The sequence below is a fragment of the Bacillus sp. GW823-FHT06A11 genome (assembly GCF_058795355.1).
This window is the reverse complement of record NZ_JBXAHS010000001.1, coordinates 1,238,503-1,353,845: the sequence shown is the minus strand read 5'-3', so window position 1 is coordinate 1,353,845 and position 115,343 is coordinate 1,238,503. Positions and strand designations below refer to the sequence as shown.

Annotated in this window: 115 protein-coding genes, 2 pseudogenes and 1 other annotated feature (2 of these 118 only partly in view); of the genes and pseudogenes, 78 read left to right on the top strand and 39 right to left on the bottom strand. The window is 35.9% G+C overall.

Going from position 1 to position 115,343, the window contains the following annotated elements; all coding sequences use genetic code 11:
- From AC1Q8L_RS06795 to AC1Q8L_RS06765, 7 genes are all read left to right on the top strand, one after another.
- On the top strand, nt 1–327 hold the final stretch of the coding sequence (locus AC1Q8L_RS06795) for a SpaA isopeptide-forming pilin-related protein (protein WP_086387073.1). The gene continues 6,213 nt to the left of window position 1, outside the view; only the last 327 of its 6,540 coding nucleotides appear in the window; its start codon lies off the left edge, out of view; it ends in the stop codon at nt 325–327.
- Nucleotides 328–1,113: 786 nt separating this feature from the next.
- Nucleotides 1,114–2,082: a hypothetical protein gene (locus AC1Q8L_RS06790; RefSeq protein ID WP_000735173.1), complete on the top strand. Its 969-nt coding sequence runs from the start codon at nt 1,114–1,116 to the stop codon at nt 2,080–2,082.
- 475 nt (nt 2,083–2,557) lie between these two features.
- Nucleotides 2,558–3,295, top strand: coding sequence for a 2OG-Fe dioxygenase family protein (locus AC1Q8L_RS06785; protein WP_000144821.1), 738 nt, complete (start codon nt 2,558–2,560; stop codon nt 3,293–3,295).
- Nucleotides 3,292–4,038, top strand: coding sequence for an SDR family NAD(P)-dependent oxidoreductase (locus AC1Q8L_RS06780; RefSeq protein WP_001208939.1), 747 nt, complete (start codon nt 3,292–3,294; stop codon nt 4,036–4,038). The genes AC1Q8L_RS06785 and AC1Q8L_RS06780 overlap by 4 nt, the downstream gene beginning before the upstream one ends.
- 88 nt (nt 4,039–4,126) lie before the next feature.
- The gene (locus tag AC1Q8L_RS06775; RefSeq protein ID WP_000939632.1) at nt 4,127–5,068 is read left to right on the top strand and encodes a DMT family transporter; all 942 of its coding nucleotides are present in this window, start codon (nt 4,127–4,129) and stop codon (nt 5,066–5,068) included.
- A gap of 226 nt (nt 5,069–5,294) precedes the next feature.
- Entirely contained in the window at nt 5,295–5,771 is a 477-nt protein-coding gene (locus AC1Q8L_RS06770; RefSeq protein ID WP_001182718.1) for a PH domain-containing protein, read from the top strand.
- Complete coding sequence (locus tag AC1Q8L_RS06765) at nt 5,764–7,182, top strand: PH domain-containing protein (RefSeq protein ID WP_000278145.1); 1,419 nt, start codon at nt 5,764–5,766, stop codon at nt 7,180–7,182. Before AC1Q8L_RS06770 ends, AC1Q8L_RS06765 begins: the two co-directional genes overlap by 8 nt.
- Nucleotides 7,183–7,311: 129 nt before the next feature.
- Here AC1Q8L_RS06765 and hmoB read toward each other — a convergent pair whose 3' ends face one another.
- Nucleotides 7,312–7,809, bottom strand: a complete 498-nt coding sequence (hmoB, locus tag AC1Q8L_RS06760; protein WP_000644092.1) for a heme-degrading monooxygenase HmoB — start codon at nt 7,807–7,809, stop codon at nt 7,312–7,314.
- A gap of 127 nt (nt 7,810–7,936) precedes the next feature.
- Here hmoB and AC1Q8L_RS06755 point away from each other — a divergent pair, with 127 nt between their 5' ends.
- The 4 genes from AC1Q8L_RS06755 to hemY all read left to right on the top strand — a co-directional run bounded on the left by AC1Q8L_RS06755 (nt 7,937) and on the right by hemY (nt 13,669).
- Complete coding sequence (locus AC1Q8L_RS06755) at nt 7,937–10,054, top strand: transglycosylase domain-containing protein (protein ID WP_000756302.1); 2,118 nt, start codon at nt 7,937–7,939, stop codon at nt 10,052–10,054.
- A 177-nt stretch (nt 10,055–10,231) separates the two neighbouring features.
- Complete coding sequence (gene hemE / locus AC1Q8L_RS06750; protein WP_000252604.1) at nt 10,232–11,278, top strand: uroporphyrinogen decarboxylase; 1,047 nt, start codon at nt 10,232–10,234, stop codon at nt 11,276–11,278.
- A 14-nt stretch (nt 11,279–11,292) separates the two neighbouring features.
- On the top strand, nt 11,293–12,228 hold the full coding sequence (hemH, locus tag AC1Q8L_RS06745) for a ferrochelatase (protein ID WP_000726775.1): 936 nt from the start codon (nt 11,293–11,295) through the stop codon (nt 12,226–12,228).
- Nucleotides 12,229–12,247: 19 nt separating this feature from the next.
- On the top strand, nt 12,248–13,669 hold the full coding sequence (gene hemY, locus AC1Q8L_RS06740) for a protoporphyrinogen oxidase (RefSeq protein WP_001228115.1): 1,422 nt from the start codon (nt 12,248–12,250) through the stop codon (nt 13,667–13,669).
- Between the two features lie 56 nt (nt 13,670–13,725).
- Here hemY and AC1Q8L_RS06735 read toward each other — a convergent pair whose 3' ends face one another.
- A complete protein-coding gene (locus AC1Q8L_RS06735) occupies nt 13,726–15,078 on the bottom strand; it encodes a DUF4026 domain-containing protein (protein ID WP_000453695.1) in 1,353 nt (450 codons plus the stop codon).
- A 241-nt stretch (nt 15,079–15,319) separates the two neighbouring features.
- Here AC1Q8L_RS06735 and AC1Q8L_RS06730 point away from each other — a divergent pair, with 241 nt between their 5' ends.
- Nucleotides 15,320–17,686, top strand: coding sequence for a DUF6359 domain-containing protein (locus AC1Q8L_RS06730; protein ID WP_000279285.1), 2,367 nt, complete (start codon nt 15,320–15,322; stop codon nt 17,684–17,686).
- A 132-nt stretch (nt 17,687–17,818) separates the two neighbouring features.
- Nucleotides 17,819–18,118, top strand: coding sequence for a hypothetical protein (locus AC1Q8L_RS06725; RefSeq protein WP_001176842.1), 300 nt, complete (start codon nt 17,819–17,821; stop codon nt 18,116–18,118).
- Nucleotides 18,119–18,203: 85 nt separating this feature from the next.
- On the opposite strand, the gene AC1Q8L_RS06720 is transcribed toward AC1Q8L_RS06725, so the two are convergent.
- Nucleotides 18,204–19,058 carry a hypothetical protein gene (locus AC1Q8L_RS06720; RefSeq protein WP_000984164.1) on the bottom strand — a complete coding sequence of 285 codons (855 nt, stop codon included), beginning with the start codon at nt 19,056–19,058 and terminating at the stop codon, nt 18,204–18,206.
- Between the two features lie 229 nt (nt 19,059–19,287).
- Between AC1Q8L_RS06720 and AC1Q8L_RS06715 the strand changes: the two genes are divergently transcribed.
- The 4 genes from AC1Q8L_RS06715 to AC1Q8L_RS06700 all read left to right on the top strand — a co-directional run bounded on the left by AC1Q8L_RS06715 (nt 19,288) and on the right by AC1Q8L_RS06700 (nt 25,871).
- On the top strand, nt 19,288–19,689 hold the full coding sequence (locus tag AC1Q8L_RS06715; RefSeq protein ID WP_000184509.1) for a BlaI/MecI/CopY family transcriptional regulator: 402 nt from the start codon (nt 19,288–19,290) through the stop codon (nt 19,687–19,689).
- Nucleotides 19,690–19,691: 2 nt separating this feature from the next.
- Entirely contained in the window at nt 19,692–21,641 is a 1,950-nt protein-coding gene (locus AC1Q8L_RS06710; RefSeq protein WP_000611128.1) for a M56 family metallopeptidase, read from the top strand.
- 271 nt (nt 21,642–21,912) lie between these two features.
- Nucleotides 21,913–22,485 carry a TetR/AcrR family transcriptional regulator gene (locus AC1Q8L_RS06705; protein ID WP_000963381.1) on the top strand — a complete coding sequence of 191 codons (573 nt, stop codon included), beginning with the start codon at nt 21,913–21,915 and terminating at the stop codon, nt 22,483–22,485.
- Nucleotides 22,486–22,703: 218 nt separating this feature from the next.
- The gene (locus AC1Q8L_RS06700; protein ID WP_016513157.1) at nt 22,704–25,871 is read left to right on the top strand and encodes a YhgE/Pip domain-containing protein; all 3,168 of its coding nucleotides are present in this window, start codon (nt 22,704–22,706) and stop codon (nt 25,869–25,871) included.
- Between the two features lie 188 nt (nt 25,872–26,059).
- Here AC1Q8L_RS06700 and AC1Q8L_RS06695 read toward each other — a convergent pair whose 3' ends face one another.
- Nucleotides 26,060–26,812 carry a hypothetical protein gene (locus AC1Q8L_RS06695; protein WP_033667384.1) on the bottom strand — a complete coding sequence of 251 codons (753 nt, stop codon included), beginning with the start codon at nt 26,810–26,812 and terminating at the stop codon, nt 26,060–26,062.
- A gap of 51 nt (nt 26,813–26,863) precedes the next feature.
- On the opposite strand from AC1Q8L_RS06695, the gene AC1Q8L_RS06690 reads away from it, so the two are divergent.
- The 3 genes from AC1Q8L_RS06690 to AC1Q8L_RS06680 all read left to right on the top strand — a co-directional run bounded on the left by AC1Q8L_RS06690 (nt 26,864) and on the right by AC1Q8L_RS06680 (nt 27,754).
- Nucleotides 26,864–27,058, top strand: a complete 195-nt coding sequence (locus AC1Q8L_RS06690; RefSeq protein WP_000254585.1) for a hypothetical protein — start codon at nt 26,864–26,866, stop codon at nt 27,056–27,058.
- 138 nt (nt 27,059–27,196) lie between these two features.
- Complete coding sequence (locus tag AC1Q8L_RS06685) at nt 27,197–27,409, top strand: hypothetical protein (protein ID WP_002093902.1); 213 nt, start codon at nt 27,197–27,199, stop codon at nt 27,407–27,409.
- A gap of 39 nt (nt 27,410–27,448) precedes the next feature.
- Nucleotides 27,449–27,754, top strand: a complete 306-nt coding sequence (locus tag AC1Q8L_RS06680) for a DUF2087 domain-containing protein (protein ID WP_000140298.1) — start codon at nt 27,449–27,451, stop codon at nt 27,752–27,754.
- A gap of 26 nt (nt 27,755–27,780) precedes the next feature.
- Here the strand turns inward: AC1Q8L_RS06680 and AC1Q8L_RS06675 are convergent, their stop codons facing one another.
- Complete coding sequence (locus AC1Q8L_RS06675; protein WP_001068222.1) at nt 27,781–28,134, bottom strand: PH domain-containing protein; 354 nt, start codon at nt 28,132–28,134, stop codon at nt 27,781–27,783.
- 133 nt (nt 28,135–28,267) lie between these two features.
- Here AC1Q8L_RS06675 and AC1Q8L_RS06670 point away from each other — a divergent pair, with 133 nt between their 5' ends.
- Together AC1Q8L_RS06670 and AC1Q8L_RS06665 are read left to right on the top strand one after the other, a co-directional pair.
- Nucleotides 28,268–28,777 (top strand): GNAT family N-acetyltransferase, encoded by a 510-nt coding sequence (locus AC1Q8L_RS06670; protein ID WP_098311747.1) that lies wholly within the window; start codon nt 28,268–28,270, stop codon nt 28,775–28,777.
- Nucleotides 28,778–28,971: 194 nt separating this feature from the next.
- Complete coding sequence (locus AC1Q8L_RS06665; RefSeq protein ID WP_000103711.1) at nt 28,972–29,985, top strand: LacI family DNA-binding transcriptional regulator; 1,014 nt, start codon at nt 28,972–28,974, stop codon at nt 29,983–29,985.
- Between the two features lie 39 nt (nt 29,986–30,024).
- Here AC1Q8L_RS06665 and yhfH read toward each other — a convergent pair whose 3' ends face one another.
- Nucleotides 30,025–30,153, bottom strand: coding sequence for a protein YhfH (gene yhfH / locus AC1Q8L_RS06660; protein WP_000567010.1), 129 nt, complete (start codon nt 30,151–30,153; stop codon nt 30,025–30,027).
- A gap of 203 nt (nt 30,154–30,356) precedes the next feature.
- On the opposite strand from yhfH, the gene AC1Q8L_RS06655 reads away from it, so the two are divergent.
- From AC1Q8L_RS06655 to AC1Q8L_RS06615, 9 genes are all read left to right on the top strand, one after another.
- Nucleotides 30,357–31,091 (top strand): MBL fold metallo-hydrolase, encoded by a 735-nt coding sequence (locus tag AC1Q8L_RS06655; protein ID WP_000784690.1) that lies wholly within the window; start codon nt 30,357–30,359, stop codon nt 31,089–31,091.
- Nucleotides 31,092–31,100: 9 nt separating this feature from the next.
- Nucleotides 31,101–32,090, top strand: coding sequence for a lipoate--protein ligase (gene lplA, locus AC1Q8L_RS06650; protein WP_000897273.1), 990 nt, complete (start codon nt 31,101–31,103; stop codon nt 32,088–32,090).
- A 139-nt stretch (nt 32,091–32,229) separates the two neighbouring features.
- Nucleotides 32,230–32,658, top strand: a complete 429-nt coding sequence (locus tag AC1Q8L_RS06645) for a hypothetical protein (protein ID WP_000832165.1) — start codon at nt 32,230–32,232, stop codon at nt 32,656–32,658.
- A 161-nt stretch (nt 32,659–32,819) separates the two neighbouring features.
- Entirely contained in the window at nt 32,820–34,352 is a 1,533-nt protein-coding gene (locus AC1Q8L_RS06640) for a fatty acid--CoA ligase family protein (protein WP_001055171.1), read from the top strand.
- Nucleotides 34,353–34,519: 167 nt separating this feature from the next.
- Nucleotides 34,520–34,696: a hypothetical protein gene (locus AC1Q8L_RS06635; protein WP_001986183.1), complete on the top strand. Its 177-nt coding sequence runs from the start codon at nt 34,520–34,522 to the stop codon at nt 34,694–34,696.
- 174 nt (nt 34,697–34,870) lie between these two features.
- Nucleotides 34,871–35,926, top strand: a complete 1,056-nt coding sequence (locus AC1Q8L_RS06630; protein WP_000758699.1) for a sulfate ABC transporter substrate-binding protein — start codon at nt 34,871–34,873, stop codon at nt 35,924–35,926.
- Nucleotides 35,927–35,958: 32 nt separating this feature from the next.
- Nucleotides 35,959–36,786, top strand: a complete 828-nt coding sequence (gene cysT, locus AC1Q8L_RS06625; protein ID WP_001227879.1) for a sulfate ABC transporter permease subunit CysT — start codon at nt 35,959–35,961, stop codon at nt 36,784–36,786.
- 11 nt (nt 36,787–36,797) lie between these two features.
- Nucleotides 36,798–37,655, top strand: a complete 858-nt coding sequence (gene cysW, locus AC1Q8L_RS06620) for a sulfate ABC transporter permease subunit CysW (RefSeq protein ID WP_000433830.1) — start codon at nt 36,798–36,800, stop codon at nt 37,653–37,655.
- 13 nt (nt 37,656–37,668) lie between these two features.
- Nucleotides 37,669–38,742 (top strand): sulfate/molybdate ABC transporter ATP-binding protein, encoded by a 1,074-nt coding sequence (locus AC1Q8L_RS06615; RefSeq protein ID WP_000027097.1) that lies wholly within the window; start codon nt 37,669–37,671, stop codon nt 38,740–38,742.
- 45 nt (nt 38,743–38,787) lie between these two features.
- On the opposite strand, the gene cytK2 is transcribed toward AC1Q8L_RS06615, so the two are convergent.
- Entirely contained in the window at nt 38,788–39,798 is a 1,011-nt protein-coding gene (gene cytK2 / locus AC1Q8L_RS06610) for a beta-channel forming cytolysin CytK2 (RefSeq protein ID WP_000830624.1), read from the bottom strand.
- Between the two features lie 80 nt (nt 39,799–39,878).
- Nucleotides 39,879–40,055 (bottom strand): TetR family transcriptional regulator, encoded by a 177-nt coding sequence (locus tag AC1Q8L_RS06605; RefSeq protein ID WP_071714124.1) that lies wholly within the window; start codon nt 40,053–40,055, stop codon nt 39,879–39,881.
- A 34-nt stretch (nt 40,056–40,089) separates the two neighbouring features.
- Here AC1Q8L_RS06605 and AC1Q8L_RS06600 point away from each other — a divergent pair, with 34 nt between their 5' ends.
- Nucleotides 40,090–41,196: a metallophosphoesterase gene (locus AC1Q8L_RS06600; protein WP_000793741.1), complete on the top strand. Its 1,107-nt coding sequence runs from the start codon at nt 40,090–40,092 to the stop codon at nt 41,194–41,196.
- 72 nt (nt 41,197–41,268) lie between these two features.
- On the opposite strand, the gene AC1Q8L_RS06595 is transcribed toward AC1Q8L_RS06600, so the two are convergent.
- On the bottom strand, nt 41,269–42,159 hold the full coding sequence (locus AC1Q8L_RS06595; RefSeq protein ID WP_000378922.1) for a CPBP family intramembrane glutamic endopeptidase: 891 nt from the start codon (nt 42,157–42,159) through the stop codon (nt 41,269–41,271).
- A gap of 276 nt (nt 42,160–42,435) precedes the next feature.
- Here AC1Q8L_RS06595 and AC1Q8L_RS06590 point away from each other — a divergent pair, with 276 nt between their 5' ends.
- Nucleotides 42,436–43,413 carry an HD domain-containing protein gene (locus tag AC1Q8L_RS06590; protein ID WP_000587038.1) on the top strand — a complete coding sequence of 326 codons (978 nt, stop codon included), beginning with the start codon at nt 42,436–42,438 and terminating at the stop codon, nt 43,411–43,413.
- A gap of 43 nt (nt 43,414–43,456) precedes the next feature.
- Here the strand turns inward: AC1Q8L_RS06590 and AC1Q8L_RS06585 are convergent, their stop codons facing one another.
- On the bottom strand, nt 43,457–44,581 hold the full coding sequence (locus AC1Q8L_RS06585; protein WP_000501938.1) for an anti-sigma factor: 1,125 nt from the start codon (nt 44,579–44,581) through the stop codon (nt 43,457–43,459).
- A gap of 5 nt (nt 44,582–44,586) precedes the next feature.
- Nucleotides 44,587–45,072 carry an RNA polymerase sigma factor gene (locus tag AC1Q8L_RS06580; RefSeq protein ID WP_000824004.1) on the bottom strand — a complete coding sequence of 162 codons (486 nt, stop codon included), beginning with the start codon at nt 45,070–45,072 and terminating at the stop codon, nt 44,587–44,589.
- Nucleotides 45,073–45,209: 137 nt separating this feature from the next.
- Between AC1Q8L_RS06580 and AC1Q8L_RS06575 the strand changes: the two genes are divergently transcribed.
- From AC1Q8L_RS06575 to AC1Q8L_RS06565, 3 genes are all read left to right on the top strand, one after another.
- Complete coding sequence (locus AC1Q8L_RS06575) at nt 45,210–46,112, top strand: AraC family transcriptional regulator (RefSeq protein WP_000446842.1); 903 nt, start codon at nt 45,210–45,212, stop codon at nt 46,110–46,112.
- Between the two features lie 60 nt (nt 46,113–46,172).
- On the top strand, nt 46,173–46,538 hold the full coding sequence (locus AC1Q8L_RS06570; protein ID WP_000473644.1) for a VOC family protein: 366 nt from the start codon (nt 46,173–46,175) through the stop codon (nt 46,536–46,538).
- A gap of 269 nt (nt 46,539–46,807) precedes the next feature.
- The gene (locus AC1Q8L_RS06565; RefSeq protein ID WP_000394943.1) at nt 46,808–46,960 is read left to right on the top strand and encodes a hypothetical protein; all 153 of its coding nucleotides are present in this window, start codon (nt 46,808–46,810) and stop codon (nt 46,958–46,960) included.
- 242 nt (nt 46,961–47,202) lie between these two features.
- Here AC1Q8L_RS06565 and AC1Q8L_RS06560 read toward each other — a convergent pair whose 3' ends face one another.
- Nucleotides 47,203–48,945 (bottom strand): sensor histidine kinase, encoded by a 1,743-nt coding sequence (locus tag AC1Q8L_RS06560; RefSeq protein ID WP_001010445.1) that lies wholly within the window; start codon nt 48,943–48,945, stop codon nt 47,203–47,205.
- Between the two features lie 9 nt (nt 48,946–48,954).
- Nucleotides 48,955–49,659 carry a response regulator transcription factor gene (locus tag AC1Q8L_RS06555; RefSeq protein ID WP_000285439.1) on the bottom strand — a complete coding sequence of 235 codons (705 nt, stop codon included), beginning with the start codon at nt 49,657–49,659 and terminating at the stop codon, nt 48,955–48,957.
- Between the two features lie 140 nt (nt 49,660–49,799).
- Between AC1Q8L_RS06555 and AC1Q8L_RS06550 the strand changes: the two genes are divergently transcribed.
- From AC1Q8L_RS06550 to aceA, 11 genes and pseudogenes are all read left to right on the top strand, one after another.
- Entirely contained in the window at nt 49,800–50,648 is an 849-nt protein-coding gene (locus AC1Q8L_RS06550) for a CPBP family intramembrane glutamic endopeptidase (protein ID WP_001067979.1), read from the top strand.
- Nucleotide 50,649: 1 nt separating this feature from the next.
- Nucleotides 50,650–51,006, top strand: coding sequence for a hypothetical protein (locus AC1Q8L_RS06545; RefSeq protein WP_000754329.1), 357 nt, complete (start codon nt 50,650–50,652; stop codon nt 51,004–51,006).
- A gap of 31 nt (nt 51,007–51,037) precedes the next feature.
- A complete protein-coding gene (locus AC1Q8L_RS06540; protein WP_001006050.1) occupies nt 51,038–51,337 on the top strand; it encodes a DUF2101 family protein in 300 nt (99 codons plus the stop codon).
- A 228-nt stretch (nt 51,338–51,565) separates the two neighbouring features.
- Complete coding sequence (locus AC1Q8L_RS06535) at nt 51,566–52,834, top strand: M48 family metallopeptidase (protein WP_001233313.1); 1,269 nt, start codon at nt 51,566–51,568, stop codon at nt 52,832–52,834.
- 136 nt (nt 52,835–52,970) lie between these two features.
- A pseudogene (locus AC1Q8L_RS06530) lies at nt 52,971–53,750 on the top strand (MCP four helix bundle domain-containing protein); the annotation flags it as partial.
- The gene (locus tag AC1Q8L_RS06525; protein ID WP_411326792.1) at nt 53,745–54,698 is read left to right on the top strand and encodes a methyl-accepting chemotaxis protein; all 954 of its coding nucleotides are present in this window, start codon (nt 53,745–53,747) and stop codon (nt 54,696–54,698) included. The pseudogene AC1Q8L_RS06530 and the gene AC1Q8L_RS06525, both read left to right, overlap by 6 nt.
- A 62-nt stretch (nt 54,699–54,760) precedes the next feature.
- Nucleotides 54,761–55,033, top strand: a pseudogene (locus AC1Q8L_RS06520) (EamA family transporter); the annotation flags it as partial.
- Nucleotides 55,034–55,313: 280 nt separating this feature from the next.
- Nucleotides 55,314–55,970, top strand: a complete 657-nt coding sequence (locus tag AC1Q8L_RS06515; protein WP_000727100.1) for an S-layer homology domain-containing protein — start codon at nt 55,314–55,316, stop codon at nt 55,968–55,970.
- Between the two features lie 202 nt (nt 55,971–56,172).
- Complete coding sequence (locus AC1Q8L_RS06510; RefSeq protein WP_002093903.1) at nt 56,173–56,829, top strand: S-layer homology domain-containing protein; 657 nt, start codon at nt 56,173–56,175, stop codon at nt 56,827–56,829.
- 221 nt (nt 56,830–57,050) lie between these two features.
- On the top strand, nt 57,051–58,640 hold the full coding sequence (gene aceB / locus AC1Q8L_RS06505; protein ID WP_000107345.1) for a malate synthase A: 1,590 nt from the start codon (nt 57,051–57,053) through the stop codon (nt 58,638–58,640).
- Between the two features lie 23 nt (nt 58,641–58,663).
- The gene (aceA, locus tag AC1Q8L_RS06500; RefSeq protein WP_000787346.1) at nt 58,664–59,941 is read left to right on the top strand and encodes an isocitrate lyase; all 1,278 of its coding nucleotides are present in this window, start codon (nt 58,664–58,666) and stop codon (nt 59,939–59,941) included.
- A gap of 109 nt (nt 59,942–60,050) precedes the next feature.
- Here the strand turns inward: aceA and AC1Q8L_RS06495 are convergent, their stop codons facing one another.
- Nucleotides 60,051–60,842, bottom strand: a complete 792-nt coding sequence (locus AC1Q8L_RS06495; RefSeq protein ID WP_000073785.1) for a phosphotransferase — start codon at nt 60,840–60,842, stop codon at nt 60,051–60,053.
- 19 nt (nt 60,843–60,861) lie between these two features.
- Complete coding sequence (locus AC1Q8L_RS06490; RefSeq protein ID WP_000182394.1) at nt 60,862–61,356, bottom strand: DUF6584 family protein; 495 nt, start codon at nt 61,354–61,356, stop codon at nt 60,862–60,864.
- A 284-nt stretch (nt 61,357–61,640) separates the two neighbouring features.
- Here AC1Q8L_RS06490 and cspA point away from each other — a divergent pair, with 284 nt between their 5' ends.
- Nucleotides 61,641–61,844 carry an RNA chaperone/antiterminator CspA gene (gene cspA / locus AC1Q8L_RS06485; protein ID WP_000301522.1) on the top strand — a complete coding sequence of 68 codons (204 nt, stop codon included), beginning with the start codon at nt 61,641–61,643 and terminating at the stop codon, nt 61,842–61,844.
- 197 nt (nt 61,845–62,041) lie between these two features.
- Here cspA and AC1Q8L_RS06480 read toward each other — a convergent pair whose 3' ends face one another.
- Both AC1Q8L_RS06480 and AC1Q8L_RS06475 read right to left on the bottom strand, forming a co-directional pair.
- The gene (locus AC1Q8L_RS06480) at nt 62,042–62,245 is read right to left on the bottom strand and encodes a hypothetical protein (protein WP_098311746.1); all 204 of its coding nucleotides are present in this window, start codon (nt 62,243–62,245) and stop codon (nt 62,042–62,044) included.
- Nucleotides 62,246–62,550: 305 nt separating this feature from the next.
- A complete protein-coding gene (locus AC1Q8L_RS06475; RefSeq protein ID WP_000391377.1) occupies nt 62,551–62,736 on the bottom strand; it encodes a hypothetical protein in 186 nt (61 codons plus the stop codon).
- Between the two features lie 282 nt (nt 62,737–63,018).
- Between AC1Q8L_RS06475 and AC1Q8L_RS06470 the strand changes: the two genes are divergently transcribed.
- From AC1Q8L_RS06470 to AC1Q8L_RS06445, 6 genes are all read left to right on the top strand, one after another.
- Nucleotides 63,019–63,600, top strand: coding sequence for a competence protein ComK (locus tag AC1Q8L_RS06470; protein ID WP_000444448.1), 582 nt, complete (start codon nt 63,019–63,021; stop codon nt 63,598–63,600).
- Nucleotides 63,601–63,973: 373 nt separating this feature from the next.
- Nucleotides 63,974–64,567: a TVP38/TMEM64 family protein gene (locus tag AC1Q8L_RS06465; protein ID WP_000347517.1), complete on the top strand. Its 594-nt coding sequence runs from the start codon at nt 63,974–63,976 to the stop codon at nt 64,565–64,567.
- A gap of 56 nt (nt 64,568–64,623) precedes the next feature.
- Entirely contained in the window at nt 64,624–65,187 is a 564-nt protein-coding gene (gene lepB, locus AC1Q8L_RS06460) for a signal peptidase I (RefSeq protein ID WP_000751897.1), read from the top strand.
- Nucleotides 65,188–65,303: 116 nt separating this feature from the next.
- Entirely contained in the window at nt 65,304–68,819 is a 3,516-nt protein-coding gene (addB, locus tag AC1Q8L_RS06455; RefSeq protein WP_000058586.1) for a helicase-exonuclease AddAB subunit AddB, read from the top strand.
- Nucleotides 68,816–72,541 carry a helicase-exonuclease AddAB subunit AddA gene (addA, locus tag AC1Q8L_RS06450; RefSeq protein WP_492339414.1) on the top strand — a complete coding sequence of 1,242 codons (3,726 nt, stop codon included), beginning with the start codon at nt 68,816–68,818 and terminating at the stop codon, nt 72,539–72,541. The genes addB and addA overlap by 4 nt, the downstream gene beginning before the upstream one ends.
- A gap of 12 nt (nt 72,542–72,553) precedes the next feature.
- Nucleotides 72,554–72,841 carry an RNA polymerase alpha subunit C-terminal domain-containing protein gene (locus tag AC1Q8L_RS06445; RefSeq protein ID WP_016513143.1) on the top strand — a complete coding sequence of 96 codons (288 nt, stop codon included), beginning with the start codon at nt 72,554–72,556 and terminating at the stop codon, nt 72,839–72,841.
- Between the two features lie 136 nt (nt 72,842–72,977).
- Here the strand turns inward: AC1Q8L_RS06445 and gerPF are convergent, their stop codons facing one another.
- The 7 genes from gerPF to AC1Q8L_RS06410 form a co-directional block, all read right to left on the bottom strand.
- Nucleotides 72,978–73,193, bottom strand: coding sequence for a spore germination protein GerPF (gene gerPF, locus AC1Q8L_RS06440; protein ID WP_001141566.1), 216 nt, complete (start codon nt 73,191–73,193; stop codon nt 72,978–72,980).
- Nucleotides 73,194–73,235: 42 nt separating this feature from the next.
- Entirely contained in the window at nt 73,236–73,622 is a 387-nt protein-coding gene (locus AC1Q8L_RS06435; protein ID WP_000902328.1) for a spore germination protein GerPE, read from the bottom strand.
- A gap of 15 nt (nt 73,623–73,637) precedes the next feature.
- On the bottom strand, nt 73,638–73,832 hold the full coding sequence (gene gerPD, locus AC1Q8L_RS06430; protein WP_001052807.1) for a spore germination protein GerPD: 195 nt from the start codon (nt 73,830–73,832) through the stop codon (nt 73,638–73,640).
- Nucleotides 73,833–73,838: 6 nt separating this feature from the next.
- Nucleotides 73,839–74,453, bottom strand: a complete 615-nt coding sequence (gene gerPC / locus AC1Q8L_RS06425; RefSeq protein WP_001070763.1) for a spore germination protein GerPC — start codon at nt 74,451–74,453, stop codon at nt 73,839–73,841.
- Nucleotides 74,454–74,520: 67 nt separating this feature from the next.
- A complete protein-coding gene (gene gerPB, locus AC1Q8L_RS06420) occupies nt 74,521–74,727 on the bottom strand; it encodes a spore germination protein GerPB (protein WP_001012508.1) in 207 nt (68 codons plus the stop codon).
- Between the two features lie 14 nt (nt 74,728–74,741).
- A complete protein-coding gene (gene gerPA, locus AC1Q8L_RS06415) occupies nt 74,742–74,963 on the bottom strand; it encodes a spore germination protein GerPA (RefSeq protein WP_001111187.1) in 222 nt (73 codons plus the stop codon).
- A 96-nt stretch (nt 74,964–75,059) separates the two neighbouring features.
- Entirely contained in the window at nt 75,060–75,239 is a 180-nt protein-coding gene (locus AC1Q8L_RS06410) for an aspartyl-phosphate phosphatase Spo0E family protein (RefSeq protein WP_000462857.1), read from the bottom strand.
- Nucleotides 75,240–75,485: 246 nt separating this feature from the next.
- On the opposite strand from AC1Q8L_RS06410, the gene AC1Q8L_RS06405 reads away from it, so the two are divergent.
- Nucleotides 75,486–76,385 carry a fumarylacetoacetate hydrolase family protein gene (locus AC1Q8L_RS06405; RefSeq protein ID WP_001213069.1) on the top strand — a complete coding sequence of 300 codons (900 nt, stop codon included), beginning with the start codon at nt 75,486–75,488 and terminating at the stop codon, nt 76,383–76,385.
- Nucleotides 76,386–76,419: 34 nt separating this feature from the next.
- Here the strand turns inward: AC1Q8L_RS06405 and AC1Q8L_RS06400 are convergent, their stop codons facing one another.
- Entirely contained in the window at nt 76,420–76,701 is a 282-nt protein-coding gene (locus AC1Q8L_RS06400) for a hypothetical protein (RefSeq protein WP_000926859.1), read from the bottom strand.
- Between the two features lie 110 nt (nt 76,702–76,811).
- Nucleotides 76,812–78,002, bottom strand: coding sequence for an ornithine aminotransferase (rocD, locus tag AC1Q8L_RS06395; protein ID WP_000616660.1), 1,191 nt, complete (start codon nt 78,000–78,002; stop codon nt 76,812–76,814).
- Between the two features lie 150 nt (nt 78,003–78,152).
- On the opposite strand from rocD, the gene AC1Q8L_RS06390 reads away from it, so the two are divergent.
- The gene (locus AC1Q8L_RS06390) at nt 78,153–78,518 is read left to right on the top strand and encodes a YisL family protein (protein WP_000233490.1); all 366 of its coding nucleotides are present in this window, start codon (nt 78,153–78,155) and stop codon (nt 78,516–78,518) included.
- Between the two features lie 61 nt (nt 78,519–78,579).
- Here the strand turns inward: AC1Q8L_RS06390 and AC1Q8L_RS06385 are convergent, their stop codons facing one another.
- Nucleotides 78,580–79,134 carry a DUF2777 domain-containing protein gene (locus tag AC1Q8L_RS06385; RefSeq protein WP_000616068.1) on the bottom strand — a complete coding sequence of 185 codons (555 nt, stop codon included), beginning with the start codon at nt 79,132–79,134 and terminating at the stop codon, nt 78,580–78,582.
- 239 nt (nt 79,135–79,373) lie between these two features.
- Here AC1Q8L_RS06385 and asnB point away from each other — a divergent pair, with 239 nt between their 5' ends.
- The 3 genes from asnB to katB all read left to right on the top strand — a co-directional run bounded on the left by asnB (nt 79,374) and on the right by katB (nt 83,893).
- Complete coding sequence (gene asnB, locus AC1Q8L_RS06380; RefSeq protein WP_000333991.1) at nt 79,374–81,221, top strand: asparagine synthase (glutamine-hydrolyzing); 1,848 nt, start codon at nt 79,374–79,376, stop codon at nt 81,219–81,221.
- Nucleotides 81,222–81,407: 186 nt separating this feature from the next.
- Nucleotides 81,408–82,367: a ferrochelatase gene (gene hemH, locus AC1Q8L_RS06375; protein WP_000162621.1), complete on the top strand. Its 960-nt coding sequence runs from the start codon at nt 81,408–81,410 to the stop codon at nt 82,365–82,367.
- Nucleotides 82,368–82,426: 59 nt separating this feature from the next.
- Complete coding sequence (gene katB, locus AC1Q8L_RS06370) at nt 82,427–83,893, top strand: catalase KatB (RefSeq protein ID WP_098311744.1); 1,467 nt, start codon at nt 82,427–82,429, stop codon at nt 83,891–83,893.
- 264 nt (nt 83,894–84,157) lie between these two features.
- On the opposite strand, the gene AC1Q8L_RS06365 is transcribed toward katB, so the two are convergent.
- Nucleotides 84,158–85,390 (bottom strand): ammonium transporter, encoded by a 1,233-nt coding sequence (locus tag AC1Q8L_RS06365; protein ID WP_098311743.1) that lies wholly within the window; start codon nt 85,388–85,390, stop codon nt 84,158–84,160.
- A gap of 213 nt (nt 85,391–85,603) precedes the next feature.
- Here AC1Q8L_RS06365 and AC1Q8L_RS06360 point away from each other — a divergent pair, with 213 nt between their 5' ends.
- A complete protein-coding gene (locus tag AC1Q8L_RS06360) occupies nt 85,604–86,905 on the top strand; it encodes an alpha-amylase family glycosyl hydrolase (protein WP_098311742.1) in 1,302 nt (433 codons plus the stop codon).
- Nucleotides 86,906–87,210: 305 nt separating this feature from the next.
- Nucleotides 87,211–88,107, top strand: a complete 897-nt coding sequence (locus AC1Q8L_RS06355; RefSeq protein WP_000397889.1) for a helix-turn-helix domain-containing protein — start codon at nt 87,211–87,213, stop codon at nt 88,105–88,107.
- 758 nt (nt 88,108–88,865) lie between these two features.
- Here AC1Q8L_RS06355 and AC1Q8L_RS06350 read toward each other — a convergent pair.
- Nucleotides 88,866–89,357 carry a YajQ family cyclic di-GMP-binding protein gene (locus tag AC1Q8L_RS06350; RefSeq protein ID WP_001040149.1) on the bottom strand — a complete coding sequence of 164 codons (492 nt, stop codon included), beginning with the start codon at nt 89,355–89,357 and terminating at the stop codon, nt 88,866–88,868.
- 238 nt (nt 89,358–89,595) lie between these two features.
- Between AC1Q8L_RS06350 and AC1Q8L_RS06345 the strand changes: the two genes are divergently transcribed.
- Nucleotides 89,596–90,450, top strand: coding sequence for a CvfB family protein (locus AC1Q8L_RS06345; RefSeq protein ID WP_000281268.1), 855 nt, complete (start codon nt 89,596–89,598; stop codon nt 90,448–90,450).
- Nucleotides 90,451–90,503: 53 nt separating this feature from the next.
- Here AC1Q8L_RS06345 and prsA read toward each other — a convergent pair whose 3' ends face one another.
- Nucleotides 90,504–91,361, bottom strand: coding sequence for a peptidylprolyl isomerase PrsA (prsA, locus tag AC1Q8L_RS06340; protein ID WP_001214222.1), 858 nt, complete (start codon nt 91,359–91,361; stop codon nt 90,504–90,506).
- Between the two features lie 129 nt (nt 91,362–91,490).
- Nucleotides 91,491–91,622, bottom strand: a complete 132-nt coding sequence (locus AC1Q8L_RS06335) for a DUF3941 domain-containing protein (protein ID WP_001120851.1) — start codon at nt 91,620–91,622, stop codon at nt 91,491–91,493.
- A 100-nt stretch (nt 91,623–91,722) separates the two neighbouring features.
- Here AC1Q8L_RS06335 and AC1Q8L_RS06330 point away from each other — a divergent pair, with 100 nt between their 5' ends.
- A complete protein-coding gene (locus AC1Q8L_RS06330; protein WP_023521419.1) occupies nt 91,723–92,580 on the top strand; it encodes a YitT family protein in 858 nt (285 codons plus the stop codon).
- Between the two features lie 25 nt (nt 92,581–92,605).
- Here AC1Q8L_RS06330 and AC1Q8L_RS06325 read toward each other — a convergent pair whose 3' ends face one another.
- The 3 genes from AC1Q8L_RS06325 to AC1Q8L_RS06315 form a co-directional block, all read right to left on the bottom strand.
- The gene (locus AC1Q8L_RS06325) at nt 92,606–92,803 is read right to left on the bottom strand and encodes a DUF3813 domain-containing protein (RefSeq protein ID WP_000527406.1); all 198 of its coding nucleotides are present in this window, start codon (nt 92,801–92,803) and stop codon (nt 92,606–92,608) included.
- Nucleotides 92,804–92,944 carry a hypothetical protein gene (locus AC1Q8L_RS06320; protein WP_000516816.1) on the bottom strand — a complete coding sequence of 47 codons (141 nt, stop codon included), beginning with the start codon at nt 92,942–92,944 and terminating at the stop codon, nt 92,804–92,806.
- Nucleotides 92,945–93,049: 105 nt separating this feature from the next.
- Nucleotides 93,050–93,859, bottom strand: coding sequence for a Cof-type HAD-IIB family hydrolase (locus tag AC1Q8L_RS06315; protein ID WP_001041231.1), 810 nt, complete (start codon nt 93,857–93,859; stop codon nt 93,050–93,052).
- Between the two features lie 491 nt (nt 93,860–94,350).
- On the opposite strand from AC1Q8L_RS06315, the gene AC1Q8L_RS06310 reads away from it, so the two are divergent.
- Complete coding sequence (locus tag AC1Q8L_RS06310) at nt 94,351–94,530, top strand: YjzC family protein (protein ID WP_000531422.1); 180 nt, start codon at nt 94,351–94,353, stop codon at nt 94,528–94,530.
- A gap of 210 nt (nt 94,531–94,740) precedes the next feature.
- The gene (gene clpB, locus AC1Q8L_RS06305) at nt 94,741–97,341 is read left to right on the top strand and encodes an ATP-dependent chaperone ClpB (protein WP_000365410.1); all 2,601 of its coding nucleotides are present in this window, start codon (nt 94,741–94,743) and stop codon (nt 97,339–97,341) included.
- Between the two features lie 38 nt (nt 97,342–97,379).
- Here the strand turns inward: clpB and AC1Q8L_RS06300 are convergent, their stop codons facing one another.
- The gene (locus AC1Q8L_RS06300; protein WP_001211116.1) at nt 97,380–97,562 is read right to left on the bottom strand and encodes a YjzD family protein; all 183 of its coding nucleotides are present in this window, start codon (nt 97,560–97,562) and stop codon (nt 97,380–97,382) included.
- Between the two features lie 156 nt (nt 97,563–97,718).
- Here AC1Q8L_RS06300 and AC1Q8L_RS06295 point away from each other — a divergent pair, with 156 nt between their 5' ends.
- The 7 genes from AC1Q8L_RS06295 to AC1Q8L_RS06265 all read left to right on the top strand — a co-directional run bounded on the left by AC1Q8L_RS06295 (nt 97,719) and on the right by AC1Q8L_RS06265 (nt 103,806).
- Nucleotides 97,719–98,453, top strand: coding sequence for a lipase family protein (locus AC1Q8L_RS06295; RefSeq protein ID WP_000028690.1), 735 nt, complete (start codon nt 97,719–97,721; stop codon nt 98,451–98,453).
- Nucleotides 98,454–98,482: 29 nt separating this feature from the next.
- The gene (locus tag AC1Q8L_RS06290) at nt 98,483–99,355 is read left to right on the top strand and encodes an NAD-dependent epimerase/dehydratase family protein (RefSeq protein ID WP_000487723.1); all 873 of its coding nucleotides are present in this window, start codon (nt 98,483–98,485) and stop codon (nt 99,353–99,355) included.
- Nucleotides 99,356–99,409: 54 nt separating this feature from the next.
- Complete coding sequence (locus AC1Q8L_RS06285) at nt 99,410–99,586, top strand: ComZ family protein (RefSeq protein WP_001986215.1); 177 nt, start codon at nt 99,410–99,412, stop codon at nt 99,584–99,586.
- Between the two features lie 231 nt (nt 99,587–99,817).
- Entirely contained in the window at nt 99,818–100,750 is a 933-nt protein-coding gene (fabH, locus tag AC1Q8L_RS06280) for a beta-ketoacyl-ACP synthase III (RefSeq protein WP_001100533.1), read from the top strand.
- 31 nt (nt 100,751–100,781) lie between these two features.
- A complete protein-coding gene (gene fabF, locus AC1Q8L_RS06275; RefSeq protein WP_000412656.1) occupies nt 100,782–102,020 on the top strand; it encodes a beta-ketoacyl-ACP synthase II in 1,239 nt (412 codons plus the stop codon).
- 106 nt (nt 102,021–102,126) lie between these two features.
- Complete coding sequence (locus tag AC1Q8L_RS06270; RefSeq protein WP_000513280.1) at nt 102,127–102,915, top strand: DUF2268 domain-containing putative Zn-dependent protease; 789 nt, start codon at nt 102,127–102,129, stop codon at nt 102,913–102,915.
- Between the two features lie 144 nt (nt 102,916–103,059).
- Nucleotides 103,060–103,806, top strand: coding sequence for a YjbA family protein (locus tag AC1Q8L_RS06265; RefSeq protein WP_000966129.1), 747 nt, complete (start codon nt 103,060–103,062; stop codon nt 103,804–103,806).
- A gap of 108 nt (nt 103,807–103,914) precedes the next feature.
- Here the strand turns inward: AC1Q8L_RS06265 and trpS are convergent, their stop codons facing one another.
- Together trpS and AC1Q8L_RS06255 are read right to left on the bottom strand one after the other, a co-directional pair.
- A complete protein-coding gene (trpS, locus tag AC1Q8L_RS06260) occupies nt 103,915–104,904 on the bottom strand; it encodes a tryptophan--tRNA ligase (RefSeq protein ID WP_000110989.1) in 990 nt (329 codons plus the stop codon).
- Between the two features lie 75 nt (nt 104,905–104,979).
- Nucleotides 104,980–105,196 (bottom strand) — a binding site (T-box leader).
- 105 nt (nt 105,197–105,301) lie between these two features.
- Entirely contained in the window at nt 105,302–105,682 is a 381-nt protein-coding gene (locus AC1Q8L_RS06255; protein ID WP_001044985.1) for a DUF3899 domain-containing protein, read from the bottom strand.
- Nucleotides 105,683–106,001: 319 nt separating this feature from the next.
- Between AC1Q8L_RS06255 and AC1Q8L_RS06250 the strand changes: the two genes are divergently transcribed.
- The 5 genes from AC1Q8L_RS06250 (at nt 106,002) to AC1Q8L_RS06230 (ending at nt 111,717) form a co-directional block, all read left to right on the top strand.
- On the top strand, nt 106,002–107,657 hold the full coding sequence (locus tag AC1Q8L_RS06250) for a peptide ABC transporter substrate-binding protein (RefSeq protein WP_000727214.1): 1,656 nt from the start codon (nt 106,002–106,004) through the stop codon (nt 107,655–107,657).
- A gap of 127 nt (nt 107,658–107,784) precedes the next feature.
- Nucleotides 107,785–108,714 (top strand): oligopeptide ABC transporter permease, encoded by a 930-nt coding sequence (gene opp3b / locus AC1Q8L_RS06245; protein ID WP_000534166.1) that lies wholly within the window; start codon nt 107,785–107,787, stop codon nt 108,712–108,714.
- The gene (gene opp3C, locus AC1Q8L_RS06240) at nt 108,711–109,727 is read left to right on the top strand and encodes an oligopeptide ABC transporter permease (RefSeq protein ID WP_000974103.1); all 1,017 of its coding nucleotides are present in this window, start codon (nt 108,711–108,713) and stop codon (nt 109,725–109,727) included. Before opp3b ends, opp3C begins: the two co-directional genes overlap by 4 nt.
- Nucleotides 109,728–109,745: 18 nt before the next feature.
- Complete coding sequence (locus AC1Q8L_RS06235; RefSeq protein WP_000854346.1) at nt 109,746–110,789, top strand: ABC transporter ATP-binding protein; 1,044 nt, start codon at nt 109,746–109,748, stop codon at nt 110,787–110,789.
- On the top strand, nt 110,782–111,717 hold the full coding sequence (locus AC1Q8L_RS06230) for an ABC transporter ATP-binding protein (protein WP_016082471.1): 936 nt from the start codon (nt 110,782–110,784) through the stop codon (nt 111,715–111,717). The genes AC1Q8L_RS06235 and AC1Q8L_RS06230 overlap by 8 nt, the downstream gene beginning before the upstream one ends.
- Nucleotides 111,718–111,835: 118 nt before the next feature.
- On the opposite strand, the gene AC1Q8L_RS06225 is transcribed toward AC1Q8L_RS06230, so the two are convergent.
- Nucleotides 111,836–113,281 carry an MATE family efflux transporter gene (locus tag AC1Q8L_RS06225; RefSeq protein ID WP_002153302.1) on the bottom strand — a complete coding sequence of 482 codons (1,446 nt, stop codon included), beginning with the start codon at nt 113,279–113,281 and terminating at the stop codon, nt 111,836–111,838.
- A 351-nt stretch (nt 113,282–113,632) separates the two neighbouring features.
- Here AC1Q8L_RS06225 and AC1Q8L_RS06220 point away from each other — a divergent pair, with 351 nt between their 5' ends.
- A complete protein-coding gene (locus AC1Q8L_RS06220) occupies nt 113,633–115,279 on the top strand; it encodes a peptide ABC transporter substrate-binding protein (RefSeq protein ID WP_098311741.1) in 1,647 nt (548 codons plus the stop codon).
- Between the two features lie 27 nt (nt 115,280–115,306).
- Here the strand turns inward: AC1Q8L_RS06220 and AC1Q8L_RS06215 are convergent, their stop codons facing one another.
- Nucleotides 115,307–115,343: the 3' end of a hypothetical protein gene (locus AC1Q8L_RS06215; RefSeq protein ID WP_000559974.1), read on the bottom strand. The gene runs 167 nt beyond the window's last position; only the last 37 of its 204 coding nucleotides appear in the window; its start codon lies off the right edge, out of view — the gene reads right to left on this strand; the stop codon is at nt 115,307–115,309.

Sequence of the window (115,343 nt, the reverse complement as noted above, 5' to 3'; positions counted from 1 at the left end):
ACACCAGATCCAGAAAAGCCTGGAACACCGAATCCAGAAAAGCCTGGAACACCAGATCCAGAAAAGCCTGGAACACCAAATCCAGAAAAGCCTGGAACACCAAATCCAGAAAAGCCTGGAACACCAGATCCAGAAAAGCCTGGAACACCAAATCCAGAAAAACCTGGGACACCAGATCCAGAAAAACCTGGAATACCGAATCCAGAAAATCCTGAAAAAGAATTACCGAAGACAGGGCAGAAAATGCCTGTGGAACCATATATGGGAGTACTTCTTGTAATGATGAGTTTTGGGTTACTCGTATTAGGTAGAAAACAGCGGAGATAATAAAGGTGAAAAGGTATCCTCAAAGTATTTGAGGATACCTTTTTTATTTGACATAAAAAAGGTATTTAGCAAAAGAACTCGATACAAATAAAAACAAAAAGGAATACAAAGTTTGCCCTATTTTCTTAATGTGGCTATATCAAAAAAATTAGCTATATATATTTAATGTGAAAGTAAAAGATTAAAGGCCTTCTTAATGTTTGGATGAAAAAAGAGTTATCTTTGTAATTAATTTGAGTACTTTAGGAAAGAAGTCTATTTCCTAAAGTACTCAAAGGATAATAGTCCAATAGCAGGTGGGAGATGAAAAGCGTTTTAGCACTGTAGTAGCACCTTAAAATGTAGATAGGGGAAAATAATGTAAAAAAAACTATTGTATATTTAAAAACATCATGTTACATTTGTGTTACAGAAAAGTTACAAACTGTAACTTACATTACGGTTTGTTTTCTTTTGTTTTTCGGTATGTTACGAAATGAGATTCGTAGCAAAACAACCGAGAATATGTAAAGTTAAAAAAATAGCAACCTAAAAATAGTTTTTCTATGTGTATAAGAGTGTGTGTAGTAAAGGGCCTGGTGAGAGCTTTACGCACATTATTAAAATTCCTTTCTGTCTTTAAAAGAAGAAAACCAACTACCAACTATTTAGGAGTTTTAAGTAATGATAGTAAATGAAATGTACTTCCTTTCCCACACACAGTACATCTTTACTTTCAGTCTAATTACTACACAGACTTTTATACATATGCTGTTATTGTTTTAGGGATATATAGGAGGAGAAAAAATGAAAAAGTTATTAATGGTAATTGGACTTACATTTTTAATGTTAGCTGGATGTAGTAATGGGAATTTTGACAAAGCAATGGATGAAGGAAAGACCGCGTTAACGAATAAAGAATATAAAAATGCCTTATCATCATTTGAAAAAGCGTTAGATGAGAAAAAAGACGATTCAGATGCAAAAGTTCTAGTAGAACAAACGAAAGCAATGATTGAAGCTGTAAAGTTAAAAGAAGAAACAAAGATAGAAGAATCAATCAAGTCATTTGAAAAAGTAGAGAACATGAAGAATGGAAATACTACGCTTATAAAACAAGCAAAGGAAGAACGAACAGCATTACTAGCCATCTTAGAACAAAAAAAGAAGTATAGCGAGCAACTGACGAAAAGTGAAGAGTTAATAAGTAAGAAAAATTATGCAGAAGCAAAAGAGATATTAAATAAGCTAGTTGCAGAAACAAAAGATAACAAGAAACTTGAAGAATATAATAAAAAAGCGGTAGGATTAGTTACTAAAATTAATGAAGAAGAAAAAAATGCAAAAAGTGAAGCACCAGCGAAGGCACAAAAAACCACTGCAGTAACGACTCAAAAGGTAGCAACAGAAAAGAATCAAAAAGCAGAGACAGAAAAAAATCAAAAGGTAGCGACTGAAAAGAATCAAAAAGCAGAGACAGAAAAAAATCAAAAGGTAGCGACTGAAAAGAACCAAAAAACTGAGACAGAAAAGAATCAGAAGGTAGAGGCAGAAAAAAATCAAAATGCATTTACTTTTGAGAAAGCTAAAGAATATATTAAAAATGAATATAAAGAAGACTATGATTACACGCTAGAGAATACGCAAGTAGAGAATGGAAAGAAATATTATCAAATTAGAGTGCGTACGACATATAAAATAGAAGGCGCAGCTGGACCAGGATTTACTGGAGTATTCAAAGTATTCGAAGATGGTACAATTATTGAACTGCACTAAATTGATGGAAAAGGTATCCTCAAAGTATTTGAGGATACCTTTTTTAGCATAAAAAAAGCATCTAGCAAAAGTACTAGATGCAAATAAAAACACAAGGGAAGACAAAATTCTTCCCTTTTCCCGTATGTAATTATATCAAAAATTTTATAAAAAACTAGCTATATTTAAAATATAATTTTTAAAAAAGTTATATACATAAAATTGTAATACTCGCAGTTTTATCTTTCTGAAAAATCCATTTCTTTAATTTTGAATATTAAGACTAATGTTGATAAATCTTCAGATAATTAGAAAAAATATCCAAAAGGATATATAATATTGCTTAAGAGATAGTGTTAATGGATTACATATATTTCATTTGGTGTATTAATTGAATATCATAATTTTTAATTTTATTAAGCAAGAATCTCGGTTACTTATTGCATTTCTAACATAGGGTGAGATAGAAAAATACAATAGTGTGGAGGTTTTTATAATGACGTTTGTTCTTAGTAAAATGAGTGGATTTAGCATAGAAGAAAAGGTACATGAATTTGAATCTAAAGGATTCCTTGAAATCTCAAATGAAATCTTTTTACAAGAGGAAGAGAATCATCGTTTATTAACACAAGCACAGTTAGATTATTATAATTTGGAAGATGATGCGTACGGTGAATGCCGTGCTAGATCTTATTCAAGGTATATAAAGTATGTTGATTCACCAGATTATATTTTAGATAATAGTAATGATTACTTCCAATCTAAAGAATATAACTATGATGATGGCGGGAAAGTTAGACAGTTCACTAGCATAAATGATAGCTTTTTATGTAATCCTTTAATTCAAAATATCGTGCGTTTCGATACTGAATTTGCATTTAAAACAGATATAATAGATACAAGTAAAGACTTAATTATAGGTTTACATCAAGTAAGATATAAAGCTACTAAAGAAAGACCATCTTTTAGTTCACCTATTTGGTTACATAAAGATGATGAACCAGTAGTGTTTTTACACCTTATGAATTTAAGTAATACAGCTATTGGTGGAGATAATTTAATAGCTAATTCTCCTCGGGAAATTAATCAGTTTATAAGTTTGAAGGAGCCGTTAGAAACTTTAGTATTTGGACAAAAGGTCTTCCATGCCGTAACGCCACTTGGAACAGAATGTAGTACGGAGGCTTTTCGTGATATTTTATTAGTAACATTTTCTTATAAGGAGACAAAATGAGAGAGAATAAAATAATTATGATTTCTGGAGCCAATAGCGGTATAGGTCATGCTTGTATAAAATACTTTTTAGAAAAATCATTTCATGTAATAGCGCTTGATATTAATAATAATAACTTAATAGATTATATGAAAACAGATATGCCTTTGAAAGTAGTGCAAATTGATTTAAGTAATAGCGAAGCGATTCATAATCTTTTTACTCAATTAGATTTAGAAAAGCTTTCTCCTGATATATTAATAAATGCAGCTGGTATTCGAGAGATAACACCTGTTTTACATTTATCCGATGATATGTTTAAAAAAGTAATTGATGTAAATTTAGTAGCCCCATTTATCCTTTCTAGGGAAGTAGCTAAGCGATGGTGTGAATCGAAAATAAAAGGTTGTATTGTGAATATAGCATCGGTTTCTGGATTAATGGCTGAACCAGAGCGAGCTGCTTATGTGGCATCAAAGCATGCCTTAATCGGATTGACTAAACAGATGGCTATGGAATTTGGGAAGCAAAATATAAGAGTAAATAGTATTTCTCCCGGTGTTATTAGAACTGAACTTACAGAAGAATACTTTAGTAATAAAGCCTTGATGTCTATGATAAAAAGTAATCAATCTTTAGATACTTGGGGGTTGCCGCAGGATATTGTTTCATGTATTGATTACTTGATTTCTGATCAGGCCCGCTTTATTACTGGTTCTAATTTTGTAATTGATGGTGGTTGGACTGCAGGGAAAAATTTGTAATTGAGTGTTTTTGAGGAAAAGAACCTGTCCTTTTTTAGGCTGGTGTTTTTCTCACTATAAACCGAGTTTTTATTGGAGGGGAATTAATTTGCTTCAAAAAAGTTTTAAGCAAGAGAAAACGGTACCGGCCTTAAAGATGATAGCATCAATGGTTATCTTTGGATCAGTTGGATTTTTTTCTGTTCAAACAAACTTACCTTCGTTTGAATTAGTGTTTGTAAGGTGTATTTTTGCGACAATATTTTTAAGTGTATGCTGGCTGCTTACAGGGCAATATAAACAAGATAAATGGGAACGAAAAGAAGTTATTCAAGTTTTAATATGTGGCTTTTTCTTAGTATTTAATTGGGTTTTCTTATTTAAAGCCTTTGAAAATATGTCAGTTACAATTGCTATCTCAGTTTATCATCTTGCACCAGTAATTGTACTGTTAATTGGAAGTATCGTCTTTAAAGAAAAATTAACATTAATATCTATCATTTCAATAGTTGTGTGTTTTGTGGGAGCTTTATTAATTGCTGGTATCGATGGAAGCTTCTCTTTCGGTTCATTAATGTCTTCAGGTATGATATGGGGATTTCTTGCAGCTCTCTTTTATGCATTTACAACTTTATTTGGTAAAGGGATTAACAAAATGAGTGCGTATGCAATGACATTTTTACAAACATTCTTGGGGATATTTCTTTTAATACCATTTATAGATTTAGATGCTTTTAGTGGCCTCACTCAAAGTAATTGGACATATATTATAGCTACTGGTTTTATTCACACAGGGATAGTGTATTATCTGTTTTTTGATAGTTTACGCCATTTATCTACAAAAACAATCTCAATATTAGTTTTTTTAGATCCGGCAGTGGCAATATTATTAGATACTGTACTTACTGGATTCCGTCCAACTTTAATGCAAATAACAGGAATTCTTTTTATTTTTATTGGCATGACTTTAACATTAAAAAAATCTAAAGATAAAAAACTGAGCCAAAAAGAAAAGCGAATTGAAAGCGATGCTAGTATATCTCAACAATAATGAAATATATTGTGTATAAAACGATAAACCTTGCATGAATCATGCAGGGTTTATTTGGTTCAATATAATTCATATTTATAATATGTAATTTTAAAAACTGAGGTATGTTTTTTAACATGCTTTTGATTCAACTATTTTTATTTGACTATAAATTTACAAAATTGTATATAAAACCTTATTTTTTGATAATATATAAGTAATAAATTCCTAGAATTGGAGTGATGAGATGCAGCCGTTAGAAAGGGAGATTCATTCTAATATGCTGAAAGTGTGGAGGATTCACGCTTTAATTGGGGCGGCAGTTATACTAACAGTCGTAATTGCGTATTTCTTTTTTATGATTAACTTTAACTGGTGGGGCTGGTTGTTTGGACTATTAGTAACAGGAGCTATTATATTTATTCCACTTGATTATTTTGTGTTTCCAAATTTACGTCAGCGCTATTATAGTTACAGATTAAATGAAGAAGAGATTGAGATTCAAAAGGGAATGTTCGTTGTAAAACGCGTACTTATTCCGATGATCCGTGTGCAGCACGTAACGATTGAGCAAGGGCCGATTATGAGAAAGTATAATTTAGCAGAATTACACATTTCAACAGCCGCAACTTCTCATAGTATCCCAGGTTTAATGAAAGAAGAAGCAGAACAGCTGAAAAGACAAATTGGAGAACTTGCGAAAGTGAGTGATGAGGATGTATAAGAGGCAACATCCGATCACGATATTGTTAGGTATTAGGGTTGCGAGTTTGTTGCCTTTTATTTTGCTTGTTCTATTTCGCTCAGATGGTGAAGTGGAACCTTGGTATTTATTTCATCTTGTTCTCTTGGCCTTATTATTTATTATGGCTATTTTCTCAGCTATAAAATGGTATTTCAAGGTGTATTGGGTTGAAAATAATATTTTACATATAAAGCATGGTGTGTTTGTTAAGAAAGAAAGCTACTTAAATAAAGAACGTGTGCAAAATGTTAGTACATCTTCTAACATCATTTATCAAATACTTGGACTTACAAAATTAAATATAGAAGTTGCAGGCGGCGGTAGTGAGCCAGAAGTGATGTTAGCTGGTATTAAAGAAGATGAAGCGAAGGGACTAATTGCTTTATTACATAAAGAAAGAAGCGTTGTGGCTGAAGAGGTGCCTGCGGGAGAAGGTAGTAAGACAGTTTATCAGTTAACAGCGAAAGAAATTTTATTCGCATCTATTACATCTGGTAGATTTGGATTAGTGTTTTCTATGTTAGTAATCCTTTACACAGAGTTTAATCAATTTCTACCAGAATGGCTCATCAATAAAGTGGAAGCGTATGTGATGGATAACGGTGTATATGAATTAATCGTTATGGCCGCAATTTTAATGGCAATTTCTTGGATTATTTCAACAGCGGGCTATGCGTTAAAATATGCAAACTTTAAAATTGAGCGAAACGGAAATGAAATTCGAATCGTACAAGGGTTATTTGATAAGAAAGAGTTTGTGTTAAAATTACACCGCATTCAAGCAATTACTGTGAAAGAAGGAATACTTCGCCAGCCTATCGGGTATTGTTCTGTCGAAGTAGAAGTCATTCAAAGTATAGAATCCGCTGGGAATGAAGTGATGCTACATCCTTTTATGAAGAAAAAAAATGTGCAGCAGTTACTCGCATATTTACAGTTGCCGTATGAAATGGAGGAGGAAATCGTTCATTTACCGAAAGCGGCATTGCGCCGTTACATCATCATGGGCTGGATTACAAGTGCTGTGCTCGCTGTGCCAATTGCCGGTGCAAGTATATATTTTAAACAGTATATTGCATTGTTCACTCTTATCCCGCTATGTATCGCATTTACAATACTCGCATACGCTCGTTATACTAGCGGTGGTTATATGATGAAAGAAAACCAATTAACAATGGTATACAGAGGTCTTGCGAAATATACAGGAATCATGCGTAGAAGACATGTTCAAGGAGTGGGGTACAATCAATCGTATTTTCAAAAGAAAGACGAGTTATGTACAGCTGTCGTATCGGTAGCGGGGCATCGTTATAAAGTGAAGCACATGCGAAAAGAGGACACACTTCGTATATATAATTGGTACAAAGAAAAAGGAAACACCGGTGTGTAATGGTGTTTCCTTTTTGTTATTAAATGTATATCTTTAGTCGAATCGTTGATATATTTCAAGATGTGATAGATATATTCGAAAAATCGTTAATATAATTTCACGTACTGCTAGTGTTGTATTACTTTTTAATTAAACTAACACATCAAAAGTAGTCACAAAAGAAGGACGAGAGAAAATACTCTTTTGCTGTTCCGCATGTGGATGCGCTGGAGCTTGTCCTTCTGCTTGCGTGGGACGTTTTTTATGAGCATTTTCGAATGAACGTGATTCTGTCCAGTCTTTAAAGTTTTGCTCTGTTTCCCACATCGTTAAGATGACATATGTATCGTTACTTAATGGGCGTAGAACACGGATCGCTTGGAATCCTGGTTCGTTTTCAATAAGGCCTGCGCGGTTTTTAAAGCGGTTTTCAAATACTGGGCGACCTTCGTCTGTGACAGAAATGTTGTTACAAACGATATAGCCAGATTTTCCTTTAAATTCACCGACAGCATCTAGTACGTCATACTGAAGTGAGCCTTCTACAGATTCTTCTGTATTTTCTTTATAAAACATATTTTTCTCATCATTTTTTGCAGTGAAATGTGATTGTTCTAGAGGTGTTTCGTATGAAATAATAGCCTTCATTTTAATGCCCCCTTAATAGTTTGTTTCTATTATATCAACTCTCTTAAAAAACTTCGAAGATTATATACATAAAGATACTTCTTTTTCAAATAATAAATGTACCATCATTTGGAAAGAAGGACGATGTATGAAGAAAGTAAAGTGGACTTTATTAGGCGGCGTCGCAACGTTTGTAGTAGCAATTGTACTCTATAAACTTATCGTGTTAGCTGGTGGCTATATGATGGATGAAAAGCAACTCGTTTTCCACTCTTCATCACGTATTGTTGACCAGAAAGGAAAAGAAATTACGAAATTATACGTAGAAAATAGGGAACTCGTACCAGTCGAGCAAATTCCGAAGTATGTGCAGCAAGCGTTTGTTGCGGTGGAAGATTCCCGTTTTTATGAGCATCAAGGAATTGATTATCCGTCTATATTCCGGGCTCTTTATAAAGATACGTTAGCTGGAGAAAAGGTAGAGGGCGGTAGTACCATTACGCAGCAACTCGCTAAAAATGTCTTTTTAACTCGTGAAAAAACATTTACGCGCAAATTGAAGGAAGTCGCAATTTCTCTTCAATTAGAGCAAAAATATACGAAGCAACAAATTCTTGAAATGTATATGAATCATATTTATTTTGGTCATGGGGCTTACGGTATTCAAGCGGCAGCAAAGTTGTATTTTAATAAAAATGTTGAGGATTTAACGGTAGAGGAAGGGGCAATGCTTGCAGGCCTTCCGAAGTCACCAAACGGATATTCACCGTACTACTCTGCAGAGAAGAGTAAGGAACGCCGCGATCTCGTGTTGTCACTTATGCATAAACAAGGCTATTTGACTGCCGAAGAAAGCGTTCGCTATCAAGGAAAGACAATTGCTCTTTATAAAAACTTAGATGAGAATGAACTCGCATATATGCCGTATATTGATATGGTCATAGATGAAGCCGCTCGTTTATACGGGTTGTCTCATCAAGAAGTACTTCGCGGAGGATATACGTTTGTCGTACCAATGGATGAAAAAATTCAAAAGGTAGCGTATAACCAGTTTCAAGATGCAAGGAATTTTCCTGGGAAAGAAGAAGGGGCGCAAGGTGCATTTTTATTAATGGATAATCGTACGGGAGGGATTAAAGCGGCGATTGGGGGAAGAAAGTACGTCCCGAGAGGATTTAATCGTGTTTTTGCCAAAAGGCAGCCTGGATCTGTTTTAAAACCACTTATCGTTTATGCACCAGCACTAGAAACGAAAAAGTATAATCCGTATTCTTTATTAACAAATGAAAGAAATTCTTTTGAAGGGTATGAACCTCGAAATTATAATCATGAGTATTCAAAAGAAATGACGATGTATGATGCGATTTTAGAGTCGGCAAACGTACCGGCAGTTTCTCTATTAAATGAGTTAGGGGTAGAAGAAGGAAAGCAATATTTAGAAAAAGGAAATGTCCATATTGCAGATGCTGGTTTAAGTACAGCGCTTGGGGGATTAAAAAATGGCGTTTCAACATTTGATCTTGTAAAAATGTATCGTTCATTTTTAGCAAATGGAAATATTATTGAGCCGCACGTTATTGATAAAGTATTAAATAGACACGGTGCAATCATTGGGGAATCGCCAAAAGTAGAGACGAAAATCTTCTCGAAGCAGACAGCATGGTATATGACGAAAATGTTAGAAGGAGTTGTGAAGGAAGGAACAGCGAGAGTTGGTGTATATAACGGTGCGTTAGCTGGGAAAACAGGTACAACTTCATTGCCAAATGACGATAAGGGAGCAAGAGATATGTGGTTCGTCGGCTATACACCGAACTTAGTAGGCGCTGTTTGGATTGGTTATGACCGTACGGATAAGGAGCATCAGTTGCAAGGAGAAAGTGCATCTGCGACAAAATTATTTAAGAAAATTTTAACGAAGGCTAATGTAGAGCATAAAGAGAAGTTTATGAAACCTGAAGGTGTGGAAACAATCGGTGCTCCGATTCGGCTACGAAGAATTGAAGATGTAAAAATGAAACTATCATTTAGTCCTTTCGGTTTATTTAAAACAAAATTAAGCTGGACGCCACTTCCAGATAACAGAATTATGTACCGAATCTATAGAGTGGAGAACGGAATTCATACGCATGTTAGCACTGTAAACGGTGCTGGAGAATATGAGGAAAAGTTCGTTAACATATTTTCAAAACCGAGCTTTTACGTTGTACCATATAATACACAAACGAATCGCGAAGGAGAAAAGTCGAAAGTAGCTAAACCATAGTTTTTCTCTGTGTTATAATAAGAATGTTGTGAAAATAGTAAGCGTTTTTAAGAGTGTTTGTGTCAATTTAATGAACAACGTACATAATATTATGCATTTTGTTTTTACAAGCTGTATAGTAAAAAAAGATAAATATCGAACGTATTCGAAGCATTGGTAAGGAAGGGAGCAAGGGTCTTGGTAAGAACTATAAATGAGACATTTTTAAAAGCATGTAGGGGGGAACGTACCGATTATGTACCAGCATGGTATATGCGTCAAGCAGGTCGTTCACAGCCGGAATATAGAAAGATTAAAGAAAAGTATTCTTTATTTGAAATTACACACAATCCAGAGTTATGTGCTTACGTTACAAAATTGCCGGTTGATCAATATAACGTAGACGCAGCAATTCTTTATAAAGATATTATGTCACCACTACCTGCAATTGGTGTGGATGTAGAAATTAAATCAGGTATTGGCCCAGTTATTGATAATCCAATCCGTTCTTTACAAGACGTAGAAAAACTAGGGGAAATCAATCCAGAAGATGACGTACCGTACATACTAGATACAATTCGTTTATTAACGACAGAAATGTTAGACGTACCGTTAATCGGTTTTTCAGGAGCTCCATTTACATTAGCGAGCTATATGATTGAAGGCGGTCCATCTCGTAACTACCATAATACGAAAGCGTTCATGTATGCAGAGCCAAAAGCTTGGTTCGCTTTAATGGATAAACTAGCAGATATGGTTATTACATATTTAAAGGCGCAAATTAATGCAGGAGCAAAAGCAGTTCAAATTTTCGATTCTTGGGTTGGAACAGTAAATGTAGCAGATTATCGCGTATTTATTAAACCAGCAATGGAGCGTATTTTTGCAGAAGTTCGTAAGATGGGTGTACCGATGATTATGCACGGCGTAGGAGCTGCACACTTAGTGAATGAGTGGCACGACTTACCGCTTGATGTAGTCGGCTTAGACTGGCGCTTACCGATTGAAGAAGCACGTGCACGTGGCGTTCATAAGGCGGTACAAGGTAATATGGACCCTTCATTCTTACTTGCGCCATGGTCTGTTATTGAAGAACATGTAAAAGGTATTTTAGATCAAGGGATGGAACAGCCGGGTTATATCTTTAACTTAGGTCACGGTGTATTCCCAGAAGTAAATCCAGATACATTAAAACGTTTAACTACATTTATTCATGAATACTCTAAAGGGCAGTTAGCGAAGTAAAGGAGAATTGCTGTATGAAAAAGAAAATTGGTTTGCTTGTAATGGCATACGGAACGCCATATAAAGAAGAAGATATTGAACGTTACTATACACATATTCGTAGAGGAAGAAAGCCAAGTCCTGAAATGCTGGAAGATTTAACAGAGCGTTACCGTGCAATTGGTGGTATTTCTCCTTTAGCTACTATTACATTAGAGCAAGCTAAGAAGTTAGAGAAGCGTTTAAATGAAGTACAAGATGAAGTAGAGTACCATATGTATCTTGGCTTAAAACATATTGAACCGTTTATTGAAGATGCGGTGAAAGATATGCATAACGACGGAATACAAGATGCAATCGCACTTGTTCTTGCACCTCACTATTCTACTTTTAGCGTGAAATCATACGTTGGACGAGCACAAGAAGAAGCTGAGAAACTTGGAAACTTAACAATTCACGGTATTGATAGCTGGTATAAAGAGCCGAAATTCATCCAGTACTGGGTCGATGCAGTGAAAGGTATATATAACGGCATGTCAGACGCAGAGCGTGAAAAAGCAGTACTAATCGTATCTGCACACAGCCTACCAGAGAAAATTATTGCAATGGGCGATCCATATCCAGATCAATTAAATGAAACAGCTGATTACATCGCGCGTGGCGCTGAAGTAGCAAACTATGCGGTAGGCTGGCAAAGTGCAGGAAACACACCAGATCCTTGGATTGGTCCAGATGTACAAGATTTAACGAGAGAACTAAATGAAAAGCACGGTTATACTTCATTCGTATATGCACCAGTTGGATTTGTTGCGGAACATTTAGAAGTTTTATATGACAACGACTTTGAGTGTAAAGTTGTAACGGATGAAATTGGCGCGAAATATTATCGTCCAGAAATGCCAAATGCATCGGACGCATTTATTGATTGCTTAACAGATGTTGTATTAAAGAAAAAAGAATCTGTACTGTAAGAAGAAAGGGGGAGCCTGCTTGAGGAAAAAAGTTGTGATCGTCGGCGGAGGCATCACTGGATTAACAACAATGTATAATTTACAAAAAAATATTCATGAAAAAAACTTGCCGATTGATACATTACTTATAGAAGCATCGGGTAAACTTGGCGGAAAAATTCAAACCGTTCGAAAAGATGGATTTACAATTGAACGCGGACCGGATTCTTTCTTAGCACGAAAAGAAAGTGCAGCTAGATTAGTGAAAGAATTAGGTCTTGGCGATGAACTTGTAAATAATCAAGCCGGTCAATCATTTATCCTCGTAAACAATCGGTTACATAAAATGCCGAGCGGATCAATGATGGGAATTCCAACGCAAATTACGCCGTTTCTATTTTCCGGGCTGTTCTCCCCAATTGGTAAATTAAGAGCTGGTTTTGATCTATTAATGCCGAGGTCAAAGCCAGTATCTGACCAATCACTCGGACAATTTTTCAGACATCGCCTCGGAAACGAAGTGGTTGAAAACTTAATAGAACCGTTACTATCAGGTATTTATGCAGGGGATATTGATGAAATGAGCTTAATGTCAACATTCCCGCAAATGTATCAAATTGAGCAGAAACATCGCAGTATTTCACTCGGTATGCGTACGCTCGCTCCGAAAGAAGAGAAAGCTGAACCGAAAAAAGGAATCTTCCAAACAGTGAAAACAGGTTTAGAATCTATCGTAAAATCTCTCGAAGCAAAGATGCATGAAGGTACGATAATAAAGGGAACTCGCATTGAAAAAGTTGCAAAACAGGGTGATGGTTATACGATTACTCTTAGTAACGGAAAAGAAATAGAAGCGGACGCCATCGTAGTGGCAACTTCGCATAAAGTATTGCCGTCCATGTTTGCTCAGTACAAGCAGTTTCGTTTCTTCCGTAATATTCCATCCACATCCGTTGCGAATGTCGCACTTGCTTTCCAAAAGTCCGCAATCCAGCGCGATATTAATGGTACAGGATTTGTCGTATCACGAAATAGCGATTACACCATTACAGCATGTACGTGGACGCATAAAAAATGGCCACATACAACGCCAGAAGGAAAAACACTCCTTCGCTGTTACGTTGGACGTGCTGGTGATGAAGCGGTTGTAGAACAAACTGAAGAAGAACTCGTTCAGCTCGTACTAGAAGATTTACGAAAGACGATGGATATTACAGAGGATCCAGAGTTTACAATCGTAAGTCGCTGGAAAGAAGCGATGCCTCAATATACAGTAGGTCATAACGAGCGAATGAAAAAGCTCACAACATTTATGGAGAAAGAGTTACCTGGTATATATTTGGCAGGTAGCTCCTATGCTGGTGCTGGACTTCCAGATTGTATTAATCAAGGTGAGGAAGCTGCAAAGCGTGTATTATCTCATTTGGAGAAAGTAATAGATGCTGAATTAATCGCACAATAAACTATAAGAAACGCCTTCAATCATATTGAAGGCGTTTCGTTTATTATATAAAATATTTATTCGCCAATAAACATATATAAGTTATTTGGCTTTATAACGGCATCTCCTGCATAAATAATCCACTCTGTTAAGTTATCAAAATCTAAATGATAACTATTTCCTTCACTCATATCTTTTATAAAATATGGTTCATTAATGAGTATTCCTTGAATGAAATCTTCCGTAATGTTTTGCATTTCAAACCACATATGTTCACTTTTTCCTTCTTCGTAGGAGACACCAAACTTAGCAAGGAAACGAAAATCTTCATTTGATTGTTCAATATGAAAAATGTTGCTGAAATACCCGAAAGTATTTTTCGCATTGTAAGCCATACGAGCCGTTTCACTATTTGTTTTATAGAACATGAGCCCTGTAGCTTCCTCGTGTTCTTTGAAAAAACTTTCAATATATTCTTCTGAAGTATTAAATTTGAATAAGAGAACGGATGGAGATTGATGGTATTCATCTCGGGCATCCATTCCGCCTAAGAATGTATTTTGTGCATCTATTGGTTGTAGTTTCACTTCTTCATCCTCGATTGAAGATAATTGGTCCATACTCGTTTTATGCCCTATATAAGATAATCCTTTTTCCCACGGAACAGCGACTGTATGTATAGAACCTTGCTGACTATGCGCGATAACGATAGGCTCATTCATAGGGACTTGTCCATTCTCAACGGCATTATTAGCAAATGTTTGAAAGAGATCGCCAATGCCGTAGTAGGAAGAAATGCGATTTGGAATAATTAACTCTATTTCAGTTACGCCTGCTCTTAAAAGACCATGTGTATGAAACCAATATTGCGTAGGCTCATCATCTTTATCGTCTTCATAAACAGAATGAATAACGTACAAGTCAGGAATGTCAGGTAATAATTCATTTTCAACGTGATATTCAATATAGCTTCTAGATATCACTTTCATTGCTGCACTTGAATCTATTACAAATAACAAATCTGGGGCGAGATTCCATAAAAACTGTAACTGCTGGAAAAAGCAGTCCAGTACATCGCCTACAAATAGCGTACGAGTGAAAATTTCAGTGCCGAAAGCCACATCTTCAAAATTACGATCTACAATTGTAGAATCTTGTCTATTATACATTTTATATTCTTCTGGGTCGTTCGCCTCATCAATATGCAGTTCATACGGTATGACTGTTTCACCCATATGTAATTCAACAATAAGGCTTGTCTCATCACTATAAACAATTTTTAACTCATCAACTTTAGTAGCGATAATTTCTAGTCGGTGTTTTAACTGCTCAATTGTAATTCTAGTTGGTATAACAGCAATCATATCTGAAAAATGACGTTCTAATGTTCCATTCATAGCTGCGCGGTATGTTTCTGTTTGCACTTCCATCCAATCACTCCTATTCAAATGAATCCATTTTACATGCCAATCAAATATCGATATTTTCTGTTTTCTCTCTCTAACATTATAGAGTGCATTTGTAGAAGGTGTAAAATTATTATTTTGTATTATAGTTTGAAAGCTTGTAAATTAAATAAATCTTTTGTAAAATTTGTCGAAAAATAGTTCTATATAACGAATCATTTGTTATGATAGAAATGCTGAGAAAATATGAAATAGGGAGAGGAAAATGGCTGTGAAGAAATTGTTAAGCGTCTTTTTATCATTCTTGCTATTGCTTTCATTTACTGGAACTTTAGCGCAAGCAGAAGAAACTGCTTCTATGTCAGTAGAAAAAGCAATTCAAGTATTTAAGCAGCAAGGGAAAACGAAGGGGATTGTGGAAGGATATATTGTTGGATATACGCAAAGTTCTTCTAAATATACGAAGGATCCAGCTAAGTTTGATGATACAAACGTAGCAATTGCAGATTCGCCAAACGAAACGAATCCAGACAAAATCATGCCCGTTCAGTTGCCAAAAGGTGATGTGAGAACGGCAGTGAATGTAAAAGATCACCCTGAAAATATCGGGAAGAAAGTTAGTTTGACTGGGACTCTTGAATTATATTTTAGTAACCCAGGTCTAAAATCAGTAACAGCTTATAAGTTTCAAGGTGAAGGACAAAATCGTGTTAGCGATGTAGTAGCTTCGCCGAACGGCGGAGAAGTTGCTAAAGGAACAGCGGTAACATTAACGACGAATACAGAAGGCGCAACAATCTACTATACGTTAGATGGCTCTAATCCTACTAATAAAAGCGTTCGTTATAATGGACAAATTATAGTGAATGAAAATAGTGTAGTGAAAGCAATCGCAGAAAAAGAAGGACTTACTTCTTCAGCAATTTCGACATTTTCATTTATTATCGTAAATAATGAACAGGTTCGTATTCATGACATTCAAGGAAAATCACATATGTCTCCTTACAACGGGAAGAAAGTAAACAATGTGGAAGGCGTTGTCACAGCGCTTGATAAAAACGGCTTTTATATAGAAGATAATCAGCCAGATAATGATCCAGCTACTTCAGAAGGTATGTACGTATATAAAAAAGATGCGAATGTAGCAGTAGGAGATCTTATTCAAGTTGATGGAGTAGTAGAAGAATATGTAGGAGCAGGATATGCAGAGCGATTTGAAACAGACTTAACGACGACAGAAATTAAGGCGAGTCGCGTTGCTGTAATCGCAAAAGATCAATCTTTGCCGGCACCGATTGTACTTGGAGAAAACGGTGTGAAAATCCCGGACCAGATTATTGATAATGATGCATTTGGTTTATTTGATCCAAATGAAGATGCAATCGACTTCTATGAAAGTATAGAAGGTATGCGTGTTACGATGCCAACACCAAAAATTATTACACCTCAGAAAAACGGGAATTTATATGTAACAGTAAAAAATGGTGGAGATAAAATAGTAACACAATATGGGACACCTCTATTAGATGAAAATCAATTAAACCCAGAGCGTCTTTCTGTAAAAGTACCTCGCGATTATGTAGCAAAAGTAGGAGATACTTTCACTGGAGATATAACAGGGGTAGTAGGATATGATTACGGTTCTTTCCGTATTTCGCCAATAACAGAACTGCCAGCTGTAGTGGATGGTGGATTTAAGCAAGTAGGCGCAAATATTCAGCCACGTCTTGATAAGTTAACGGTTGCTACATATAACATTGAAAACTTCTCAGCGAATAAAAAAGAAACAACAGATGAAAAGGTAAAAGCGTTAGCGTATTCTATTAAATACAACTTAAAAATGCCAGATATTATCGGTGTAGAGGAAATGCAAGATAATAACGGATCAATTAATGACGGTACAACAGATGCGTCATTAAGCGCAAAACGTATCATTGATGCAGTTCTAGAAATTCGTGGACCGAAGTATGAGTATGTAGAAATCGCTCCAAACAATAATCAAGACGGAGGAGCACCAGGAGCGAATATTCGCGTCGGCTTCTTCTATAATCCATCACGCGTGAAATTAGCGACGGTACCAAAGTTACTTGATAAAAATGTTGTTCGTATTGGAGACGAAAATCTATTGTTTGAAAGTACACGTAAACCGCTAGCGGCAGAATTTACGTTCCAAGGACAAAACATTGTTGTCGTTGCAAATCACTTAAACTCAAAACTAGGAGATGCAACGCCATTTGGAAAAGTGCAGCCGCTCGTATTAAAGAGTGAAGACAAACGAATTCAGTTAGCACAAGAAGTAAATCATTTCGTGCAAGGAATCCAGAAAAAGAATACGAATGCACCAGTTGTTGTGTTAGGTGATATGAACGATTTCGAATTCTCTAAACCACTAAAAACACTAGAGGGAACAATCTTAAAAGATATGTTAAACACAGTGCCGAAAGAGAACCGCTACACGTACATTCATGAAGGAAATGCACAAGTGTTAGATCATATTTTAGTAACAAACAATATCGCACCACACACAATTGTAGACCCAGTACACTTAAACTCAAACATTATGAAAGAACACGGACGTGTAAGTGACCACGACCCAGTACTTGCTCAAATTGATTTGAAGAAGGCTTCTTAAAGTGGGGAACGCTTAGGTGACTAAGCGTTCTTTTTTTGCATCGTTATAGAATAGTATAAAGAGATTATTCCTTTTTTTGTAATCTAATGATAAAATTGATTGAATATTTAGTTTTTAATAAGGGGGACAACAATGCAGTTACAAATAAATGGAAAGGTAATGAATCAGTTTGCAATTTTTTTTAGTACGATCATCATGCTTCAGTTTGTAGCTGATATAACAGGACTTACAAGCAATCTAGATATTACGTATAACTTAATACATACAGCAGCTTCTTATATAACATTTAGTTTGGCGGTTATTTTCACTTTAATAGGTGCAAGAAGAGAATTAAGTAAATATGCAATTATTTTATTATGTTCAGTGGTAGGTATTAAAGCAATTTATTTTGCGGTGTTCGTTATCTTATGGGGATTGGCAGGTACACCGTAAAGGGGAGGATGATTATATGTAATGATAATAAGAGCGTAATTCTCTATGTTAACTTAGGGAATTACGCTCTTATTCGTTCAATGATTTAGTCTGAAATTACTTGAAACGCCTTTCTACACCGCTCTCTTTTTTGCAACCTTCTTCTATATTTTTTTCTATCACGTTTTACTCCTTGTATATACATGATTAAGCTAACGAGGAGGAAGAAAGTGCATTGCATCGTTAAAATATACGGAGACATGCCATGCAACGGTTGTTTTGGGTCATATAAATGAAAAGGCGCTCCGCCTATTGTAGGGAATATCGTATTTAGCAGGACGTATGGAATGGAGGCAACTGCAAATGGGAAAAGAATCGCCATATAGTCCTTTTGTGACCACGCAGATGCTGCAAGTCCTAAAAGGGCCATTAAACCTGCAAATAAAAAATTAATTCCGATATATACAGCAATGTAAGTGAGGGGAGATTCGTAATATAAGTTTGCAAACATCCCATTATCATTTATAATGCCTGAACCAGCAGTCGGTTCTCCGTCTGGAATGGTTAATTTGCAAAATAATAACGATAAGATGAATGGAAATGTATAAAGAAATCCGCCACAAAAGAATGTAACGATATATTTCGTTACTGAATAAGGGAACAAAGAAATCCCTTTACTTACAAACGGTTTAAAACCATCTGATTTATCCGAATTGTAACTTGTACTAAAGGGGAAACTAGCAATAACGGGCATTAATAATAAATAAACATCCATTTCATTGTCGCGAAATCCAATCCATTTAACAGCTGTTGTTACAAAGGCATCCGTTCCATCCCCAATGTAACGAATTACATAATAATAATGGTAAATAAAAATAAGAGCTAGTCCACTAAACATAATAATTAAAGAAACACGATTACAAAAAGCTTGCTTTATATTTAAACGAAGCGCACGCATCATGACTGAAAAAGCCTCCACTATTTTGATAAACTTGTCTATTTTCTATATTACTATTAATTGTAAAGATTTTCTTGTTTTTTTATTTGATTATTTGAAAAAGAGGAATTTTGTTGTTGTGAAGTAAGGTTTAGCTGAAAGGGATTTTTCTAAAATATGGTTGACAATTAAGTATTACATTTGTAATCTTAATTATAGATTACAAATGTAATACTTAGGAGTGAAACATACGATGACAAATCAATTACCTAAAATATCTGAAGCGGAATTAGAAATTATGAAAGTACTTTGGTCGAGTTCTCCGCAAACAGCGAATGAAATTATAGAAGAACTGGAAGATGCAATGGACTGGAAACCGAAAACAATCCGCACATTAATTAATCGATTAGTACAAAAAGAAGCCGTTTCTTATCATCAAGATAAAGGGCGAATGTATGCTTATTATCCGTTAGTATCACAAGATAATTATTTGCAAGTGGAAACGAAATCTTTACTAAAGCGTTTTTGCGGTGCAGCGTTTAAACCGTTACTTGTTAATTTTTTAAAAGAGGAAAAATTGTCTTCAGAAGATATTAATGAACTGAAACGCATTTTAGATGAGAAGACAGAGGAGAATAAGAGGAAGGATCGATAAAAATGATAAACACGCTTATAAATGTATACCTTCCTCATTTTTTTGATTGGCTTATAGAAACGTCACTTATGGCCAGCATATTAGTTGGATTTATTTTATGTATAAAAGTTCTATTTAGAAATAAATTACCCCCCCGATGGCAATATATGCTGTGGATTGTATTAATGATTAGACTCCTTTTACCATGGTCGCCAGATAGCTCGTATAGCATTTATTCATTACTTTCTTATAGTTCTAGCGTATCAGAAGTTATTCCAAAAAATATGCCGTCTACTGAGAGTAGAGTGAACATAGAAAGCGATCGTACAGTGGAATTGGAATCAAATCCTAAAATGGTGACAAAAACTAGCGAACCGGAAGTAGAAGTCAGTTCGGAAAAACAGACTACATTTTCTTTATACAAACTTGCTTTATATGTGTGGCTAGCTGGGGTAATTGTATTAGCAGCCATCACGTTTATTACAAATAGACGTTTATATTCTTACATAAAGAAACAACCGGATATTATGGATGAACAGGTCGTTACAGTGTTTAATCGCTGTAAGCAGTCTATGAAAATGAAGAAGGCAGTTTCATTACGTCTAGCAGGAAAGATTGCGAGTCCAACTGTGTTTAGTTTCTTCCGCCCAAAAGTATTGCTATCAAAAAAACATTTGAAAGTATTAGATGAGCAACAATTACAATATGTTTTTTATCATGAGTTAGCTCATATTAAAAGAAATGATGTAGCTGTAAATTGGATTATGTATAGCTTAATCCTATTAAATTGGTTCAATCCAATTCTTTGGTACGCCTATTTTTGTATGCGAGAAGATCAAGAATTGGCATGTGATGCATATGCGCTTACTTTCATAGATAAAGAGGAGCAAATTGCATACGGACATACAATTATTACCCTTCTAGAACACTATTCCTATCAAGTACCAAGCCTAGCAAATTTAAGTAGAAATAAACGAACACTAAAAAGGAGAATCGTTATGATTAAAAAATTCCAAAAGAAATCGTATCGTCTTTCTTTACTCGGAGTGATTGCTATAGCAGCTATAGCGGGCGGATTTTTATTAAATGCAAGGATAACTGAGGGAGATGAAAGACAGAAAGAAAAAGTTGTAGAAAAAAAGCAATCTAAAGCGGCATTTGAAAAAGCGATAGAAACAGTATTAGGTACACCGGAGAATGCAAGTAGAGAATGGGGGATGTCAATAACGTCATATAAAAAGAATACAGATTTTTTGTATTTGGCAGAAAAGAATTTTACAAAAGAAGAATTTGAGCAGTATGTTCGATTATTTAAGGAAGCGCAAGAAATTCATAAAAAAGCAATGGTTAAGAAAAATGTGCCTGAGAATTATGATGGAGATACAAAGGAATATAAACCTGAACGCTTGAAGAAAGCTGATCAAGAAAGACTAGCTACTATTGAGAAGACATTAAAACCGCTTGGAGATAAGCTGGAGAAGTCTTTAACATATACTATAGAAGAAGCGAAAGAACATGTACCGTATCAAATTAAGCAGCCGACTTATATACCTGAAGGTTATGAATTAAAGAGAGAATGGGCTGACTCATATTTTGGAAGAGATGTAGAATTAGTTATTAAATCAGAATATACAAAAGGAAAATATGGTTTTACAATTTACCAGTCAAGGATGTATATGGATGGTAATGTTAATGGTGGTAAGGATCCGCTACACTATATGATGCCTGGAGTAGAGAATCTAGAAAGTTATAGTTTAGATGGGAAAGGAATGGTATATAATAAATCTTCTCATGGAGAGGGGAAGTTAAGAGGCCTTAAAATGTTTGTACCAGCACAAGGTAAGAATAGTGAGTATCAAATTGTCATAGTGAATGATATTTTTACAAGAGATACAAAGATATACGAAGAGATAATCGATGATGAGCTAACTAAGAAAGAAATGGAGAAAATATTACTTTCTATGTCAAAATAAAAGGCAGTGTTCTTAAACTTTTAGTTTTAAGAACACTGTCTATTTTATTAAATTTCTAGTGGGATCTAGCCAGCAATTATTATGAATATATTCTAGCTTTCCATACAAGTATACTTTTTGATACACTATGGACAGTATGATATAACTTGACTGAAATCTTTTATACTGGAAATAATAAAAAGAGAACTTGTATAGAATGTAAGCGTGTGGTAATATCAAAGATGTACTGATTGACTATATTATCCAATTGGTCATTTTTGGAGGTGACAATGTGGCGATAGATCGAAAACGTTCTATTATTGAAGCTGCAACAAAGTCTTTTTCAGCGTTCGGTTATAAAGCAACAACGATGGATCAAGTAGCGAAGTTAGCGAATGTAGGAAAAGGAACGATTTATACTTTTTTCAAAAATAAAGAAGAGCTATTTGGTGAAATTATTTCTAATTTAATTACAGAAATGAAGCAAGTTGCAGAAAGTGCAATTCGTTCAGATGTTTCATTTTTTGAAAATGTACATAGAGCATTATATAGCATCTTGGAATTTAGAAAAGAACATCAGCTCATGATTAAATTAATTCAAGAAGAGCGCGATATGGGAACGAAAGAAGTACAAGAAGTGATGCAACAAGTTGATGTGGAAATCGTTTCTGTTATTCAATCGTATTTAAAAATTGCGATTGAAAAAGGTGAAATTAGCAAATGTGATCCAGAAATTACAGCATTTATTATGCTTCGTCTATATGTATCGCTTATTTTTGATTGGGAAAAAAATCACGAACCGCTAGAAAAAGAAAAAATTGCAGAGTTATTTGAACTTTATTTACTAAAAGGATTGTCAAACTAAGATAATCCTTTTAATTTTATAAAAAAAATGACCAAATGAACAATGCGGTCATATATTTAAGTTAAGGGGGGATATAGAAAAATTATAATCATAATAAGAAAAAGTTGCATAGTAATAAATTCAGGGATAAGGCATATGTATGAACAAGTATAGCCTTTTTGTTTGGGTAAAAATGACTATATGAACATTTTGGTCATTTTATAAAAGGGGGAGAAATTATGAAAGGGAATCAGTTACTTCGGAAAGAGTTCACGGAAATTATAAAAAGTAAAAAAATATTAATTCCAATTATTGCGGTCTTATTCGTACCAATTTTATATGCAGGGATGTTTTTGTGGGCTTTTTGGGATCCGTATAAACAGTTAGATGACTTACCAGTTGCAGTAGTCAATTTAGATAAAGGCGCAGTATTTGATGGGAAACCAATTGAGGTCGGAAAAGGGCTCGTTGATAATTTAAAAGATAATAAAAGTTTTAAATGGGAGTTCGTAAGTGAAAAAGAAGCGAAGAAAGGAATGGAAGGTAGAAAGTATTACATGTTAGTGCGCATTCCAGATGACTTCTCAAGTAACGCTACAACGTTACTAAAAGACGATCCGAAGCCATTAAACTTAGAATATATTCCAAACGAAAGTTTGAACTTCTTATCTTCACAAATTGGCGGAACAGCCATTGAAAAAATTAAAGGTGAAGTAGCAAGCACGTTAACGAAAACATATGCAGAGAAAATGTTTGATTCCATTCAAGACGTCTCAAAAGGATTAGCAGATGGGGCGGAAGGAGCAAATAAACTACACGACGGATCAAGTGAGCTGCATGATGGTTCAAGTAAAGTGACGGATGGCCTTCATACACTGCAAGGGAAATCTGGGGAGATGAAGGATGGCGTTGGGAAACTATTTGATGGATCTGGGAAAGTGACAGCAGGTTTAAATACGTTAAATAGTAAAACAGGTGAGATGCAAATAGGTATCGGAAAATTAGTAGATGGATCAGGAAAAGTAACAGATGGTTTACATGTATTAAATAGCAATGCAGGTATCGGAAAATTAGTAGATGGATCAGGAAAAGTAACAGATGGTTTACATGCACTAAATAGCAATACAGGTATCGGGAAATTAGTAGATGGATCAGGAAAAGTAACAGATGGTTTACATGCACTAAATGGCAATGCGGGTATCGGGAAATTAGTAGACGGCTCAGGAAAAGTAACGAACGGTTTAAATACGTTAAATAGTAAAACAAGTGAGATGCAAACAGGTATCGGAAAATTAGTAGATGGGTCAGGAAAAGTAACAGACGGTTTAAATACGTTAAATAACAAAACGGGTGAAATGCAAAAAGGTATTGGCGAATTGCGTAATGGATCTGAGAAAGTGACCGGTGGTTTGAACAAATTAGTAAGTAAATCCGGTGAATTAAAAACAGGAACAACTGATTTATCAAATGGTATGGAACAACTGGTTGGGGGACAAAACCAATTAGAGGTAGCTTCTCAAAAAATTGAAAAGGGTTTGCAAGATTTAAATAGTAAAGTGAAAAATTCTGCTGCAGGTTTAGAGGAAATACAGTCGAAAGGCCCTTCTATATTGAATACAGTAAATGAGAAAATAGATGGAGCTGGGGCGAATGTAAATCAGTTAAATGAACTTACGCAATCAACAGCAGGAGATGCAAAAAATGCAGCGCAAGATGTAGCGAATTTACAAAAGCAAATCGAGAGTTTACCGAAAGAATATCAAGAGCAGTTACAACCATTTATAACAAGTGCTGCAAAAAGTACAGCTACAGTTCAACAAAAATCTACCGGAGTAGCAGGTGGAACAAATAAATTAAATGAAGAAGTAAAACAATTAAAAGGCGAAATAAATCAAAAAACAAGTGATGCACAAAACAAACTACCGAATACAGCGAAATTGGACTCTTTAACAGAGGGTATTGAGAAATTAGCCAGTGCACAAAAAGGATTTGTTGAAAATTTCCAAGGGTTTGGTAAGAATTTAAATGTAGCAAAAGAAGGCGCAAATAAATTTAAAAATGAATCCGGTCAATTAATTGATGCGATAAATCAATTAGCAGATGGCTCTGGTCAAGTAACAGGTGGTTTAGGTGCATTATCTGTAGGAGCAAATCAAATGGCAGGTGGTGTACATCAATTAGCAGATGGCTCAAGTCAAGTAACAGACGGTTTAGGAACATTGTCTGCAGGAGCAAACCAAATGGCAGGTGGAGTAAATCAATTAGCAGATGGCTCAAGCCAAGTAACAGGCGGTTTAGGAACATTATCTGTAGGAGTAACGAAATTAGCGGATGGCTCAAGCCAAGTAACAGGCGGTTTAGGAACATTATCTGTAGGGGTGTCCAAATTAGCAGATGGCTCCGGTCAAGTAACAGGCGGTTTAGGAACATTATCAGCAGGGGTATCCAAATTAGCAGATGGTTCAAGCCAAGTAACAGGTGGTTTAGGAACATTATCTGTAGGAGCAAATCAAATGGCAGGTGGAGTAAATCAATTAGCAGACGGCTCCGGTCAAGTAACAACAGGCTTAGGTACATTATCAACTGGCTCAACCCAGCTAATCGACGGTGTAAATAAACTAGCAGACGGATCAGGAAAAGTAACGGATGGTCTCGTAAAAGTAAACGATGGTTCAGGTGAACTTGCTGAGAAACTTGGCGAAGGAGCAGAAAAAACTGGTGAAGTAAAAGGGACGGATAAAACGTATGATATGTTTGCAAGTCCTGTAAAAGTGAAGACGGAAAAAATAGCGGAAGTTCCAAACTATGGAACTGGATTTACACCATATTTTTTATCACTTGGTTTATTCGTTGGGGCATTACTACTATCTATCGTATACCCATTACGCGATACAGTCGGTGTTCCAAAATCAGGGTTTAGCTGGTTTATTAGTAAGTTCGGTGTTTTACTATCCGTCGGTATTATTCAAGCGATAGTAGCAGATGTTATATTACTGTTCGGATTAGGTGTAGAAGTACAAAGTATTCCGTACTTCATACTCTTTAGCATCGTTACAAGTTTAGCGTTTATTGCATTAATTCAATGTTTAGTAACAGCATTCGGTGATGCGGGCCGTTTTATCGCCATCATCACATTAATTATGCAGCTTACAACAAGTGCTGGAACATTCCCGTTAGAGTTGATTCCGAAGTTTTTACAACCATTCAATGCTTGGTTACCGATGACATACTCTGTATCAGGATTGAAAGCAGTCGTATCAAGTGGAGACTTTGACTTCATGTGGCAAAACATAGGGATGCTCATGATCTTTATCGTTGTATTATCACTTGGAACAATCGCTTCCTTAACTTTGATGCACAAACGACAATTTAAAAATGTTGCTGAAAACCAATCGGTTGAAGCGTAGATAAAAGCACCTTTTTGGTGCTTTTTTTATTAGTTTTGTTTTATCCCGCTTTAATGATGGGCAGTAAGACCCCACCTCAAAATTCAGCGAAAGCAAAGAAGTTAGGTGGGGATCAACTGCCCATTAAAGCCCCATTGGTGAGGGCTAATAATCAGTGGGGGATGAAGAAACCCCCACTGATTAAAGTTTCACTTCATTGGTTGAGAAAGTTCATTTGTTTTTCTGTTTTTACGGAACAAGTATATAACGATACTTATAAGAATAATTGTAGCTACAATCCAAATAAATGGACCATATTTTTCAGCAAAAGTATATAGTTTCATATTACTAGCAATTTCCTCTTTTGTTTTTCCTATTAGAATTTCAGAACCACTATACCCTTCAAGGGTATCCCCCTTTTTTATGCCAAAAATAAGAGTGTCTGATTTGTTTTCTATTCCCGTATATCGGTATCCTTTACTTTTAATTGTTAATTGAGTATCATTCTTTTTTAGTGAGTAATCTTCGATGGAAATATCTTTTCCTGACAGTGTAATTGGTTCCATCGAAAAACGAATTTCTTTTAATGCAGGAAGAACCTCATTATTTAGTAAGAGCTGCTTTGCAATATGTTGCTCTGTATCAATGTTTATCCAATTTGCTTTTCGTCGTTTATACGTATTAATTTCAAGGAGTGCGAATTCTTTATTTTGAAGTTTTTCCTCTGTAATAGGTTGCGCAGTAGTTAATGCTCCTTTTAATAAAATCACACCGTCTTTTGCAGATTGAAATGAAGAGACTTCTTTCGTTTCTTTTAATGTATTGATAGCACTTCTATAATCTTCTTTTCCTAAAAGAACAGCTCCTGTATGTACGGTTAAAATAAGATATAGAATGCTTAATACTATAATAGCTTTTTTCACTATGTACCCTCCAAAGTATGTATAAGTTAATTGTAACATAATTTACCATTTTTAATTTGTTAATTTGAATAATGGGTTGCAAATGTAAAAGTGGTAAGTCAGTTTGAAGAAAGTGTGGGTGAGAGGAGTAAAAATGAAAAGGAATTCCATAATAGGAAACCAGAAGATACAAAGAAAATAGATAGTAGAATATATACGTCTGTCGTAGTAGCTTCATTATCGAATAAGGGAGGAAGCAGTGTTGAAGCACCTATGGTGAAAAATAGCAAAAAAGATAATGGATAAGAAAAATTTATCAATTTTAGAGTGAAATATCATTTATAATCATCCTTCTCCTTAATTTCACCATATCGCATGTGCAGTTTAAACGAAAGAAAAGGATTTACAACAATTTACAGAGAAAACTAGAATAGAGGAGTTGATATGATGAAAGGAAATCTTACTTATTATTTTATCTTAAATCCGCTAATCATCTTTCTTGTTTACGCCCTTTCACCTATCTTGTTTCATAAAGAAAAATATATAAATATGAAAGATGCACTAGGAATACTTTTAGTTTACTATGTGCTAATTAGCGGGTATTACTTTATGGATGTTATAAGTAAAAGAATGAAGAAGAATAGTGAGGACAAATAATAAAGTTTTATGGCGTGAAAATCGATGGAGGACAACAAAATGACTGAAAGTGAAATGAAATTCCGCGATACGACCATTCGTAACTTTTTCGATAAAGAGGATCGTTTAAAATCGATTCCAGGTCAAAAGAAGAAAAAACTAGTATTGTTAGAGCATTTAGTTAGCAAGTTAAATGCTGAAAATCAATATACAGAAAAAGAAATTAATACATTCATAAAACAATATCATGATGATTTTTGTACAATTAGACGTGAATTTATTGTACATAGGTTTATGGATAGAGAGGATAATATGTACCGTATAAACGGGAGAGAAGTTTGGACGAAGTGGGAGGAGTTAAAATAATGAATCAGCGAGGGGATCCCCGCTGATTATAAGCCTGTGCTAGTCTTGCTGTTTCTTTGTAGTAAGTCTATGAACGCTTCAACATTCGAACTTGTAATGTATCCAAGTGTTATATATTCATCTTCATAGTAAAATATTATTTTTTTGTCAAAGATTCTTCTCTTCGTTTCTACGGATAATATTTTTTCATAATCAAATTCGGCAATGAATGTGTTTTTATATTGGCTAAAAAAGAGAAGTCTTCTATTAGTAGCAAGTAACATGCCACGATATGGGACTTTATGCGTAATCATATAGCCAGTAAGTGAACATTTTAAAGTAGATAAAATCTTTTCTTCTTTATGTAATAGTTGTTTTGCAGCTGTTAATATTGGATTCATTGCATACATTCCTTTTATTTTGATATATGAATATTGTATCAAGAGTAAAAAGATTCTCAATATGTAATATTGCATATTGGGCGTTTTATAGTTTTAATATTATTCTTAAAAAGAAAAAGTACGAGGTGATTCAATGATACGGTTAGTAAAAGAGACTGATGCAGAAACAATTATGAATATTAGAAAAGAAATTATATTATCGGAAACTACTACAAAATTTTTCATAGTATCCCCAAAGAAGTTACCGAATGATAGTAATGCAGAAAGAGAAAAGATACGGAAAAGTAATGAGAAAGGTAATCTTTATATCGTGTATGAAGTAGATAGGAAGGTAGTTGGATTTTTAAATTTCAACCGATATGAACTAGAACGGTTACAACACGCAGGCACAATGGGAATGGGGATTAAAGAGGCGTATTGTAATCAAGGCATCGGCACGAAATTAATTGAATTTCTTATTAGTTGGGCGAAAGGGCAGAAAGGTTTAGAGAAAATTTGCTTAGGTGTAGTTTCTGTTAATGATCGGGCAATTAAAGTGTACAAACGTATGGGTTTTGTAGAAGAAGGGAGACAACGAAAGCAAATAAAGTATGAAGATGGATCATATGGAGATGACGTATTGATGGGGTTTTATATTGAATAAAGGATATATGGTATTAAGAAAAGGAATGTACATAACGTAAATTTCTAAAAGTAGTATATTGCCCCTGCATTAACAGACTTTTTCCTATGTATAATATTAATATAGTAAAATCATAACAACCGATATTGCAGTTTCCAATAATATACTATATAATCAATTTAAGAAAACGTTTTCATGCAAAGGGGGAGAATTTCGTGTCGACTATAGAGGACGTGGCGAAATTAGCGGGGTTATCAAGGACAACGGTTTCTAGGGTGATTAATAATCATCCATATGTTTCAGATGAGAAGAAAAAAAGGGTTCAATTAGCAATGAAGCATTTAGGCTTCGTTCCTAATTCTGCGGCGAGAAGGCTTCGTAAACAAAAAACGGAAACAATTGCGGTGCTAGTTCCAAGGATTACAAATCCTTTCTTCAGTAGATTTATTGAAGCAATCGAGATTGCTGCTTCTGAACATAAATATAAACTGATTATTTGTCAAACAAGATATTTACCGGAAAAAGAGATGGAGTATTTACAATTATTATCTACGAAACAAGTAGATGGGATTATTCTATGTTCACTAGAAAATCCGTGGGAAGATGTAGAGCCATACTTACAGCACGGTCCAATCGTGTTGTGTAATGAATATATTGAGGAAGCAAATATTCCAACAGTGAAGTTTGATCATGCGCAAGGAGCATACATAGCTGCGAAGCATGTGTTAGATCAAGGATATCGTAATCTTATTTTTTGCCGTGGTAACGAAACCAAATTAGTTAGCCAGCAGCGAAAAATGGGCTTTTTACGTGCAATAACTGAGAAGAGCCGCCAAGTAGAAGCGATTGACTTTCTTGAAAACGCTTTCTCTTGGGAAGATGGAAAACGAATATTCCATGAAGTATTAAAGGACAAAAAAAATCCTACCGCGATTTTGGCAGGAGGCGATGAGGTAGCAGCTGGAATTATCTCAGAGGCGAAGCACCATAACTGGAGCATTCCAGAGGATCTCGCTGTTATCGGTTTTGATAATCAAATATTATCGCAGATTACAGAACCAGGTATTACGACAATTGAACAGCCAATTGATGAAATGGCCCGAAAAGTTGTCGATCTGATGATGGATAAAATCCATACGAAAAATTATCGAAAAAAAGAATTGTATGAGTTTGAACTGGAGCTCTTGGTGAAAGGTTCAACGATGAAGGATAAGATGTTATTAGCCTAGTAGACTATGTCTGCTAGGTTTTTTTATGTTCACAAACTACTATTCTTCGTGAACGCAGTCATCACATTTGTTATGGTATGCTTCGTGTTGCTCATCAATTTCTTTCCCACAGTGTGCGCAAGTTTTCGTCGGTAAATTTCTGAAAAACTCCATTGGTTGATCGATCATGTCAATCCCTCCATTTCCATTTCTTACTATCATTGTATTAGTACAAAAAATAAAAGTCAACAACTGTTTTATAACAAAATTGAAAATTAATGAAAAAGTTTAGGAAATGGATTATAGTTAACAATGTAGGATGTAAGTAAAAAACTTTCTCAAGTACGGAGAAAAACTGCATTCCTACTCGGTTTTAGAAAGGATGGATACATATGAAAATGACTGTTGTCGGCTTTTGGGGCGGCTTTCCAGAAGCGGGAGAAGCAACGTCGGGGTATTTGTTTGAACACGATGGTTTTCGTTTACTTGTAGACTGTGGTAGTGGTGTACTAGCACAGCTTCAAAAATATATAACACCATCTCATATAGATGCAGTTGTACTGTCACACTATCATCACGATCATGTTGCGGACATTGGGGTATTGCAATATGCGAGATTAATTACGAGTGCGACAACAAGGCAACTACCGGAATTACCAATATACGGTCATACGTTTGACGAAAATGGATTCCATTCTTTAACACATGAACCACATACGAAAGGAATCGCGTACAATCCAGAAGAAACACTTCAAGTTGGACCGTTCTCGATTTCGTTCTTAAAAACTGTTCATCCTGTTACATGCTTTGCGATGCGTATTACAGCTGGAGATGATGCTGTAGTATACAGCGCTGATTCAAGTTATATTCCTGAATTCATTCCATTCACAAAAGATGCTGATCTTTTCATTTGTGAGTGTAATATGTATGCACATCAAGAGGCTGCAAAAGCAGGGCATATGAATAGTACAGAAGTAGCAAGTATTGCAAAAGATGCGAATGTAAAAGAACTTTTATTAACGCACTTACCGCATACAGGCAACCCATCTGATTTAGTAACAGAAGCAAAACAAATTTTCAGTGGCCATATTACGCTAGCGCATAGTGGCTACGTATGGAACTCATGAGGTGATACGATGTTATTTATTGATAATAAAGGAATTACAGATCCTAGAATAAACTTAGCGATCGAAGAATATTGTGTGAAGAATTTAGATATTAACGAAACATATTTACTGTTCTACATTAATGAGCCTTCGATTATCATTGGTAAAAATCAAAACACAGTAGAAGAAATTAATGCAGATTACGTAAAAGAAAAAGGTATTCATGTCGTTCGTCGTCTATCAGGCGGAGGCGCAGTATATCATGATTTAGGAAACTTAAACTTCAGTTTTATTACGAAAGATGATGGAGACAGTTTCAGCAACTTCAAAAAATTCACAGAGCCTGTAACGAAAGCGCTTAGTAAATTAGGTGTAAAGGCAGAACTAAGTGGTCGTAACGACATTTTAGCTGAAGGTAGAAAAATTTCAGGTAACGCGCAGTTCTCAACGAAAGGTCGTATGTTCAGCCACGGTACGTTACTATTTGACTCTGAAATCGATCACGTCGTATCAGCGTTAAAAGTAAAAATGGATAAGATTCAATCAAAAGGTATTAAATCAATCCGTAGCCGCGTCGCGAACATTACAGAGTTCCTAAACGAAGAAATGACGACAGAAGAGTTTAGACAACTTCTTCTAGAAACAATTTTCGAAGGAGAAACAGAAATCCCAACGTACGAATTAACAGAAAATGATTGGAAAGAGATCCATAAACTTTCTGAAGAACGTTACCAAAATTGGGATTGGAACTATGGAAAATCACCGAAGTTCAACTTACAACATTCACACCGCTTCCCAGTTGGACAAGTTGATGTTCGTCTTGAAGTGAAAAAAGGAACAGTAACAGAATGTAAAATTTACGGCGACTTCTTCGGTTCACTAGATGTTCATGATATTGAAGAGCGTCTAACAGGCGTTCAGTTCGATAAAGATGCATTCACTGCAGCTTTAGAAGGCGTAGATATCGCACGCTACTTCGGTAACATTACAACAGAAGATTTCTTACATTTATTCTTCTAAAGATGAGGGAGGCTGCCATAAAGGCAGCCTCTTTCTTTTTGTAGTTTTGTCGATATAATTCCATTTACCACAAAATGTATACTTACAGGACATCTGCCTCTTATAAAGGAATATATATATGAAAAGGAGGCGGATCGATATGAAAAGGGTCATACACATTGTAATATTGCTCGGATTCGTCATTGGGATTGCAGCGTGTAACAGTGAAACTTCCTCAAGTCGTACCCTTTTATCTATCGGAAAGCCAGCGCGGGATAATGTTATATATTTTACGCATACAGATAACAAACGAAAGATACAGGATATACAGGACAGGTTTCAAAATAAGGAATGGAAAAGAAATGAAACATTCAGCACTGTTAATAAAACGCCAGATGTCGTCTTATCAATAGATGAAAACAATAAAGGGTTACCGACGTTATATGTTACCGTGTATTTTCATGAAAATGGAGCGGACGTTTTGAATTTGTATGGAGAGTATACGAACTTAAATAAAGAGGAACTTGAAAAGCTTAAAGAAAAGATGAGTGCATATTATCCTAAAATGATTTTTGGTCTAGTGTTATAAATTACTTGCAAATAAAATCCCCTTATTTTTCCAAAGTAAACTAAGAGAAGGTAATCTGTCTATATGCAGTTAATAGAATATCACTTGCTACTTTAATTTTCTTTTAATATAATTAATTTAGAATTTTTAAATATTCTAAATTTTATAAAGGTGGGGTTTTTGTGAATCTCGTTCAATCTTTGGCTGAAACGGCAAAAAAGAAGGGGGATAAACCGGCTTATATATTTATGGATCAGTCGGTCTCATATGACCAATTAAACAAAATGGTCACAAGGTTTTCTAGCAATTTAGCAGAAATGGGCATTGGAAAAGGGGACAATGTCGCATTAGTTGTTGGGAACTCACCACATTTTTTGGTCGGTTTATACGGAACAATGAAAGCTGGAGCAACTGTTATTCCAGTTAATCCAATTTATACAGCAGACGAAATGCATTACATTTTACAAAATGGAGATGTAAAAACAATCATCGTACTCGACGTCCTTCTACCTGTTATACAATCTCTTACAACAAGACTTCCTTCATTAGAAAACATCATCATATGCGAAACCTCATCAGATTTTAACCATACAGAAACCGAAAAAATGAAAACGTTTACTAGTTTTGTGGGGGCTGGAGACTTACAATACGAAGGCCCTGAACTAGATGAAGAAGATGTAGCGGTTATCCTATACACTTCAGGTACAACTGGAAAACCAAAAGGCGCTATGTTAACACATAAAAATTTATATAGTAATGCGAATGATGTTGCGTCTTATTTACAATTTACTGCTGACGATCGCGTCGTTGCGGCACTGCCAATGTTCCATGTGTTCTGTTTAACAGTTGCGGTAAATGCACCGATTGTGAACGGGGCAACAATTTTAATGTTACCGAAATTTAGTCCGAAAGAAGTATTCCGTATTTGTCGCACGTACGAACCAACGATTTTTGCTGGCGTACCGACGATGTACAATTATTTATATTTATTTGAAGAAGCAAGCGCAGAAGATGTGAAGACGCTTCGTCTTTGTATTTCCGGTGGTGCATCGATGCCTGTTGCTCTTCTGCAAAACTTTGAAAAACGTTTTAACGTTATTGTTTCAGAAGGATACGGTTTATCAGAGGCATCACCAGTTACTTGTTTCAACCCGCTAGATCGTCCACGTAAACCAGGATCAATTGGTACAAATATTTGGCATGTAGAAAATAAAATTGTGAATGAACTAGGGGAAGAAGTACCTGTCGGCGCAGTCGGTGAATTAATTGTTCGCGGACCTAACGTTATGAAAGGGTACTATAATGCACCAGAAGATACAGCTGCGACGTTGAAAAATGGCTGGCTATATACAGGTGACTTAGCAAAAATGGATGAAGAAGGTTACTTCTATATCGTTGATCGTAAAAAAGATATCGTCTTAGTTGGCGGTTATAACGTATATCCTCGTGAAGTAGAAGAAGTATTATATACGCACGAATCTGTAGCGGAAGTTGTCGTAATCGGTGTTCCTGACGAAAACTTAGGAGAAGCCGTACGAGCTTACGTCGTTTTGAAGAAAATGAACGTAACAGAAGAAGAACTAATGCATTACTGCACGTTACATTTAGCGAAATATAAAGTGCCGAAAAGCATTGAGTTTTTAATAGAATTACCGAAGAATACGACTGGTAAGTTGTTAAGAAGAGCATTGAGAGAGAAAGCGATGCAAGTGTAAAAATGAGGCAACCATCTTTGAAGGTGGTTGCCTCATTTTTTTGTGCATTGATTAAGCTGTGGTGTCATATATTTAAAGCTTCATATGACCAACAAGGAGGAGATATACATAGAACAGAAGGGATTAACGCTTACGGCGAGTGCAATATCTTATTTGTGAAATTATGGATGAACTCTGAAAATGATAAGAACGGTAATTTTAATCAAAATGGAGTAATGAACCGTGAATCAATGGCTACGGTGTTAGTAAATGCATATAAATTAGAATGGAATGAAAATAGTAAGTTACCAAAAGAATTTGCTGATTTGAAAAATCATTGGGCTCGAAGTATGCCAATATTTTAGTTTAGTAAGAAAATTCAAATTCCAAGTTGACACATATGAATTACAGAATTAAAATGAAAAGAAATCGAATACAATACATTAGAAGCTAATCAGATAAACTGAAGGCGCACAATGTTCACATTTGTGAATATATTGTGTGCCTTTTTCTATTGTATAAACTAAGGGGGCTTAACGATGAAAAAGTGGGGTAAGACAGCGTTTATGAAAAGTACAGGTGTTTTATTATCAGCAGTTGTACTTTTATCAGGGTGTGGTTCTGCAACATCCACTAGTAATTCTGAAGGAAGTGGAGATAAAAAAACAGTTGAGCTTTTAAATGTTTCTTATGATCCAACTAGGGAGTTATATCAAGATTTTAATAAAGATTTTGCGAAGTATTGGAAAGAGAAGCATGGGCAAACAGTAAATGTAAAACAATCACATGGGGGATCTGGAAGTCAAGCACGCTCTGTTATTGATGGCTTAGAAGCAGACGTTGTTACACTAGCACTTGCTTATGATATTGATGCCATTAGCAAGAAAAAACAACTAGCAGAAGATTGGCAGAAGCGACTTGCGAATAATTCTACTCCATACACGTCAACAATTGTATTTCTTGTTCGAAAAGGAAACCCGAAAGGAATTAAAGACTGGGATGACTTAACGAAAAAAGGTGTGTCTGTCATTACACCAAACCCAAAAACATCAGGCGGAGCACGTTGGAACTATTTAGCGGCGTGGGGATACGCATTGAAAAAATATAATAATAGTGAAGATAAGGCGAAAGAGTTTGTTGGCCAAATTTATAAAAACGTAGAAGTATTAGATTCAGGAGCGCGCGGAGCAACGACAACATTTGTTGAAAAAGGAATTGGTGACGTATTAATCGCATGGGAAAATGAAGCGTTATTATCTCAAAAAGAGCTTGGAAAAGATAAATTTGAAATTGTAACCCCTTCTATTAGTGTACTTGCAGAACCACCAGTAGCGGTTGTAGATAAAGTCGTTGATAAAAAAGGAACGAAAAAAGTAGCAGAAGGGTATCTTGAATATTTGTACTCAGAAAAAGGACAGGAAATTGCGGCGAAAAACTTTTATCGTCCGCGCAATGAAAAAGTAGCAGAAAAATACGCATCCCAATTTCCGAAAGTTCAATTATTTACAGTAGATGAACTATTTGGTGGCTGGAAAAAAGCACAAGAAAAACACTTTAATGACGGCGGCGTATTCGATAAAATTTATCAAAAATAATGCACTGCTAAAGGGGGATGAGGTGAAAGAGGATGAGGAAGAAGCGTGTTTTACCAGGGTTTGGATTATCGCTTGGATTTACAATGTTGTACATGAGTTTATTCGTACTTATACCACTTTCTATCGTATTTATTCAAACTTCACAGTTAGGTTGGAAGAAGTTCGCTGGGGTTATAACGAACGAGCGTGTGTTGCATTCCTATCAAGTTAGTTTTACAACTTCATTTGCAGCTGCTATTGTAAATGCCATTTTCGGTTTATTAATAGCTTGGGTGCTCGTACGCTACAAATTTCCAGGGAAACGACTATTAGACGGACTCATTGATTTACCGTTTGCACTTCCGACAGCTGTAGCTGGTATTACACTTACAACGCTTTATGCGGAAAATGGATGGATTGGAAAAATATTTAGTCTGTTTCACATAAAAGTAGCTTTTACACCACTCGGAATTATCGTTGCGCTTACTTTTATCGGTTTACCATTTGTCGTTCGAATGGTGCAACCAGTGCTGCAAAATATTGATAAAGAAGTAGAAGAGGCAGCTTCGAGTTTAGGTGCATCCCGCTTGCAAATATTTGTGAAAATCATTTTACCAGAGATCTTTCCCGCTCTTCTTGCAGGTTTTTCACTCGCATTTGCAAGAGCATTAGGAGAATACGGATCTGTCGTTTTCATCGCAGGTAATATGCCGATGAAAACAGAAATTGCACCACTGATGATTATGACGAAACTAGAACAATATGATTATGCGGGGGCAACAGCTGTAGCGACCGTGATGCTTATTATTTCTCTCCTTTTCCTTCTTCTTATTAATATGATTCAAAGCTGGAGTAGAAGGCATGAACTAAAAAGTGAATAGGAGGAGAGAAAATGGAACCAACATTATTAGAAAAGAAAATAGTAAAAAGCGTATCAGCTAAAAAAGAATCTAAGCTCGTACCAGGCGTATTAATTACGATTACAGTTTTATTTTTATCTCTCTTTCTATTACTGCCACTCATAACTATTTTTCTAAAAGCCTTTGAAAGAGGGATGGATGTATACATTGCCGCTATTACAGATCAAGAAGCATTTTCAGCAATTAGATTAACGCTTCTCGTTGCGTTAATCGTTGTGCCGCTTAATACGATATTTGGGATAGCGGCCGCATGGCTTATTACAAAGTTTCAGTTTAAAGGAAAACAAGTATTACTCTCTCTTATTGAACTGCCGTTTGCTGTGTCACCAGTTATCGCAGGATTAGTATTCGTTTTACTTTTCACACCGAGGGGTGCTCTTGGCGAATGGTTACTTGAACATGGAGTGAAACTCATTTTCTCTGTACCAGGCATTATTATCGCAACAATCTTTGTAACCTTCCCGTTCGTTGCACGTGAATTAATTCCCATTATGCAGGCGCAAGGGAAAAGTGAAGAAGAGGCAGCTTTATCACTTGGCGCAAGTGGCTGGAAAATGTTTTGGCGCGTTACGCTTCCAAATATAAAATGGGGGCTTTTATACGGCATGATTCTATGTAATGCCCGTGCTATCGGTGAGTTCGGAGCCGTTTCTGTCGTATCAGGTCACGTGCGCGGTATTACAAATACGATGCCGCTCCATATTGAAATTTTGTACAATGAATATCAATTTTCAGCAGCATTTGCAGTAGCGACGTTAATGTCATTAATTGCAGTGTTTACACTCGTTATAAAAAACTGGATTGAATGGCGAATGGAAAAACGCCAATAAGAGGGGGATTACGGTGAGTATTCAAATTCAAGGTGTATCAAAGCAATATGGTACATTTCAAGCACTAACAGACATTCATTTGGATATTCCAAAAGGCGAACTTGTTGCCTTATTAGGCCCGTCAGGTTCTGGGAAAACGACGTTATTACGCATTATTGCAGGATTAGAAGAAGCGGATGGAGGCTCTATTTCATTTGATGGAGAAGATTTAACAGACATTCACGTGAAAAACAGGCAAGTCGGTTTCGTCTTTCAGCACTATGCGCTCTTTAAGCATATGAATGTATTTGAGAATGTCGCTTTCGGTTTAAAAGTAAGAAAGAAAAGCTTAAGACCGTCAGCAGAAGCGATAGAAGAAAAGGTAACAGAATTATTAAAGCTCGTAAAAATGGATGGCTTTGCTAAACGTTATCCAGCGCAATTATCTGGTGGACAACGTCAACGTATTGCACTAGCCCGGGCACTTGCAGTCGAACCGAATATTTTATTACTTGATGAACCGTTCGGTGCACTCGATGCAAAGGTGAGAAAAGAATTACGAAGATGGCTCCGAAAATTACATGACGAATTTCAAATTACGAGCGTATTCGTAACGCATGATCAAGAAGAAGCGTTAGACGTTGCAGACCGCATCGTTGTAATGAATGAAGGCTGCATTGAACAAATGGGAACACCGGAAGAAGTATATGAAAACCCAGCAAGTCCGTTTGTATATGACTTTTTAGGAAATGTAAATTTATTTCACGGCCGCGTTCATAAAGGAAAGCTAAATGTAGGATCGGTCGAACTAGAAGCACCAGAGCATAAGCACGTTTCCAACGTAGACGGAATAGCCTACGTAAGACCGCATGACTTATCAATCTCTCGTACGAAACAAAGCGTAGATGCAATCCCGGCAAAAGTATCTTATTCTCACGCAGTCGGACCTGTCGTATATGTAGAATTAAAACGAGACGAAACAGATGAATATTTAGAAGCAGAAATTACGAAAGAACAGTTCAAACAGCTGAACATTCAAGCGGGTGATTTCGTATACGTACAGCCGAAAGAAGTGAAAGTGTTTATTCCGGAGGATTTTGTAATTTAAATAAAAACCGAACCACCATCTAAATGGCGGTTCGGTTTTCTTTATCTATTTTTTCTCTACTAATTTCTTATTCTTCCAATCTAATGTAAACGATTTATTAAATGTTTTTTGATCAACATCTTTTACGTTGTTTCCAACCCAGTTTGCAGTTCCGAATGTGTAGCCTGGACGAAGTTGGTAGTCGTCGGCGTGCTTTGTATAAGCGACTTGTAGGTTAGATTGGTCTGTATTTTTTTCAGAGATAACAACAGCGATCATACCAGGAGAGAAACCGCTATTTGTTAATGCTGGAAGTTGATCCATCGGTATTAAATTACCTTTTGCATCAGATTCATATAAGTATGTGCGAGAGTACATGAACAGTTGGTTTCCGTATAAAGAATGGTAGGAATCACGTGTGTAAATACCCCAGTTTTGATTGTTATATCCGTTAAAGAATACATTCCATTTTACGTTTTTATTTGTTTGGTCAATTAAGTTTGTTTTATAACTTGTTTGTTTATAGCTTACAGAGTCAGACCAAGTTACTTGGCCAGTTGCACCCGCTTCAGCGCTAGGTCCATTTGGCGTTGCAGAAGCTTTAACAGAACCGCCAAGTTGATAAGATACACTAGAGGTTACAGTCGTTTCTTCTACAGCATTTGTAGGTGCTACGTTAAAGAAACGGGCGCTGTTATCTTGAAGATTAAAGGCAATATCATATTGTGAAGGGTAGCGTAATGTTGCACTAGCGCCAGGGATTGGGTAGTTATCAATAGGTGCATCACTTATAGTAGGATTTGCTTTTAGAAAACTACCAGTTGTATTAATAACGGCAATCTGTTTATCAGCGCTTGGGTCATCGATAAAAGTTACCTTTAAAGACATTGTCATATTATCAGCTTGATCATTATTAAATGTATTATAGCTCGTATGTGTTTTTGCATTTTGCCCGATATCTGTTACAACTTGTGACGTCGTTTGAGCGTAAGCAGCAGGTGTTGAAAGAGTTACAGCGCTACTAGCAAAAACAGCGGATAATGCTAAACATTTTAAATATGTTTTAGAACGTTTCATACAATCACTTCCTTTTATTTTTGTCGATATATGTCGTATTACATTTATATCGTAACATGAAAATAAAACGGAATAGATGGTTATGCATAATTGCATAGATGAGTTTTGAAGGATAAAGATAATAGAATTTTATCCAACACGTAAGACTCAAAAATGTCCATTACAGCCGTTCTTAAAAATTTTAAGACAATATGTTTATCAATGTTCTTATTCTGAAGATTGAAGCGCTTAATATTTACGTTATAAGTGCATAACAAGTTATAATAAAAGAAATCAATAAGGAGGCTGGCTGTGAAGAATCTTCGTTATCTCAATATATTTACCATATTAATTATATACACACTACTTATGTTTTATATCGGCTGGAACGGATGGGTTTGGCTTCATGCGGTATTTGGCTGGGAATCTTGGGGATATTATGCTTTCATAGTCGCATTTATTTCATATGCGTACATTCTCGTGCAAGTGTTTAAGTCTCTGCCATTTCTGCGAACGATAGGTTCGATTTGGTTTGCGGTTATACAATATGCGCTTATGTTGTTGCCATTAGCTGATATTATGGTCTTTCTTTTACAGTTTTCAGTAGAGAAAGAAGCGGCAATTATTTGGATAGGGACGGCTGTGATAGCTGCATTTATCTTTATCTTTGCGTATGGAGTATTTAATGCGTATAGTCCAGTAGTAAGAAAATACGAAGTGCACATACCGAAAAAGGTAGAGGGGCGTAAAAGTTTACGTATTGCGATGGCTTCTGATATGCATTTCGGTAAACTGTCTGGCGTTTCGCATTTGAAAAGACTTGTTCGTCATGTAAATGAAATGGAACCTGATATTATTTTACTGCCAGGTGATATTATCGATGATCATCCAGGGGTATTCATTCAAAAAAACATGGGTCATATTATGAAACAAATGAAAGCTCCATTAGGCGTATATGGTGTTTTAGGAAACCATGAATACTACGGCAGAGCGGTTCCAGAGTTTTTACAAGAGATGGATAAGATTGATATTCGTATTCTTTTAGATGAAGTGCTTACAATTGAAGATGACTTTTATCTCGTTGGAAGAAGAGATAAAACAGAGCGAGATCGCCAAAGCTTTGAAAAACTTATGAGTACAGTGGATAAATCCATGCCAGTTATCGCAATGGATCATCAGCCATTTGAGTTGAAACAGGCAGCGGATGCTGGTGTAGACTTATTATTATCCGGTCATACGCACCGCGGACAAATGGCGCCCAATCATATTGTAACGAGAAGAATGTACGAGCTAGACTGGGGATACGCACAAAAAGGCGCGTTCCACGCAATTGTTTCTTCTGGATTTGGATTTTGGGGACCACCGCTTAGACTTGGTAGTAGGTCGGAGATTGTGCAGGTAGAAGTTACGTTTGAATAAGGTTAAATAAAAGGGATTATACATATTAATCATGTATAATCCCTTTTATTTTTTATTTCTCAATCGCGCTCTTTACTTAAATATAATCTCAATTAGTTGTTGTGGATGTGCATTAATTAATCCATGAACAATAATAATTACCCATACCTTACGATAACGCGCCCACAAATATCCAAGGAATAGACCTACGATACCAAGGTTCACAATGACCGTAGCTGTATCAATATCCCAATGACCAGAGCCATGTAATGCGATATGCCAGCTTGCCCATAACAATGATGTAAGAAGAATAGCCGGCCAAGTACCTAGTAATAATTCCAAACGTGTTTGCAACCAAACTCTATAAAAAATCTCTTCAAGTACACTATTTATAAGAAACCCTACAAGTAAAATGGAGATTAAAATCGTGGGTTCCATTTTCATTGAAACAAATGGTGTAGAGAATATAGAAAAGAAGTTGAAGTAACCCCAGATTATAATGACAATAAGTGGTGTAAACCGATACCATCTATTATCCCCTGTTAATTTTACTGACTTTGGTCGTTCTTTTTCGGGGTTATTTTTATAAAAAAAAAGCAGCATTAATGGAGTGAATAATAATAAAATAATTTTAAATATCATAAACCACAATTGTAATGCCATTCCTTCAAAGTTCGTGGTGAGAAGACAAATCGTGAAGAGGGAGCCACTTAAGAAGAAGATAGCAGTTTGAATTATGATGCGCCTTGGTTCAAATTGTTGAAGGGGATTATAGTTTTTATGATGAAATGGTAGGAAACGGACAAGGAGTATACCGACAATAACAGGGAGCCACTTGTACCAAAAGGGCATCGTGCCCTTATGATCTCCACTGTAACGAATGTTCGTTTCTCCAATCCATATAAGCCAAAAAGATGAAAGCAAAATAATAAGCATAATGATACCGCCAATTAACTTCCCCGCTTTTGGAAAATAACTGTCCATAGTTATCCGACCTTTCATATTATAATTGTAAGTCAGTTTCTAATTGACTTCATTCGCTGCTTTTTTCTTTAGTAAATATGTATTTATAAATCTATTAAAACAAAAAAAGAGGAGTCGTGGAAATATTTTCTTTTTTTTGATTAAATTTGATAAGAACAAGAGGACCTGTTTTTTATAAAAACAGAACGTTTATATTCAAATTACAGAATAGTATATTTACGCTTCTTCAAAAAAGAGATAATATAAAAAGACTTTGCTTGAAAAGGGGGATTGTAAGTGATCATATCAGATGTACTATACGGAGAATTTGAAGTGGATGCAGTGCTAGAAGAATTAATTTTAAGTAAGCCTATGCAAAGACTAAAGGGAATTCATCAAGCAGGCGCAAGTTACTTAATGAACGAGAAATGGAATGTAACTCGTTTTGAGCATTCAGTGGGTGTTATGTTATTGGTGAAAAAACTAGGTGGTTCAGTAGAAGAACAGATTGCTGGTTTACTACATGACGTATCACATACTGCTTTTTCCCACGTGATTGATTACGTTTTTGATAATGAAGATGAAAGTTATCATGAAGAGATATTTAGTTCTGTTGTGAAAAACTCAGAAATTCCAGCGATCCTTGTGAGGCATGGTTATAACTATGAAGATATTTTATTAGATGATTCGAAGTGGACGTTACTGGAAAGGTCAGCGCCCGAATTATGCGCAGATCGAGTGGATTATACGTTACGAGATATGTATACATATGGGTATATTTCTTTAGAAGAAGTTCATAGTTTTTTAGAGGATGTCATCGAAGTAGAGGGGAAAATGGTTCTTCAAAATATTGAAATAGCGGAATGGTTTACAGAAACGTATTACAAAGAAGTAATCGATTTCTTTATGGAACCAATGAATATTTACGGAAATGATATGTTAGCGAAAACGTTAAAGGTAGCTCTTCATAAAAGAATTATTCATGCAGATGATTTTCTTCTTGAAGATGAGGAGCTTATTTCGAAATTGCAGCAATGTAATGACCCCGAAGTAGAAGCTTTATTAAGCAAAATTCATCCAAATATAAAAGGAAAAGAAGATAGAAACGATTATGATTTACATCAGAAAAATAAAATGCGTCTTATTGATCCGCCGTTACTTCGTGAAGGGAAAATTGTTCAGTCATCTGTTGTATCAGAAAAAATAAGACAGATGAGTGATATCGCTTATGAAAAAGCGGTGAGAGGGATGTATGTGAAAGTGATTTCGAATTAAAAAAGAAGTAGCGCATCGTTTTTAGAGCGCTACTTCTTTTTTATTAATTATCAAACCAATTCCAAATCTCAATATCTCCAAGAGTCGCATAACGTACGTGCGGGGAGTTTTGTAATTTTAATAACTCTTTCGACGGGCCAGTAATAACAATTCCGTATACTTTTACACCGTTATCCTTTACATATTGATAACGTTTATCTAAGTTTAATTCTTTCTCAGAAAGCGCTGCTATTTTGCTTACCGTTTTTTTATGGATAGAAAGGACGCGCATCATTTCGGTTACTTTGTCTTCTTGCGTTTTCTGCCCGTCAGTTTCATTATCGAGGAATCTTACATGTTCTGGAAACCCTATAGCTTCTCCGCCATGTAGGATATAGTCATCTACATTTTTTCTTTCTTGTCCTGTATCTAAAGCGTACCATAAAGGAGTTGGAGGGAGTTCTTGTGCCTCGAATATGCTATATAAAAGCGGTTCTAATTCTTTTAAAGTGTAAGATTTATCAAAAGAAATTGCTACTTCTGCAACGGTTCCATCATGTACTTTTGCAAGTGTATCCCATACTTTTTTTGATGAATCCTTTAAATAATCACCCTGCTCTGTTTTTGGATGAACAAAGAAGAGTTTTGGTTGATAGAACGGATTCATCCAAGTTCGCTTCGTAACATCTACAGATGATAAGAAGCTTTTTGTTTCTATTGTACCGAGGGGCATTTCTTTTTTACCGACGGTTCGTACTAAATCAAATTGGCTATTCGTACGGAAAAAAGCTTCTACACTTGTTCCGCCCCCCATAACACGGCTATTTGGGATCGTTGCTTCAAGTGCAAGCGAAGGAACCTCTCTAATTTCTTCTAGCCTTTTATCATTATTAGCTTGAAAATAAAAGGCTGATAATACCCCGCCGATTATATAGATAACGATGCAAATTGATAATATAAAACCAAATGTTTGTAAACGATGTTTCCACTTAATCCTCCAAAAAGGAACTTTAAGATCTTTTGGAGGTAACTTTTTCTTAATTGGTTCTGTTTTTGTTAACAGCTCATCTAAGTAAGCTTCACACTCTTCACATGACTCAATATGACTTTCTAACAGTTCTTGTTCATCATGCGTGAGCGTTCCATTTTCATACTTCTTCCATAGTTTTTTAAATTCTGTACACCCCATCCGTATCACTCCTTTATGCTTTTCATTTCTTTTCGTCCCCTGTGTAATTCAATTTTCACTTTCGCTAATGAGAGACCAGTCATTTCTGCTATTTCCTTATAGGAGAATCCATAGTAATCTCGTAGTAGCAGGGCATTTCGTCTTTCGAGCGGAAGAGACGATAAACTGTCTAACCAACTAGCAATCTCATGTTTTACGAAATATGCATGTTCTGTACTTGGCACGTTTGGTAAATGGAATTCTGCAACTTCTGTTGTTTTATATTTCTTTTCTTTACGATACCAATCGATAAAGGCATTGTAGGCAATTGTAAATAACCACGGCCTAATTTCTTCTCCTTTATAATAGTCAATATGGACGAGCATTCGGTAAAATGTTTCTTGCATGAGATCTTCCGCATAGTGGGAATCTCCGGTTAGGGAGAGAAGATAGCGAAATAAATCTTGCATATGCTCTGAGTAAATTTCTTCTAATGATTGTTTGCGTTTCACTACATTTCCCTCCCTTCATATATAACAACGAAATACATATAAAAAAGTTACAATTTTTTATGGAATTATAGTAAAAAACGTCAAGAATTGGATTGCGTTCTCTTTTATCATAATACATATAAGGCGGGTGAACAGAGATGGAAAGCTATGAAACACAAATTCAAAGGTCAATTGATTATATTGAGGAAGATGTAATGGAAAAACAGACGCTGCGTAATTTAGCACGTATTGCAGGTTTTTCTGAGTCGCATTTTCATCGTGTATTTCAGGCATTAGTAGGTGATACAGTAATGGAGTATGTTCGAAAGCGGAGGTTAGCCCGGGCAGCTTATCAACTTTCTCATACGGATGAAAAAGTTATTGATATCGCGTTTGAACATGGCTTTCAATCTCACGAAACGTTCACGAGAGCCTTTAAAAAATTATTTCAAATGACACCGAGTGAATATCGAAAACAAGAAATCGAAACACCGATGTATTACAGAGTGAATGTAAAGCAAAGAAAATTAAATCCGTATTTAGGGGGCATACAAATGGAATATCGTATTGTAAATAAACCAGAATTTTTAGTGGCGGGTTATGAATTGAAGACGACAAGTAAAGAAGGGAAAAACCATCAAGACATTCCAGTATTTTGGCAAGAATATTTACAAAAAGATCTTGGAACGACGATTCCGAATCGTAAAGATACGAGTCAATGGGTAGAGCTTGGATTATGTACTGATTTTAATTTAGAAACAGGAGACTTCACTTACATTATCGGAATGGAAGTTACAGACTTTGAAAATGTACCAAATGAAATTGCGAAGCGTACTTTCCCGGCAGCAACATATGCAGTATTTACAACGCCGAAAGTTCCTCATGAAGAAATGGTATCGTCTATTCACCAAACTTGGAATGCAGTATTCTCAGAATGGTTCCCGCATTCAGGATATGAACATTGCGGTGTTACGGAGTTTGAACTGTACGATGAGCGTTGCCACGAAGATAAGAGTGAGTTTGCACAAGTAGAGCTTTGGATACCGGTGAAGAAAAAATAATAGGGTAAGAGCGAATCGTTGGGAGATGGTTCGCTTTTTCATAAAGGGGGAAATGGGAAAATGTTCAAAAAACTAGAATGTGTATCTATACATACGAAAGATATAGAAAGATCAGTTTCTTTCTATAAAGAAATGGGAATGAAGCAAAACTGGATGATAGAAAGAGAACTAGAAGAAGGGGTTATTTGGACGTTAATAGGATTGAAGTTTCCAGATGAGAAAAGTTCAGAGTTAGTAATAAGCAATCATCCGGATATTAATTTTACGGAAGTCGAAGTATTAGTAGAAGATGTACAACAAACGTATGAAAGTTTAAAAGATAATAAAGATGTAAAATGGATTCGCGAACCATTTCCAACAGAATCAGGACATGTTGCAGTAATGGAAGCACCTGATGAGAATGTGTTTGTGTTAGTAGGGAAATAGCTGAAATATGGAGTGACCTTTCATAGTGAGTTATGAAGGGTTATTTTTATCCCGCTATTTGCCGGGCAGCGCGATTGGTGAGGGCTAATAATCAGTGGGGGATGAACAAAACTTCCACTGATTAAAGTTTCACTTTATAAGTGGATTGTTAAATTTGTATTGTTTTATCTGTAATACATATGAAAATGGTAAAATAAAATAGCAATTAAATATTGCGGGTGGAAGGTTATGCCCTTTCTTCATTTTGTGAAGAAAGGAGGTGTAATCGTATGGAATTTCTTTTGCAAATTTTGTTGGAAATTACAAAAACTATAGCTAGAGAAGGTATAGTTTTTGGATTTAAGAAATTAACGGCAAAAAAGCGCAAAAAGAAGACCACCCGTCTGCCTGCGAAGCGTGGGAAGTCTTCTAAGCGCAAATAAGCTTTAGTTGCAACCTTCCACCTTGCGGTAATTAGTTGCAGTGACGGGGTGTTGGAAGCACCTCGTCTACTTCATTTTATGCAAAACTTAGTTAGTTTATACTTCTATTTATAGTATAACAGTTTAGAAATGTATTTGTTAATAGTTTTATTTTTACTTTGTCTCGAAAAAACGATTCACATAATTTCAATTACCGCAAAATTCTCCCAGAAAAGAAAAAAAGACGCCACATAGCGTCTTTCCTACGAACGAAACGGAAATACAAGAATAATCGTCGTTCCTTTTCCGAGTGCACTATCAACGGAAATTGTCCCGTTATGAGCATGAACGAGCTGTTTTGTAATGGCTAGGCCAAGTCCAGTTCCGATGTTGCTTTCTTCTGTGTTTGTTCCGCGGTAATATCGTTCAAATAGAAGTTCTTTCGTTTTTTCATCCATTCCTTTTCCGTCATCTGAAATGGAGAGTGTAAAGGAATTAGCGTTTTGTGATAATTTTACGATGACAGTAGTTGTTTCGTTATTATGTTTTACAGCATTTACTAGTAAGTTTTCGATAATACGCTGGAACCATTTTTCTTCAATGAAATATTGAATTTTATTTGAGCTCGGTACGAATTCAATATTTTGATTTTGAAGTGTTGGATTGTTAATAAATTGCAATAACACTTTTTGAACGAATTGATTGATTTCAACGTTTACGTGTTGGGCAGGAAGGCTGTTATTTTTTAATTGATACGTTAAGCTTAAATCATCAATTAATGTCGTCATATATTGAGATTTCTCTTTCATAACACTACCAAATTGTTGAATATCACGATCAGTCCAGTTATATTGATTCGATTCGAGTAATAATGCGTAGCCATATATAGAGCTAAGTGGTGTTTTTAAGTCGTGTGTTAGACCGGTAATCCATTCTTCTCGTGTTTGCTGAAGTACTTGCCTCATCGCATCATTTTTTTTGAGTGTAATAGAAAGGTGTTCTAGTGAACTTGTTACATCTCTAAACAAACGGAATGACCATTTTTCTTTACCAGATCTCCGGAACCTGACAGGTTTTCCTTTTTTACTAATAGGTTCTTCATACTTTCCGCCAGCGATATTTTTAAGCCAGCGCATCGCATGTAATAACGGTTTCCCGAATTTATTACCGTACCAAATAGAAAGAATGACTAAATAAACAAATACGATAAGAAGGATTAATCCGCATCCGATGAGAAACTTCTTAGTAAATACATCTTCAATTTCGTCATCTGGATAGTAGTGATCATTTTTCGCAGTCACAACGAGAAGGTTGCCACTATTTGCATCGTAAAAGCTAGACGTGTTTTCTTTATGATTCCACGGTTCTTTTTCATTAAGGGCGATTTGTATTGCTGAAAATGTTTTTTTCTTTCCAGCTGGATAGGCAAAAACCTCTTCGCCATTTTGATTAAATATTTGAAGTGCTGCTTTTTCTTTAGACAGTAACTGTTTTTCTTGATCTGTTAATGTAAACGAATCCATCGTTAAAGAGGAGTGATCCTTTTGAATTGCTGTCAGTAACGCATTGCTTTTTAACATACCACCATAAATAACAAGTACTTTCTTTTCTTCTAATTCAATTTCCCAATATGTAAATTTATAATTACTTTCGATATGATGTTGTATATATGCGACTAAAGATGTCTTCGTATAAGCATTCGGAACATCATTTGGTGTATTAAAGTGGTAGAGGATTTTTCCGTTTTCATCTACAACTTGGAGCCAATCATTTTTCTCCTTTATTAAATCTTGCACTTCAGATTGTAACGAAATATGCCCATCTTCTGAAGAGATGTATCTTGAAATTGTAAAACTATCAGAATCTGGAATATTAGGTTCGTATAAAGTACTAGTAAGAAGAAAAATTAAATAAGTAAAAGCAGCAACTACAGCGATAAGTAATGTAACTAAAACAAAAACGTGTTGCATGATAAATTGAATAATAAGTCGTTTATTAAAATTCATATCGTCACCCTACTTTGTAACGAACTTATAACCAAGCCCGCGAACGGTTTTTATATATTCTGGTTTACTTGGATCGTGTTCAATTTTTTCACGTAGTTTTCGAATGTGGACCATAACAGTGTTGTCATCGCCATTATAGGCAGGTGCTCCCCAAACTTTTTCGTATATTTCCTCTTTCGAAAATACGTAGTTTGGATTCTCGCAAAAGAAGAGTAGTAGTTGAAAGAGTTGAGCGGAACATTCGACAATGTGACCATCCACTGTCAGTTCTGCAGAGTGCTGATCAATTTCAAATCTGCCAAATGAAATCGAGTGTGATTTTTGTTCGTGTGGTACGGTTTGTTTCATATGTCTCCGAAGCTGTGCTTTCATACGTGCTACTACTTCTAATGGATTAAAGGGCTTCGTAATATAATCATCCGCACCGTATGAAAATCCGGATATTTTATCTAAATCAGATGCTTTTGCTGATAGGAAGAAAATTGGACAATCTGTTTGTTGGCGAATGATTGGACAAATATCAAAACCGGATTGTCCAGGAAGCATTACATCTAAAATAATTAAATCGTAATTGTTTTGCTTAGTTAGAGATAAAGCTATTTCAGCTGATGTTGCAGTTGTAATATGAGAAAAACCTTCTTTTTCAAGAATGGTAGTTAGTAATTGTAAAATTGCTGTTTCATCATCAACAAGTAAAATATTTGCTCGGTACATAAAAATCCCTCCTAATTTTCTCGAATATCATATCATCATTTTGTAACTTATGGAATTTTTAAGGAAATTTTAAGGTTTTCTTTCGCAAAAAATTAAGAATCAAATGATATGATAAAAGTAACATAGGGGAGGAGATGAGTGTGAATCCGTTTCAAGTGATGCGAGCTAGATATTTTTTAATTGTATTTGCACTATTAATTTTAATAGCGAGAAGTAGTGGCGATTTGCTAACAAGTATATTTCATATACAAAATTCTTCTTTTATAAATATCCTTATATTCTATATCCTTCCGATCATATGGATTTTTTATGAGTATAGAAAGCATCGCATTTCATTTTCATTGTTTGTTAATAAAAATGAAACATTTAACTTGGTGCAAGTTTTATACATTACGGTTATGTTGTGCATGTTTAGTTACGGGTATCTTATTTTGTATATGTATAGTTTTGCATGGATTACACCGGACTTTATTATGAATGCATTGCATGAACCGATTATAGATAGTACTGGGGGATATGTATATCAAGTCATTAGGGTCGTATTCATCGCACCAATTATCGGGGAGTTTGTTTTTCGCGGATTTTTACTTCAACGTTTTGCAACAAAATGGGGAACGAGCATAGCGACCATCGTTGTAGCAATATTGTTTGCGTTGTTACATGTTGATTTCCTCGGTGCAGCCATATTCAGCATCGTATTATCAATCGTATATATTCGTACGAAAAGTTTACTCATGCCAATTGCAATACATATGTTAAACAATGCATTTGTAATGGGTGCGTCTTTTTTAATAAGTAGAGAAAAAATTATGAGTTTTGCCGATTTCTCAAATTACACGACATTCTTTCCTGGACTTATTATTTTTATAACAGGATTAAACTTAGTACTTATCTTTTTATTTGTTAATCGTAAATATTGGAGTAAAGAAGTGCCAGTTATATATGCAGAGCAGGAAAAGAGCTTTTCAGATGTAGTGGGGAGTAAATGAGATGAAGAAGACGGTTGAAAAAATATTAAAAGATATTATAGATGCTACGTCTATTACAGATATGTGTGATAAAAGCGTTTGTCATTGGCTTCAACCTGTAGTAGATACGATTGTGTTTCCAGAGTATTACTTATTTTCTAGTACTCATTTAAAAGAAAATATTATTTCTCTTCTTATTGTGTTCGGGGTTTTACTAATATTTGGTCTAATTGTAGAAGAAATGATGAAGTGCATCTTCAGAAAGAATGAAGAGAAGTATATGTGGATTCATAAAGTATTCGAGAAAGTAATGGTGGCTTTCCTTTTGTTTTATGGTATAAAAACAATCATTTACTTTATAGCTTTGAAACATCATTAATTCGAAATTTGAAAGGGATGTATAAAATTATATGAATGAAACGATATCATCAAATAAGTTTTTTTATTTGATTTTACTTAGTCTAGTGTTAATAACGACAGTGAATGTTATTTTGCGCTGGGAGGAAGCTTATTTTTTCATGTATTTAGCGCTCCATTTGTTGGGGATTTTATGTATAAGTGGTGGAGTGGTTACTGAAAAAAAGAATGAAGAAAGCGTTAACTATATGTGTGTGATCGGTCTTGTTTTACTTTTAGCTGTACAAGGTATTATGAAATATAGTTCTTTCTCTTTACAAGATTTTAGTTTATTAATAGATGTACTTCCTTAAAGAGGCTTTTTATTTTATCTAAAAAGCAAGTAGGGTACGTGTTGGTTTGTAAGTGTACGGATTGTGAACCGAAGAAAGTGTTTAAAGATAGGTAAAACTCTTCTTATGTAGAAGAGTTTTTTTATGTAAATAAAAAGATCCAGAGCAATTCACATAATAAGCTTGTTCTAATTTAGCGTGTACGAACTTACAATAATAATAGACAGGCAGCATAGAGGAGGGAATAGCGTGAGGAAGGTTATTGGTTGGTCGCTTTTTTTGTACGTTGGATTTGCGTTACTTATATATTGGTATTTATTTGGATGGAATCATGAACTTATTCCGGACATGTATAAGGGAACGAGTGCAGATCCAGAAACGTTTATGAGTGCTAGAGAGCTTACGCTAAGCCAAGATTATTCGCGCGTGAAAAATTTACTATACTTTTTAGCGACGCCTCTTGAATGGATTATTTTATTATTTGTACTTGTGCTAGGTATTTCAAGAAAGTTTGAGAAATGGTCGAAGGAAACGACTAAAATAAGTGTTTTGCAAGTTGCGATTTATTTCTTTTATTTATCATTATTGACAACAGTGCTTGCCTTACCGATGCAATGGATTGGCCGGAAAGTGTCCGTTGATTACGGCATTTCAACACAAAGTACACAAAGCTGGATAAAAGATCATGTTATCGGTTTTTGGGAAAGTTATGCGACTATGTTAATCGTAGTTACCGTTCTATTATGGCTTATCCGTAAATTTCCGAAGAGATGGTGGCTCGCAGGATGGGCGCTCTCTATTCCATTTACAATCTTTTTAACATTCATACAGCCTGTCGTTATTGATCCACTGTATAACGACTTCTCGACGCTGAAAAATAAAGAATTAGAAACGAAAATTTTAGCGATAGCAGACAAAGCGGACATTCCTGCTAAACACGTATATGAAGTAAATATGTCAGAAAAAACGAATGCATTAAATGCTTACGTAACAGGAATTGGCCCTAACGCCCGTATTGTAATGTGGGATACAACACTTAAGCAGTTAAAAGATAAAGAGATTTTATTTATAATGGCCCATGAAATGGGGCATTATGTTATGAAACATATATTTTTTGGCGTTGCAAGTTATGTATTGCTATCGTTTATAGGTATGTTTTTAATTAGTCGTATTATAAATATGTGTATTCGCAAATGGGGAGATACATTGCAAATTTCAAAAGTGGCATGTTTCTCCATTTTACCTTTATTTTTCTTAATTTCTTCTATACTCTCTTTTGCAGCACAACCAGCAACAAACTACGTTTCACGTATAGAAGAAAGAGCCGCAGATCAATATGCTTTAAATATGACGAAGGACGGGAAATCTGGTGTGAAAACTTTTCAATATTTATCAAAAACAAGTTTAAGCCAAGTGAATCCGCCTGCGTTAGTGAAATTTTTCTTATACACGCACCCACCAATTTTTGAAAGAATTCATACGTTTGAACAATATGAGAAACAAAGCAAAAAGGAGTAGCATGATAGCTACTTCTTTTTTTATAGAGATATAAGTTTCATATTGGGAATATTTATCATTGCTTTTTATTGTGATTTTGTAAATAATAAGCTATAAAATTCTAAAAATCTATATATAAAGGAATAAAGGTGGAAAAATGTATTTTTTACAAAATTTAAAAGTGAAATATAAATTATTAGCGCTTATTTCATTAGCAGTTTTAGGTATGGTAATTATAAGCAGTGTAGCAATTAGTTCTATTAATAAGATTAAGCATGATACAGAGGTTGTAGTAGATGATTATCAATATTCTGCAATTTTATTAGAAGGAATGCTTCGCACACAAAATTCACTAGAATATAATTTATTAGAATTAATTACGGTATCACAAAATGAAGTGGCAAATAAAGAGGGAATAATTGATAATATTGAAAAGGATCTTAAAAAATATGATTCTTTATTAAAAGAATATGATGATGGTTTTAATTTAAGTAAGCAAGAGGATGAACTGTTTCAGAAGATGAAGAAATCTTTGCCAAGTTATAAAGATACATATAAAAAATTATTTGAAAAGGCAAAGGCAACAAACGAGCCACAAATGGTAAATGAATTTCAGAAGGAATTAAAACCGAAGGGAATAGAGTTAGCTGGTTATGCAGTGGATCTAGAATCGTATGTTTCAAATTTAGCTGACCAAGTATTTAAAGATTCTCAAAAAATGATTGATCGTTCCGTTATTACCTTTATCATTCTTGTAGTAGTTACTACAATCGTTATATGTATAGTAAGTTATATTATTAGCAAGCTCATAGTTGCTCCTTTACAAACGGTTAGTCGTATGATGGAAAGAGCGAAAGAAGGAGATTTAACCGTACATGGTGATTATACTGCTAAGGATGAATTAGGTGTATTAGTAAGTAATTTTAACGAGATGATTGCAGGGCTAAGAACAAATATGGAAGAAGTAGAGAATAATATTCAGCTTTTATTCCAACATGCAGACGGAGTAGTATCTGCATCAGAAGTATCTAGTAGTGCAGCGAAGAAAATCACTATGGATATTGAAGAAGTTGCAAATGGTGCAGAGAGTCAAATGCAAGCAATGGAACAAACTGCGGGTGCGATGGAAGAGTTGACGCAAGGAATGCAGAGTATAGTCAATACATCATCCTCTGTAAATGAATTATCTGCTCAATCAGCATTAGATGCAGAGAGTGGTAACAAATTAATGAAACAAATGATTCAACAGATGGATACAATCCAAAATTCGGTACATAGCGGTGTGAAACAAGTAGAGACTATGAAAGAACAATCAGAAGAAATTGTTAAAATCATTGATGTTATGCAAGGTATTACCTCCCAGATTAACTTATTAGCATTAAACGCCGCAATTGAGGCTGCACGTGCTGGTGAAAGTGGTAGAGGATTTGCAATTGTGGCAGATGAAGTGCGGAAATTAGCAGAACAATCTAGTGATTCTGCAAAACAAATTGAGAATCTTATTACTCAAGTTATGGGAACAACGAACCATACGGTACATATGATGGGGAAAGTAGATAATGAGGTACAGGCAGGTACACAAGTAGTAATGCATACAGAAAAAGTATTTGGAACAATTACAGAAAAAGTACAACAAGTATCTGAGCAAATTCAAACGGTATCTATGTCTACAGATGAAATTGCAGCGAGTAGTGAGGAAATCTCGGCTTCTGCAGAAGACATGGCTCAAATTTCCCAAAGATCATCTGACCGAACTGATAGGGTAAAAGAGTCTATTCAACAGCAAGAAAAATCTGTTCAAGAGATTTCGGTTTCAATTGAACATATGCATAACGCGGCAGGAAAATTAAAACAAATAGTTGCCCAATTTACTCTTCAAAAGTAGTAGCATATTTGAGTGTTAATAAATATAAAAAAAAGCATCCTCTTTTAATAAAAAAGGATGCTTTTTTATTATTACTATTCGTAGATTTCGGGCATTTTCAAGGCGATGATCACAGTATACATACTAGATTTATATATTACTTGTTTTTTGACAGTTTAAGAGGTTTATCGACGAGAATTATTTCTGTATTAGTGTCTGCTGTTGTCAAACTATTAGACCGGATTTAGATGCAAGTAATAGGGATTATCCTTATATTTGTAGGGATGGCACTAACTTTTCGCAAGGGAAGAGAAGGCGAGTTATCATTGAAGGGGAATGCTACCTCTGAAATATAAATCATGAATATAGTAATCGCCATTAGGTATCTCCTTTTCGCGCCAATAAAGGGAAGTTGTAAAGTGAAAAGGAGTTTATAAAGAGATTGTAGAATGTTTTAGTACATAACACCTTAGAGGTGACAACTTCCTTTTTGAAAAAGAAAGAAGGAGGCATAAAGCAGAAAGGTAGTGGAAATATTTCTTCTAGAAGATTTGCATTTTATCTTACATTCACCAAAAAGAGTAATCCTGAAACAATGAAATTCATTTTATTTGAATGAAATAGGGAGAGAGGATAATGAAGAAAAAAATATTGGGTGTAATGATGATTGCGACAATGGCAGGAGGTATATTTGCAGGGACGAATGTGACGCCTGTAAAAGCGGAAGAGTATCCACAAATGATTGTGTTTGAAGATGTTCCATACGGATTTTGGGCATATGATGCTATTATGGATTTAGCATATCATAAAATTATATTAGGGTATGGAAACGGGAAGTATGGTGTTGGTGATCTTATAACACGTGAACAAGTAGCTGGGACTATTTACAGAACACTTGAGATAAAAGAAGAAGGATTAGTAGCGAATCCATATAAAGATGTTTCTGATAGTACAACAATTTTTAAAAAGGAAATTTTGGCGTTAACAAAACGTGGTGTTTTTACAGGGGATGGGCAAGGGAAATTTAGACCAAAAGCACCAGTATCTAGAGCGGAAATGGCTGTCATTTTAAAACGAGCATTTACTTTTGAAACGAAACAAAAACATACATTTAAAGATATTCCAAAAGGCCACTGGGCAGAAGATGCAATTAGTGCGCTACAATCTAATAATGTTGTAAGAGGAACTGGGAATGGCATGTATGAATTAAATCGCCCTGTACCTAGAGAACAATATGCTCAGTTTATTAATAATGCGATTATTAATTATCATTTGAAAGAGGATTGGAAATAGAGTGAAATATGAAAGTACAAATAGAAATATTTGTGCTTTTTTGTTTGTTTAAAAAAGAATAATTATTCGTTTTTTTGTATGTTTAATGTTATACATAAGCTTTATAATCAACCCCATAAAAAAGACATGATGTGTAATATGATTCACAAAAGCGTCACGAAATGTGTCGGAAAAAATATATACATATTGGGGAGGAAATGTAATGAGCAAAAAATTATTAAAAACAGCTACAGCATTAACAATTATGGGTGGGATGTTATTCTCAGCAGAGAGTAACAATGTAAAAGCGGAAAGTGCACCGTTGCAAAAAACAAATACAATTGTATTTAAAGATGTACCAAAAGGACATTGGGCATATGAGGCGATTCATAATTTAGCGGAACAAGAAATTATTTTGGGATATGGCGATGGGATATTCGGTTTTGGGGATAATGTAACACGTGAGCAAGTTGCAGCTTTAGTTTACCGTGTATTTGATATGGAAGAACAATATGAAAATCCATATGGAGATATTGATGAAAATTCAACAAGCTTTATCGAGGAGATATTGGCTTTAACGGAAATCGGAATTTTCCAGGGAGACGAGAATGGAAACTTTAGACCGAAGGCGACGTTAACGCGTGCGGAAATGGCACAAGTTCTTACGAATGCTTTTGACTTACAGGCAAAGGGATCTCATAACTTTAATGATGTTTCAGCAAATTCATGGGCAACGAATGCAATTAGTGCAGTACAAACAAATGGTATTACAATGGGAATCGGAGAAGGTAAATTCGGTCCGTCTATGAAGGTAACGAGAGAACAATACGCACAGTTTTTACATAGAGCAATATTGCATGATATGGAACAAGGGCAGTAATAAAGTTTAACTAGTCAAAGTGAAATTTAAAAATAATACAAAAAGGTCGTTGTTGTATAACAGCGGCCTTTTTTTGTATGAAATAAAGCGCGAAAGAATGGCGTTTTGAAAAAAAAATGAAGTGAATTTTCAAAAAAAACTTCCTTTTCTGAAGATTTGTTATATAATATAAAACATAAAATCAAATCTGTTATAAAACAGTTTAAGAAGGGGATGCTAATATGTCGACGCAAACTTCACGGGTTACACTCGTTGGAGAAATGTTACCAGCGTACAACGAAATATTGACACCTGAGGTGCTTAGTTTTTTGAAGGAACTACATGAGAATTTTAATGAGCGCCGCATAGAACTTTTACAAAAACGTGTAGAAAAACAAAAGAGAATTGATGCAGGGGAGTTTCCGAAGTTTCTAGAAGAAACAAAACACATACGTGAAGCGGATTGGACAATTGCCAAGCTGCCAAAAGACTTAGAGGATCGCCGTGTAGAGATTACTGGACCGGTAGATAGAAAGATGGTCATTAACGCTTTAAATTCAGGAGCGCATCTTTTTATGGCGGATTTTGAAGATTCGAATTCACCAACTTGGGAAAATGCAGTGGAAGGCCAAATCAATTTACGAGATGCAGTAAAGGGAACGATTTCACATGAAAATGATAAAGGGAAAGAATATAGATTAAATGAGAAAACAGCTGTACTCATTGTACGTCCAAGAGGATGGCATTTAGAGGAAAAGCATATGCAAGTTGATGGGAAAAATATGTCGGGTAGCTTAGTAGACTTCGGCTTGTACTTTTTCCATAATGCGAAAGCTCTTTTAGCAAAAGGGAGCGGCCCATACTTTTACTTACCGAAAATGGAAAGTTATTTAGAAGCGAGATTATGGAATGATGTATTCGTATTTGCTCAAAAATATATCGGCATTCCAAATGGAACGATTAAAGCAACTGTGTTACTGGAAACGATTCACGCTTCGTTTGAAATGGATGAAATTTTGTATGAGCTAAAAGATCATTCTGCTGGCTTAAACTGCGGAAGATGGGATTATATTTTTAGCTTTTTAAAGAGTTTCCGTAATCATAATAAATTCTTACTACCAGATAGAGCACAAGTCACGATGACGGCACCATTTATGCGTTCCTATTCTTTGAAAGTAATTCAAACATGTCACCGCCGTAATGCACCAGCAATTGGAGGAATGGCGGCACAAATTCCGATTAAAAATAATCCAGAAGCAAATGAAGCAGCTTTTGAAAAAGTGCGTGCTGATAAGGAGCGCGAAGCTTTAGACGGTCATGACGGGACTTGGGTTGCCCACCCTGGACTTGTACCGGTTGCAATGGAAGTATTTAATCACATTATGAAAACACCGAATCAAATTTTTAGAAAACGTGAAGAAATATGTGTAACAGAAAACGATTTACTAGAGGTACCGGTGGGAACGATTACAGAAGAGGGCCTTCGCATGAATATTAGTGTAGGTATTCAATATATTGCATCTTGGTTAAGCGGACGGGGAGCAGCACCCATTTATAACTTAATGGAAGATGCGGCAACTGCTGAAATTTCAAGAGCACAAGTATGGCAATGGATTCGTCATGAAGGTGGAAAACTAAATGATGGTCGTAATATTACGCTTGAATTAATGGAAGAGCTAAAAGAAGAAGAATTAGCAAAAATAGAAAGAGAGATTGGTAAGGAAGCCTTTAAGAAAGGGAGATTCCAAGAGGCGACAACTTTGTTTACAAATCTCGTTCGAAATGATGAATTCGTACCATTTTTAACATTACCGGGTTATGAAATTTTATAAAAAATGAAAAGGGGATGGAACAAATGAAAAACGAAAGAATCGAGAAGTTACAAGAAAGCTGGGAATTAGATGAGCGTTGGAAAGGGATCACACGTCCATATTCGGCAGAAGATGTAATTCGCCTGCGCGGGTCAATTGATATTGAACATACGTTAGCGCGTCGCGGTGCTGAGAAGCTTTGGACATCGCTTCATACAGAAGACTATATTAACGCACTTGGCGCATTAACAGGAAACCAAGCGATGCAACAAGTAAAAGCTGGGTTAAAAGCGATTTACTTAAGTGGTTGGCAAGTAGCAGCGGATGCAAACCTGTCTGGACATATGTATCCAGACCAAAGTTTATATCCAGCGAACAGCGTACCTGCTGTAGTAAAACGAATTAATCAAACGCTTCAACGTGCGGATCAAATTCAGCATATGGAAGGAAGCGATGATACAGACTATTTCGTACCGATTGTAGCAGATGCAGAAGCTGGATTTGGTGGGCAATTAAATGTATTCGAACTGATGAAAGGTATGATTGAAGCAGGTGCATCAGGTGTGCATTTTGAAGATCAATTATCTTCAGAGAAAAAATGTGGCCATTTAGGCGGAAAAGTACTACTACCAACGCAAACAGCAGTACGCAATTTAATTTCTGCACGCCTTGCAGCAGATGTAATGGGAGTGCCGACAATTATCGTTGCAAGAACAGATGCGGATGCAGCTGATTTAATTACGAGCGATATCGATCCTGTTGATAAAGCATTTATTACAGGAGAAAGAACACCAGAAGGATTTTACCGTACAAATGCAGGTCTTGATCAGGCAATTGCGCGCGGTTTAGCGTATGCACCGTATGCAGACCTCGTTTGGTGTGAAACGTCGGAACCAAATTTAGAAGATGCAAAACGATTTGCGGACGCAATTCATAAGGAGCATCCAGGAAAGCTACTTGCATATAACTGTTCACCTTCATTCAACTGGAAACAAAAACTAGATGAAAAAACAATTGCAAGCTTCCAAAAGGAAATCGCGTCTTACGGTTATAAGTTCCAATTCGTAACACTTGCTGGATTCCATTCATTAAATTACGGTATGTTTGAACTAGCACGTGGCTATAAAGAGCGCGGCATGGCAGCATACTCTGAACTACAACAAGCAGAATTCGCAGCTGAAAAACATGGCTACTCTGCAACACGTCATCAACGCGAAGTAGGAACAGGTTACTTTGATGAAGTTGCACAAGTGATTACAGGCGGAACTTCATCAACGACAGCGTTAAAAGGATCTACGGAAGAAGCACAGTTTACGAAATAAAAGGAAGGGGCACCTTTTTGAAGGGTGCCCCTTGTTATTTTCTAAACGATTCGAAAAGAGAGATTGAGTTGTCGGAAAAAAACGATACTTCCTTTTCTTTATTACTAAATCAACTCCACTCAGCCCTATGATCACGAATAAACTTCATATCTTTCTCATAATGCTCTAGATGTCCTTCATCAATCATTCTTTGGAAATTCAAGTCGCCTTCTTGCGCTTTTCGTTTCATATATGTACATAATCCTTCTAATCGAAGCAACACCATTCCTAAGTAATCTTCATCCATATTTTTATCATAGGACTGAACGAACAAATTCATTCTCTCTTTAATGCGATCTGCATGTTGCGATGAGTCATAATGAACGGCTTCACCGGATTCTGTATAATACACTCTACTTAAAGGCACACAAGTATAGAGTGTATAAGCGATATCCCATAGTCTTGGACCAGGAGCAGCAACATCGAAATCAATAATCCCTACTGGCTTCTCATTATTAAAAATAATGTTATATATGGCAAAATCATTGTGACATAAAACCTCAATGTTATTTGGAGTGTGATCCATCGGTTTCCAATCATTTAATAATGGAAAATCACTTACAGCATCATGGTAAAGGCGAAGCATCTTTGCGATTTCTTTTAATACATCATTAGATCGCATATATTCTTTTAAAGGATAATTGCCAGCTTCTCCTTCAATAAAGGATAAAATCTCTCTATCTTTTTCATCTACACCTAAAAACTTTGGAGCATAATGAAATCCTTTGTTTTCTAAATGTTGCAATAGCTTATGAATCTTTTCACTGCCCGGCTTTAACTCTCGCCGAACAGTATTTTCAGAACGATATACGTTTGAGACGTTTCCCCCTGTTAGCCTTTCTTCTTTAGCGTAGTTTGACATGTGAAAATTCCCCCTGTGATTAAAAAATCCAATTCCAAATAGTAAATAGACCAATAATGGCAGAAAAGAGAAGGCAAGCAAGGAATGCTAGACAGCCAAAAGGAACTAGCTTATCTTGCCATGTTTCTTTATACTCATAAATTAACTCCTCTGCTACTTTCTTCTGTACTGAAGATAAAGGTTGATCTTTATGCAAACCTTTTATATGGTTAGAATCGCCTTTAAACTTTAAAGCACGTGCAATATGATGAGGACTATTTCCCCTTGATTTTTCAAATAATAAACATGATTCATGCATAATATCTGTTTTATGCTCCTCTAGATACCAGTAACGTCCAGCCATTTCTGGATATTGTAATTTATAATAAATATCTCCGAGTTGTTTTCGAAGATGTAATTCATTTGGGTATGTAAAGATGAGGCCGTGCAATCTGTCTCTTGCTTTTCCAAGATTATTATTTTCAATATCCTCTTCGATTCTTTTTAATGTTTTTCTAGGAATTTTATTGGTCATAAATTCCTCCTTATTTAGAATAGAGATAATTATATTTTATAAGAAATACTAAAAATTAGAAATTCCATTTTCAAAAAAGATTGTACATTTCATTTTAAGTATGCTATGATGATGTCAGTTGAATAGTTAAATTAAGCAATCCATATGTTATCAAGTGCTGGAAACGAACGAGAAAAAGTATGTGAGAACTAGTTTATGTTTCGTATTTGATAATGTGTGGATTCTTTTTTTAGACAGGAAGACTAAAAAAATTAAAATTTGTATTTTCTTAGGAGGAAATAATCATGGCAGTAACAGGACAAGTAAAATGGTTTAACAACGAAAAAGGCTTCGGTTTCATCGAAGTTCCAGGCGAAAACGACGTATTCGTACATTTCTCTGCAATCGAAACTGAAGGTTTCAAATCTCTAGAAGAAGGCCAAAAAGTTAGCTTCGAAATCGAAGAAGGTAACCGTGGACCTCAAGCTAAAAACGTAATCAAACTATAATTTTATAGTTGATGATGGAAAAAAGGATGGCTAATGCCATCCTTTTTTTGTTGTGGAGAAAGTTTTTTTAGAGCCTGTTTTTATATCTAAATCTCTTTTTCTATGTTACAACGGGTAAAAAATTATCTGGAATGCGTATTAGTTTCTGTAGAAGAATTATTTCAGCAAGAGCAGTTACTGCGTATGATAGTAAATAACTATAAATTTGTATTCTTCATTGAAATAGGGGAATCTTTTCCAGATAGACCTTGAGTAACATCTTTTTTGTTAGCATTGTTGTTGGAATTTTGTACGTTTTGAGATGATGTTTCTAACAGTTGTTCTTGTTCCTTACTAGGGGTATTCAGAGCATCTGAGGGGATGCTATTAACCTGCTGGCTTAATAGGCTTTCTTTATCCATAGTATACAGCTCCTTTTTGGAATTCGATAAAAAGCAATGTAATTATAAAATGACCACTTATATATATTGTGTTTTTGAATGAAATTATATACAAAACTTATATTATAAAGTTAACTAATTAACGAATTGTTAGTGATGGATAAAGATGTACAAATACTATTTCTCATGTTTTATATAAGGATCATATACAAATCAAAAAAAGATGTAGAGAATCTTGGAAGAAAATATAGTTGTTTTTTAGGGTGAAGAAGAATAAATAAAATGATACTACAAATGTAAAAAGGCATTCCATAAAGGAAGGCCTTTTATTGTTCTTGCTCTAATTTTTTCTTCTCACGTTTTTTACATTCTGGACATTTTGATTTACGAAATGGTTTGGAAAAGAATAGAAGAATGAAAAATAAACCGAATATAATACTAGCTGAGTTTTTCACGATAATGACGCTGCTATTTTTCATTTGAATCGATGGTTGGATTTCTTTTTCTTCCATAGTGGCCCTCCATATATTGGATTTATATTTTAATTATAGCAAAGTTAGTTGTTGTAATGATGTGAAATGAGGAAGTGATTTCAAATATTTATAGTAGTATAAATGTTTTTTGTGTACATTATTATCTTTTTATTATTATATAGTTAATTTTAAATTTAAAGAATGGTTGATAAATAATAAATCTATGTAAAATAGTGGAATATGCAATCCGTTTTCTTTTCATAGGTGCTAAAATTATATATGCAGCTGCTAATATAAATGGAAAAAAGGAGATAATAGAGCATGGAAAGTAAAGTGGAACGCTATGTCGAAAATTATGTTGTAACGAAAAATACGATGGCCTTACTTCCTGTTATTCTAAGTGAAAAGAAAATTGTTACTCGAGTCGTTGAAATGAATGATTCTTTTTTCGTATTTCAAAAACCTCTAGATATTATAGAAAGAAGTTGCCGCAAGCATGGCTCGAGTTTCTTAGGCAGAAAAGAAGGAACGAAAGAGTTAACTCATATTACACATAAAGCACCAATTGCGATTAGTCCTACAGATCAACTTTATTTTTTCCCTACCTATTCTTACTCTAGAAAAGAGTGCGCTTGGTTGTCTCATTTTTATATTGAAAGTAATAAAGAATTAAAAGATGGAAATCTTATTATTAGATTTATAAATGGCTTTGCTGTGAAATTAGAAATATCAAAAACTAGTTTTGAAAATCAACAAAATCGTACAGCGAAATTACGTACTGAATATGAAGATCGTAGGAAAAAACAAGGGAGCCCTTGTTTTAAAGAGATTGATAAAAAAGAGGAATCAACATTAAGACCCGCTTATGAGAGTGTGTATTTTGTGAAGGAAGGCGAAGTGTGAAAGAATGGGGGGAATCCCCATTCTTTTTTGTTTATCCCGCTATTTGTGGGCAGTAAGACCCCCACCTCAAAATTCAGCGAAAGCAAAAAAGTTAGGTGGGGGTCGGGCTGTATAGATAAAGCGATATATTTAGAAAATCACCATTGTAATTTCATTTACCGATAAAAAATCGGAAAACCATCTAAATAACAAAACGAACGACATGTCCTGTCGAATATTGATAGATTATCATAGCTAAATAATGAAGGAATTCTTATGAAAGATATGGAAACTTTAATAAATACATCTCCATATGTCGTATCTACCATTTCCTCTTTCATATAAGCGATGATACAGTAGGGATAGTATTTAGAGTAAAGGGGTAAAGTGTAGAATGGATTTTCAGACAATCAAAGAGTATTTTTCACCAGAAAATATGGATCATATTGTTGAGAGTTATAAAGCGTTCGGACCACTTCTTGGTATTGGTTTACCGATGATAGAGGCGTTGATTCCAGCATTACCGCTTATCGTATTTGTACTGGCGAATGCTGTTGCATTTGGCTTTTGGCTCGGTTTTCTTTATTCATGGCTTGGATCAGTAATGGGTGCATTACTTGTCTTTTTCATCATCCGCCATTTTGGTCGCAGTCGTTTCTTTTCGTTTGTAAATAAGCATGAGAGAGTACGAAAAGCAATGGGGTGGATTGAAAGGAAAGGATTCGCACCGATTTTTGTTATATTTTGTTTTCCGTTTACACCGTCAGCGCTCATAAATGTTGTCGCTGGTTTATCCCGAATTAGTGTAAAACAGTTTGGTCTAGCGTTAGCATTCGGAAAACTTGTGATGATTTTTATTTTAACGTATATCGGTCATGATTTAATGTCATTTATTCATAACCCGGTGAAATCAGTCATTGTAGCGATTGGTATTTTTATTTTATGGTATGTCGGTAAGAAAATCGAAGTAAAGTTAGAACTACATTAAGAATAGTCTTCTTTGTAAAGGAAAGCTTCAGTATTAAAGGATAAGGGGAGAAGCAGATGAAGAAAACTTTGAAAAAAGAAGGCATAGAGTGGATACGAACAATTTTAATTGGTGTATTATTAGCTGTATTTTTTCGAACGTTTTTCTTTTCAACGTATGTTGTAGAGGGGAAGTCAATGATGCCGACATTGCAAGATGGCAATATGCTCGTTGTAAATAAGGTGAGTTATCAAGTTGGGGACTTGAACAGATTTGATGTTGTGGTGTTTCATGCGAATAAAAAAGAGGACTATGTAAAGCGAATTATCGGTTTACCTGGAGATCATATTGAATATAAGCATGATAAGTTATATATAAATGGACAATTTATTGATGAGCCGTATTTAGAGAAGTATAAGAAAGAGATAAATGGAAGGCAACTAACAGGCGACTTTACATTAGAAGAGTTAACGAAAGAAAAGCTGGTGCCACCCGGGTTTATTTTTGTAGTAGGTGATAACCGGCTCGGGAGCTGGGATAGTAGACACTTTGGCTTTGTAAAAGCTGATACAGTCGTCGGTAAAGTTGATTTGCGATATTGGCCAATTCAAGAGGTACAAACGAATTTTTCAAAAGGTTGATATAATGAAGTAGAAGTATAGAAAAGACAAACAACTCAGTTTGTCTTTTTTCGTGTACTATAATACAATTATAGTAGCAAACTAACGTTCGTTATGTAAGTGAAAGGTGGGGTTACATGTCACTTCGATTTGTGATTGGTAGAGCGGGAAGTGGAAAAAGTACACTTTGTTTACGTGAAGTGCAAGAAGAGTTAAAACAGCGCCCGAGAGGGAAAACAATATTATATCTTGTGCCAGAACAGATGACATTCCAGACGCAGCAGGCGTTAATTGGAAGTGAGGATGTAAGAGGTTCTATTCGGGCACAAGTTTTTAGTTTTTCACGATTAGCGTGGAAGGTACTGCAAGAAGTTGGCGGAGCAAGTCGTCTTCATATCGATGAAGCTGGTGTACATATGTTACTCCGTAAAATTGTAGAGTCTCGTAAAGATGGGTTATCGGTGTTCCAAAAAGCAGCGGAGCAAAACGGTTTCTTTGAACATCTTGGCAGTATGATCGCGGAGTTTAAACGTTACAATGTAACGCCATCTAACGTATATGAAATGTGGCAACAATTAGATGCGCATAGTAGCAGTGCCGAACAAAAGTTACTAGCGAATAAAGTGTATGATTTACAGTTACTATACGATGATTTTGAACGTGCTTTAATTGGAAAATACTTAGATTCAGAAGACTACCTGCAATTGCTAGTGGAAAAGCTTCCGCAGTCTGAATATGTAAATGGTGCGGAAATTTATATAGATGGATTTCATTCATTCTCCCCGCAAGAGTTAGAGATTGTAAGACAGCTTATGATTTGCGGAGCGAAAGTTACGATCACGTTAACGATAGATGAAAAAACGTTAGCACAGCCAGTAAATGAACTCGATTTATTTTATGAAACGACGTTAACGTATGAAAAAATAAAACAAGTAGCGCGTGAAGAGAAAATAGAAATTGAAAAAACAATTCCACTTATGGAACAGCCGCGTTTTCATTCTCCAGCATTAGCGCATTTAGAAGCTCATTATGAAGCGCGTCCGAATGAAAAATTTAACGGTGAAGCGAGTGTAACGATTAGTACAGCTGCGAATTTACGAGCGGAGGTAGAAGGTGTTGCTCGTGAAATTCGTAAACTTGTTGCGGATGAAAAATATCGTTACCGAGATATTGCTGTGCTTCTGCGTAACGGGGAAAGTTATTACGATGTGATGCGGACTTTATTTACAGATTATAATATCCCGCACTTCATCGATGAAAAACGCCCGATGTCACATCATCCATTAGTAGAATGTATTCGTTCTGCTTTAGAGATTATTAGCGGGAATTGGCGTTACGATGCGGTGTTCCGCTGCGTGAAAACAGAGCTTTTATATCCATTAGACGTAAGAAAAGAAACGATGCGCGAAGAAATGGATGAGTTTGAAAACTACTGTTTAGCGTACGGTGTACAAGGAAAGAGATGGACTTCAGAGGATCCGTGGATGTATCGCCGTTATCGTTCTCTTGACGATACGAACGGGATGATTACAGACAGTGAACGTGAAATGGAAGAGAAAATAAATAGGCTACGCGACGTTGTAAGAACGCCTGTTATTCGCATGCAAAAAAGGTTGAAACGTGCGGGAACAGTTATGCAAATGTGTGAAGCAGTTTATTTATTTTTAGAAGAACTGGATGTTCCGAAGAAACTAGAAGAATTGCGTATACGTGCAGAAGAAAGTGGAGATTTCTTATTTGCGACAGATCATGAACAAGTATGGGAAGAAGTAATGAGCCTTCTTGATACATTTGTAGAGATGCTTGGGGAAGAGAAAATGTCTCTTTCTATGTTTACTGACGTTATGTCGACAGGTCTTGAGGCACTTCAATTTGCTAACATTCCGCCGTCATTAGACCAAGTGTTAATTGCTAATATTGATCACTCCAGGTTATCTGATGTGAGAGCAACGTTTATTATAGGTGTAAATGAGGGTGTCATTCCAGCAGCACCTATGGATGAAGGTATGCTTTCTGATGAGGAAAGAGAAGTTCTTGGTGCAGCAGGGATTGAATTAGCGCCAACGACGAGACAAACTTTGTTAGAAGAACAGTTCGTTATGTATCAAATGGTAACGAGAGCATCTGAGAAGTTATACATTTCATGCCCGCTTGCAGATGAAGAAGGAAAGACGTTACTTGCGTCTAGCTTTATTAAGAAAATAAAAAGAATGTTCCCTAATGTGAAAGATTCGTTTATTACGAATGATGTAAACGACTTATCACGCTCAGAACAAATTTCATATGTAGCAACGCCAGAAGTGACGTTATCTTACGTTATGCAGCAACTACAAACGTGGAAACGATACGGATTTGAAGGGAATTTAGATTTTTGGTGGGATGTATATAATTTCTACGTAACGTCAGATGAATGGAAACAAAAAAGTAGTCGCGTGCTATCAAGTTTATTTTACCGAAATCGTGCGCAGAAACTAAGTACAGCAGTAAGTAGAGATTTATACGGAGATACAATTAAAGGAAGCGTCTCTCGTATGGAACTATTTAATCGTTGTGCATACGCTCATTTCGCGCAGCATGGTTTGTCGCTTAGAGAGCGTGATATTTTCAAACTTGATGCGCCAGATATCGGCGAATTATTCCATGCGGCATTAAAGAAAATTGCGGACAAGTTATTGCGTGAAAACCGCACTTGGGCGGATTTATCAATAAAAGAATGTGAACATCTTTCTGTTTTAGTAATAGAAGAAATTGCACCGTTATTACAACGACAAATTTTATTAAGTTCAAATCGTCATTTCTATTTAAAACAAAAACTACAACAAATTATTTTCCGCACGTCAATCATTCTTCGTGAACATGCGAAGTCGAGCGGATTCGTACCAGTTGATTTAGAGGTGCCGTTCGGTATGGGTGGTACAGGGTCACTTCCGCCAATGGAATTCTCATTACCAAATGGTGTAAAGATGGAAGTAGTCGGTCGTATTGACCGTGTTGATAAGGCAGAAGATGAAAACGGGACGTTCTTACGTATTATTGATTATAAATCAAGTTCAAAAGCGTTAGATTTAACGGAAGTGTATTACGGATTAGCACTTCAAATGTTAACGTATTTAGATGTTGTTACTTCGAATGCACAGACGTGGATGAAAAAAGGCCACGCAGCATCACCAGCTGGTGTATTGTATTTCCATATTCATAACCCAATCGTTGAGATGAAAGGTGACGCATCTGAAGCTGAAATTGAAAAAGAAATTTTAAAGAAATTTAAAATGAAAGGACTCGTATTAGGAGATGCTGACGTTGTTCGTTTAATGGATAACAAACTTTCAACAGGAAGCTCAGATATTATTTCTGCTGGCCTGAAAAAAGACGGTAGCTTTAGTGCGCGTTCAAGTATTGCAAGTGAGCAAGAGTTTAACGTACTGCAAAAATATGTACACCATACGTTTGAAAATATTGGAAAAGATATTACGGAAGGTGTTATCGATATTGCTCCTTATAAAATGGGAAATAAAGCAGCATGTACGTTCTGTAACTTCAAATCTGTTTGTCAATTTGATGAGTCACTTGAAGATAATCAGTTCCGATCGTTAAAAGATATGAAAGATAGCGAAGCGATGGAGAAAATAAGAGAGGAGGTTGGCGGAGAATGATAGAAAATTGGCCTAAAAAACCAGAAGGTAGTCAATGGACAGATGACCAGTGGAAAGCTGTTGTAGCGAACGGACGTGATATTTTAGTTGCGGCTGCAGCTGGATCAGGTAAAACAGCAGTATTAGTTGAACGTATTATTAAAAAGATTATTAATGAAGAGAACCCAGTCGATGTCGACCGCCTGCTCGTTGTAACATTTACGAATGCAGCAGCGCAAGAGATGAAAAACCGAATCGGGGAAGCGTTAGAAAAGGTATTAATTGATGAACCAGGCTCTCAACACGTAAGAAAGCAGCTGAGCCTATTAAATAAAGCTTCCATTTCAACAATTCACTCATTCTGTTTACAAGTAATTAGAGGATATTACTACATGCTTGATGTTGATCCTCGTTTCCGTATTGCGAATCAAACAGAAAATGAATTGTTAAAAGAAGAAGTGCTAGATGACATATTAGAAGAAGAGTATGGCATCGAAGATAATACGATATTCTTTGAACTCGTTGATCGTTATACGAGTGACCGTAGTGATGATGACTTACAACGTATGATTTTAGCGCTTCATACAGAATCAAGAGCGCATCCAAATCCGGAAAAGTGGCTTGATAAATTAGTAGAAGCATATGACGTAGAAGGAAAGACAATTGAGGATTTAGTATATGCTTCTTATTTATTAGAAGATGTGAAATTCCAGCTTGAAACAGCGGAACAGCATATTCGTAAGGCAACTGAACTCGCAATGCTTCCTGACGGTCCAGCGCCTCGCATTGAAACCCTGCAAGCAGATGTAGCTTTACTTGGAACGCTATCATCAGCTGCTCGTGAGTCGTGGACAAGTTTGTATGAAGCGATGCAAAACGTATCGTGGCAAACGTTAAAGCGTATTAAGAAAAGTGATTACAATGAAGATGTTGTAAAACAAGTAGACTCTCTTCGTAATAAAGCGAAAGATGAAGTGAAGAAATTACAGGAAGAGTTATTTAGCCGCAAACCTGAAAGTTTCTTACGAGATTTTCAAGATATGCACCCAGTATTAGAAAAGCTTGTTCAACTTGTAAAAGTATTTACAGAGCGTTTCCAAGCGATGAAGCGAGATAAAGGAATGGTCGATTTCACAGATTTAGAGCATTTTTGTTTACAAATTTTAAGTGAACAAAGTGAAAATGGTGAAATGAATCCGTCAGCAGTGGCGCTCCAATATCGTAATAAATTTGCTGAAGTATTAGTCGATGAATATCAAGACACGAACTTTGTACAGGAATCCATTATTAAATTCGTAACGAAAGATTCTGAGAGTGAAGGAAACTTGTTCATGGTTGGTGACGTAAAGCAGTCGATTTATCGTTTCCGACTAGCCGAGCCAGGACTATTCCTAGGAAAATATAAACGCTTCACACAAGAAGGATTGGGCGGCGGAATGAAGATTGACTTAGCGAAAAACTTCCGTAGTCGTCATGAAGTACTAGCAGGTACGAACTTTATCTTTAAACAAATTATGGGCGAAGAAGTTGGGGAAATTGACTACGATGCTGACGCTGAACTAAAGCTAGGTGCTACCTATCCAGAAGGTGAAGATGTAGCAGCAGAATTACTATGTATTCAGCAAACGGAAGAAGAAGTAATGGATGGAGAAGAAGGTGCAGAAGTCGAAAAAGCACAGCTAGAAGCTCGTCTTATGGCGCAGCGTATTAAAGCGATGGTTGATTCAGGTTATGAAGTGTATGATCGTAAAACGGATAGTATGCGCCCTGTACAATACCGTGATTTCGTTATTTTACTCCGCTCGATGCCGTGGGCGCCGCAAATTATGGAAGAGTTAAAATTGCAAGGAATTCCAGTATATGCTGACCTTGCGACTGGTTATTTTGAAGCGACAGAAGTAAATATTATGATGAACGTATTCCGCGTTATTGATAATCCGATGCAAGATATTCCGCTTGCAGCTGTACTTCGTTCACCGATTGTGGGACTAAATGATGAAGACCTTGCGACGCTTCGTGCTCATGGGAAGAAAGGGTCATTTTATGAAGTAATGAGCTCGTTCTTACAAGGAGCACCGCTTGAAGAAGAGCAAGAACTTCATGATAAATTAGAGTGGTTTTATAATTTACTGCAAGGATGGCGTGAATTTGCCCGTCAACAATCCCTTTCTGATTTAATTTGGAAAGTGTACGGTGAGACAGGTTATTACGACTTCGTTGGCGGTTTACCAGCTGGAAAGCAAAGGCAGGCAAACTTGCGCGTGCTATATGACCGTGCAAGACAATATGAAGCAACATCATTTAGAGGGTTATTCCGCTTCTTGCGTTTTATTGAACGTATTTTAGAACGCGGTGATGATATGGGTACGGCGAGAGCCCTCGGTGAACAAGAAGACGTTGTTCGCATTATGACGATTCATAAAAGTAAAGGGCTAGAGTTCCCGGTCGTATTTGTAGCTGGACTCGGTCGTCGTTTTAATACACAAGACTTAATGAAGCGTTTCTTACTGCATAAAGATTTCGGTTTCGGTTCACAATTTATCGATCCGCGTAAACGAATTAAATATACGACATTATCACAGCTTGCGATTAAGCGTAAAATGAAAATGGAATTAATTGCAGAAGAAATGCGCGTATTATACGTAGCGTTAACGCGTGCGAAAGAGAAGCTAATTTTAATCGGAACAGTTAAGGATGCAACTAAGGAAATGGAAAAATGGCTTGATGCGAGGGAACATAGTGAATGGTTATTACCAGATCACATACGTGCTGGGGCGTCTTGTTATTTAGACTGGATTGCACCTTCATTATATAGACACCGTGATAGTGAAATGCTTCTTGAATTAGGACAAGGAAGCATTCCGGATGAAATTTACGGGTATGACACTAGCTGGAAAGTAGAAGTTGTGGACGGTAACACGCTTCTTGCACCAGAGCCAGTTCAAGAAGAGAAACAAGAATTGTTAGAAGCGCTTCGTGAGAAAAAGGCTGTTCCCCTGCAAAGTGAACGGAAAGAAGAAGTGTACGACAGATTAATGTGGAAGTACGGATATGAGGATGCGACATCTCATCGTGCGAAGCAATCTGTTACAGAAATAAAGAGAAATTATCAATCTGAAGAAGGTAGCGATAACGCCTTTATTAAAAAACTACGTGCACCAATTAAAACACGTCCGCGCTTTATGGAGAAAAAAGGGTTAACGTACGCAGAGCGTGGAACAGCAGTCCATGCCGTTATGCAGCATGTAGATTTGAAGAAACCGATTACGGCCGAAACGCTACAAGAACAAATCGCAGGAATGGTAAATAAGGAATTATTAACATTCGAGCAGGCGGAAGAAATAGCAATTGAAAAAGTAATTTCATTCTTTGACAGTGACTTAGGTAAAAGGGTATTAGCGGCGAAAAGTGTTGAGCGTGAAGTACCATTTACGATGATGCTTGCAGCAGAAGAAGCATATCAAGATTGGCAAGGGGAGAGTGAAGAAACGATTCTTGTCCAAGGGGTTATCGACTGCATGATTGAAGAGGAAGATGGCATTACGTTAATCGACTTCAAAACAGATACGATTGAAGGGAAATTCCCAGGTGGATTCGAACAAGCAAAACCAATTTTAGAAGATCGATATAAAGTGCAACTTTCGTTATATGCAAAAGCACTCGAGAAAAGCTTACAACATCCTGTGAAAGAGAAATGTTTATATTTCTTTGATGGGAATCACGTTGTAAATATTGAAGAATAGAGGGGCTTGAAAATGGTAAAGGAAAAAACGTTAAGAACTTGTGAACAGGGACACGAGTATTATAAAAGTAGCGATTGTCCAACTTGCCCAACCTGTGAGAAAGAGAGAAAACCAAAAGAAGGTTTTCTCTCTCTTCTTTCAGCACCAGCAAGAAGAGCATTAGAGCACCACGGAATTCAAACTGTAGAAGAACTCTCAAAATATAGTGAAAAAGAAATTTTAAAACTGCATGGTATGGGACCTGCGTCTTTGCCGAAGCTTAGACAAGCTTTGGAGGAGAGCGGATTATCATTTAAATAAAATGAAATAGTGCCTCTTCACTCCTTACTTGTTTATACCACTATTTGTGAACAGTAAAGCTCTTGCTGATTAAAATTTCATTTTAATAATTTGAATTAGATAAAAGAAAAAAGTAGGAGAATATCTCCTACTTTTTTTACGCTGTTCCAATCTGATCTTGATCCGCCACATCAGAATCAAACGTATTTGTTGCACTAACACCGTTAAAAGTATTCACGACAAATCCAACATTAGAAGCTCCGGATCCATTATAAGCTTTCGTATTTTCTTTCGGAGATACGTTATAAAAATCCCCTAAATTAAAAGAACCATTACTGTTTTGAACGACGAGATTTCCTACAACCGAAGGCATACCATCCACCTACTTTACTAAGCTTTTTAATTACTATATGAATTATTGTGCGGAAGGTTCATCTGTAATATATTGGCGGATTTGCATAATACGAGAGTTATTAAAAACATAATCAACATTTCCAATTTGAAAGCAACCAGAATTTAAAAGTGTCCGTAATTCAACGTTATTAACTTCAATAAATGGGCATTCATTTACAATATTTAAATTTACATCTTTCGTTCGTTTTGGAATTGTAATGTGTTCATCTGTAAAGATTTCAAAAGCATCAAAACGACCTTCTCCCTTTATATAACAAGGAATTTCACGGTGGACGGCAAGAGCTCTACTTTTTAATTCCATTTGGTTTGCATCTCCAACTTGCAATACGGCAGTAATCCCTAAAGAAATAATAGAAACATTTTGGACAATGGACACATGATGCAACATAATTTCTCAGTCTCCTTAACCTGGAGTAGGAGGGACATCTGTTACTAATGGTACAAATGGACCCTCTGTAACTGTTTCAAATGGTGTATCGAGAATAGAAGATAGAATGAGGAGATTTGCATCTCCAATTAAAAAGAGTGCGGACGACGATACACCGTTCATTTTAATCTGTCCGACTTTTAACTCACGGTTTACAACGTTAAGGTTCATACATACTTACTCCTTTCGGAAATTTCCCGGTATGTGCTGAATAAAGGAGAGAAAGGCTTTGTCAATATCTTGTTTCATTGCCTGAATAATGATATCTCGTAAATAATCTGGATCTGTTGAAATACCTTCATATGATTGCGCTTGTGATAAATAATAAGGGAGTCGATGCTCCATCTGTTTTTTTATGTCATCTACCATCATTTGTCGATACATTTCATCAAGCGGTGTTCTCTCTTCTTGTTCAAAATGGAGAATACGATTATATGCTTCTTCATCTAAGTATCGATGCATTTCTTGGAGGATACCTTGATAAAAGTCTGGGTTTGTTTCGGTTTCAGGGTTTACCTTCAATGTTTCTGTATCCACTTGAAAATCTTCAATTTGTTGTCCTTTTGCTGAAAATGGGTTTAAACCAATATTTAAAGTACCATTTAAATTTTCGACTTTTAATTGATCGAATTTGTATTCCACTTTTCCTACAGAAGAGGAGGGGCGATTTTTTAATTCGTTAAGCTCTTCTTGGAGTTGGCGCACTTGTTCTTCTAAATTTAGGATGGCTGCTTGTTGTGTTTGAAGAGCTTGTTGAAGTTGGTGTAAGTAAGTATATATATCTTGATTCATTTGTGAAACCTCCTTTTCAATAGGGAGGGTAAAAATATTCCTGCTATATATTTATGACAAGGATGTCTTAAGAAGAACTAGTTGATGGTTTGATAGAAATAATTTGTCCTTTTGCCTGTAATGGGCGAAGCGGCTCCGTAAATCCGCCCGTATTTGAAAATTTAGATAGGGCTTTAATACTTCCGGCAGTACCAATTTGGAACACAGAAGAGGTTGTAATACTATCAATTTTAATACTGTTGATGATGATACTTTGGTTTACATAAAAATTCAATGCAATTGCCTCCTTTAAGTTGAGCCAATTATCGCTTGATCGATTACATCTGAATCGTTGACAGTCGTTGCACTTTGATAATTGTAGACAGAAACATTATCTCCAACGTTGAAAGAACCGGCCCCGGCGAAAGCACGTGAGTAACTAATAGGCCTAATCGCAAATACATCTCCAATATGAAAAATACCACTTGATCCAATATTGACGATACGAATATGTCCGACCATAGCTGGCATACAAAACACCCTTCGTTTTTAAAATTTTCTTTTCTACTATTGTATGGGCGTTTCCAATAAAATGTGTGTTTTTTTGAAATAAAAGAAACACACGCGTTATTGCGTGTGTGTGTTGAACGTTTGAGTAGGGTGTAAATCCGTATGTACATGACAAATTACATTTAAGAGCCTGTCCAGTTCTTGGCTACAATCCACTGTTCTTTGAGAAGTCATTCCATAGCGTTCAGCAAAATAGATCATTTTTTCACGTTTTTTTTCAATAGCTTGCTCAAACATTGAAATCGGCTCCATCTCTAAATGAAATTTTTAGTATATATGTAGTACATATTATACAAAAACTCCATAAAAAAGAAATACCTTCGCTAAAAAAAGTAAAATTTCTACATTTTATGCTAAATAATGAATAAGTAACGAATAAGTGCGAGAAGAATATTGTAAAAATTAGCGTGCATGAGAAGGTTTTTTTCTTGCGGATGCGAATACAATTAAAAGGTATGAGTTTTAGGATGGAGAGTGGAAATATTGCGTTTTGTAACGGCGAAGAAAGAAGAAAAGGTATTTGTAGGTATTGTGGATGAAGAAGAAGAAAAGGTATTACACTTAAGAGAAGCGCAAAGACAAAAAGGGGAAAAGGTTACAATCCCTATTACAATGTTAGAGTGTATTGAAAGAGGGACTGAATGCTTTGAGAAAGTATGTGAAATTGTAAATTGGGCAAAAGAGAACGGGGAAGCGGCGTATTATCCGTTAACAGAGGTGAAAATATTAGCGCCGATTCCAAGGCCAAGAAAGAATATTTTGTGCGTTGGAAAAAACTATCGTGAGCATGCGGTAGAAATGGGCGGAGTAGAGTCTATTCCAGAAAATATAATGATCTTTACGAAAGCACCAACAACAGTTATTGGCATAAATGAGCAAATTAATGGTCACCCTCACGCAACGGACGAACTAGATTACGAAGGAGAACTAGCTATCATTATTGGTAAGCGAGGGAAGCAAATTAAAGAAGAAAAAGCGCTTGAGCATGTTTTTGGTTATACGATTATAAATGATGTAACAGCTCGAGATATTCAAAGAAAACATAAACAGTTTTTCCTTGGGAAAAGCTTCGATACATTTTGTCCGATGGGACCGTATTTAATTCATAAATCGGTGGTTGAAACGCCGAATGCATTACACATTGAAACGGTAGTAAATGGAGAAGTAAGGCAAACTTCCAACACAAATAAAATGATTTTTTCAATAGAAGAAATTATTTCAACGATAAGCAAAGGAATGACTTTAGAACCAGGCGATATTATCGCAACAGGAACGCCGGCTGGTGTCGGAAAAGGTTTTACACCACCGAAGTTTTTACATGCTGGTGATGAAGTGGTCATTACAGTGGAAAGAATTGGTACTTTGCGAAATGTAGTGAAATGAGAAAAGAGCTATCTTGTATAAAGATAGCTCTTTTCTATGGTCTCGGATTATAGAGATAATCGATAACGGCAAAAGTGTAAAGACCAATTAATGCAAGTGTACAAATGCCAAATAATATAACCGCAAGTGCGCTTTTTTCTCGTCCAAATCCAATAATAGTAAGAATAACAGCAGTCCAAAATGATGCTTTCAGTAGTGTGAGTGTAGTAGGAGTTGAGTAATGAAGCCATGTTGTGGAAAGTAGGAAACTAAAGAATGTAACTAAAATAAACGCTGTAGCTAAATAGTTAATATGTTTACCATATCTTAGTAGCATATCGCACCTCCTTTATGAATTTAAAATACAGAAAATTTCAATTTTATCTTGATATAATTGAATGTAAAAAGAAAGAGGTTGTCCCAACATGTTGGACAACCTCTCTATTATTACGATAATACAGCTTTAATTTTTTGGAATGCCCACTCTAAATCTTCTTCAGAGATTACTAGAGGTGGTGCGATACGAATTACGTTTTCGTGTGTTTCTTTACATAGTAGACCAGCTGCTTTTAGTTGTTCACAGTAAGGACGAGCTGGCTCGTTTAATTCGATACCGATGAATAAACCTTTACCGCGAACTTCAGTGATCATTGGGTTATCAATTTCTTTTAATTGCCCAACTAATTTTTCTCCTAATTGAAGAGAACGCTCTGTTAATTTTTCTTCTTCTAAAACTTCAAGAGCTGCGATAGAAACAGCACATGCAAGTGGGTTACCGCCGAATGTAGAACCATGAGAACCTGGCTCAAAAACACCTAAAATATCGCGGTTTGCTGCAACACAAGAGATCGGGAATACACCGCCACCAAGGGCTTTACCAAGTATGTACATGTCAGGAGTTACATCGTCCCAGTCACAAGCGAATACTTTACCAGTACGGCCTAAGCCTGTTTGGATTTCATCTGCTACGAATAAAACGTTTTCTTTTTTACATACTTCAAGAGCTTCTTTTAAGTAACCAGCTGGTGGGATGTTAATTCCTGCTTCACCTTGAATTGGCTCTAAAATGAATGCTGCTGTGTTTGGTGTAATTGCGGCTTTTAATGCTTCTAAATCACCGTAAGGAATTACAACGATGCCAGGAAGCATTGGACCAAATCCACGCTTGTACTCTTCATTTGAAGACATAGAAACAGAACCCATTGTACGTCCGTGGAAGTTATCTTCACAAACGATGATTTCAGCACGGTTTGCTTCTACTTTCTTCACATCATAAGCCCAGCGACGAACTGTTTTAATTGCAGTTTCAACAGCTTCAGCACCTGTATTCATTGGAAGTACCATTTCTTTATTAGTTAGTTTCGCAACTTTTTCGTACCAAGGACCTAATTGATCGCTATGGAAAGCACGAGAAGTTAACGTAACACGATTAGCTTGGTCAATTAAAGCGTTAATAATTTTCGGGTGACGATGACCTTGGTTTACTGCAGAATATGCACTTAATAAGTCCATATAGCGGTTTCCTTCAGGATCTTCTACCCAAACACCTTCTGCTTTAGAAATAACGATTGGAAGTGGGTGATAGTTATTTGCTCCATATGTGTCTGTAAGTTCGATAATATCCTTAGTTTGAATCATGATTGTTCCCCCTTTTGTTATTACAAGAAGTTTGTAAATACTCTAAATATTATAGCATTTAAATGTAAAAAAGCGAAACATTTCCTGAAAATAAATGAACATGTTATCATATAGAGTGAAAAAGTGTGAAAAGAGGAGGTAAGGGATACGATGGTACATATGCATATTACAGCATGGGCGTTAGGTTTAATTTTATTCTTCGTTGCGTATTCACTTTATTCAGCAGGAAGAAAAGGTAAAGGTGTACATATGGGGCTTCGTCTTATGTACATTATCATTATTGTGACAGGTTTCATGTTGTACATGGGGATTATGAAGACTGCAACAAGTAACATGCACATGTGGTATGGTTTAAAAATGATAGCTGGTATTTTAGTTATCGGTGGAATGGAAATGGTTCTTGTGAAAATGAGCAAGAACAAAGCAACAGGGGCAGTTTGGGGGCTATTTATTGTTGCATTAGTAGCAGTATTTTACCTTGGACTGAAATTACCGATTGGTTGGCAAGTATTCTAATAAAGAAAATAAAACCACCTTATAATCTCAAAGACTTGGGAGCTAAGGTGGTTTTTACTTTTTATGTCGCATCGATATGTAACTCTTCTCCATTTACTTTCGTAAAACGGAACATGTTTTTATTGGATGTAGTGTGACGGACGAAATGATGCTGTAGTGTACAGATCATCTCTTCGTTATCAAACAAAAGAATATTTACTCCTTCGCGTGACTCCTCTTTCGGTAAGAAAGATAAATAATTATGACAATACATGCAATCATATAAAGAGTAGTGAAGTGATTGCAATGATTCGGTTAATAATGTGAACACAGAGTCAGGTAATTCCTCGAGCCATTCATTATAGCTAAGAAGTAATTTTTTTCGAATACGTATCATTTCCCCGTTTTGCAGGTGGTGCTGTTCGTTGGCGATTTGTAATATATCTTGTTCATAGAAACGAGCTGGTAGCCAGCTGTTGTTATATAAAATCTCAAAACCATCTTCGGCAATATCTTCTAATAAAAATGCTTCATCATTTTCATCATCAAAGAATACCCATTCATTGTTTATATATTCTACATTACCGACTGTATGAGCGCGGGGCTGGTTATATAAAATATGGTTACGTTGTATCATACATGATTTCTCCTTTATAAAAAGTAGTTATTCCTGTTATAGACAGTTCGTGCATTCTTTATAACTAGACACATCTAGACATAGGTGGGCATACAATAAAACACGTTTTACTGAGTGAGAATGCTATTCCATATGTGGATAGTAGGTTATCGTCAAGTTTTCCATTTTTTTGATCCGCACCCTTAGGGTGGGGATTACTGCACGTTCAAGAAAAGAAATAAGATGGAAGGATGATTTATATGTGCGGGATTACAGGATGGGTGGATTATAAACGCTCATTAGAAGGAGAAAGAGATGTCGTTACGAAGATGGCTGAGACGTTAGCGAAACGTGGTCCGGATGATAATAAAGTTTGGATTAAAGGCAATGTCGCATTTGGGCATAAACGTTTAATCGTTGTGGACCCTGAGGGCGGGAAACAACCGATGACTTGTTTAAAAGATGAAACGAATTACGCCATTTGCTATAACGGTGAACTTTATAACACAGAAGACATTCGAAAGGAATTATTAAGAAGAGGGTATACGTTTAAAGGTCATTCTGATACAGAAGTATTATTAGCTTCTTATATTGAATGGAAAGAAGAATGTGTCGATCATTTAAACGGTATATATGCGTTTGCTGTATGGGATGAACAGAAAGAACAAGTATTTATTGCGCGAGATCGACTAGGTGTAAAACCGCTATTTTATAAATATGATAGTGGGCGATTACTATTTGGTTCAGAGTTAAAAGCGATACTGGCTCATCCAGATGTGAAGGCGGAAGTAACGTTAGAAGGGTTATCCGAAATATTCGGCCTCGGACCGTCAAGAACGCCTGGCCATGGTATTTATGCTGGTATAAAAGAATTACGTCCAGGTCATGCGATGACATTTTCAAAGAACGGTTTATGTATATGGAGATATTGGAATGTAGAAAGTAAAAAACATGAAGACTCTTTTGAAGAAACAGTAGAGAAAACGCGCTTTTTATTACAAGATGCCATTACAAGACAGCTTGTTTCTGATGTACCACTATGTACTTTTTTATCAGGTGGTGTAGATTCGAGCGCTATTACAGCTATCGCAGCGAAAGAATACGAGAGATCAGGAAAAGGGCAATTACACACGTATTCTATTGATTACGAAGATAATGACAAATACTTTAAAGCGAATGCGTTCCAGCCAAATTCAGATGCTCCGTTTATTAATTTAATGACTGAGACATTTCAAACAACCCATCATCGCTGCGTCATTTCGAATGAAAAATTAGCAGAGTATTTAACTGAAGCAGTACTCGTTCGTGATTTGCCTGGTATGGCAGATATCGATTCGTCATTATTATGGTTTTGTCGTGAAATTAAACAAGATTTTGTCGTCGGTTTATCTGGGGAATGTGCAGATGAAATATTTGGTGGATATCCGTGGTTTTATAGAGAAGATGATTTACAATCGAGTGCCTTTCCGTGGATGCGCTCTACAGAAGCACGTGAACAACTGCTAAAGAAAGAATGGAGAAATAAATTAAATTTACAACAATATGTGCAAAGGCGCTATGAAGAGTCGATTCAAGAAGTTCCTATTTTAGAGGGAGAAAGTCCGCTAGAAGCAAAAAGACGCCAATTATTTTATTTAAATATGGTATGGTTTATGACAACATTATTAGACAGAAAAGACCGCATGAGTATGGGGGCAAGTTTAGAAGTACGTGTTCCATTTGCAGATCATCGCCTTGTCGAATATGCGTGGAATATTCCTTGGGAAATGAAAATGTATAAAAACCGCGAAAAAGGTCTATTACGTAAAGCGTTAGAAGATGTACTTCCACATGACATCTTATATAGAAAGAAGAGTCCTTATCCGAAAACGCACAATCCACACTATACAAAAGCAGTAACAGTATGGCTTCAAAATCTATTAACGGATAAAGGTTCAATTTTACACGAATTGTTTGATAAAGAGCAGTTGAACGGATTAATTCAGTCTGGTGGCAGTGCATTTCAAACACCATGGTTTGGTCAATTGATGACTGGGCCACAGCTTTTAGCTCATTTAGCACAAATTCACGTTTGGTTTAAAGAATATGGGGTAAATATTAAGGAATAAGGGAAAAGCGGCTTACAATTATGTAAGTCGCTTTTTATTAAAGAAATTTTCATATAAAATTCAAAATCACCTTATAAATAATACTTAATTAGAATTATTATTTTGACGTACTTATTATTGCTTGTTATAATTGGAAACAAACGTTCTGAAAAGGATTCTCATTTATAAAATTGAGGTGTTATATAGATGACAAAGAAAAAAATAGGTTTACTCGTAATGGCGTATGGAACACCAGAATCATTAGACGATGTAGAGGCATATTATACACATATCCGTCACGGGCGTAAGCCGTCAGAAGAAGCGCTTGAAGATTTAATTGAGCGCTATAAAGCGATTGGTGGAATTTCGCCGCTTGCAAAAATTACGAAAGAGCAGGCGCATAAATTAACAGATTCAATGAATAACATATTTACAGAGTATGAATTTACTTGTTACTTAGGTTTAAAACATACTGCGCCATTTATAGAAGATGCTGTAGAGGAAATGAAGCGAGATGGAATTGAGCAGGCGATTAGTATCGTATTAGCACCGCACTATTCTACATTTAGCATTAAAGCGTATAATGATCGTGCTATTCGTCTTTCAAAAGAAATCGGTGGTCCTGTTATTGAACCAATTGAACAATGGTATGATGAACCGAAATTTATTTCGTATTGGGCAGACAAAATAAAAGAAACGTTTACAGAAATTGATGATAAAGAGAAAGCAGTCGTAATTTTCTCAGCGCATAGTTTGCCAGAAAAGATTATTACAGCAGGAGACCCATATGTAGAACAACTAAAGTATACGGCAGATTTAATTGCAGAAGCTGCAAATATTCAAAACTATACAATCGGTTGGCAAAGTGCTGGGAATACTCCTGATCCATGGATTGGTCCAGATGTGCAAGATTTAACGAAAGATTTATATGCAGAGCATGGGTACGAATCTTTCGTATATTGCCCAGTTGGTTTTGTAGCGGAGCATTTAGAAGTTTTATATGACAACGATTATGAATGTAAAGTTGTAACTGATGAATTAAATGCCAAATATTTTAGACCAAGTATGCCGAATGCACAATCTGCATTTATCGACTGTTTGGCTGAAATTGTTTCAAAAAAAGTGAAGGAAATAGTTGACAAAGGTTTAGTTTTGAATAATAATTAGTTTATAATAATTTTAAATAAATAATAATTACTATGAAAGAAAGAGGAGGATCCCCCTAGATGAATCCAAATAATCGCTTAACAACAAACCAAGGTGCTCCAGTTGGAGATAACCAAAATTCTCGTACAGCTGGTCGTCGTGGACCAGTATTATTAGAAGACTATCATTTAGTAGAAAAACTTGCGCACTTTGATCGTGAACGTATTCCGGAGCGTGTTGTGCATGCACGTGGTGCAGGTGCTCACGGTGTATTCGTAACGAAAAATAGTATGAAGCAATATACGAAAGCAGCATTTTTACAAAATGAAGGAACTGAAACGCCTGTATTTGTTCGTTTTTCAACGGTTATTCATGGTCAAGGTTCTCCTGAAACAGCACGTGACCCACGTGGGTTCGCTGTTAAATTTTATACAGAAGAAGGAAACTACGATATCGTAGGTAATCATTTACCGGTTTTCTTCATTCGTGATGCAATTAAATTCCCTGATATGGTACATTCTTTAAAACCAGCACCTGATACGAATATTCAAACGCCAGATCGTTACTGGGATTTCATGACGTTAACTCCAGAATCTACACACATGATGACATGGGTATTTTCTGATTACGGTACACCAGCAAGTTATCGTGAAATGGAAGGTTTCGGCGTCCATTCATTTAAATGGATTAATGAAGAAGGTAAAATTGTTTATATTAAATACCACTGGAAACCACAGCAAGGTGTACGTAACTTAAATGCGAAAGAAGTGCAAGAAGTACAAGGGAAAGACTTCAATCATGCAACTCGTGACTTGTTCGACGCAATCGAAAAAGGAAATCACCCGAAATGGGATTTACACGTACAAGTTATGCAATTAGATGAAATGGACTCTTTAGACTTTGATCCATTAGATCCAACGAAAGTATGGCCAGAAGATCGCTTCCCATTAATGGAAGTAGGGACGATGACGTTAAATCGTAATCCGAAAAATTTCTTTGCAGAAGTAGAACAAGTAGCGTTCTCTCCAAGTGCAACTGTAAATGGTGTTGAGCCATCGGAAGATAAATTATTACAAGGTCGTTTATTCTCTTACCCAGATACACAGCGTTATCGTCTTGGTGCAAATTACTTACAAATTCCTGTAAACTGCCCATACGCAGCTGTTCATAATCAACAACGTGATGGTGCGATGCAAGTAAATCAAAACCCATCTACAATCAACTACGAACCGAGCCGTCATGCAGAGAATCCGGTTGAAGACAAAGCTTACCGCGATTCAACTATGAAAGTAGAAGGCTATGTATCTCGTGAAAAAATCGAGAAACCAAATGACTTCAAACAAGCAGGTGAGCGTTACCGTTCATTCTCTAAAGAAGAGCAAGATAACTTAATTGCAAACTTAACAAATGATCTAAAAGACGTAAATGAACGCACAAAATTATTAGCTGTTTGTAACTTCTTCCGTGCAGATCAAGAATACGGTATGCGTTTAGCGCAGGCATTAAATGTTGATATTACGCAATATGTAGGAAATGCTCCGAAATAAATAGGAAAAGACGACCGGGTTTCGGTCGTCTTTTTTCTATAACGTTATGTGGGGTATTTTGCTTGTAAATTATGTCGGAATTTGTTTGTAAATCGATATGTTGTGTCGAACCGTTGATATATTGAAAGAAACAATCGATATATTTGAAAAATCGTTGATATATCCAAAAAACCGATGATATATTTACATTTATACTAGGTGGGGTATGTTGCCTAGTACGCAAAAAAGAGATGCAATCTACTATCAATAGATTGCGTCTCTTTTTTAGTTTGCTCGCTCTGCATGTTCATAAGCCTTCTCGCCGTGCATTGAAATATCAAGACCCATGTGTTCTTCATGTTCATCGACGCGAACAGGGAGGAAGAAGTTAATCGCTTTAATAATGGCATACGTCATGATGATCGTGAATGCATATGTTGCGCCAATCGCTATAAGTTGTTTAAACAGTAAAGCGGCGTTTCCGTAAAACAATCCGTTCGCACCATTCCCGTTTACGGTAGTAGTTGCAAATAGTCCTGTTGCAATACCGCCCCAAGTTCCTCCGATACCGTGGCATCCAAAGGCATCAAGTGTATCGTCATACCCGAATTTTGTTTTTAAGAAGAAAACGGCGCCAAAGCATAATATACCACCAATTGCTCCGATAAGAAGAGCGGAGAAAGGTGTAACGAACCCGCAAGCTGGTGTAATAGCGACTAGACCAGAAACAACTCCGCAAGCAGCTCCCATCGCAGTCGGTTTTGATTGGAAGAACCATTCAGAAAGCATCCAAGTTAGAGCGGAGGCAGCAGCGGCTATATTTGTATTAATAAATGCAGTTAAAGCTACGTCGTTTAAGGATAATGCGCTGCCGACGTTAAAACCGAACCAGCCAAACCATAATAAGCCTGCGCCTAACATTGTAAATGGCAAATGGTGAGGAGAAGAACCATTTATGTTTTTTCGTTTTCCAAGGAAAATAGCTAATACAAGACCAGCAACTCCGGAAGTGATGTGAACGACGTTTCCGCCAGCGAAGTCTAGTGCACCAAGTTCCCTTAGCCACCCGCCGACGCCCCATACCCAATGAGCGACAGGATTGTAAACGATCGTTGTCCATAGAAGGATAAAAATAAGAAAGGCAGAAAATCGCATTCTTTCAGCGAATGCACCTGAAATTAAAGCTGGAGTTAAAATGGCGAACATGAGTTGAAACATCATGAATAAATTGTGAGGAATAGTAGATGAGTAGTCTGGATTTGGTGCGTAGGTAACTCCGTTTAGACCGAACCAATCAAGTGTACCGATAAGCCCGTGCCAATCTGGTCCGAATGATAAAGAATAGCCGATAACAATCCATTGAATCGAAACGATAGCCATTGCGCTATAACTATGCATCGTTGTGCTGAGTACATTTTTGCTGCGAACCATACCTCCATAAAAAAGTGCCAATCCTGGTGTCATCAACATGACCATTACTGTCGTCACAAACATAAAAACTGTATCTCCCATATCCATGATCTCTCCTCCTGTAATGTTAGAAAAAATAACATCTATTTGTTATGTTTCATATCATATTCGAAATCAAACTAAAAATCAACTAAAAATTCAGAAAATTATATGCATGATGTCATAAAAGCTAACATGAATTATTTTGTGAGGATTAAAATCGACATATACGTTTCATTCGGATAATTGGTATAATATTCTTACAATTAAAAAGCTTGGGGGATGCGTGTGGGAAAAATACGGACTAGGAAACTATTCATTTGTTTTTGCTTAGCTGTTGTTTTGTTTGTACCAATACATACTTTTGCAGACGAAAAAAGAGAGTGGCGAGATGAAGTTATATACTCCATTATGATTGATCGCTTCAATAATGGAGAACCGAAAAATGACAAACAGTTAGAAGTTGGTAAATTAGAAGGGTATCAAGGAGGGGATATAAGAGGAATTATAAAAAGGGTGGATTACATAAAAGAAATGGGTTTTACTACCGTTATGCTTTCGCCACTTTTTGAAAGTGGAAAGTACGATGGATTAGACGTGCGAAATTTTAAAAAGGTAAATGAACATTTCGGGACAGACAATGATGTGAAAGAACTTGTAAAAGAAGTTCATGCAAAAGGAATGAAAGTTGTATTTCAATTTCCGCTTGGAGAAAACGAACAACAGGTAATTGACGCAATGAAATGGTGGATAAAAGAAGTTGATTTAGACGGAAGTTATGTTATACATAGTGAAAAAAAGCCGCGTTCCTTTTGGGATAACGCGCAAAAAGATATGCAAGTGATAAAGAAAGATTTTCGTATTATGACAAAGGAGGATAGCGAATACAACGAAAAAATAGTAGAATCGTTTTCTAAAGCAGATGTATCGGTGAAATCGTTATACGATGTGAGTAAAAAAGAAGGAGAATTTGTTACGTTCTTAGATAATCAAGAAACAAAAAGATATGCGCGTATTGCAAAAGAAAATATGTATTATCCGCCATCACGTTTAAAACTGGCGCTTACTTATTTGTTAACATCACCTGGAATTCCGAATTTTTATTACGGAACTGAAATTGCATTAGATGGAGGAAGTGTACCCGATAATAGACGATTAATGGATTTTAAGTCAGACGAAAAATTTATGCAGCACATAACAAAACTAGGTGAACTTAGACAGGTGAGACCGTCTTTACGACGCGGTACGTTTGAGCTACTGTATGATAAGAGCGGTATGAGCATACTAAAACGAAAATATAAAAATGAAGTAACTTTAGTAGCAATTAATAATACGAAAGAAACACAAAAAGTCTCCTTACCTGCAAGTACGATTGGTGAAAAACAAGAGTTAAGAGGATTGTTGCAGGATGAAATTATAAGAGAGGAAAACGGGAAATTTTATCTCGTTTTAAAGCGTGAAGAATCAAACGTGTATAAAGTTAACGGAGAAACAGGTGTGAATTGGTTATTTATCTCCTTAATCGTTGGGGTGAATGTATTATTTATTGCGTTTTTAATTGCAGTTAAAAGGAAGCGTAGATAAGATGAGAAGTTGCTGGCTCTATGTTCATGTCTTCTTATTGTATATGTAAGTTTGTTCGGTGGCGCGATAGTGTTTATTCTGTTGATATGAAATTTCTTAAGAGAAACGATGTGAGAATGAAAACGTCCCTAGTGAGAGGAGGGCCAGGTTAGGAAGAGGATTTTCTTCCTAACCTGTTTTTTGTGTTAGCACCGATAGGGAAGAATCTTTGAAAAATCAATAATTGCAACTATATTAATTTTACATTACATTAAAAGTTAGAGAATACTCTTATACTAATACAGTGCTAAATAGTAGGTGGGAAAATGGAGTTTTACGATTTGGGTATTACCATTAAAGAGCTTAGAATTAAAAAAAATATATCACAATCCGAATTATGTCATGGAATATGTTCGCAAAGTCAAATTAGCAAAATAGAAAAAGGTGTGATTTATCCATCTAGTATATTGTTATATCAATTATCAGAAAGACTTGGTATTGACCCAAATAATATATTTGCATTAACTCAAAACAAAAAACTAAAATATGTAGAAAATGTAAAATGCGTAATAAAAGATTGCTTAAAGCAAAAACAATACAAAGAACTTTATGAAATAGTGAAAAAAGAGAAAAACGAAAATAACTTCCAATCAACAGAAGATAAACAATTTTTAATATGGCATGAAGCGATTGCTATATTTATGGTGGATAAATCAATAAAAACTGCTTTAGATTTTTTAAATAATGCATTAAAATTAACTGTAACTAATTCAGATTTTTTATCAGAAAGAGAAATAGATATTATGCAGACAATTGCTATATTCCATGGGGAAAATAAAGAATATGAAAAAAGTATTAATATATTAAGAAGGTGTTTAACTAATTTTAATAAGTTAGATTTTCCTAGAGATAAAGAAATTAAATTGAAAATTATTTTTAATTTAGCAAAAATTTTAGGTCATGCAAATCAACATGAAGAGGCAGTAAAATACAATGATATGGGTATCAAACTAGCTATTAATCTAAATACTTTATATTTACTAGGTGAATTATACTATGGAAAAGCTTGGAATTTATTGAAACTTAAACAACCTAATGAAGAAGATGTTGCAAATAACATGAAAAAAGCATTATTTATATTTGAACTAACAGAAAAAGAAAATCTGATAAAAATGGTTAAAGAAAAATATTTTGAAAACCAAACTGAAAAAAGTCACTCATAATTCATTTGGAAATCACTTGAAATATAATAAAACCTACAGGGAAAATCCCTGTAGGTTCTAAACTTATAAACTTTCTTCTAAAATATTAGTGTTTAATATAAATTTTTGAATAAGAGTTTACTTAGTGTACTTTTTATTTTGAAGTCTGCATCTTTATTAACGATGTATGTTTCTTTTTAAATCCATCCGAATATTATTGGTTCAAGTCGGAGGAAGGTACTTTGAAGTGTCTTTTTTTTATGACCTTTATCATTAACTATTTAATGTTTTTTTAAATGATTACATGACATAGTTTTTTTGTACCAAGCTTTGTTGATACAGTTAGACTTATCCGTTAGTGAATTCGCATTATTAGAACATCCTACAGTATTTAGGGAGAATGTGGCCAATAAAAACCATAGTATTAATTTCTTCATAATAACCACTTCTAACTCTTTTTTAATTAACATTTTTTAAGTTCCTTATTAATTTTACATTACATTAAAGGTTGGGAAATATTCTTATACTCATAAATTGTTACGTTTTGGCGTGGAGAGGAATTATGAGTTACAGCGATTTTTAAGATGACTTTGGTCTAGGATGTAGTTACTAAGAAAAGTAATTCAAATCGAAGGGAAAACGTCTTAAGGTGTCTTTTCCTTATTTTCAATTTACTTAGCGATTTTTACCACACATACCCTTTTTCTATAGTTTGTTCTCGTAATATTGTCTCTACAAGACAAAAAAGAAAACTCCTCTAATTAAGAGGAGTTTTCTTTTTAGCGGTAGTTAATGAACTGTACGTCGATTGGTAAATCAGCGCTACGAACAGCTGCGATTACTGCTTGTAAGTCATCACGGCTTTTTGCTGTAACACGTACTTGATCATCTTGTACTTGTGTTTTTACTTTTAATTTCATTTCTTTAATGATATTGTTAATTTTTTTCGCGTTATCTTTATCGATACCTTGTTGAAGTGTTGCGCGTTGGCGAACAGTGTTGCCAGTTGCAGCTTCAACTTTTCCGTAATCTAAGTTCTTAATTGGAACGTTACGTTTTACAAGTTTAGAGATAAGAACGTCTTTTACTTGCTCTAATTTAAACTCGTCATCAGAAGTTAAAACAAGTACTTCTTTTTCTAATTTAATATCACTTTTACTTCCTTTAAAGTCATATCGGTTTTGGATTTCTTTTAATGCGATATTAATTGCGTTTGTTACTTCAGGTAATTCTACTTTCGAAACGATGTCAAAAGAACTATCTTTTGCCATAGTTAGCACCTCCAAATAAATTTTTAATCTTTTTATGTACTGTACATACTAAAGTATAGCTGAAAACGAGCTTAGACTTAAGTGTTTTCATACTTATAATCATGTAACCTCATTTTATTATAGTGAATTTTGGGCAGTTGGACAAATAAAGGAAAAATCGTGTTATAATTAACTTTTGTTTGGAATGATAAAAAGATAAAAAAGTTAATTTTATATATATAGAAGGGAATTAAAAAATATGTATTTACAAATAGGATCGATTGAACAGGTAACTGTTTTACGCGAAACGGAAATCGGATATATGGTTGGAAATGAAGAAGAAGAAATTTTTCTACATAAAAATGAAGTAGCTGGAGAAATTGAAGAAGGCGATACGATTGATGTATTCTTATACCTTGATCACCAAAATCGTATTTCGGCAACAATGAAGGAGCCAATTATTACAACTTATGATTGGAACTGGGTAAAGGTTGTAGAAGTTATTCCTAGTTTAGGTGTGTTTGTTGATATTGGTGTATCAAAAGATATACTAATTCCGGCTGATGAATTCCCAATTTATATGCCAGTATGGCCAGAAGTTGGAGACGAATTATATTGTACGTTAAAATTAACGAATCGTGATCGTTTAATTGCTCTCCCAGCAAGAGATAGTGATATGCAAGAAATCGTTGTAGAGGCGACGCCATCTATGCGTAATAAAAATGTAAATGGGCGTGTGTATCGTTCACTTCAAGTTGGTTCATTCGTATTAACAGATGAGCATTTCCGTGCATTTTTACATCATACAGAAAGAAAAGAACAAGTTCGCATCGGTCAGCGCGTAACAGGACGTATTATTGATGTAAAAGATGACGGCACAATTAACATTTCCCTTCTTCCTCGTAAAGAAGAAGGAATGGAAGATGATGCTGCAGTAATTTATGCATATATGGAAGAACGAGGCGGAGCAATGCCGTTTTGGGATAAGAGCCATCCAGAAGATATTAAAGAACGCTTTAACATGAGTAAAGCTGCATTTAAGCGCGCACTTGGTAAGTTGATGAAAGAAGAAAAGGTTTACCAAGAAGAAGGTTGGACTTACTTTAAGAAATAAGATAGAAGATTAAAAAGCACACCCTTATCTAAAAAGATAAGGGTGTGCTTTTTTTAATTTCCTTGCGGAGAAACAAGAGTAAATGTATCTTTCAAATCACTATCATTTATTTTAATATTTGCCTTTTTTAATTCCTCTTGTAACAATTTTTTGCTGAATACAGGATCAGCAGTACGTTCTTCCTCTAAGTTTTTGCGAATAGAGTTTTTTACTTCATCGTAAGGTTTTAAATCTTTTTTATCAGTTAATTTAATAACGTGATAACCGTTTGATGATTTTACGGGATTGCTAATTTGTCCAACATTTAGTTTGTAGGCAGCCGTTTCGAATTCAGGAGCCATTGTACCTGAATTGAAGTATCCAAGGTCTCCGCCTTTATCTTTTGATAGTAGATCTTGTGATTCTTGTTTTGCTAATTCTTCAAATGAAGCACCAGCATCTAGTTTACTCTTTATTTCTTTCGCTTCATTTTCGTCACTTACTAAAATGTGACTCGCTTTAATTTCTGGCTTATAGTGGTCTTTTACGTCTTTCTCTGTAATGCTTTTCTTAATCGCTTCATTCATAGCAAGTTTGAACTTAATTTGATTTTTAAAATCCTCTTCATCTTTTAAACCATTATTTTCTAATACTTTTTTGAATTGATCTCCATATTGTTTTTTTACTTTTTCTACTTCTTTATTTACCTCTTCATCAGGTACTTTATATTTTTTTGTGATGACGTCTTGTGCCATCATTTCGTATAGCATGTCTTTTCCGTAACGATCTTTCAATTGTTTTTCGAAGTCGTCCTTCGTAACAGTCGAGTCTGTTGCTGTGGCGACTGTAGCTGATCCGTTTTTTTGTCCGCAAGCAGATAGCATCAATATACTTATTAGTGCAGTAATAATGAAAATATGTTTCCCTCTCATGCCAACACCTCATCCGAATATGTTATCGCTATTGTAGAATATAGAAGTGAACATGAAGTGAATTTTTAATGTTTTTTTCCTTTAAAATGTAAAAAAGTACATCAACATAATTGTTGATGTACGATGGAATCAAAGGTGATCGGTCTTTTTAGAGTATGCACGTTTACCTTGCTGAATATTTTTTTGCTCTTGCTCATTTTTTTGTGTGCGTTTTGCATTATTATCGCGTGCTTTTTTGTCGTTATCACTCGTATGTGGCATATGTATCAACTCCATTTCTAAACGTTGTACGTTTATCATTTCCTTTTTCGTAAAGACTATGTATAGCGGTGCATTTATGAAGGGTAAAGGTGGATTCGAAATGGATTTGAAGTTGAATTATACTGAACTTATAAAGAAGTTAATCGTTGTAATCATCGCAGGTTTATTAAACGCGATTGGGATGAATTTATTTTTAACGCCAGCGAAAGTGTATGCGAGCGGCTTTGCTGGATTGTCTCAATTATTATCACAAATATTAGGTGATTTTTTATCGATTCACATATCTACGGGAGTATTGTTTAGCTTATTTAATATTCCTGTCGTTATTTTAGCGTGGAAAAAGGTTGGAAAGGCCTTCACCTTTTTTAGTTTTCTTTGTGTTATATTTATGACTTTGTTTCTAGAAATCATCCCTGTTAGAGCGGTTTCGAATGATATCATATTAAATACGATTTTTGGCGGGATTATTTCGGCAATTGGAGTAGGGATTGCTTTAAAGTGGGGTGCTTCTACAGGTGGATTAGATATTATCGCCATGATTTTATCAAAAATAAAAGATAAGCCTGTCGGTACATACTTTTTCTTTTTTAATGCAATTATCATTATCGCTGCTGGCTATGTATATGGATGGGAAAAAGCGTTATATACGTTAGTGACTTTATATGTATCAACGAGAATTATTGATGCAATTCATACTCGTCATGTAAAGATTACAGCATTAATTGTTACGAAGAATGGGGCGGACGTAAGAAAGGCGATTCACTCGCGATTAGTAAGAGGAATTACAACGATACCAGCAACAGGTGCTTATACGAATGAAAATAAAGAAATGTTAATGATGGTTATTACCCGTTACGAGTTATACGAATTGGAGAGGATTATTAAACAAGTGGACCCAGGTGCATTTACAAATATACTGCAAACAGTTGGGGTGTTCGGATTGTTTCGGAAAGATTAAAGAGGACCGAAGTTGGTCCTCTTTTTTAATGTATATTCGTAATGTTTTGCAATTGCTCTTGCATTTCACGGAGCTGAACTTTTTCAGCAGTTGAAGAGTTTGCGTAAGCGGATTGCAAAGCATTTTTTGCTCTATATACGAGATCTTGTTGCTCAGTACCGCTTGAACAAGATACGGCATTTTCAACAGCATCTCTAGCTTGTTGGAATAGTAAGTTCCCCATTTAAACCCCTCCAAAAGAAGAGTTACTTCTTGCCTTTTCTGCCTCAGCTAATGTACCTCTGTACGGGAATCTTGCATCATGCTTCATAACAGCATCGGCTCCTTGTTGGATAAAACGCTTTGATTTGTTCTTTTTACCCATTCGAAAAACCCCCTTTATTTAGCTGAAAACAATCGACGCGATGTCTCTTGCGTCTACTTATAGTATGGACATTTGGCAGGAAACTATAAGTAGGGAATTTTTAGATTACAACCCAAGAACCTCTTCTAAATATAAAGCAATACCATCTTCTTCGTTCGTTAACGTCGTATGGTTTGCGAGTGATTTTAATTCAGGGATGGCATTCCCCATTGCGATGCCGTGACCAGCAAATTCAATCATTTCAAAATCATTATCTTCGTCACCGAAAGCGATAATTCGCTCTTGTGGAATGTTGTAATGACTAGAAATTTTTTGTAATCCAACCGCTTTATTTAATCCGCTTTTCACAATCTCAATAATCGGCCAAGGTGCGCCCCATTTTCTATGATCGATTACTTCCGCGTGCATATCCGTTAAATGTTGACGAATTGCAGTGGAATGCTCGTCATGTGCATCAATTAATAAGCAAGTTGGATGATCGTTTAAAATATTTAATAAGTCTCCCGTAAAAATCTTAGGAGAGCCGAATTCGAAAATATGTTTTTTATCTTCATCAATTTCACGAACATACACATCGTCCATTACTTCCGCGTATATATTTTTTACGCCGAAATCAAAGCAAGCTCGTACAATTTCTTGCGCTGTTGCTAGCTCAAGAGGAGAGTGATGTGTTCCCCAGCTTGAATCAAGAGGATGATGTACGTAAGCACCGTTAAAGTTTACGATAGGTGTGTTAAGAGCAAGTTCTTTATAGTAATCATAACTAGCACGGAATGGACGTCCTGTTGAAATAACAACAATATGTCCCTGTTCCTTTGCTTTTGCAATTGTATGTTTCGTTCGAGTGGAAATTATTTTGTTGTCTGTTAATAAAGTACCGTCTAAGTCTAATGCGATTAAATGTTGTTTGTTCATAATTTCACCTCTTATAATAATTTTTTTGTATCTATCTGTATTTCCGTTTTTAATATGCAGAAATAAGAGGTTAGACTCGGTGAAATCACCATAGATGGAAATTTCACTATATATCCATCTTACGTCTCAAAGTGCTGCGGTGTCTACTATTTCTCGTTGGAAATTAAGAAAAGTCAACATCTTTTTAGAAAGTTCAAACAATGTTTCTTTCATTATGTACAAATTGTGAAAAGGGTTACATTGCTCGTGTGATGGGGCATATAATGAACATGTAATCTTCTCGTATATGTTTGACTCTCCTTTGAAACTAGCCTAGAGTAGGTTGGTTTCTTTTTTTTCTACAAGTAGGAAAGAAATCCCTGCTTACGCTTGTATCATTCATATATATGTACAAGGACGAGATGTAGTACTGTTTCCTAAACATGACAGAAAACCTTTCTTTTAAAATGGATATACTAATGAGGCAAAGACGTCATGGAAGGAGAATGAAAATGGGACAAAATCGCAGGTTTCGTTCTGGACAAAAAGCGCCGAATGATGGTATTTATGTAGAAATTGGTGAAACGGGAAGTATGGTGAAAAATCCGCAAATGGTACAATTAACTGCCGGTGAAAAATTTCCAGATAATACGAATCATAACCGTCAGTGGACATATAAAAGAAAACCGTAACAGAAGCCGCAATCGTTATTGCGGCTTTTTTGTCGTTACACATTATAATTTCATTTACCGTATTTTTAAAACAATATAATGAATGCTTCCTTTTTCTTTTTCCAATAATAAGTTTGAAAATACATAGGCAAAATTATTGTATAAAAAAGTAAGTTGGCGTATAATCAAATCAAAGGTCAAAGAAAGTCAAACTTTTGGAGGGCTGTAAAGATGGACTTAAATCAAATGACAACAAAAACACAAGAGGCGATTATGAGTGCCCAATCTTTAGCGGTATCTCATCATCACCAAGAGGTGGATACTGTTCATCTATTACTTGCATTATTAGAAGAGCAAGATGGATTAGCAGTACGTATATTTCAAAAAATGAATGTTGATATAGAAGCATTAAAGCAAAGCGCTGAAAGCTTAATTAAAAAGAAACCTTCTGTAACAGGGAGCGGTGCAGAGGTTGGAAAATTGTATGTAACGAGCGCTCTGCAACAATTGCTTGTAAGAGCAGGGAAAGAAGCAGAAAAACTACAGGATGATTACATTTCAGTCGAACATGTATTGCTTGCTTTTTCCGAAGAAAAAGGCGATATAAATCAATTATTTGCAAGATTGCATATTACGAAAGATAACTTATTACAGTCTTTAATGACAGTTCGGGGGAATCAAAGAGTGACTAGTCAAAATCCAGAAGCAACTTATGAAGCGTTAGAAAAATATGGCCGTGATTTAGTGGCAGAAGTGAGAGCCGGGAAAATTGATCCTGTTATCGGCCGAGATAGTGAAATTCGACGCGTTATCCGCATTCTTTCACGTAAAACGAAAAACAATCCTGTTTTAATTGGTGAGCCAGGTGTTGGTAAAACAGCAATCGTTGAAGGATTAGCACAGCGTATTGTGAAAAAGGATGTACCTGAAGGATTGAAAGATAGAACGATTTTTGCATTAGATATGAGTGCGCTCGTAGCAGGTGCGAAATTCCGTGGTGAGTTCGAAGAGCGTCTGCAAGCTGTATTAAATGAAATTAAAAAGAGTGAAGGCCGCATTTTATTATTCATTGATGAACTTCATACAATCGTTGGAGCTGGTAAAACAGAAGGTGCGATGGATGCAGGAAATATGTTAAAACCGATGCTTGCTCGTGGTGAACTGCATTGTATCGGGGCGACAACATTAGATGAATATCGTAAATATATTGAAAAAGATCCAGCACTAGAAAGACGTTTCCAACAAGTATTAGCAGAAGAACCAACTGTTGAAGATACGATTTCTATATTACGTGGATTAAAAGAACGCTTTGAAATTTATCACGGTGTAAATATTCATGACCGTGCGATTGTAGCAGCGTCAGTTTTATCAGATCGATATATTTCAGATCGCTTCTTACCGGATAAAGCGATTGACCTTGTTGATGAAGCGTGCGCAACAATTCGTACAGAAATCGATTCTATGCCGACAGAATTAGATGAAGTAACGCGTCGTATTATGCAGTTGGAAATTGAAGAAGCGGCTCTTGGAAAAGAAACGGATCGTGGTAGCCAAGAGCGTCTAAAAACATTGCAACGTGAATTATCGGATTTAAAAGAAGTTGCAAGTGGTATGAGAGCGAAATGGGAGAAAGAAAAAGAAGACATTCACAAAGTTCGTGACTTACGTGAACATTTAGAACGTCTGCGCCGTGAATTAGAGGAAGCAGAAGGTAATTACGATTTAAATAAAGCAGCCGAACTTCGTCACGGGAAAATTCCTGCAATCGAAAAAGAATTAAAAGAAGCGGAAGAAATGGGCGCGCATAATAAACAAGAAAATCGTTTATTACGTGAGGAAGTAAGTGAAGAAGAAATTGCAGATATTGTTTCACGCTGGACTGGTATTCCTGTTGCTAAACTTGTTGAAGGCGAGCGTGAGAAATTACTACGCTTAGAGCAAATCTTATCAGAGCGTGTCATCGGACAAGAGGAAGCAGTAAGCTTAGTATCAGACGCGGTTCTTCGTGCGCGCGCTGGTATTAAAGACCCGAATCGTCCAATTGGTTCCTTCATTTTCTTAGGCCCTACGGGTGTTGGTAAAACAGAACTTGCAAAAACGTTAGCGCAGTCTTTATTCGATAGTGAAGAGCAAATGATTCGTATTGACATGTCTGAGTATATGGAGAAACACGCTGTGTCACGCTTAATTGGTGCGCCTCCTGGATATGTAGGATATGAAGAGGGCGGTCAATTAACAGAAGCGGTAAGACGTAAACCGTATTCAGTTATTTTGTTAGACGAAATCGAAAAAGCACATCCAGAAGTATTCAACATTTTATTACAAATGTTAGATGATGGACGCATTACAGATTCACAAGGAAGAACAGTAGACTTTAAAAACACAGTTATTATTATGACTTCAAATATTGGATCTGCTCATTTACTAGAGGGATTAGAAGAAGATGGTTCGATCAAAGAGGAATCAAGAGACCTTGTAATGGGGCAATTAAGAGGACATTTCCGCCCTGAATTTTTAAACCGTGTTGATGAAATTATTTTATTCAAACCTCTTACAACGAATGAAATTAAAGGCATTGTTGATAAAATTGTAAAAGAACTACAAGGCCGTCTAGCTGACCGTCACATTACAGTAGAATTAACAGATGCAGCAAAAGAATTTGTTGTAGAAGCTGGTTTCGATCCAATGTACGGAGCTCGTCCATTAAAACGATACGTACAACGTCAAGTGGAAACGAAATTAGCAAGAGAATTAATTGCAGGAACAATTACAGACAATAGTCACGTAGTTGTTGATGTAGAAAATAACGAATTAGTCGTTCATGTGAAATGAAAATAAAAAAGAGTTCGGATAAAATCCGGACTCTTTTTTTAGTGTTGTTCTACTGGCTCGTTTGGAATTGCAGCTGAAATTGCGAGTACTAATACAGCAAGAACAACTGAGAAAATAGACGCTTGGTTAAAGTCGTATGTACCGCCAGTCATAGAGCCAATTACGTAGCTCATCATATGTACAAGTAAGAACGACCAAATTAATGCCCAAATGAAACGCATATTTTACACCTCTATTCGTTCAATCTGTCCTTATTGTAACACAATTGAAAAAAGAATATAGAAAAATATTTGTAGATTTTTCAACGCAAATTTGCATTCCGTTCATACATTATAAAAGAGTGGTTTTATATGTTTAGAAAATAAGGCGGGGGAAAAATGAGTATTACGGAACGTTTTTTTTACTTAGAAAAAGAACCATGTGTCATTTATTTACCGGAGAAGCCAAATGGATTTTCTGTTATGCTCCTCGGTGATTATAACTACTTTATTGAGAATGGTACAAGTTTATGGACACAACATGCGGGTAAATCTTATTTCTTACATGGTCTTATTGAGCAAGGCTACACGGTCTTTTCCTCTAATTTATACGGAAGACATTGGGGGAACGATCAATCTGTTCGTCTGGCAAAACGTTTATATGATGTTGTTTTGAGAAAAGAGACGTTAAATGCGAAGATGCACATTATGGCAGATGGTATGGGAGCGCTTGTGGCACTTGAAATGATGAACAAATATCCTGAATGTATTCGTTCTGTTGTTATGTTAAATCCGTGTTTAGATTTACCAGAATATGTGGGTTTTGAGAAAGAGCATAAGTTTTTTTACAAGAGACTCGTGAAGGAATTAAGTTTGGCGTATGATTCCAAAGAAGAAGAATTAGATTTAAAAATAAATAAGAAATCATTTACGCTTCTTCCATCTTGTGTACCTGTTAAAATTTTCGTATCAACACAAGAAAAAAGAGGAAGAAAACAGCAGTTGCGGAGATATGAGAAAATGAGGCAATTAAATCAATGTGATACTTCTGTCTTATTCCATCTGCAAGATGTGAAATATAAAATGGTTAGGCAAACGACCGATTTCTTTAAAAAATATGAAGAAGAATTGTGAAGCTCCCATATACATAAATGAGGAGCTATTTGTTTCAAAGGGAAAGGGTTGGTGGTATGGAACGCGTGCTGATAATAGGTGCACTTACGTTTGTAGGTTATCACCTTGTGAATAAAATGATCGCAGAAGAAGTAGAAGTGTATGGTCTTGATTTTGATGAATTCGATAGTATGACCAAAATTAATGAAGAGAAGTTATTGTTAATTGGGCGAAATGCGTTATTTACGTATTATTCGATAAGAGATGAAGATGGATGGAGATCGGTAGAGGAAGAGAGATTCGATACTGTCTACTTTTGCTTATATGAGCCAAATCAGCAATGTGGATTTCGGAATGAAAGAGTCATATTACAATATTTAAAGCGAATTATAAGAATGTGTGAAGAACAAAAAGTGAAGTTAAATTTAATTTCTTCTATTGAAGTAAGTAGTACAGGTGAATCCGAAAATAAGCGCCTATTTTTGAAAGTAGAAGAAGGATTGAAAAAAGGGAATTTAAAATATAGTGTATTTCGAGTTCCTACATTATATGGACCGTGGCAACCATCCTTTATGATGTATCATCAGCTCATTTTATCAGAATTAGACGAGAAAGAGTGCCGTTGTACGAGTGAGGAAAAAGGAAGTGATTTGCTTTACATTGAAGATGTATGTGAATACTTATGGGAAAATGGAACGAACGGGGCGCATCTTGGTATATACAATTTACTTAGTGGTAAACAGTCATTATGGGAAAAAGGTATGAATCTTTTACGCGCGGATGATAAAGTAAATAAAAATAATAATGAAATAAGAGATGAGGCTATTGAAGTCATTTCGATAAAAAGAAATACTCCGTTAGAATACGGTTTAAATAAGCAACTGGCACACATGAAAAAATATAAAGAGTTATACGAAGAGTAGCACGCGTGTTACACTATTGTATGTGAAAGTTTTAATGGAGAGGAAGAGTATAATATGAACGAAAAAAGCATGCAGTTTTTACAAATCGCAATGAAGCATTTACCGGAAGCGAAGGCAATTTTAGATGATAACGGAATTGCACTTGATATGGAGAAGGCACAGCCGGTGTTAGAGTTGTTAATGAAAGTTATGAACGAAGCTTATGAGCTTGGGAAAGCAGATAAAGAATAAAATCCTTCTTTTTTGATGGAGGGGAGGCTCGAATCGTGAGTAGAAGCGGTTCGGGCCTTTTTATTTGGAATGAAACACGAAAAGGTATGATTCTGTTTCTTTTAATGAAAAATAAAGTGGATAATGCGTTAGCTTTCTGTTTTATGCGAAATATATTCTAGACAAAAATACATTTATGTTTTAAAATTAGTACCAAGTCATAATAATTGATATAAAACGGAGGGCTGCGATGTGAACGTGGGCATTTTAGGGATCGGAAGATATGTGCCAGAAAAAGTAGTCACAAATCACGATTTAGAAAAAATAATGGATACATCCGATGAATGGATTCGTACGAGAACGGGAATTGCAGAAAGACGCATTGCCGATGATACAATAGATACTTCATATATGGCCGTAGAGGCTGCGAAAAAAGCACTTGAAGATGCAGGGGTTAGCGGAGAAGATATCGATCTTATTTTAGTAGCGACAGTAACACCAGATCGTGCGTTTCCAGCAGTAGCTTGTGTCATTCAAGAAGCGATTGGAGCGAAACATGCAGCTGCAATGGATGTAGGTGCAGCATGCGCTGGTTTTATGTACGGAATGATTACAGCGCAGCAATTTATTCAAACGGGGACTTATAAAAACGTATTAGTAGTTGGTAGTGATAAGCTATCTAAAATTGTAGACTGGAATGATCGAAATACAGCGGTATTATTTGGAGACGGAGCCGGTGCTATCGTAATGGGAGCAGTTTCAGAAGGAAGAGGCGTTCTATCTTTCGAATTAGGAGCAGACGGAAGCGGCGGCAAGCATCTATATCAAGACGAGTATGTTATGATGAATGGCAGAGAAGTCTTTAAATTTGCCGTTCGTCAACTTGGTGAATCTTGTCTTCGTGTTTTAGATAAAGCTGGTCTTACGAAAGAAGATGTGGATTTCTTAGTACCGCATCAAGCGAATATTCGTATTATGGAATCTGCAAGAGAGAGATTAAATTTACCACAAGAAAAAATGAGTATGACAATTGAAAAGTTTGGTAATACATCAGCTTCTTCCATTCCGATTGCAATGGTAGAGGAATTGCAAAATGGACGTATTCAAGATGGTGATTTAATTATACTTGTTGGTTTTGGCGGCGGATTAACATGGGGAGCGGTCGCTCTTCGTTGGGGTAAATAAGGACTGAGAGAAAAAAAGGAGTGTATTTTGTATGGAAAAAAAGAGGGTCGTAATTACAGGACTAGGAGCTGTTACACCGGTCGGAACAGATGTTGAAACAGCATGGGAAAACATTAAAAAGGGTGTATCTGGAATCGGGCGACTTACAAGAATTGATCCAGAACTATTTCCAGCAAAAGTAGCAGCGGAAATTAACGACTTTGAAGTCGAGAAATATATTGATAAAAAAGAAGCGCGCCGTATGGATCGCTTTACACAATATGCAGTAGCAGCAGCGAAAATGGCAGTTGCAGATGCAAAGCTTGAAATTACAGAAGAAAACGGACCTCGAATTGGTGTATGGATTGGATCTGGTATTGGTGGTATGGAAACATACGAAGAACAATTTAAGATTTTTACTGAGAAAGGCCCACGCCGCGTGAGCCCATTCTTCGTGCCGATGATGATTCCAGATATGGCAGCAGGTCAAGTATCAATCGCAACAGGAGCAAAAGGAATTAACACTTGTTCTGTAACGGCTTGTGCATCTGGTGCAAACTCAATTGGTGATGCATTTAAAGCAATTCAGCGTGGTGATGCTGATGCAATGATTACAGGTGGAGCAGAAGCGCCGCTAACAAGTATGGCATTCGCAGGATTTAGCTCAGCGAAAGCATTAACATTTAATGAAGACCCAGCAACGGCTTGCCGTCCGTTTGATAAAAACCGTAGCGGTTTCGTAATGGGTGAAGGTTCAGGTATTTTAATTCTTGAAGAATTAGAGCACGCATTAGCTCGTGGTGCTCACATTTACGCGGAAATCGCTGGTTACGGTGCAACTGGTGATGCGTTCCATATTACAATGCCTGCTCCTGGTGGTGAAGGCGGAGTGCGTGCAATGCGTCAAGCTTTAGCTGATGCAGGCCTACAGCCAGAAGATATTGATTACATTAATGCGCATGGTACAAGTACGGATGCGAATGAAAAATATGAAACGATGGCAATTAAAGAAACTTTCGGTGAGCATGCGTATAAAGTAGCAATTAGCTCAACGAAATCAATGACAGGTCACTTATTAGGAGCAGCTGGTGCTGTTGAAGCGATTTTCTCTATTAAATCAATTACAGACGGAGTAATTCCTCCAACAATTAACTATGAGACACCAGATCCAGAATGTGACTTAGATTACGTACCGAATCAAGCGAGACACCAAGAAGTAAATGCAGTATTAAGTAACTCATTAGGATTCGGTGGTCATAACGCAGTGTTAGTATTTAAATCGTATAAATAATAGATAAAATAAGGAGTTTTTCCGCAAGATATTGCGAAAAAACTCCTTATTTATTTTTACGTCTTTTTCTCCTGTAGCATATACATAAGAAAAAGGAGGGATAAAGATGGGGATTGTTGAAACAGCTGAATGGCTACATTTATATTATGGACGGCCAGAGAAACTTTGTGAGAAATTTACGAAGTATATTCCGTTGCCAAAAGAAAGGTTGTATCGCTTTTTAATTTCAAAAGGGATGTATCGCCCGATCATGCGCGGGGAAAAGGAAATTAAAGAATTAGAGGAAAAGGAAATTTGGAAAGAGTTGAGCCTGGAGTATGATAAACTGAAAAATTGGTTAAAAGGTCCGGATGTCCCTGTCTTTATTTTATTATCAGATTCCTATAATCGAACTGTGCAAGAAGAGTATAACGGTAGAGCTGGATTATCTATGCGTCATGTTATTTTCTTATTCGTATGTGGACGGAATTCGGTAGAAGAATTAAAAGTGTTATTGGCGCATGAATACCATCACATATGCAGGTTACATCAAATTGAGACGAAAGAAACAGAATATACATTACTTGATACAATGATTATGGAAGGGCTAGCTGAGCAAGCAGTAACAGAAAGGTATACAGAAAAAAATAATGCACCGTGGACGGAGTATCTTTCAAAAGAAGAGGCTATTTATTATTGGAAAAATGTTGTACATGAAAGAATAAGTATAAAACGAGGAACAAGGGAACATGACATCTTATTAAATGGCTTTCACTCTTATCCGAAGATGCTTGGCTATGCGCTTGGATTTCATATTGTCAAAGATTGTGTAACTTTGGAAGGAGAAGATACACTTTCTTTATTATCTATAGATGCAAAAGAAATATTGAATAAAGCAAATACATTTCATATATAAAAAAACAGGGGCTCTATTTCCTGTTTTTTTTAGTATTAATAGAAGAAAAAATAATAATTAGAATATATTTCCTCAAGTGGAATAAAGTTAAGCAAAAATGAACATAATGATTGGTACAAACAGTAGTGAAGTGAGGGGTAGTGAATGTTATATCTACATGATGTATGGGTAAATTGGTTTGAAGGTGAAGAAAATGGGTATAACGTTTGTCATTTTTACGAATGGCGGAAAGATGATACGATTGAGCTATTAGATCAAGTGCCATTATTAAAAGTAGATGCCACATTATATCATTACATCGAGAACGAATTGTTAGAGCTTCCGCAAAAAATGCTGGAAGACGTACATCATAAGGCTTATATTCGTAAAAATCATGAACGTTTGCAGCAAGAGTATTGCTTTGTTGTTACAGATGGAAAAGGAATTATTGCGATTGACACAATTGGTTACAATGTACCAATTCGCAAAAGCAGACTTATACCACGCCAAGAGCAGATGGTATATGAGATGGTAGAAAACGTACAAGCAGAAAAGTATGAGTTCCAAGTAGAAGAAACAGAAAAAGAACATCACATTTTATCACCATCGCCTTTCATTATGAATGGCTTGACTCGTAAAGAAAGACAGCTAAAACAATTATTATTTATGGCGTTAGATCAATTACATACAACGAAAAATACAGCAGAGATTCGCTATTGGTACACAGAGTGGGATCCATCAGCATATGGAACGGTTCAACATATGGAGTTCGAGGATATTTGGGCTAGACTGTATGATGAAGCGAAAGCTGGTTGGTCTGAGAAACACGAACAATTATGCGAGCGTCTCGTAAAAGGACAGCCATTTTTTGAAAAGTTATGGGAAATGGAAAACGAGCAAAAGGTAAATTAAAAAACCGCCAATTGGCGGTTTTTTAATTTTGTAGTAACCTAGCTCCGGTAGCAAGCCCTCCGCTTTATATGAAATCCAGCTCCGGCTCCTAGCCCTTCGCTTTATATGTTACCTACGTTTTCTACTTAACCCCATTGCATTTTCTACTTTGCGTAGTTGTTTGAATGCAACACGGTTTGCTTTTTCGGCACCTTTGTCTAGAATTTCGTCTAGTTCTGGTGAGCTGATTAGTTCGTTGTATTTGTCTTGGATTGGACGAATTGCATCTACGACTACTTGCGCTAGGTCGCCTTTGAAGTCACCGTATCCTTTTCCTTCGTACATTGCTTCAATTTCTTCAACTGTTTTTCCAGAGAATGAAGAGTAGATTGTTAATAAGTTAGAGATACCAGGTTTGTTTTCTTTATCAAATTTCACAATACCTTCAGAGTCAGTAACAGCACTCTTAATTTTCTTTTCAATTGTTTTTGGCTCATCAAGCATACTGATCATTGATTTTGGATTCGGATCAGATTTGCTCATTTTTTTCGTAGGTTCTGTTAAGGACATAACGCGAGCTCCTACTTTTGGAATACGAATTTCAGGCATTGTGAAGATTTCACGGTAACGTTTGTTGAAACGCTCTGCTAGGTCACGTGTTAATTCGATATGTTGCTTTTGATCATCACCAACCGGCACGATTTCAGTATTGTATAGTAAAATATCAGCAGCCATTAGTGGTGGATACGTAAGTAATCCAGCTGGAACTGAATCTCTACCAGAAGCTTTATCTTTATATTGCGTCATACGCTCTAATTCTCCAACGTAAGCAACAGATTGCATGATCCAACCTAGTTGAGCGTGTGCTGGTACTTCTGATTGTACAAATAAAGTAGCTTTTTCAGGGTCAATGCCACATGCCACATAAAGTGCAGCAAGACTGCGGATGTTTTTACGAAGTTGTACGGGATCTTGAGGTACTGTAATCGCATGTTGGTTTACAATACAGAAATAACAGTCGTGTTCATTTTGGAGCTCTGTAAACTGCTTCATTGCTCCTAAATAGTTTCCAAGTGTAATCGTTCCACTTGGCTGAATACCAGAAAAGATAACTGACATAAGTAATTCCTCCTAAAATTGAATGCGTGATGGGGGAAGAGAAGGTAAACAAAAAAGCCCATTCATCCCAAAAACTATAGGGACGAATGGACCGCGGTACCACCCTAATTATTTCACTACTGTGAAATCTCTCTAATCCATAATAACGTTTGGATATAACGCCAAAGCCTACTACTTTCGGTTCGGTTTGGTGCTCAAAAGCCCATTCCATACTGTACAATTACTTGTTCACACCGACCACAAGCTCTCTGAAATTGCCTCAATATGTACTCTTCTTTATCATCGCATACATATAAATTTATTTATTGTTACTTGAGCTCTTTTAATATGAAAGAACTAAAGTTTTATAACAAAATGTTTTGCTGATTATTATATCATATGGGATAGTGTTTGCAAACTACATCAAAATAGTAAAGCTAATAAGGGTCGAGAACAACCCAAGAACGATACCTGTAATACAAATTGGATATGTCCATTTGAATGAATATGTTTTATAAATACGTTCTTTCTTATCTGTAGGTTCCTCGACTTCTTCAATTAAAGAGTCAATCTTTTTGTTCGTACCAAATACTCTTTGGAATGCGTAAATGGTTACATTGAAAAAACCATTTTGAAATATGTATAAAAAACCGCCGATAAGAATAAAAAACAGTGCAATATAAAACAAGATGTTGACAAAATTCAACAAAAATTGCGATGAAATGAGGAATGCGCCAATACTAGAAGCGATTATCGCTATGAAAATTAGTATACAAGTATGAAAAAAAACTTTATTCAAAATGTTCCCCTCCGTCAAAATATTACTAGAATTATTATACTATAAAAGCTATAATATGTACTAGAATTAATTTTTTGAAAATTATACGCAATTAAAGGTCTGATTTCAAGATGATGGTATCAATGTTAACGTATCCCTTTACAAAAAAATAAAAATATAAACATTTTATTAAAAATTTTAACAAAAAAACAAAAAACTATATTCACAATTGTTATATTATATGTATAATGAAAATTGTAGAAACTTGGAGATTATTCTTTCAATTCTACTTTTTAACAAGTGAGGGTACAGGAAGTGCAATTAGGGGAGGCAACACAACATGAAGAAAAAGATACCGTTATTACTTGCATCGACTTTAACTGCAAGTATGTTGCTGGGTGCGTGTAGCTACCAAAAAGATGACGCAAAAGCAAAAGGGAAAGAAAACACTACGAGTAGTAGTAACGGAAAGCAGGTTCTTAATTTAACAGAGTTATCTGAAATTCCGTCAATGGATGCATCGCTAGCATCTGACTCTGCATCTTCTACAGCATTAAATAATACGATGGAAGGTTTATATCGTATCGGCAAAGATCAAAAGAGAGTGCCTGGAATTGCAGAAGATGTTCAAAAGCTAGATGACGGAAAGAAATACATATTTAAATTAAGAAAAGATGCAAAATGGTCTAATGGGGAGCCTGTAACAGCAAAAGACTTTGTGTATTCATGGAAAAGAGCAGTAAATCCAGATACAAAAGCGACGTATTCGTACATTATGTTTGATATTAAAAATGCAGAGAAAATTCATAAAAAAGAATTACCTGCTGACCAATTAGGTGTAAAAGCGATTGATGATTATACATTAGAAGTGGAATTAGACAATCCCGTTCCTTACTTTGTTGATTTAACAGTTTATCCGGTATTTTACCCACTAAATGAAAACTTTGTAAAAGCACAAGGTGATAAGTTTGGGTTAGAGGCAAATACAACATTATATAATGGGCCATTTGTTATGAGTGATTGGAAACATGAGCAAAGCTTCCAGTTTAAGAAGAACCCATCATATTGGGATAATAAAACGGTTAAAATCGAAGAGATTAACTTTAATATTGTAAAAAATACGTCAACTGATGTAAATTTATATGAGACAAACTCGATTGATCGTGCGGCTCTAACTTCAGAATTTGTTGATAAGTTTAGACAAAGCTCAGAATTCCACACAAGAAAAGAAGCAGGGGTTGCTTACCTAAGATTTAATCAAAGTAATCAATACTTAAGTAATAAAAACTTAAGAAAAGCAATTTCAATGTCCTTTGATCGTGATAACATTGCGAAAGTTATTTTAAATAATGGTGCGATTGGAGCTTATGGATTTGTTGGAAAAGATTTCGCTGAAGGTCCGAATAAAAAAGATTTCCGATCTGAAAATGGAAAGCTAGTTGAAACGAATCCAAAAGAAGCGAAAAAGCTTTGGGAAACAGCGAAGAAAGAGCTTGGCGCTGATAAAATCGAACTAGAATTCTTAAACTTTGATAATGAAGATGCAAAAAAGGTTGGTGAATTCTTAAAAGGTGAGATGGAAAAAAACTTACCTGGTTTATCAATTAAAATTAAACAGCAGCCATTTGCACAAAAAAATAAATTAGAAGATTCTCAGCAATATGATATTGCGTTTGGTATTTGGGGCCCAGATTTCCCAGATCCAATCTCATATTTAGATATGTTTGTTACAAATGGTTCTCAAAATAAAACAGGGTATTCTAATCAGAAATATGATGAGTTAATTCTAAAAGCTAAAACAGATACAAAAGATTTACAAGCACGCTGGAACAACCTTTTAGAAGTAGAGAAGATGTTAATTAAAGAGGATGCAGTTATCACTCCAATCTTCCAAAAAGGTTCAGCATATATAGTAAAAGATGCTGTAAAAGATATTATACCAATCAACTATGGTGGTAGATTAACTTACAAATGGGCATCTGTTGAACAAAAATAATCTTTTTTTCCATCGTTTACAGGGGTATATGCCTATGATGGGCATATGCTCTTATTTTAAAAAAATAAAAGTAAGAATATTTTAAACTATCTTATTGCTTTTGAGAAAAACGGGGAGGTGCTTGACTATGGGACGTTATGTATTAAAACGTTTCGTGTACATGGCTTTGACATTATTTTTAATTACTACGCTGACTTTCTTTTTGATGAAATTACTTCCGGGTTCTCCGCTTAAAAACCAGGAGAAGCTATCACCGGCACAAAAAGAAATCATTCTTGAAAAATATGGTTTAAATGATCCAGTACCAGTTCAATATGCGCGTTACTTAGGTAACTTAGCAAAAGGTGATTTAGGGGTATCATTCCAATATGATAACCGTCCAGTAACAGATATGATTGTGGATCGCATTGGACCATCAGCACAACTTGGTTTACAAGCGATTATATTAGGAACATTTATTGGTTTAATTTTAGGAATCGTTGCGGCACTTCGTAACAATACGTGGGTCGATTATGGAGCGACAATTATTTCCGTACTCGGGATGTCGGTACCATCATTCGTATTCGCCGCTTTACTACAATATTTCGTAGGGGTAAAACTTGGTTGGTTCCCAGTAGCGTTCTGGAAAGGACCAGAGTTTACAGTAATGCCTACAATTGCTTTATCGATGGCAGTTATCGCAACAATCGCACGTTTCTCTCGTGCAGAATTAATTGAAGTTATGCAAGCCGATTACATTTTAACAGCAAAAGCAAAAGGAATTAGCCAAGGCGTTATCATTGTCAAACACGCACTTCGTAACGCATTAATTCCAGTAGTAACAATTTTAGGACCAATGGTTGCGGCATTAATTACAGGAACACTTGTTATCGAGCAAATTTATGCTGTACCAGGGCTTGGGGAACAATTCGTTAAATCTATTACAGTGAATGACTATACAGTTATTATGGGAACTACGATTTTCTATAGTGCTATCTTCATTTTAGTTATTTTCATTGTCGATATTTTATACGGAATTATTGATCCTCGTATTCGTTTAGCGGGAGGGAAAAAATGATGAAAGATGTACAAAAATTATCTCCAGATTTATTTCAACAAGCCAATCAAAATAATGTTGATAATGAAGTCATTGCCCGTCCAAGCTTAACGTTTTGGCAAGATGTAAGAAGACGTTTATTCCAACATAAAGGTGCGATGATTGGTTTCGTATTATTAAGCCTTATTATATTACTAGCGATTTTTGGACCGATGGTAAGTAAACACTCGTATAAAGAGCAAGATTTAGGTCGTGCGAAAATGCCACCCAAAATTCCAGTTATTGAAAATGTTCATTGGTTACCATTTGACGGTACAGATCAATATGGTGTTGACCAATATGAAAAACGTGATATTAAAGAGTACTTCTGGTTTGGTACAGATGATCTTGGTCGTGATTTATGGACAAGAACATGGGAAGGTACACGCGTATCATTATATATCGCTCTTTTAGCAGCAGCAATTGACTTAGTAATTGGGGTTGCATACGGAGGTATTTCGGCGTTTTATGGCGGCAGAGTAGATAATATTATGCAACGTATTATGGAGATTATTAACGGTATTCCATACTTAATCATCGTTATCTTAATGGTAATCATTATGGGATCTGGTATATGGTCAATTACACTCGCAATGGCAATTACAGGTTGGATAGGGATGTCGCGTATCGTTCGTGGACAAATCCTGAAATTAAAAAACCAAGAATATGTATTAGCATCTCGTACATTAGGTGCAACAAATACACAATTAATTGTGAAACATTTAATTCCAAACGTAATGGGACCTATTATCGTAATGACAATGTTTACAATTCCATCAGCGGTGTTTGGTGAAGCGTTCTTAAGTTTCATCGGTTTAGGAATTCAGCCACCATTTGCGTCACTAGGTTCTCTTGTAAATGATGGTTATAAATCTATTCAAACGTATCCGCATATGATGTTCATCCCTGCGGTTGTCATCAGTATATTAATTTTAGCGTTTAACTTAATGGCAGACGGATTACGCGACGCGTTAGATCCAAAAATGCGTAAGTAAAAGAGGGGAGAGGCAAAGATGAAAACATTGTTAGAGGTAAAAGATTTACAAGTCTCCTTTGATACACATGCAGGTGAAGTGCAAGCTGTACGCGGCGTTACTTTTGATTTGAAAAAAGGAGAGACATTGGCGATTGTAGGAGAATCTGGTTCAGGGAAATCAGTTACTTCTAAAGCGTTAATGGGATTAATTCCGAATCCTCCTGGACGCATTAAAAATGGTGAGATCGTATTTGAAGGTCGTGACTTAACGAAATTAACAGAAAAAGAAATGCAGCAAGTACGTGGTAAAGATATCGCGATGATTTTCCAAGATCCAATGACATCATTAAACCCAACGATGACAATTGGAAATCAAATTATGGAAGGCCTTATTAAACACCAAGGGATGAGTAAAGCAGACGCACGTAAAGTTGCTTTAGAATTAATCGACCTTGTAGGTATTCCAAATCCAGAAGCTCGTTTAAAACAATATCCTCACCAGTTCTCAGGTGGTATGAGGCAGCGTGTAGTTATTGCGATGGCGTTAGCTTGTAACCCGAAATTATTAATTGCCGATGAGCCGACAACAGCGCTAGACGTTACGATTCAGGCACAAATTTTAGAACTTATGAAAGACATTCAGCAAAAAACAGAAGCGGCAATTATTTTCATTACGCATGACTTAGGTGTAGTAGCAAACGTTGCTGACCGAGTGGCAGTTATGTACGCTGGTAAAGTTGTTGAAATTGGAACTGTAGATGAAATTTTCTATAATCCGAAACATCCATATACTTGGGGCTTAATCGCATCTATGCCAAGTTTAGATGGCTCAGAGGAAGAGTTATACGCAATTCCTGGAACGCCTCCGGATTTATTGAAGCCGCCAAAGGGTGATGCTTTTGCACCACGTAATCCACAGGCATTAAAAATTGATTTTGAAATGGACCCACCTTTATTTAAAGTAAGTGATACACACTATGCGGCAACTTGGTTACTTCACGAGCAAGCTCCAGAAGTAAAACCGCCGGCAGTCGTTGAAAAACGTATTCTTCAAATGAAAGCAGGTGAACAACATGACTAAACAACGTGAGAAATTAATTGAAGTAAAAAATGTAAAGCAGCACTTCGACGTGAGTGGTGGTGTTGTCAAAGCGGTTAATGATATTTCATTTGATATTTACCGCGGAGAAACATTTGGTCTTGTAGGAGAATCAGGTTGTGGTAAATCAACTACTGGAAGAACGATTATTCGTTTATATGATGCAACTGCTGGTGAAGTATTGTTCGATGGTGAAAACGTACATGGTAAGAAATCACGCGCAGAATTGAAGAAATTCAACCGTAAAATGCAAATGATTTTCCAAGATCCATACGCATCATTAAATCCTCGTATGACAGTAGGGGATATTATCGCAGAAGGTATTGATATTCACGGATTAGCGAAAAGTAAAAAAGAGCGGATGGACCGTGTTCATGAACTATTAAACACAGTTGGTTTAAATAAAGAGCACGCGAACCGTTTCCCGCACGAATTCTCAGGCGGACAACGCCAGCGTATCGGTATCGCTCGAGCGCTTGCTGTAGAACCAGAATTTATCATTGCGGATGAGCCGATCTCAGCACTTGACGTATCGATTCAGGCGCAAGTTGTAAACTTACTGAAAAAGCTACAAAAAGAAAAAGGTCTAACATACTTATTTATTGCCCATGATTTATCAATGGTAAAATACATTAGTGACCGCATCGGTGTAATGTACCGTGGTCAAATCGTTGAGCTAACAACAAGTGAAGAGTTATATGCGAATCCAGTTCATCCATATACGAAATCACTATTATCAGCAATTCCGCTACCAGATCCAGATTATGAGCGCAATCGTAAACGTATCGTATACGATCCATCGCAGCATGATTACGGTAGCGAAGTGCCAACAATGCGTGAAATTCGCCCAGGGCATTTCGTACTATGTTCTGAAGCAGAGTATAAGAAATATAAAGAGATTTATCAATAATAAAAAAAGCCATTCTTCCATTAAGGAAGGATGGCTTTTTTCTATACTATATAAATGAGTTGTCGGTAAGTCGATATAAATTGCATTTATTAATAACTACATCATGATCAAACAAGTACTACTGTGCCTGAACAGAACCAATCTCGTCTTGCTCTTCTGGTTTCACAAGTGCGTAACGTTCCCACGCCCTGCTTTTCCAGCGGAAGAACATAATAATGGCACGCGTCCATTCGTCGATGGCGATCGCTAGCCAAATACCAACGAGCCCCATATCTAAATGAAAGGCGAAAAAGTAACCTAGTGGTAAACTCATTAACACCATAGAGAATGCACCGATTAAAACAGGATATTTTGCATCACCAGCTGCACGAAGCGAATTAATGATGACGATATTCATCGTACGTCCCGTTTCAAGTAGTACACTTAGTAAAAGAACACTTGCGCCTAACCCGATAATGTGCGGATTATCTGTAAACAGTCCCATTAATTGTGTACGGAATGTAATAACGAGAGCGACCATACATAGAGTTACACCAATCGCCCATTTTACACTTTTCCATAAGCGTTCGTATGCTTCATCCTTTTCGCCACCACCAACAAGGCGGCCAATAATAATGGCTGTTCCCATACCAATCGCAATTGCAAATAAATAAGTGAACATGGAAATGTTAGTAGCGTATTGTCTAGCAGCTAATGATTCCGTTCCTAAGTACGTTGCGTAATAAAGGAAGACGATTTGACAAGCTTGATACATCACTTGTTCAAATGCAGATGGAATACCGATTTTTAAAATTTTCCCAATGTATTCTTTGGATAAAGTGAAGTAATATTGTAATTTCACGCGATATTCCATAACGCGGTATAGTAACCAGAAGAAAACAATAAGTGCGATCAATCGACTGATAGCGGAAGAAATTGCAGCTCCTTGTACACCGAGCTCAGGGAAACCGAATTTCCCGAAAATGAGTACGTAGTTTCCAGCGATATGAATAATATTCATTCCGAGTGAAATAAACATCGCTTGCTTTGTAAAACCGTGTACACGGATAATTGCGGCTAATGAGTTAATAATAGCTTGCAGGAAGATAGCCCCTCCGACGATAGATAAGTAGTTTTGTGCATACGTTAGTACATCGCCTTGTAAGTTCATTGCGAGCATCATATGTTTCGAAAATAAAAGAAAACCAGCGCTTATAACGAGCCCGACTATTAAATTTAATGTGACGGCTAATGCTGATATTTTAGATGCCTCCATAAAGCGTTTGGAACCGAGGTATTGAGATACAACGATAGCAGCGCCGTTCCCGATGACTTCTAATACCAAAATCGCGATATGAAGATATTGATTCGCTGCACCAACCCCAGATACAGCATCGTCTGATAATGCACTTAACATGAAAGTATCAGCGATCCCCATCAACATAAAAAGAAAAACTTCTAGAAAAATAGGCCATGTTAATAAGAATAAACTTAATTTTTCTGCCGGCCCATTTTTTGCCTGAATTGCTGTCATGTCCGTCCCCTCTTTACCGATATCTATTTTTAGCAAAATGTATCGTAACATACTTTCTTATCCTTTGCACTCATTTTAGCCTACATATTTTTAATATGAAGGGCTTGCTATTTTATGTTAAAAGGGTGGGATAATTATACATAAAGTATTATGAAATATAAAATTTGTTTTTATTTGATAATTTAGAAAAATATAAAAATAATTATTTTCGGCACTTTAGTAAGGATAATTAGCAGTATAAAACGTTTACAAACATATATTTTTTAACAGAAAATTTTAATGAAATAGAAATATAAATATACAAGAAATATATTTGTGTGTATAATATGAATTGTTAGAACATATATATATTTCTTTCTGTTTGAAAATGAAAGGGCTAACATTTTTTTGGAGGGTGGAAGTATGAAAAAAAAGATACCAGTTTTTGTAGTATCAACAGTAGCAATGAGCATGATGTTAGGGGCATGTAGCTATCAAAAAGATGAACCGCAAGCAAACGCAAAAGGGGATAGCGGGAAAAGCGATGCGAAGCAAGTTCTTAATTTAATTGAAACACAAGAAATTCCAACGATGGACCCAGCATTATCAGCTGACGCAGTTTCTTCAAAAGTAATGAACAACACGATGGAAGGTCTATACCGCCTTGGAAAAGATGATAAGTTAGTTCCAGGTGTAGCAAAAGAATTTGAAAAGTCAGAAGACGGTAAAAAATATACATTTAAATTACGTGAAGACGCGAAATGGTCAAACGGTGAGCCTTTAACAGCGAAAGATTTTGTATACGCATGGCAAAGAGCGATCAATCCAGACACAGCTGCGAAATCAGCATACATTATGTATGATATAAAAAATGCAGAGAAAATTAACAAAAAAGAGATGCGTCCTGATCAATTAGGTGTAAAAGCAATTGATGATTACACATTAGAAGTAGAATTAGACAATTCTATTCCATATCTTGTAGATTTAATGGTATATCCAATCTTTTATCCTGTGAATGAGAAATTTGTGAAAGAGCAAGGTGCGAAGTTTGGTTTAGAAGCAAATACAACACTTTATAACGGACCGTTTACATTAAGCGATTGGCAGCATGAACGCAGTTTTAAAATGACAAAGAGCTCATCATATTGGGACAATAAAGAAGTGAAGCTTGAAGAAGTAAACTTTAATATTGTAAAAGATACATCTACGCCAATTAACTTATATGAAACAAATGCAATCGATCGAGCGACGTTATTAGCAGAGTTCATCGATAAATATAAAGGAAAACCAGATTTCAAAACAGTAGAAGAGACATCTGTATTTTTCCTACGCTTAAATCAAAAAGATCCAGCTTTAGCAAATAAAAATATTCGTAAAGCAATTTCACTTGCTTTTGATCGTAAGCCGTTCGTTGATACATTATTAAATAACGGTTCTAAGGCAGCGACAGGATTAATTCCTGATAACTTCATTAAAGGACCAGATAAAAAAGATTTCCGTGCTGTAAACGGGGATATTGTAAAACCAAACGTGAAAGAAGCGAAGAAATATTGGGAAGCTGGCAAAAAAGAACTTGGTAAAAATGAAATCGAATTAGAATTATTAAATGAAGATGTAGAGTTATCTAAGAAAACTGGTGAATATTTAAAAGGTGAATTAGAAAAAAATTTACCAGGTTTAACAGTGAAAATTAAACAACAACCATTCGCACAAAAACTAAAATTAGAAGATGCGGGTGATTATGTCATGTCATTCTCTGGATGGGGGGCAGACTTCCCAGATCCGATTACATATCTTGATATGTTTGTAACAGATGGGTCACAAAATAAGATGAAGTACTCTAATCCGAAATACGATGAAATCATTATGAAAGCGAAAAAAGATGGAAGCGATGTAAATGCTCGCTGGAAAAACTTACTTGAGGCAGAAAAAATGTTACTTGATGACGCTGCGATTGTTCCAGTATACCAACGTGGTAGAGCATACTTACAAAGAGAAACAATTAAAGATATGTACAACCATAAATATGGCCCCGATGTGAGCTTCAAATGGGCATCCCTAGGAAAATAAAAAAAGCAGGCTAACCACCTGCTTTTTTTAATACGTTCGTTTCTTATAAATGCCTTTTCCGCCA

Coding starts and splice junctions, on each gene's coding strand:
- yhfH (WP_000567010.1), bottom strand. CDS start 30,153: ATGATCGATCAACCAATGGAGTTTTTCAGAAATTTACCGACGAAAACT.
- AC1Q8L_RS06475 (WP_000391377.1), bottom strand. CDS start 62,736: ATGGAAGAAAAAGAAATCCAACCATCGATTCAAATGAAAAATAGCAGC.
- AC1Q8L_RS06735 (WP_000453695.1), bottom strand. CDS start 15,078: ATGGAAGTGCAAACAGAAACATACCGCGCAGCTATGAATGGAACATTA.
- AC1Q8L_RS06350 (WP_001040149.1), bottom strand. CDS start 89,357: ATGGCAAAAGATAGTTCTTTTGACATCGTTTCGAAAGTAGAATTACCT.
- asnB (WP_000333991.1), top strand. CDS start 79,374: ATGTGCGGGATTACAGGATGGGTGGATTATAAACGCTCATTAGAAGGA.
- gerPF (WP_001141566.1), bottom strand. CDS start 73,193: ATGCCTTCGGTTGTAGGAAATCTCGTCGTTCAAAACAGTAATGGTTCT.
- AC1Q8L_RS06345 (WP_000281268.1), top strand. CDS start 89,596: ATGTATTTACAAATAGGATCGATTGAACAGGTAACTGTTTTACGCGAA.
- AC1Q8L_RS06325 (WP_000527406.1), bottom strand. CDS start 92,803: ATGGGGAACTTACTATTCCAACAAGCTAGAGATGCTGTTGAAAATGCC.
- AC1Q8L_RS06495 (WP_000073785.1), bottom strand. CDS start 60,842: ATGTCAAACTACGCTAAAGAAGAAAGGCTAACAGGGGGAAACGTCTCA.
- AC1Q8L_RS06295 (WP_000028690.1), top strand. CDS start 97,719: ATGAGTATTACGGAACGTTTTTTTTACTTAGAAAAAGAACCATGTGTC.
- AC1Q8L_RS06310 (WP_000531422.1), top strand. CDS start 94,351: ATGGGACAAAATCGCAGGTTTCGTTCTGGACAAAAAGCGCCGAATGAT.
- prsA (WP_001214222.1), bottom strand. CDS start 91,361: ATGAGAGGGAAACATATTTTCATTATTACTGCACTAATAAGTATATTG.
- AC1Q8L_RS06285 (WP_001986215.1), top strand. CDS start 99,410: ATGAACGAAAAAAGCATGCAGTTTTTACAAATCGCAATGAAGCATTTA.
- AC1Q8L_RS06480 (WP_098311746.1), bottom strand. CDS start 62,245: ATGGATAAAGAAAGCCTATTAAGCCAGCAGGTTAATAGCATCCCCTCA.
- AC1Q8L_RS06230 (WP_016082471.1), top strand. CDS start 110,782: ATGACTAAACAACGTGAGAAATTAATTGAAGTAAAAAATGTAAAGCAG.
- AC1Q8L_RS06655 (WP_000784690.1), top strand. CDS start 30,357: ATGAAAATGACTGTTGTCGGCTTTTGGGGCGGCTTTCCAGAAGCGGGA.
- AC1Q8L_RS06725 (WP_001176842.1), top strand. CDS start 17,819: ATGCAGTTACAAATAAATGGAAAGGTAATGAATCAGTTTGCAATTTTT.
- katB (WP_098311744.1), top strand. CDS start 82,427: ATGAATCCAAATAATCGCTTAACAACAAACCAAGGTGCTCCAGTTGGA.
- hmoB (WP_000644092.1), bottom strand. CDS start 7,809: ATGAAGGCTATTATTTCATACGAAACACCTCTAGAACAATCACATTTC.
- AC1Q8L_RS06365 (WP_098311743.1), bottom strand. CDS start 85,390: ATGGATATGGGAGATACAGTTTTTATGTTTGTGACGACAGTAATGGTC.
- AC1Q8L_RS06330 (WP_023521419.1), top strand. CDS start 91,723: ATGGATTTGAAGTTGAATTATACTGAACTTATAAAGAAGTTAATCGTT.
- AC1Q8L_RS06575 (WP_000446842.1), top strand. CDS start 45,210: ATGGAAAGCTATGAAACACAAATTCAAAGGTCAATTGATTATATTGAG.
- aceA (WP_000787346.1), top strand. CDS start 58,664: ATGAAAAACGAAAGAATCGAGAAGTTACAAGAAAGCTGGGAATTAGAT.
- AC1Q8L_RS06695 (WP_033667384.1), bottom strand. CDS start 26,812: ATGTTACAATTAACTTATACATACTTTGGAGGGTACATAGTGAAAAAA.
- hemH (WP_000726775.1), top strand. CDS start 11,293: ATGAAAAAGAAAATTGGTTTGCTTGTAATGGCATACGGAACGCCATAT.
- AC1Q8L_RS06235 (WP_000854346.1), top strand. CDS start 109,746: ATGAAAACATTGTTAGAGGTAAAAGATTTACAAGTCTCCTTTGATACA.
- AC1Q8L_RS06585 (WP_000501938.1), bottom strand. CDS start 44,581: ATGGGGTGTACAGAATTTAAAAAACTATGGAAGAAGTATGAAAATGGA.
- gerPC (WP_001070763.1), bottom strand. CDS start 74,453: ATGAATCAAGATATATATACTTACTTACACCAACTTCAACAAGCTCTT.
- lepB (WP_000751897.1), top strand. CDS start 64,624: ATGAAGAAAACTTTGAAAAAAGAAGGCATAGAGTGGATACGAACAATT.
- AC1Q8L_RS06490 (WP_000182394.1), bottom strand. CDS start 61,356: ATGACCAATAAAATTCCTAGAAAAACATTAAAAAGAATCGAAGAGGAT.
- AC1Q8L_RS06730 (WP_000279285.1), top strand. CDS start 15,320: ATGGCTGTGAAGAAATTGTTAAGCGTCTTTTTATCATTCTTGCTATTG.
- opp3b (WP_000534166.1), top strand. CDS start 107,785: ATGGGACGTTATGTATTAAAACGTTTCGTGTACATGGCTTTGACATTA.
- hemH (WP_000162621.1), top strand. CDS start 81,408: ATGACAAAGAAAAAAATAGGTTTACTCGTAATGGCGTATGGAACACCA.
- AC1Q8L_RS06680 (WP_000140298.1), top strand. CDS start 27,449: ATGACTGAAAGTGAAATGAAATTCCGCGATACGACCATTCGTAACTTT.
- AC1Q8L_RS06710 (WP_000611128.1), top strand. CDS start 19,692: ATGATAAACACGCTTATAAATGTATACCTTCCTCATTTTTTTGATTGG.
- AC1Q8L_RS06445 (WP_016513143.1), top strand. CDS start 72,554: ATGGTAAAGGAAAAAACGTTAAGAACTTGTGAACAGGGACACGAGTAT.
- AC1Q8L_RS06390 (WP_000233490.1), top strand. CDS start 78,153: ATGGTACATATGCATATTACAGCATGGGCGTTAGGTTTAATTTTATTC.
- AC1Q8L_RS06435 (WP_000902328.1), bottom strand. CDS start 73,622: ATGTTGCATCATGTGTCCATTGTCCAAAATGTTTCTATTATTTCTTTA.
- AC1Q8L_RS06570 (WP_000473644.1), top strand. CDS start 46,173: ATGTTCAAAAAACTAGAATGTGTATCTATACATACGAAAGATATAGAA.
- AC1Q8L_RS06510 (WP_002093903.1), top strand. CDS start 56,173: ATGAGCAAAAAATTATTAAAAACAGCTACAGCATTAACAATTATGGGT.
- AC1Q8L_RS06545 (WP_000754329.1), top strand. CDS start 50,650: ATGAAGAAGACGGTTGAAAAAATATTAAAAGATATTATAGATGCTACG.
- AC1Q8L_RS06755 (WP_000756302.1), top strand. CDS start 7,937: ATGAAGAAAGTAAAGTGGACTTTATTAGGCGGCGTCGCAACGTTTGTA.
- AC1Q8L_RS06515 (WP_000727100.1), top strand. CDS start 55,314: ATGAAGAAAAAAATATTGGGTGTAATGATGATTGCGACAATGGCAGGA.
- AC1Q8L_RS06645 (WP_000832165.1), top strand. CDS start 32,230: ATGAAAAGGGTCATACACATTGTAATATTGCTCGGATTCGTCATTGGG.
- AC1Q8L_RS06220 (WP_098311741.1), top strand. CDS start 113,633: ATGAAAAAAAAGATACCAGTTTTTGTAGTATCAACAGTAGCAATGAGC.
- cysW (WP_000433830.1), top strand. CDS start 36,798: ATGGAACCAACATTATTAGAAAAGAAAATAGTAAAAAGCGTATCAGCT.
- AC1Q8L_RS06385 (WP_000616068.1), bottom strand. CDS start 79,134: ATGATACAACGTAACCATATTTTATATAACCAGCCCCGCGCTCATACA.
- fabF (WP_000412656.1), top strand. CDS start 100,782: ATGGAAAAAAAGAGGGTCGTAATTACAGGACTAGGAGCTGTTACACCG.
- opp3C (WP_000974103.1), top strand. CDS start 108,711: ATGATGAAAGATGTACAAAAATTATCTCCAGATTTATTTCAACAAGCC.
- AC1Q8L_RS06765 (WP_000278145.1), top strand. CDS start 5,764: ATGTATAAGAGGCAACATCCGATCACGATATTGTTAGGTATTAGGGTT.
- trpS (WP_000110989.1), bottom strand. CDS start 104,904: ATGTCAGTTATCTTTTCTGGTATTCAGCCAAGTGGAACGATTACACTT.
- AC1Q8L_RS06555 (WP_000285439.1), bottom strand. CDS start 49,659: ATGTACCGAGCAAATATTTTACTTGTTGATGATGAAACAGCAATTTTA.
- AC1Q8L_RS06225 (WP_002153302.1), bottom strand. CDS start 113,281: ATGTTACGATACATTTTGCTAAAAATAGATATCGGTAAAGAGGGGACG.
- gerPA (WP_001111187.1), bottom strand. CDS start 74,963: ATGCCAGCTATGGTCGGACATATTCGTATCGTCAATATTGGATCAAGT.
- AC1Q8L_RS06790 (WP_000735173.1), top strand. CDS start 1,114: ATGAAAAAGTTATTAATGGTAATTGGACTTACATTTTTAATGTTAGCT.
- AC1Q8L_RS06770 (WP_001182718.1), top strand. CDS start 5,295: ATGCAGCCGTTAGAAAGGGAGATTCATTCTAATATGCTGAAAGTGTGG.
- AC1Q8L_RS06780 (WP_001208939.1), top strand. CDS start 3,292: ATGAGAGAGAATAAAATAATTATGATTTCTGGAGCCAATAGCGGTATA.
- cytK2 (WP_000830624.1), bottom strand. CDS start 39,798: ATGAAACGTTCTAAAACATATTTAAAATGTTTAGCATTATCCGCTGTT.
- addA (WP_492339414.1), top strand. CDS start 68,816: ATGATAGAAAATTGGCCTAAAAAACCAGAAGGTAGTCAATGGACAGAT.
- AC1Q8L_RS06540 (WP_001006050.1), top strand. CDS start 51,038: ATGAATGAAACGATATCATCAAATAAGTTTTTTTATTTGATTTTACTT.
- AC1Q8L_RS06720 (WP_000984164.1), bottom strand. CDS start 19,058: ATGATGCGTGCGCTTCGTTTAAATATAAAGCAAGCTTTTTGTAATCGT.
- AC1Q8L_RS06785 (WP_000144821.1), top strand. CDS start 2,558: ATGACGTTTGTTCTTAGTAAAATGAGTGGATTTAGCATAGAAGAAAAG.
- AC1Q8L_RS06685 (WP_002093902.1), top strand. CDS start 27,197: ATGATGAAAGGAAATCTTACTTATTATTTTATCTTAAATCCGCTAATC.
- gerPD (WP_001052807.1), bottom strand. CDS start 73,832: ATGAACCTTAACGTTGTAAACCGTGAGTTAAAAGTCGGACAGATTAAA.
- AC1Q8L_RS06300 (WP_001211116.1), bottom strand. CDS start 97,562: ATGCGTTTCATTTGGGCATTAATTTGGTCGTTCTTACTTGTACATATG.
- AC1Q8L_RS06595 (WP_000378922.1), bottom strand. CDS start 42,159: ATGGACAGTTATTTTCCAAAAGCGGGGAAGTTAATTGGCGGTATCATT.
- AC1Q8L_RS06630 (WP_000758699.1), top strand. CDS start 34,871: ATGAAAAAGTGGGGTAAGACAGCGTTTATGAAAAGTACAGGTGTTTTA.
- AC1Q8L_RS06400 (WP_000926859.1), bottom strand. CDS start 76,701: ATGCTACTAAGATATGGTAAACATATTAACTATTTAGCTACAGCGTTT.
- AC1Q8L_RS06270 (WP_000513280.1), top strand. CDS start 102,127: ATGGGGATTGTTGAAACAGCTGAATGGCTACATTTATATTATGGACGG.
- clpB (WP_000365410.1), top strand. CDS start 94,741: ATGGACTTAAATCAAATGACAACAAAAACACAAGAGGCGATTATGAGT.
- AC1Q8L_RS06315 (WP_001041231.1), bottom strand. CDS start 93,859: ATGAACAAACAACATTTAATCGCATTAGACTTAGACGGTACTTTATTA.
- AC1Q8L_RS06675 (WP_001068222.1), bottom strand. CDS start 28,134: ATGAATCCAATATTAACAGCTGCAAAACAACTATTACATAAAGAAGAA.
- AC1Q8L_RS06360 (WP_098311742.1), top strand. CDS start 85,604: ATGCGTGTGGGAAAAATACGGACTAGGAAACTATTCATTTGTTTTTGC.
- AC1Q8L_RS06465 (WP_000347517.1), top strand. CDS start 63,974: ATGGATTTTCAGACAATCAAAGAGTATTTTTCACCAGAAAATATGGAT.
- aceB (WP_000107345.1), top strand. CDS start 57,051: ATGTCGACGCAAACTTCACGGGTTACACTCGTTGGAGAAATGTTACCA.
- AC1Q8L_RS06565 (WP_000394943.1), top strand. CDS start 46,808: ATGGAATTTCTTTTGCAAATTTTGTTGGAAATTACAAAAACTATAGCT.
- AC1Q8L_RS06525 (WP_411326792.1), top strand. CDS start 53,745: ATGATTGCAGGGCTAAGAACAAATATGGAAGAAGTAGAGAATAATATT.
- AC1Q8L_RS06410 (WP_000462857.1), bottom strand. CDS start 75,239: ATGTTTGAGCAAGCTATTGAAAAAAAACGTGAAAAAATGATCTATTTT.
- AC1Q8L_RS06470 (WP_000444448.1), top strand. CDS start 63,019: ATGGAAAGTAAAGTGGAACGCTATGTCGAAAATTATGTTGTAACGAAA.
- cysT (WP_001227879.1), top strand. CDS start 35,959: ATGAGGAAGAAGCGTGTTTTACCAGGGTTTGGATTATCGCTTGGATTT.
- AC1Q8L_RS06560 (WP_001010445.1), bottom strand. CDS start 48,945: ATGAATTTTAATAAACGACTTATTATTCAATTTATCATGCAACACGTT.
- lplA (WP_000897273.1), top strand. CDS start 31,101: ATGTTATTTATTGATAATAAAGGAATTACAGATCCTAGAATAAACTTA.
- AC1Q8L_RS06700 (WP_016513157.1), top strand. CDS start 22,704: ATGAAAGGGAATCAGTTACTTCGGAAAGAGTTCACGGAAATTATAAAA.
- AC1Q8L_RS06635 (WP_001986183.1), top strand. CDS start 34,520: ATGAACTCTGAAAATGATAAGAACGGTAATTTTAATCAAAATGGAGTA.
- AC1Q8L_RS06250 (WP_000727214.1), top strand. CDS start 106,002: ATGAAGAAAAAGATACCGTTATTACTTGCATCGACTTTAACTGCAAGT.
- AC1Q8L_RS06335 (WP_001120851.1), bottom strand. CDS start 91,622: ATGCCACATACGAGTGATAACGACAAAAAAGCACGCGATAATAATGCA.
- AC1Q8L_RS06670 (WP_098311747.1), top strand. CDS start 28,268: ATGATACGGTTAGTAAAAGAGACTGATGCAGAAACAATTATGAATATT.
- rocD (WP_000616660.1), bottom strand. CDS start 78,002: ATGATTCAAACTAAGGATATTATCGAACTTACAGACACATATGGAGCA.
- addB (WP_000058586.1), top strand. CDS start 65,304: ATGTCACTTCGATTTGTGATTGGTAGAGCGGGAAGTGGAAAAAGTACA.
- AC1Q8L_RS06355 (WP_000397889.1), top strand. CDS start 87,211: ATGGAGTTTTACGATTTGGGTATTACCATTAAAGAGCTTAGAATTAAA.
- cspA (WP_000301522.1), top strand. CDS start 61,641: ATGGCAGTAACAGGACAAGTAAAATGGTTTAACAACGAAAAAGGCTTC.
- AC1Q8L_RS06265 (WP_000966129.1), top strand. CDS start 103,060: ATGTTATATCTACATGATGTATGGGTAAATTGGTTTGAAGGTGAAGAA.
- AC1Q8L_RS06715 (WP_000184509.1), top strand. CDS start 19,288: ATGACAAATCAATTACCTAAAATATCTGAAGCGGAATTAGAAATTATG.
- AC1Q8L_RS06320 (WP_000516816.1), bottom strand. CDS start 92,944: ATGGGTAAAAAGAACAAATCAAAGCGTTTTATCCAACAAGGAGCCGAT.